An 80,777-nucleotide genomic window follows, 5' to 3' on the forward strand; every position below is an offset into this window, starting at 1 on the left:
CTATGCATTTTGCATAGCCTATTATTTTTATATTTATTTTCTTAAGTCTGCTAAAATTTGAGTTTTATTTTTTGTTTTATCATCTACGTATTTAACAATTTTTGCAGGGGTTCCTGCCACTACAACTCCTGCTGGTACATCTTCTACAACTACAGAACCAGCAGCTACAACAGATCCCTTACCTATTTTAACCCCTTCTAATATAACAGCGTTAGCACCAATCATTGCATCATCTTCTATATAACAAGGATCTTTACTAGGTGGTTCTAATACTCCAGCAACAACAGCTCCAGCACCAAGATGAACTCTATTACCAAGTTTTCCACGTGCCCCTACTACTGCATTCATATCAACCATTGTACCTTCACCAATTTCAGCACCGATATTAATAACTGCCCCCATCATAATTACTGCATTTTTCTTAATGGTGACTTTATCTCTAATAATTGCACCAGGTTCAATTCTAGCATCAATTGATAAAAAGTCTAGCATAGGTATAGCAGAATTTCTTCTATCTGTTTCTACTCTAAAAGATTTAATCTTGTGCTTATTGTTTATAATAAGCTCAGTAATTATATCTGATTCACCAAATAGTATGTAGAAGTTATTTGAACCATACAATTCTATATTTTCATCAGAAATATCGCTTAAGTCTCCATTTACATATACCTTTACAGGTGTTGATTTCTTAGATTCTTTAATAAATCTAGCAATTTCATATGGGTCTGTTAAATTATAATTCATAAAATCATCCTTTCTGCATTATGCCCCAGTTTTTTTTACAGACAATTTTATTATAATAGAAAAAAATAAGATATAAAAGAGAAAACAGGAAAAAGATAGAAAAAACTTTACCTTTTTATTTCAATAATATAAAATTAATACAATGAATAAATAAAAAATATGTTTAAAAAGTATTAATATATAGTTAAATATTATTATATATCAAGAATTTTAATATATAAGGGGGCGAAACAAATGAATAGAAATTTAAGTAATGTTCAAATTTCAGGAATAAGAAAATTTTATAATGAAGTTCAAAAAGTAGATGGGGCTATTTCATTAACATTAGGACAACCAGATTTTAAATTACCAATGGCAATAGAAAATGGGTTAAAAAAGGCAATAGAAAATAATAAGACTACATACACTAGTAATGCTGGGATACTAGAATTAAGACAAGAGATTTGTAAATATTTAAATAAGTTAAATATTGTGTACAAGGAAGATAATATTTGTATTACAGTAGGTGGAAGTGAAGCATTATTTAGTATATTTACAGCATTAATTAATAATAAGGATAAGGTTTTAATTCCTACTCCTGCATATCCAGCTTATGAGAGTATAGTTACAATTTTAGGCGGGGAGGTTGTAAATTATTCTTTAGATAATAATTTTAAAATTAATACAAATGAAATAGAGAAAAAAATTAAGGAAGAGAGAATAAAGTATTTAGTATTATCTTTACCATCTAATCCTACTGGTGCAATTTTATCTAGAAGTGAAAGAGACCAATTAATTAAAATTATAAGAGAAAATGATATTATTGTTATAACAGATGAAATTTATGAAGCATTATGTTATGAGGAATATTACAGTATAGCACAAGAAAATGAAATTTTAGATAAAATTATATATGTTAGTGGGTTTTCTAAAATGTTTTCTATGACTGGATTAAGATTAGGGTATTTTGCATGTTCATATAATCTTATGAATGAAATTATGAAAATACATCAATATAATGTTTCATGTGCACCATCAATTTGTCAATATGCAGTATATGAAGGGTTAAAGTATGGTTTAAAAGAAGTTTATTATATGAAGGATATATTTAGAAAAAGAAGAGATTTAGTTGTAAATAAGCTTAAAGAAATGCAATTTGAAGTAGTAGAACCTAAAGGAGCATTTTATGTATTTCCAAGTATTAAAAAGTTTAATATGACATCTGAAGAATTTGCAACAAGGCTATTGCATGAAGAAAAGGTTGCATGTGTGCCAGGTAGTGCTTTTGGAATTGGTGGAGAGGGATATATAAGAATATCTTATTGTTACTCTGATGAAGAGTTAAATATGGCATTAGATAAAATTAATACATTTATAAAAAAGATATAAAAGTGATAAAAATAGTATTATATTCAATGGATATAATACTATTTTTTATTGAGTGTTCGTACAGAATAGTATAAAAAGGTATTAATGTACGTGAAAGAGTAATATATTTATATAAAAATTATTAAAAAAATATTTTTATAAACATTGATATTTAAAGTTTAAAATAAGTAAATATCTAGGTTTAAGCGTTTTCTTAATAGTTACACATTTCCATATTATTAAAAAAAAGGAATAATATTAAGAGTTTATCAAAAGTATAAAGAAATAATTGATAAACTTTATTGACAATATTTGGAAAATATATATAATAATATATAAATACAATTGAATAAATATGGGAAATAAATATAAAAGGGGGGGCGTTTAAATGATAAAGTATATTGGGAAAAGAATATTATCTAGTTTAGTAACTATTTGGGTAGTAGTTACTTTAACATTCTTTTTAATTAGATTAATGCCTGGAGGTCCTTTTGATGGTGATAAAATTACACCTCAAATAAAAGCAAATCTTGAAGCTAAATATGGATTGGACAAACCTTTGGGCGAGCAATATTTAATGTATATTACTAATTTATTAAAAGGTGATTTAGGAGAATCTATGCAATTTAGAGGAAGGCAAGTTTCTAATACAATAAAAGTATCTTTTCCTAAATCTGCAAAAGTTGGAGGTATAGCAGTTATTTTTTCAGTAACTATAGGTGTATTACTAGGGATAATATCTGCATTAAATGCAAACAAATGGCCAGATAGACTTTGTATGTTTATTGCAACTTTAGGAATAACAATTCCGAGTTTTGTAATTAGTGCTTTGCTTATATATGTTTTTGCTAGTCATTTAAAATTATTACCGACCACAGGACTTGATGGATGGAAAAGTTATATAATGCCGGTAATTGCGCTTGCAGGAAGTTCTACTGCTTTCATAACAAGATTAACAAGAAGTAAGCTTATGGATGTTTTAAAATCTGATTATATAAGAACTGCAAAAGCAAAAGGATTAAGTAATAAAGTTGTTATATTTAAACATGCATTAAAAAATTCAATGATTCCAGTAGTAACGTATTTAGGACCTTTAGTTGCTGGTATATTAACAGGTTCATTTGTAGTAGAAAAGATTTTTAATATTCCTGGATTAGGTAAAGAATTTGTTTCAACTATACCAAATAGAGATTATTCAGCTTTACTTGGAGTAGTGGTATTTTATGCAATACTTATAGTTACATGCAATTTAATTGTTGATTTAATATATGTACTTATAGATCCAAGAATTAAGCTAGATGAGATTAAGTGATAAGGGGGAGAAAATATGGAGTCAAAAATTAAAGAAGATTTTGAATTTGCGGAAGAGTTATTTGCTCCTTTAAATGAAGAAGAAAGAAAGCTTGAAACAATAGTAAGACCAAGTGTGGGATATTGGAAAGATGCTTGGAGAAGGTTGAAGGCAAATAAAGTTGCACTTATATCTTTAATAATAATTTTATTAGTTATTTTATTAGCAATAATAGTACCTATAGTATCTCCATATGGTTATGCAGAAACAAATCATAAATTAAATAATCAAGGCCCAACGCTTCAGCATATTTTTGGTACAGATGCAATTGGAAGAGATATATTTGTTAGAGTAATGTATGGAGCTAGATACTCACTTATAATTGGGTTTTCAGCAGCAGCGATAAATTTAGTTGTTGGAGTTTTATATGGGGGTATTGCTGGATTTGTAGGTGGAAAAGTAGATAATATAATGATGAGAATAGTTGATGTTCTATATTCAATTCCTACAATGATTTATGTGGTATTAATAATGGTTGCTTTTAGAGCTGCTGGAATTGGTTCAAGTGGAGTTGGAACTATAGTTTTAGCACTTTCTATTTCTTATTGGGTAGGAATGGCAAGAATAGTTAGAGGAGATATACTTCAATTAAAACAACAAGAATTTGTCCTTGCAGCTAGAACTTTAGGGGCATCTAAAAAAAGAATACTAATAAGACATTTAATACCAAATTGTATGGGATCAATAATAGTAACATTGACATTATTTGTTCCATCAGCAATATTTACAGAAGCCTTTTTAAGCTATTTAGGTTTAGGGATTAATGCGCCATTAGCATCACTTGGAACACTTTGTAATGATGCAATGAATTCTATTTATAGATATCCGTATCAATTGTTTTTTCCAGCACTTATGATTTGTATAATAATTTTATCATTTAATTTATTAGGTGATGGATTAACAGAAGCATTAGATCCAAAACATCAAAGATAGGAGGAAAATATAATGAGCAAATTATTAGAAGTTAATAACTTAAAAACCTCCTTTCAAACTCATATTGGAGATGTTCAAGCTGTAAGGGGAATATCCTTTTATTTAGAAAAAGGTGAAGCCCTTGGAGTTGTTGGAGAATCAGGCTGTGGAAAGTCTGTAAGTATGATGTCTATAATGAGATTGTTGGGAAAAAACGCTAAAATAACTGCTGATTTAATTTCATTTGATAATAAAGATATTACTAATATGACTGAAAAGGAAATGCAAAATATTAGAGGTAATGATTTAGCTATGATATTTCAAGATCCGATGACATCATTAAATCCTTTGTATACAGTAGGTAATCAATTAACAGAACATCTAATTAAACATAAAAAAATATCAAAAAAAGAAGCAAATGCACTTGCAATAAAAATGCTTGATTTAGTTGGAATACCAAGTCCTGAAAAAAGAATGAAGCAATATCCTCATGAATTTTCAGGCGGAATGAGGCAAAGGGCTATGATTGCAATGAGTCTTATATGTGAACCAAAACTTATAATTGCAGATGAGCCAACAACAGCCTTAGATGTAACAATACAAGCACAAATATTAGATTTAATGAAAGATTTAAAAAGTAAATTAAATACATCTATTATACTTATAACTCATGATTTAGGGGTAGTTGCAGATCTTTGTACAAGAATTAATGTAATGTATGGTGGAATAATTGTTGAAGAAGGAAGCGATGAGGATATATTTTATAGAAGTAAACATCCATATACATGGGGGCTTTTAAATAGTGTGCCTAACCCTAAGCAAGAAATTAAAGAAAAGTTAGTTCCTATAGAAGGGCAACCACCTGATTTATTAAAACCACCTGAAGGATGCCCATTTGTGGCTAGGTGTAATTATGCAATGAAAGTTTGTCTTAAAAATCAACCGCCATTATTTGATTTAGGTGAAGGTCATAAATCAGCATGTTGGCTTTGTCATAAAAATGCACCAAAAGTTGAAAAAATACTAGGAGGAACGTTTAATGGCTGAAAAAGAAGTGTTATTAGAAGTGAAAAATCTATGTAAATATTTTGAAGTTAAAAAAGGATTATTTTCACGTGAAAGCTATGTCAAGGCAGTTGATGATGTTTCTTTTACAATTAATGAAGGAGAAACATTAGGATTAGTAGGTGAATCTGGCTGTGGTAAAACTACAACTGGAAGAACTGTATTAAATCTTTATAAAGCAACTAAGGGTAATATTATATTTGATGGAATAGATATCACAAATTTTAATGATAAGCAGATGTTACCTTTTAGAAGACAAATGCAAATGATATTTCAAGATCCATATGCATCTTTAAATCCACGAATGACCGTCGGAGATATAATTGGAGAGTCTATAGATATACATGACTTATATAAAGGTAAAGAAAGAGATGATAGAATTAGGTTTCTTTTAGATAAAGTTGGACTTAATGGATCTCATATAAATAGATATGCACATGAATTTTCAGGTGGGCAAAGGCAACGTATTGGTATAGCAAGAGCATTGGCTGTAGAACCTAAATTTATAGTTTGTGATGAGCCCATATCAGCTTTAGATGTATCTATACAGGCTCAAGTTATTAATATGCTTGAAGAATTACAAGAAGAGTTTAAATTGACATATTTGTTTATAGCGCACGATTTATCTATGGTTAAACATATATCTACTCATATAGGTGTTATGTATTTAGGAAAATTAGTTGAAAAAGGAACAAGTACAGAAGTTTATTCAAATCCAATGCACCCATATACTCAAGCACTTTTATCTTCAGTACCAATTCCAGATCCAAGAATTGCAAAAGTAAATAAAAGAATTATATTAGAAGGTGATATACCATCACCTATAGATCCGCCACCAGGGTGTAGATTTAAAGGAAGGTGCAGATATGCTAAAGCTATTTGTGGCCAAGAAGAACCCAAAATGAAGGAATTAGAAAAGGGTCATTTTGTTGCATGTCATTTATTTTAAAATAAGATAATAATTTGCTAAAGCAAGTTATATATATTTATATAATAAAAGGGGGATAAACAATGAAAACAGGCAAAATAAAAAAGCTATGTGCATTAGCACTAGCATTGGCATTAGGAGTTACTTCTCTTGTTGGCTGTGGTTCTAATGAGACTGGGGATAGTAGTACTGAAACAGAAAATAACCAAACATCATCTACAACTGAAACTACGGAAAGTGAACAGGAATTAGTTTATAATTTAGGGGCAGAAACTAAAACAATTGATCCAGCTCTAAATAATGCAGTAGATGGTTCAATAATAATTGCAAATGCATTTGAAGGGTTAATGAAACTAGATGAAAATCAAAAAGCAATTCCTGGAATTGCAGAAAGTTATGATGTAAGTGAAGACAATTTAGTATATACTTTCCATTTAAGATCAGATGCTAAATGGTCAGATGGTGAGCAAGTTAAAGCTGGAGACTTTGAGTATGCATGGAAGAGAGTGTTGAACCCAGATACAGCAGCAGATTATGCTTTCCAATTATATTATTTAGTTGGAGCAGAAGAGTATAATACTGGTTCAGGATCTGTTGATGAGGTTGGTGTTAAGGCTTTAGATGATGAAACATTAGAAGTTACACTAAAGAATCCAACTACTTATTTTTTAGAATTAACAGCATTTCCAACATTAATGCCTGTTAGGGAAGATATAGTTTCAGCTAATCCAGATGCTTGGACACAAGAGCCAGAATTATATGTTTCAAATGGTCCTTTTACTTTAAAAGAATATAATATGAAGGATTCATATGTATTTGTTAAAAATGAAAATTATTATGGAAAAGATAATGTTAAATTAGATACTTTAAAGTTTAGAATGATTGAAGATGAAGTTTCAGCTTATGCATCAGTTAAAAATGGTGAAGTTGATATGTCAGAAAATCTACCAACAGCTGAGATACAACCAGGGCAAGAAGAAGGATATGTAGAAATTTATCCTTACCTTGGGACTTATTTCTATGCTATTAATGTAAATAATAATACTGATAAATTACCTGAAGATGTACAAAAGGCATTAAGTGATAAGAGAGTTAGACAGGCACTATCATTAGCAATAGATAGAACAACAATAGTTGAAAATGTTACTATGGGTGGACAAATTCCAGCATATAGCTATGTTCCAGAAGGAATCCCAGGCGGTGAAGAAGGAACAGAGTTTGCAGATAAGAAATACTGGGATGTTGATGATATGGATGGAAATATTGAAAAAGCTAAAGCCTTATTAGAAGAGGCTGGATATCCAAATGGTGAAGGATTACCAACATTTGAATTACTATATAATACAAATGAAGGTAATAAGCTTATTGCTGAAAGTATACAACAAATGTGGGCTGCTATTGGTGTAAATGTAGAACTTGCTAATCAAGAGTGGGCAGTATTCCAAGATTCAAGAAAGAATGGTAATTTCCAAATTGCTAGACATGGATGGATTGGAGATTATGTTGATCCAATGACATTCTTAGACATGTGGATGACTGGATTAGGTAATAATGATCCGAAGTTCTCAAATGAAGAGTATGATTCATTAATTACACAAGCTATGGCTGAAACAGATTCAGTAAAAAGATCTGAAATTTTAAGACAAGCAGAAGATATATTAATGGATGAAATGCCAATAATACCTATTTATTATTATACTCAAGTAAAGGCTGTAAATCCAAAGGTTAAAGGTGTTGTTGTATCACCATTAGGTCAAGTTTACTTTGAAAATGCTTATATAGAAGAATAAATTAAATAGAAGGACTATATCAAAAGATATAGTCCTTCTATTTAATTTCCTGCTGGATTATAATGTTCACTTGAAACACCTTGTGGTTTAACTGATTTATGTTTAGCATTAGGATTATGATTATGTCCCTCTTCAGTTATTGGTGTTTGATAATTACACTTTTCCATTCTAGCTTGTTTATTATCTGGTTGACTGTCTTTTGGCATAGATTTACCTCCTAATATATGACTATTCAAAATATAGTATGTACAATCTTGTATGGATTTATCCAAAATTAAATATGTTTATATTGTATAGCCAATAATATGAACAATAAAGTATATAATTATTTAGGAGAGAAGCTAAAAAAAATTAAAAATATAAATAAAAAGTATGGAATAAGCTTATAAAGAAATGTTAAGAACATATGTTCAGAGTGCGTATTTTTAGCATTTTATTATTAAATTATTAATAATGCTATTATAAAGATATAAATAAATTAAATAAAAGTTAAATTTAATAATAAATTTATTTTTTTAGATATATTCTTTTAAATTATAACTGCTTATTAAAATAAAAGTGAGATTATATATTTATACAATCTCACTTTTAAATTTAGATATTCTAATTTTAAGGGATCAATGCTTAAAGCCCTAATACATCTTCCATATTATATAGGCCAGCAGTAGTAATATTAGACATATATTCACAAGCTTTTAATGATCCAATTGCAAAAACATCTCTTGATATAGCTTTATGAGATAATTCTATTACTTCACCAGTACCAGCAAATATGACATCATGATCACCTACAATTGATCCACCTCTTATAGCATGAATTCCAATTTCATTTTTTTCTCTTTTCTTTTGTCCATGACGTCCATTTATATAATTAGTTTCTTCTTTAATAGAATCACGGATACTATCTGCTAATAATAAGGCGGTACCACTAGGAGCATCTACTTTTTGATTATGATGTTTTTCTATTATTTCTATATCATAATTACCATACAATAAAGGAGTAATTTTTTTTAGCAAAGAATTAATAAGATTAACACCTAGAGACATATTAGCAGATTTAAATATAGGAAGAGTAGTACTAGCATCTTTTATATAATTCAAATCTTTATCAGTATATCCAGTAGAACATAACACAATAGGTTTTTGGGTTAACTTTGTTAATTCTATTAAATCGTATAATGCATCAGAACGAGAAAAATCTAGTAAAACATCATATTCAATATCTACATCTAATGGGTTTTTAAAAACAGGAATTCCTATTTCTTTAGGAAATTTATCTATACCTGCTTCTATTTTTAAATTTGGAAATTCATTTATAACATTTCTTATCACAGTACCCATTTTTCCACAACAACCGCTTAAAAGTATTTTAACCATAACTAACTCCCTTATATCAAATTATATTTTTTTAATGTGTTTATTAATATTTCTTTATTAGAATCATTCATTTTATATAATGGTAATCTCAAATTTCCTACATCTTTCCCTATTATATTAAGAGCTGTTTTAATAGGAATAGGATTTGTTTCTATAAATAAATCATTTATTAGTTGAAGATAATTTAATTGTAAAGTAGTTGCTTTTTCAGTATCTCCATTTAAATATGAAGACACCATATCATGAATTACTTTAGGAATTATATTAGCAGCTACAGAAATTACACCAATACCTCCAAGTGATAATAAAGGAACAATTTGATCATCATTACCTGAATATATATCTATATCCGGACAAATAGATTTCATTTTAGCAATTTGACTAAAGTTTCCACTAGCTTCTTTAATTGCAATGACATTTTTTAATTTACTTAATTTTAATAGCATGTTTGGCGTAATATTCATATTAGTTCTACTTGGAACGTTATATAGAATAATAGGAGTATTAACAACATCATTTACTTCCTTAAAATGCATAAATAATCCTTCGTCATTGGTTTTATTATAATAAGGAGTTATTAATAATAAACCATCAACACCAACAGATTCAGCATACTTACTCATTGTAATAGCTGATAGTGTATTATTGCCACCAGTACCAGCGATTACAGGAATTCTTTTATTAACTACATCTACAGTAAATTTAATAGTTTCTTTTTTTTCACTTTCTGTCATTGTAGTAGCTTCACCAGTAGTCCCACAAATTACTATTGCATCTGTACCTTCTTTAATATGCCATTCTAATAATTCTTTTAATTTATCAAAATCTACACCACTTTTAGTAAATGGTGTAATTATAGCTACACCAGAACCTGTAAAAATAGACATAATATATCCTCCTAAAAATTATTTGTTATTAATTAGATATTCAGCAATTTGAACTGCATTTAGTGCAGCACCTTTTCTTATGTTATCAGCGACAACCCAAAGGTTTAAACCATTATCAACACTAAAATCACGTCTTATTCTTCCTACATAGACATCATCTTTTCCATTTACATCAAGTGCCGTAGGATATTTTAATTCTTTAGTATTATCATATACAGTTAACCCCTTAGTTTCTTCAAAAAGTGTTATAATATCTTCAATATTAAAGGATTTTTCAAGTTCAACATTTATACTTTCACTATGACTATTTAAAACAGGTACTCTTACAGTAGTTGCTGTTATTTTTAAATTAGGTGAATGAAGTATTTTTCTTGTTTCTTCAATCATTTTCATTTCTTCTTTGGTATAACCATTATCTAAGAAGACATCAATATGAGGAAGACAGTTACCTGCTATTGGATAAGGAAATTTTTTTGGTGAAATACCTTTTAAACCATCTTCTAAATCTTTTATACCTTGCATACCAGCACCAGAAACTGCTTGATAAGTCGAATATACTATTCTTTTAATTCCATAATTGTCAATTAGAACTTTAAGTGGTACCATAGCTTGAATTGTTGAGCAATTTGGATTAGCTATTATTCCTTTATGCAATTTTAAATCTTCAGGATTTACTTCAGGAACAACCAGTGGCACTTCTTTATTCATTCTCCAGGCACTAGAGTTATCAATTACAATAGCACCATAAGATGCAAAGATAGGAGCATATTTTAAACTTGTATCTCCACCAGCGGAAAATAAAGCAAAATCGATTTTTTTATTTTTTATATTATCTTCACATGTTTCTTCAACTAAATAATCTTGTCCTTTAAAAGGTAAATATGAACCATGAGATCTTTTTGATGCAAAAAGATAAAGATTTTCAATAGGAAAGTTTCTTTCTTCTAATATTTCTAAAAATTTTCTACCTACATTTCCTGTAGCCCCAACTATTGCTATATTATACATTGTATAGCAACCCCCTTTGTTAAATTTAATACTTTTATATAAAAAAATACCTTGAGCATAGCACTCAAGGTATAATTTAACTTAATAAAAATTTCCTTAAATGATAGCTCATCACATAATAATGTGACAGAAATATGCATATTATACATACTTCCAGCTATATAACATTAAAGCTTTTGTTATATGCTTCGGCGATAAATCCTTTCATACTAATTTAACATGCTTAAATCCTTAGTAGTACTCTTAAGTACCGCACCTCTATCTAAATATTATTTAATTATCTAAATTATACCTTTTATGCATTAAATTATCAAGGTAAAAAATAGAAAAAACGTATCTGATTTATTATATGAAATATTTAGTGCTTTGAAACAAATAATATGATGAATAAATAGATATTTATAGGAGAAAATATTAAATATAAAATTTATAGGGGGAAATATAATGAGTAAAACACCACTAAAGAAAATAATAAAATCAAAAATTAAAACAAATAAACAATTAAATGAACAAGAATTGCTTAGAGAGAAAATTAAATATGAAATAGCTGAAGAATTAGGATTAAGAGATAAAGTTGATGAGTATGGATGGGGTGGGTTAACAGCAGAAGAAACAGGACGAATAGGAGGAATAATGACACGTAGAAAAAAAGAATTAAAGCTTCCTACAAATGATCAAATTCTAGGAAGAAAATAATGGATTGACTAAAGTCTCAATTACATAGTAATATAAATGTTAGAAATTTATATATCGATGTTATTTTGTGTCGAATAGTTAATTAAATTTGAATTAAAAATACTGTAAGGGGGGATATCATGGCTTATGGAGAATTTGCTAAAATTTATGATGAATTAATAAACGAAGATATTAATTATGATAGTATGGTAGAGCGAATATTAGAAATTTGTAATTTAAATAATGTAAATTTTGAAGATTATCTTGATATTGCTTGTGGTACAGGAAATGTTACTGTAAGAATAGCAAAGCATTTTAAAAATATATATGGTGTAGATTTGTCAGAAGATATGTTAAATGAAGCTTTTGATAAATTAAAAAGCAATAAAATAAGAGGCAAAATAATTTGTCAGGATATGACTAGTTTAAGTTTAAATAAAAAATTTGATTTAATTACCTCTGTTTTAGATTCTACAAATTATATAACAGATGTAGAGGGATTAAAAAATTATTTTTGTGGAGTACATGAGCATTTAAAAGATAATGGATTATTTATTTTTGATATAAATTCATATTATAAGTTATCAGAAATTTTAGGTAATAATATCTATACATATAGTGAAGAAGAAGTTTTCTATACATGGGAAAATTCCTTTGAAGAAGAGATATTATCTATGTTCTTAACTTTCTTTGTTAAATGTGGGGATCTTTATGAAAGATTTGAAGAGGAACACTTTGAAAGAGCATACAAAGAGCAAGAAATAGAACACTATTTAAATGAAGCAAATTTAGAAGTTATAAATAAATTTGAAGGTTATACAAAAAATGATGTACAAGCAAATAGTGAAAGAATTGTATATGTAGTAAAAAAGAAAATGTTAATGGAGGATTAATTAATGAGCGATAAAATTATTAGAGCAGTGGCTAAGGATGGAATGGTAAGAATAATAGCTGGGACAACAACAGAGTTAGTAGATACAGCTAGATCTATACATGAATGTACACCGGTTGCAGCAGCTGCACTAGGAAGAATGTTAACTGCAGGAGCGCTACTTGGAGCAACATTAAAGTCTGAAAATGAAGTTATGACTTTAAGAATAAATGGTGGCGGAGATGCTGAAGGTGTAGTAGTTACAGCTTATGAAGGTGCAAAGGTAAAAGGATATATAGGAAATCCATATGGTGATTTACCACTTAATGCAAATGGTAAACTTGATGTTGGTGGATATACAGGTAAAAATGGTAACTTAATGGTTATAAAAGATCTAGGACTGAAGGATCCATATGTAGGTCAAGTTCCAATACATTCAGGAGAAGTAGCAGAAGATTTAGCTTATTATTTTACAGTTTCAGAACAAACTCCATCAGCAGTATCACTTGGAGTTTTAGTAGATACTGATTATTCAATAAAAGTTGCAGGTGGATTTATAATTCAAATGTTACCAGGTGCAGATGAGTTTTTAGCAGATATCATAACATATAGATTGGAAGAAATACCATCTTTAACAACAATGTTGAATGAAGGGAAAACAATGGATGATATCTTAGATTATATCTTTGGAGATATGGATCTTAAAATATTAGAAGAAATGAAACCAGAATTTAGCTGTAATTGTTCAAGAGAAAAGGTAGAAAAGGCTTTAATATCTATTGGGGAAAAAGATTTAAAAGAAATATATGAAGAAGGAAAAAATGAAGAGTTAAAATGCCATTTCTGCAATAAGACTTATGTTTTTACATCTGAGGAAATTGGTGAAATGTTAAGCCAAATGAACAAATAAATTATAATAATAAAAAGGAAGTTTTAATAAAAAAACTTCCTTTTTATTATTATATAGGTGTATAAGTTAAAATTAAATAAAAGTTTGATGAATTAATAGAGAATATAAAATAAAAAAATGTAATAAAAAAGTTTATAATTTTTATCATAAAAAGCACATAAAGCTTAAATACTTAATCAACAATCAAAGTCGCAGAACGTATTATATAAGAGGTTATAAAACAAATAAACTTCCTCTATCTACTAGCTTTCCATCATTTAGATAAATAGGTTTTACATCATACTTGTAAAGAAATTTTTTAATTTCTTCACCAAAGGAGTAGTGCTCTAATGAACCAAAGAAGGCCATAGTATTATCGTTGATCATTCCACCTACACCACCTATAAATCCATAGTTTAAGCCTGGTAAAATTATATCGCCAAAAGGTAAATATAAAATTTCAAAATCCTCAGATAATAAAGTCTTATATATACCATTATCATTAGTTATAATTACATTTTCTCTAATAGGAAGTATAGAACATTTGCTATAACCTTGTTTTATATTTATTAATTTTTTATCCCTTGAATGATTTAATATAATCTCATCGGTAAATTTTAAATTGTGGACAAGATAATTTTCAGTAATGTAGGCGTTAAGGGAAATATTATTAGGATATTTATGTGATAGTCTAGACGAAGCTTCTATAAAATTTATATTTTTTTCAGTTAGAATATCTTTAAAATTTTGAGGAAGATTTTTATTTATTATAATTTCCTTTTTAGATTTATTTAATATATTTAATTGAATATCAACATGACCATCAATAGCTGAATAAAGATTGTGATCTTTTGGAATCTTTATTATATCAAAATTTAAATTTTTTAAAGACAGTAATTCTTCATCACTTATTCTGTAATCAACAAAACAAATCATTTTTATCTCCTTAAGTAAGTTTCTAAATCTTCGATTTAGTCAAACGAACTTACACCTATGAACGAATGTGAATAGGTGTTTCATATGTACGTTTCTAAATCTTTGATTTAGTTAGACAAGCTTATACTTGTGAGTAAATTTCAATAGGTATTTCATTATTAATACCTTAAATATAAGATAAATAAATTTTATTAAAAAATCAATATACAAATTTTTTAATACATATAAATTTTAAGTATATAGATAATTTTTTAATACATACTAATATTAAGAAAGGAGTGAAATCCATGCTAGTTATGAAATTAGTGCATAATAATGACTTAGACTTAGTCAAGGAACTACAAGAACTTAGGGAAATATTAAAGAAAAAAGATATTACTATTGGTCTTGTAGAAAGTGGTGAAGGTAGTACACATTTGATTAAAATTATGTGCAATGAAGAATGTTATAATGAAAAAGTAAAGAAAATGATATATTTATATATAAGTAATATACTTTATAATGTAGTTATAGAACAATATAGAAAAAAAGAACTATTTAATTTTTTAACTGATACATTTTTCTTTTTGAAGCAAGAGGAAATAATTGAAGTAGAAGAAAAAATAATGAATGTTTTAAAAGGAGACGAAAGTGTAAAAGAAGAAAATATTGTTTTCTGTATGAATAAAATTAATGAAATAATTGAAAAAATAAAAACATGTTTAGAAGAAAATGATGAAATTAATATAAAGGGTTTTATAACCTTTAGAATGAAAGAATTACGGGAAGATATAGAAGATATAATTGATAAAGTGGTAGAAGAGTATATGGTTGAAAAAGAGTATAAAGAATTTGTTAAACTACTAAAGTATTTTGTTGATATACAAGAAAGTAAAATTTATAAAATAAATATTTATATTACAGATAATGGTGGATATTTATTGAAAGATGAATATGGAAATGATATATTCAGTGAATTTATAAAAGAGCTTTCTGAATGTAAGATAGATTCAGAGGCTAAAATAGAAGATATAATAATTAGTGGTTTAATTACTAATGCACCCAAACAAGTTGTAATTCATAATAAGGATAAATGCTTAAACCCAGAATTTATAGAAACTATAGTAAATGTATTTGGAGATAGAGTATTTTATTGTGCAGGATGTGAAAAATGCATGCCTTCAAAAATAAAAATATAGTTTATATATTAATGCGACTTTTGTCGCATTTTTTTATATATTATATATATATTTAAGATATAATTTAAGTGAATAATAACAAATACTACAAATTATTATTAATATAAAAATAGTGAATATCTATGAAAAACTAGACAAAGATGGTAAAATACATGGTGAACTTTATAATATTTTTTTATAAATGGAGTAAAATAATAAATATGTGTAAAAATGTGGAGGTGAAAAATTGAATTGGAATTTTAGAAAAAATATTAAATTAAAAGGAGTACAAATATTAGCTTTAGGATTTATAGCAGTAATATTAATAGGGAGTATAATATTATCATTACCAATTAGTTCATCTAGTGGAGAAAGCACTAATTTTTTAGATGCATTATTTACTGCAACTTCAGCAGTATGTGTAACTGGGTTAGTAACAGTAGACACAGGTACGCATTGGAATGTTTTAGGCCAAACAGTAATAATGTTATTAATTGAAGTTGGTGGATTAGGATTTATGTCCTTTACTACATTAATTGCTATTTTATTAGGTAAAAAAATTACCTTAAGAGAAAGACTTATACTGCAAGATGCTATGAATACATTTAATATTCAAGGATTAGTTAGAATGGTTAAATACGTTCTAATGTTTACAGTATCTGTTCAATTCTTTGGAGCGTTATTATTTTCAACGCAATTTATACCACAGTATGGTTTAAGTAAAGGGATGTTTTATAGTGTATTCCACTCAATATCTGCATTTTGTAATGCTGGATTTGATATTTTTGGCAACTATAGCAGTTTAACGGGATATAATTCTAATATTGTTGTTATTATAGTAGCTTCTGCATTAATAATAATTGGAGGCCTAGGATTTACAGTTTGGAGTGAATTATATAATTCTAAGAGCTTAAGAAGAATATCACTTCATTCAAAAATGGTAATACTAGTGACTACAATATTAGTATTTGGAGGAGCTGCATTAATGTTTGTATTTGAACATAAAAATCCAAATACTATTGCAAATATGTCTTTTATTGATAAAGTTATGAATTCATTTTTTGCATCAGTTACTCCAAGAACAGCAGGATTTAATAGTATACCTATTGATGGAATGACCACTGCAGGTATATTTTTGACAATAATTTTAATGTTTATAGGTGGATCACCTGGTTCAACGGCAGGTGGAATTAAAACAACAACAATAGGTGTTTTGTTTATTACTGTAATTTGTGTTATCAAGGGTAGAGAGGATACCGAAGTATTTAATAGGAGATTTTCAAAAGATCTAGTATATAGAGCATTTACATTATTTTTCTTAGGTGCAGGACTTGTAATTACAGCAACTATGTTATTATCATATACAGAAAAAGGTGCTAGTTTTATATCACTTATTTTTGAAACAGCATCAGCTTTTGGTACAGCTGGATTAAGTATGGGATTAACTTCAGAGCTTAGCAATATAGGGAAGGTATTAATAATGATACTTATGTATTTAGGAAGAGTTGGTCCATTAACAGTAGTATTATCTTTAACAAAAAAGAGAGTTAACAGTGGAGTTAAATATCCAGAAGGAAAAATTTTAATAGGTTAGGGGAAGTAAAATGGCAAATAATAAACAATTTGTAGTTATAGGATTAGGAAGATTTGGTGAATCAGTAGCTAAGACATTATATTCATTGGGACATGATGTATTAGCTATAGATATGGATGAAGATTCAGTACAAGAGATTTCAGACTCTGTAACACATGCAGTTCAAATGGATGCAACTGATGAATCAGCACTAAGAACACTTGGACTTAGAAACTTCGATGTTGCAGTTGTTACTATTGGTTCTAACATACAAGCCAGTGTAATGATAACTTTATTAGTTAAAGAACTTGGGGTAAAATATATTATTGCAAAAGGTCAAAGTGACTTACATGCAAAAGTATTATATAAAATAGGTGCTGATAGAGTTGTTTTACCAGAGAAGGATATGGGAGTAAGAGTTGCACATAATTTAGTGTCAGCTAGTATACTTGATTTTATAGAGCTTTCACCGGACTATAGTATAATGGAACTTAGAGTTTTAGATGAATGGGATGGAAAAACTTTAAATCAATTGAAATTAAGAAGTAGATATGGTATAACCATTATGGCTATTAAAAAGGGAGAAAGTATAAATATTTCACCTAATGCAGATGATGTAATATCAAATAAAGATATAATTGTAGCAATTGGCTCTACAGAAGATTTGGCAAATTTAGAAGATATGTTGGTTAAACAAAAGTAAGAGGTGTAGATTTGATTTTAATCGAAAGTAAAGAAAATACATTATTTAAATATACAAAAAAATTAAAAGAAAGAAAGTATAGAACTAAAGAAAATAAATATATAATTGAAGGATTTAGATTAGTTCAAGAAGCATTTAAAGCAAAGTGTAATATTGAATATTTAATAGTAAATGAAAATGGAAAAGATAAATTAAATGATTATTTAAATGAATATATGGATAATATTAAAATATATGAAATGAAAAATGAGCTGTTTATACAATTAGTTGCTACTGAAAATACACAAGGGATTATTGCAGTGGTAAATATAAATAATTCTATAGATGATATAAAAGGTGATTTTTATTTATTATGTGATAAAGTTCAAGATCCAGGTAACTTAGGGACTATAATAAGAACTGCTCATGCAGCTGGTGTAAGTGGAATTATTTTAACTAAAGGGACAGTAGATATATATAATGATAAGACTATACGATCTACTATGGGATCAATATTTTATACTCCAATTATTTACGATAATGATTTAAGCTTTTTAAATAAATTAAAAAGTAACGATTTTAGTTTAGTAGCAACATCATTAGAGGAATCTAAAAACTTTTTTGATGAAGACTTAAGTGGGAAAATAATATTATCTGTTGGAAATGAAGGAAATGGAATAAGTGATGAAATTTTCTCATTAGCAGATAAGAAGGTGAAGATTCCTATGCCAGGTGGTGCAGAATCATTAAATGTTGGGGTAGCAACTTCGATTATTTTATTTGAAAAAGTTAGACAAAGTCTTTGTAAAAACAAAATTTAAACAAAGTATTGAAAAAAATGTTGGATATTTGTATAATTAGTTGTAAATGAATATTTAAAGACAATGAATGAGAAAGTAGATATAATGAAGTGTACAGGGAGAAAAGACCTTAGACTGTAAGTCTTTTTACAGGAATTTATATTGAAGTTCCCTCAGGAGTCCTAGCTGTGAAATAATAGTAGTGGTTAGCGGGTAAAGCCGTTATTTAAATTAAGATGGATATTAAAGTTAGTATAATTTTATATTAACTAATATCAATTAGGGTGGTAACGCGGATATTCCGTCCCTTTGTGGGACTGAGTATCCTTTTTTTATGGGAAATTTTATAAGAATATACAATTGTTTATGAATAATTAATATAACAAATATTTTTAATAAGATAAAACCCCATTAAAATTTTATTAAAGTAAGAAGGGAGAACCAAAAATGCAAGAAAAATTATTAGCAATAAAAGAAGCTGCTTTTAATGAAATATCTACTGCAGAAAACAGTACTACATTAGAAGAAATAAGAGTAAAATACCTTGGTAAAAAAGGTGAACTTACTACAATATTAAGAGGAATGGGTTCATTAACTCCAGAAGAAAGACCAGTAGTTGGTAAGTTAGTTAATGAAGCTAAAAATGAAGTCGAAGCAAAATTAGAGGAAGCTGTTACTAAAATAAAGGAAAAAGAAAAAAATGCTAAACTTGCTAGTGAAGTTATAGATATATCTCTTCCAGGTAAAAAGCAAGTTATAGGTAAGAGACACCCACTTGATTTAACATTAGAAAGAATGAAGGAAATATTTATATCAATGGGATTTAGTATAGAAGATGGTCCAGAAGTTGAACTTGATCATTATAACTTTGAAGCTTTAAATATTCCAAAGGATCATCCAGCAAGAAGTGAGCAAGATACTTTCTATATTAATGATAATATAGTTTTAAGAACTCAAACTTCTCCAATTCAAATTAGAACAATGGAGAGTCAAGAACCGCCAATAAAGATGATATCTCCAGGTAAGGTTTATAGATCAGATGCTGTAGATGCAACACATTCACCAATATTCTATCAAATGGAAGGTTTAGTAATTGATAAAGGAGTTACTTTTGCAGACTTAAAAGGAACTTTAGAATTATTTGCTAAAAAGATGTTTGGAGATAAGGTTGTAACTAAGTTTAGACCTCACCATTTCCCATTTACTGAACCATCAGCTGAAATGGATGCAACTTGTTTTGTATGTGAAGGAAAAGGATGTAGAGTTTGTAAAGGAAGCGGATGGATTGAAATCTTAGGTTGTGGAATGGTTCATCCGAATGTTTTAAGAAACTGTGGAATTGATCCAGAAGTTTACAGCGGATTTGCTTTTGGTTTTGGTGTAGATAGAATGGTTATGCTTAAGTACGGTATTGATGATATAAGAGCATTATATGAAAGTGATATGAGATTTTTAAATCAATTTTAATTAGGAGGTAAAGTAAGATGAAAGTACCATATAATTGGCTAAAGGACTACGCTGAAATTAACGTAGATCCACATACATTAGGAGATAAATTAACTCTTTCAGGATCAGCTTTAGAAGAGGTTATTATACAAGGTGATAATATAAAAAATGTTGTTACTGGTAAAATTACAAAAATAGAAAAGCACCCAGATGCAGATAGATTAAATGTTTGTCAAGTTAATATAGGTGCAGATGAAGAAATTCAAATAGTTACAGCTGCAACTAATATGAAAGAGCAAGATATAGTACCAGTTGCTCTTCATAAGTCAATTTTAGCTGATGGAACTGAAATTAAGAAAGGTAAAATGAGAGGTGTAGTATCTAACGGTATGTTCTGTTCTGAAGAAGAGCTTGGAATTGCTGGAGATGAGCCAGTACACGGATTAATGATTTTACCAGAAGATGCTCCACTAGGAATGGATATTAAAGAATACTTAGGATTAAATAAGGCTATATTAGATTTTGAAATAACTTCAAATAGACCGGATTGCTTAAGTATAGTTGGTATGGCTAGGGAAGCAGCTGCGACTTTAAGAACATCTTATAAAATGCCAAACTTTAATTATGAAGCTAAATGTTCTTCTAATATTAACGATGAATTAAAAGTTGAAGTTAATGATGAGTTATGTAGAAGATATATGGCTAAAGGTGTTAAGAATGTTAAAGTTGAACCGTCACCAAGTTGGATGCAAGAAAGACTTTTAGAAGCAGGGGTTAGACCTATAAATAATATAGTTGATATTACTAACTTTGTAATGTTAGAGCTAGGGCAACCAATGCATGCATTTGATGCAAGACAAATAGAAAGTAAGACTATTGTTGTTGAAAGAGCTTTAGATGGCGAAAAATTCACAACTTTAGATGAAATAGAAAGAGAATTAGATTCAAGCATATTAATGATTAAAGATGGTTCTAAATCAGTTGCAGTAGCAGGAATTATGGGTGGACTAAATTCAGAAATTCAAGATGATACTACAGAAGTAATATTTGAGTCTGCAAACTTTGAAGGAACTAACATAAGAGTTAGCTCTAAAAAGTTAAACTTAAGATCAGAAAGTTCTTCAAGATTTGATAAAGATATAGATCCAAACTTAGCAAAACTTGCAATAGACAGAGCTTGTGCTTTAATTTGTGAATTAGGGTGCGGTGAAGTTATGGAAGGAACTATCGATGTTTATAATGCTGTAAAAGAAGAAGGTTCTATAACTGTAGATTCTAATTGGATAAATAAATTCTTAGGAACTGAAATTTCTAAAGAGGAAATGAAGAGTGCTTTAGATTCATTAGATTTAAAAGCAGAATTACAAGGGGACGATTTAGTTATAACTATTCCAACATTTAGAATAGATATTGCTATAAAAGAAGATATTGCAGAAGAAGTTGCAAGAATTTATGGATATGATAAAATTCCTACAACTATATTTAAGGTTTCAACTGAAAGAGAACCAAAACACAAGAATGAATTATTAAATGATAAAGTAATAGAAGTAATGGTTGGTAGCGGTATTAATCAATCTATTAGTTATTCATTTGTATCGCCTAAGGTGTTTGATAAAGTTAATATACCTGCTGATAGCGAACTAAGAAATGTAGTTAAAATAAAAAATCCATTAGGTGAAGATTACAGCGTTATGAGAACAACTACTTTACCTTCAATTATGGAATCTTTAGGAAGAAACTATTCAAGAAATAATGACTATGTAAGATTATTTGAAATTGGAAGAGTTTACATTCCGAATGAAGATGAAACTAAATTACCTACAGAAAAGAATATTTTAACTATCGGTATTTATGGAGATTGTGATTATTTAGATCTTAAAGGTATAGTTGAAAATGTAATTGATGGATTAGGAATAGCTAAAGCTAAGTATGTTAGAGAAAGTGAAAACCCAAGTTATCATCCAGGAAAAACAGCTGCTCTTATGGTAAGAAATAAGAAGGTAGGTGTATTTGGGGAAATTCATCCTGATGTAACTGAAAATTATGGAATAGACGTTGATTGTTATGTTGCAGAACTTGATTTAGATGCTTTATTTGAAGCTTCAAGTACAACAAAGACATATAAGCCACTTCCAAAATTCCCAGCAGTTACTAGAGATATAGCTTTATTATGTGATGATTCTATATTAGTTGCTGAAATAGAAGAAACTATAAGAAAAGCCGGTGGAAATTTAGTAGAAAAAGTTCAATTATTTGATATATACAAAGGTGCACAAATACCAGAAGGAAAGAAATCTATAGCTTATGCAATAGCGTATAGAGATGAAAAGAAAACTTTAGAAGATAAAGATATTGCCAAAGTTCACGATAAGATATTAAAAGCTTTAGAGCATAAACTAGGTGCAGTTTTAAGATAATTAAAGCTAAATAAAATTAGAGCCTAATATGATATATTTATATCATATTAGGCTCTTGTTAATAATTATATTTAAACATTAAATAGTAAAAACGTATTTAAGGCTAAAGAGCTATGAGAGATTCCTTAATACTTCTACAGGGTGATATGATAATTTTGCTTTTTTTAGTCCCGTAGAACCACAATCCTCTTCTCGATTAACAAAAGTGGTAGAACTAAAATTTCGTATTAAAAATTCTCTATTAATAAATGAATAAACGCCTTTATACTCTTTATTACATCTTTCAACATGAATTATCGCAGTGTTTTTAAATGTTTCACCAATAGAAAATCCAACTAAGTTATTATTAACATATATACATATTGAGCTTAAATTTAATTCATTTAATTTAAGAAGAATATCTTCAATTGCAGAAATTTCTATACTCATTTCTTCGCAGCAGACATAGTTGTCATTATGCCATTTTTTTAATAGTCCTATACAATCTTCAATTTTCTTAAGAGAATCCACTGTTGAAATAGTATAATCATAATTTTTAACAAAATAGTTATATTGATTCTTTTTAGAGTGATATTTTTTTCCTTGTAAATCAATTAAGTCTTTAGTATTGTATATATACTCATAATCATTTCTATCTTCTATAATTCTATAGTTTAGATTAGTATATTTTTTCAAATCGTTTATAAATGTGTCTTCAATATCACCAAGTAAATAAATGTTATTAGTAGGACAAATAATCTTTAGTTTTTCTATTAGTTCTTGAAGATTTTCTTTTTTATAACCATAGGGCATCATAAAAAAATTTCCTTTAGATGGTTCATTTTTATTTATTACTAAACAGTTATCAATAATTGAAAATTTAGTGTTGCTTAAGTTACGCCATAAATATAATGAAACAAATGAATATTCATAAGATTTTGTATCAATAATATTTTCATAATTCTTAAATAAGTCTTTATCTTCAAGAGTCAAAAGTTTAAAGTTTTCCAATTTATCATCCCCTAAGTTAAGAAAATAAAAGTATATGATATATTATTAATAATTTAAAAAACATGTGTATAAAATTTCTTTTTAACCTTTTTTAAGATAGAATTTTAGAGTTTAAATGAAAAATAATAAAAGATATGTATATAGCTTGTACATATCCTTTATTATTTTTACTTATCGTATTTAAATTTTATTATAACTTCTTTGATTTCTCCCTTAGAATTTTTTCTAATTACAAAGGATTTAATATAATCAAAATTGTTATTTAATTGGTGATTTAATTCGTGAATTGTAGCTTTACATTTTTTGACTAAATCTCCATCTTCAATAACTGTAAATCTTGATTTTTTACAAGTTGTTTCATTTTGTAAATCATCAACTATTACATAATATTCAGTACCCTCTTCAATAACATAATATTCTTTATTTATAGTAAGACTATCACATAAAGTATTATTTATACATTTAACTTTTATATATACAACCTCTCTTCAGATAAATTCATATTGATTATAACTTATATTTTAGTAAAATAATATTGTAATATCCTATAAAAATTAATAAATACATTTTACAAAACATCATAGAATCTTGTATAATCTTAATACTAGCAAATATATTTTCTAAGATAAAAAAGAAAAGTATATTATTTAATTTTACGGAGGATGGAAATGGACTTAAATACTAGAGTATTAGATGAAAAAATAAATTTATTAAAAAAATCACTTGAAATTGTTGGAGGTACTTCATATTTAAATGGGGAAAATACAAATAATGATACATTACTTCAATTGATACTAGAGAAAGCTTTTAATGGAGAAGTTGTTAAATTTGATGTAAATAATAATAGTTACAGTATTCAAGAACTATTAAAAAAGAAACAAGCCTATGAAATATATTTTTTAAAGAATAAATCAAAAGCATTACAATCAATTGTATTTAAAATAAAAAAATATGATACATCACTTGATTCATTAATTAGAAAATATAAAAAATGTAGAGGACTAGAAGAGTATAACGAAATATATAATACTATATCTAAAAGATATAGATTAGATATTAATAAAATTGTTTTATCAGAAATTGATGAAGAAGTGGTTTCTGCGTTAACTATTGAGGATGAAGCAAAATACTATGGTGAGTACCTAGATCAAAAGAAAAAGCAAATTATAGATGGAGTAATTAGCAAAATGGGGATAGTTTAATTAGCTATCCTTTATCTATTTATAATAAAGAAATATATAAATAAAAAGAAGCTAAGACTGTAGAAAGATATAATCTACTACAGTCTCAGCTATTAACAGCCTTCGTTGTTGAATTTTGGGATAAACTCTATTGAGTTAGAACCTTCACCTTGAATGAATCCATTTTTTATGCCTATAGATAAAGCATAGTCTATTAGTGAATCGTATAATTTAGGATTTAAAGTTTTATTTATCTCAGGATATTTATAAGCTTCAAATAAAGGAACGTATTGATTCATTAATGATATATATATATCATCTTTGAATGTACTATAAATCAAATCTACTACTTTTTTTGAATCAAATAATAATCCAGGTAATAATAAGTGGCGAATTATTACACCTTTAGTTATTAGTCCGTCATTATTAAATATGGGTTTACCTGTTTGTTTAACCATTTCTTTAATAACATTTAATGCATTTTTAGAGTAGTTAGATACCTTTGAATATTTTTTTGCATATTTATCATCAAAATATTTAAAATCAGGTAAATATACATCGATTAAACCATTTAAAGATTTTATTGTATCTAATGAATCAATTGAATTTGTATTATATATAATAGGAATTTTTAAACCATTAGATTTTGCAATTTTTAAAGATTCTATGATTTGTGGAACATAGGATGTTGGTGTAACTAAGTTTATATTATTGGCTCCTTTGTGTTGAAGTTCTAAAAAAATCTCTGATAAACGTTCTATAGATATCTCGATACCATTTCCATCTTGTGAAATATCACTATTTTGACAAAATACACATTTTAAATTGCAATTAGAAAAGAATACAGTACCTGATCCGTTTTTGCCTGATATACAAGGTTCTTCATAGAAGTGAAGAGCAGCTCTAGCAATTTTGATATTTTTACCACTATTACATGCACCTGTTTTTTCATATCTATTAATATTACAATTTCTTATACAAAGATTACATTTAGTTAACATATTTAAATCTGTCATATAAACACCTCAAAAAAAGTATAACAGTATAAAATTTAATAATCAAAGGTTTTATTGTAATTGAAATATTTTACTGAAAATTAAATTTAATATATAATTATGTGACAAATAATTGTAAAATACAAGTATTTAGTATATCTTATTATGATGTTTTCTATAGTTATTTTATGTTAATTATGATATAATTGTTTCATAAATTAGCATAGTGAGAGGTGTAGAATGAATACGGTAACGGTTAATATAAATGGTGTCGAATATAACTTAAGAGGAAAAGAAGATGAAAAGTATTTACTTGATGTTGCAGCTTACGTTGATAGTAAGATAAGAGAAATTTCTGTAAATAATAAAAAGCTTAGTATAGGTTCTGCAGCAGTATTAACAGCTGTAAATATAGCAGATGAGCTTTTTAAATGTGACTTAGAAATAAATGATATAACAAAGAAAAAAAACTCGCTTGAAGAACGCCATCTTACTTTAAAGGAAAGGTTAAGGGAACTTAAAGTAGAGATAGAAGAAGGTTCAAAGGCAAGAGCAAATGAGGTTGATTCATTAAAAAATATAATTTTTTCTATGGAGGAAAAATTAAGAGAGTTTGAAAGTATAAAAGCTCAAAAGGAAAGTTTACAAAATAAAGTAGAAGAATTGTCGGTTAATCTAGAAGAAAAAAATAGAAGCATAGAAATTCTAAATGAAGAAGTTAACAAATTAAAAACTGAAAATGATAAGCTTACAAATAGTCTAGATAATTGTACAGAAGAAATTAAAAACATGGTTGCTATTGAGGATTATGAGGATGTAACAAGTAAATTACAAAAAGTTCAAAGAATAAATACTATTTTAATTTCTGAAAACAATGAATTAAAAGAAGAAAAAGCTAATAATAAAAGTGAAATAAATAAGTTGAAATTAGAAAATGATAATTTGAAAGATAATCATGAACAATTAATTGAAAAGTTTGATGAAAAAGAAATCCAGTTTAAAGAAATAACAACTGATATTAAAATAAAGAGTGAAGAAAAGATTACTTCATTAACAAATAAAGTAAGTCAAATGGAAAGTGAATTACAAGACAGTAAAAAGAAAAGACAAATGTTAAAGGAGCGTAACAAAGAGTTAGGTTTTCAGGTGCAAAATTTTAAATACAAGGTTTTGGATTTAGAAAAGAAATTAATGGATGCTCAGTTTGATTTAGCCATTGAAAAAAAAGAAAAAAATCCTTTATTAAGATAAGTCTGTTCAAATATTGGACAGACTTATCTTAATAATAAACAAGTAATTAAGAAATATAGAAAACTAAGGTTATTTATGTTATAAATTAAGTAAACAAAAGATTAATAATATATATTTAAAATAAAAATACTATGATTAAATTTAGATTTTAAATATAAAAGAAATTAAAATTAGGAGAGATTTTTATGAATAAAATAGAAGTGCTAGCACCAGCAGGAAGCATGGAAAGTCTATATGCAGCAATAAATAAAGGTGCAGATGCAGTGTATTTAGGAGGAAATAAATTTTCTGCAAGAGCATATGCATCTAACTTTGATAATGATAATATGCTTAAAGCAGTAGATTATGCTCATAGTTATGGTGTAAGTATTTATGTAACTATAAATACAATATTAAAAGAAAATGAAATACAGGAAGCATTAAAATATGTTGGATATCTCTATGAAATAGGTGTAGATGCATTAATAATACAAGATTTAGGTTTGTTTAAAAGAATTAAAGAAGAGTATCCAGATTTTGAACTTCATGCATCAACTCAAATGACAGTACATAATGGGGAAGCAGCAGTCTATTTTAAGAATAAAGGCTTCCATAGAATAGTTTTATCTAGAGAAATGACATTAGAAGAAATAAAACATATATCGAAGGATTTGTTAATAGAAACAGAAATGTTTGTACATGGGGCGCTTTGTATTAGTTATTCTGGTCAATGCTTAATGAGTTCCATTATAGGTGGGAGAAGTGGAAATAGAGGTAGATGTGCACAACCTTGCAGAATGGAATATACGCTAAAAGGTGAAAAAACTGGAGAGCAAAGAGGATATTTATTAAGTCCAAAAGATATGTGTACTATTGAAAATGTTAATGAGATTATTGAAAGTGGTACATATTCACTAAAAATTGAAGGTAGAATGAAAAGACCAGAATATGTAGCTGGAGTGGTAGATAATTATAGAAAAGCAGTAGATAAATATCTATTTAAACAAAAATATAATGAAAAAGAAGGAAAAGGACAATTATTACAATTATTTAATAGAAGTGGTTTTACTAATGCTTATTTAAAAAGTAATACAGGAAGAGATATGATGAGCTATAATTCACCTAAAAATGCAGGTGTTCCTCTAGGAAAAGTTGATTCATTAGGTGAAATTATATTACAAGAAAATATATCTCTAGGTGATGGTGTAAGATATAAGGATAAAGGATTTACTGTTAGTAAAATACTGTTAAATGGTAAGGAGATTAACGAAGGTAAAAAGGGAGATAAGGTAAAGCTATTTCCTATTGATTATAAAAAAGGTGATAATCTTTTTAAAAGCTTAAATAAAAAGTTATTTGATGATTTAGAAGAGTATATAAAGCCATATACCAAAAAAATATCATTAGATGCAAGAGTTAATTTTATTGTAGATAAACCTTTAGAGTTAATAATTAAATATAAAAATAAGGAGTATGCTTTTTTAGGTGAAGTTGTACAAAAGGCAGAAAAGAGACCTTTAGATAAAGAAAGAGTAGCAGAAGCAATAAAGAAATGTGGAGATACACAATTTAAAATTGATAATATAGAGTTTGAGAGTTTTGAAGATGGTTTTTTAAGAATAGCAGATTTAAATTCTTTAAGAAGAGATGCAATATTATCACTTACTAAATCTATTTGTAAAGAATATAGACGTGTAAGACCTATAAAAAATACAGAGTCTAGAAATTCTACATATATAGAAAATAAAAAATTAAAGGAAATTTATAGCTGTATAACAAAAGAACAATTAAAAGCTTTAATAGAATGTGGAGCTACAGATGTTGCTATTGATTTATTTAGTAGAGAACTTAATGCATTAAGATATAATGATATAGTTGATTTATACAATAAAGAAGGTAAAAATGTAAATATATATATTAAGACATCATCAATAATTAAGGGTGAATTTAAACAAATTTGTAATACTATAGAAAAAGTTATGCCGTATATAAAAGGGCTAATAACTGCAAATATAGGATTAATAAGTGTATTTAAAGATAAATTAGAAATAATAGGTGATTATAAATTAAATATAATGAATTCTCAAAGTCTTAGTTTTTACCAAGAAGAAATTTATGCACCTACTTTAAGTATGGAATTAAATAAGACTGAAATGAAGTCCATAACAAAGAATAATAAAGGAAATATTTCTTTAGTTGTTTATGGAAAGCCTGAACTTATGATAAGTGAATATTGTCCTATTGGTAGTACTTTTGGTGGAAGAAAAACTAATGTTAATTGTAATGGAATTTGCTCAAAAGATAAATTCACTTTAATTGATAGAGTAAATGAGAAAAATAGAGTTATGACAGATTTATTCTGTAGAAGTTATATTTTAAATCCAGTACCACTTAATTTATTTGATGAAATAGATGATATAAAGGCTATGGGAATAAATATATTAAGATTTGATTTTAGAGATGAAAATTACGATGAAGTTAAAAGAATACTATCAATTTATAAAAATAATATGACTTACGAGAAAAAAGAATTTACAAAGGGTCAATTTAGAAGAGGAATAGAGTAAGAGGTGAGTATATGAAGTTTATTGCAAGTATTTCTTTAATTGCAGTATTTATTTTTGGAATAATAAAGATGAGAGAAGCATCATCTGAAATAAAAAGTATATGGTTTAGGGAGTTATCTAATAGCAACAAATTAAAAGTAACAAGTAAAGTAAAAGAAAGTTGGAAGAAAACAATAATATTGTTGGCTATAACAATAGCGGCTATGCTAATAATTATATCGTTATTTATAGGGAAAACTCATAATAATGACAATTTAGTTAGTATTGTTATGTTAATAGTTTCAATTATAGTTTTATTTTTTATTATTTATTACAATAAAAAATTTAAAAAAGAGTTAAATAATTTTAAAAATCAAATTTAGGAGAAGTTTATGAAAGAAAGAACTTTAAAAATATTAGAATTTAATAAAGTTAAAGAAAAGCTAAGAAAATATGCAATAACTAGTGGTGGAAAAGAGCTTATAGATAACTTAGAGCCATATAAATCTATATATGAAGTTGAAAAGAAATTAGAGGAAACAAATGAAGCTTTAGATATATTAATCAGAAAAGGTACACCTCCGTTTGAAGGATTACATGATACTCGTGCTGAAATAGCTAGAGCTGCTAAAGGTGGAGTTTTAACACCAGGGCAACTTATAAAGATTGGTTCAATGCTTAGATGTTCACGTCGCTTTAAAGAGTATGTAGTAAGAAAAGAAGAGGAAATTGGATATAAGCATTTAGAAGATTTGGCTTATATTTTAGTACCATTAAAAGGGCTTGAATCTGAAATTGATAATGCAATTATTTCTGAGGAAGAAATTAGCGATAAGGCAAGTGGAACTTTATATAATATAAGAAGAAGTTTAAAAGAAAAAAATTCCTCTGTTAGAGAAAAAATAAATTCAATAGTAAGAGCTAATTCAAAATATCTTCAAGATTCCTTATATACAATGAGAGGAGACAGGTATGTAATTCCTGTTAAAGCAGAGTATAAAGGAGCTGTGCCAGGGCTTGTTCATGATCAAAGTTCAACAGGAGCTACTCTTTTTATTGAACCTATGAGTTTAGTAAATTTAAATAATGAAATTAAAGAGCTTATGTTAAAAGAAAAGGCAGAAATAGAAAGAATATTAAGTGAGCTTTCTTCAAAGGTTTATAATAATATCGATGTAGTTACAAGTAATAGCAATATATTAAAGGAATTAGATTTTATATTTGCTAAGGGAAAATATGCTTCTTCATTAAATGCAATTTTACCTAAAATAAGAAATGATAAAAGTTTCGATATTATTGGAGGAAAGCATCCTTTAATAGATCAAAAAATAGTAGTTCCTTCAGATGTGTATTTAGGAGATGAATTTACTACACTAATGATTACAGGTCCTAATACTGGGGGTAAAACAGTTACACTAAAGACAGTAGGACTACTTCATTTAATGGCATTAAGTGGATTACTAATACCTGCTAAAGATGGTTCTAGTGTAGGATTCTATAAAGAAATATTTGCAGATATAGGTGATGAACAAAGTATAGAACAAAGTTTATCTACTTTTTCAGGTCACATGACTAATATAGTAACAATATTGGATGATGCAGATGGAGATTCTTTAGTATTATTTGATGAGTTAGGTTCAGGAACGGATCCAGCAGAAGGATCAGCCCTTGCTATAGCAATAATTGAAACTTTAAGAGACAGAGGTGCTAGAATTATAGCTACTACGCACTATAGTGAGTTAAAAGGTTATGCATTAAGAACAATAGGTGTTGAAAATGCATCTGTAGAGTTTGATGTAGAAACATTAAGACCTACATATAGGTTATTAATAGGAATTCCTGGTAAATCTAATGCTTTTGAAATATCACGAAGATTAGGATTAAGTAATGATGTAATAGAAAAAGCTAAAAATTCAATGTCTAAGGAAAATTTACAATTTGAAGATTTAATTAGAGATCTTCAAGAGAAAAGTATACTTGCTAATAGAGATGCAAGAGAAGCTAAAAAACTTAGAGATGAAGCTGAAAATCTAAAAAATAAATATAATGAAAAAATTAACAAATTAGATAAGATAAGAGATAAAGCATATGAAGAAGCAAGGTTAGAAGCTAAAAATATTATAAGCAAAGCAAAAGATGAAGCTGATGAAATAGTTAAAGCTATGAGAGAGCTTGAAAAAATGGGCATAGCAGAAGGTGGAAGAAATAGACTAGAGCAAGAAAGACAAAAATTAAAGGCTAGCTTAGAAGAAAAAGAAGCTGCAATGATTAAAACAAGAGAAAATCAAGGGGAAATTATAAAAAAAGTACAATTAGGTATGGAAGCATTTTTACCTTCATTAAATCAAAGAGTAATTATTGTTTCAAATCCAGATAATAAAGGCGAAGTTCAAGTAGAAGCTGGTATTATGAAAATAAATGTTAAACTTAAGGATTTAAGGAAAGTAAATGAAGAACCTAAAAAGAAAGAAAAGAAAAAACGTGAAGTTAAATTAAATTTAAAATCTGTTGATAGTAGAATAGATTTAAGAGGCATGGATTCAGAAGAAGCTTGTTACAGAACAGATAAGTATTTAGATGAAGCATATATGAGTAATTTAGGTGAAGTAACAATAGTTCATGGAAAAGGTACAGGAATTTTAAGAAAAGCTATAAACGATATGCTAAAAAGGCATCCTCATGTAAAATCCTATAGGTTAGGAGTATATGGAGAAGGAGGAGATGGAGTTACAATTGTAGAATTAAAATAAAGTTTAAAAGTCATTTTAAACCCTCTATTAATATGCTATAATTAGCATATTAAGGAGGGTTTTTATGTATATTATTAGCGCATGCTTATGTGGAGTTAATTGTAAATATAACGGTTTAAATAACTATAATGAAAAATGTAATGAGTTATTTATTTCTGGAAAAGCTATATTAGTTTGTCCTGAACAACTAGGGGGGTTATCTACTCCAAGAGTGCCTAGTGAACTTCAGGATAATACTTTAAATATAATAAAGAAAAATGGGAAAATACTAAATAAAGATGGAGAAGATGTAACAGAAAATTTTTTAAAAGGTGCTAGAGAGGTAGCCACTATTGCAAAAAAATTAAATATAAAGAAAGCAATATTAAAAGAAGGAAGTCCATCTTGTGGAGTAAACTATATATATGATGGTACTTTTACAGGAAATAAGATAAAAGGGAATGGAATAACAACTGAATTATTAAAAGCATTAGATATTGAAGTTATAAGTGAAGAAGCTTTAGACAGGAGGTAATATAATATGGGTGTTTTTGATTTTTTTAGAAAGAAGAAAGAAAATAGAGTTGAAGAAGAAATTAACGATATTTTAGAAGTTAAAGAAATTGATGAATTTGATGTTGTAGAAAATGAAAATAATAATGAAGAATTTAATTATAATTTTATAGTAAGTAATGAAGAAGAGTATCATAATAAAGAAAATTTAACTAAAGAAGAAATAAATCGATTGATAGTAAGTGAAATATTAAAGGTTGTTGATAAATCTACTGCATTTAATAGCATGGAGATAGCAGCATTAGAAGCAGCTAAAACTATAGGAATTGAAAATATAGATGATTTAACAGTATATTTGCATGAACGAATTGCTAAGCCACATTTTATGAATGGAAGATATGATGGGCTTGGAGAGTGGAGAATGGCTATTGAAAATGCTGTTTTAACTATTCTTTATGCATTTAAACAATATGGAGTTGATGAACTACTTAAAATTGCTAATGAATGTAATAATAATAGTATTAAATGTGTTAATTTATTATGTAAATTAGCAGAAAATAATATTGAAACAGAAAAAATAGTTGATTCAATAATTTATATTATGAAGAATTATAAAGAAGAGTTTGTTGTTAAGACGTTAAACTTTTTATCACAAGTAAAGGGTAATGATAAGATTATAAAGGTATTACAAGTATATAATAAAAAATATATTTATGATAAGAATATTGAAGGTGCTTATGATACTACCTTAAACTTAATAAATGTAACAGGTACTTTTACTAAGGAACAATTAGTGTTTTTAAAGGCTATAGCATTAAGTGATAATAAAATAAAATCTACATTAATATTAAGAAATGAAGATGGAAATGTAGATTTATCTGGTGTTACAGAAGAATTAAGACTTAAAGCTGCCCTTACATTCTATTCTTTACATAATAAGGATGAACAAATTAATGCTAAATTAATGTATTTAAGAGATAATTCTTTAGATTTAGATCTTAGAAAATATTTAAATGATATATTGAAATAATTTTTTCATAACCTATACTTTAATTGAGTATTTACTAATTTAAAGTATAGGTTATATATTTTTATTCATATTTTAGCTTTATTTATATAATACTAATATTATAAAGTTAAAAGGAGAGATTTATATGCCAGAAAAGACTATGAAATTTACAGATGATGAAGGAAATAAAGTTGAGTATGCTATTTTAGAACAAAAACTTATCAATAATACTGAATATGTTGCTATGGCACCAGTAAATAATAAAAATGATGTTGAAATATTTAAAATAAAGTTTGATAAGGATTGGAATGAAACACTTATTCAAGTAGAATCAGAAGTTGAACTTAATATGGTTAGGCAAGTTTCAAATGTAAAATTTTAATCAATGAAAGAGGCTATATTGAATTATATATGCCTCTTTTATATTTTATAATAAAGTTAAGTATAGAATATGTAAAATATATATGATAATCTATATAAAGAATATAAAAAAATAGGAGGATATATGAATAATATTAGTAATAGAAGTAAAGGAATAATATTTATAATAATTTCTGCATTTGGTTTTGCTATGATGTCAGCTTTTGTTAAGCTATCAGGTGACTTACCATCATTTCAGAAAACATTTTTTAGAAACTTAGTATCATGTATAATTGCATTTATTTTAATAGTAATAAAAAGAGAGAGTTTATTTGGTAAGTTAGAAAATCAAAAGATTTTAATAATGCGTTCGCTTTTTGGTACTATTGGAATAGTGTTTAATTTTTATGCAATAGACAAATTGATATTATCTGATGCAAATATGTTAAATAAGTTAAGTCCTTTTTTTGTAATTATTTTTTCAGCATTATTTTTAAAAGAAAAGATTAATTTAAGACAAGCTATTTCTATTTTAATAGCTTTTATAGGAGCATTATTTATAATAAAGCCTAGTTTTAATTTTGATATGATTCCTTCAATAATTGGGATTTTAGGTGCTATTTCTGCTGCTGCTGCATATACTTGTCTAAGAAAGTTAGGAGGACGTGAAAAATATTATACAATAGTTTTTTATTTTTCATTTTTCTCAACAATAGTTATTTTTCCTTTAATGATACTTGTATATAAGCAAATGACATTACTTCAATTAGTTTATTTAATATTAGCAGGTGTATTTGCAAGTATAGGACAATTTGGTATTACTATAGCGTATAAATATGCACCAGCTAAAGAAATATCTATTTTTGATTACACAAATATTATTTTCTCTGCTATTATTAGTTTAACTATATTTAATGTATTACCAGATAAATATAGTGTTATTGGATATATCATAATATTTGCTGTTTCAGCAAGTATGTATATGTATAATAAAAAGTTAGATAGATTAGAAAATAAATAGTGAAAGAGGAAGAGGTTAAGTTTAAATACCTCTTCTTTTTTGTAGTATGTATAAATTATCAAATATGAATAATTATGATATAATTTTTACATTAAGTGATTCTTAGATTTACAGAAAGCTTATTTAATATATGTTTTTTTATGTTTTTTAGATAAAATTAGAATTAGATGATATTAATCTAAGAAGAGACATGTAATTGATAAATTTGGAGAGTGTATAGCATGAAGTATAGTAGTATAGATAATCCTTTAGATATTCTCCTTCAGGATATAAATAAAAAAGAAGAAATAAAAATAGAGGTTTATTTTAATAAATTAGATTATAGAGATTCTATATCTGTAGAATTTAAAATAGGTTTAAAAAATAAGCCTTCTAATAAGTTGAATGTTATTAAAGATATTAAGCAATTTTTAATATATTATGAAAATAAAGTACCTTTAAAATTTAGTAATGATTTTACATTTGATATAAGTAAACAAAAAATTTCTAATGAAGATTTAAGTTTAATTAGATATATATATGATTTGCTTGACATAGAAAAAAGAAATATAAAAATGATAAAATCATATGATAAATTAATTAATGGGAAATATATATATCCACCTAAATATTTAATGAGAGAGTTTTTTAGTATAGTAAAGGGAAGTAGAATTTATTTTAATGATGGATTTTTTAGTAGGCCTGTTGATGCAGAGATACTAGAAACAAATCCTAAACTAAATATTAGCGTTTTATTGTTAGAAAATACCTACAAAATTTCACTTGATGAAGAATTACCAATATTGATAAATAATAGGTTAGATATTATGATTTCAGGAACCACTATATACTTACCAGATAAAAATTTTATTAATAGAATAAAATCATATTATATAGTCTTTAGAGGAAATAGAGAGATTTTAATAGATAAGAATGAGGAAGGTAGAATTCTTAAAGAATTAATACCAACAATACTTAATTTAGATTTAACATTAAACTTATCTAATAATATTAAAGAAAAAGTAATATTAGCAAGCCCTGAGTTTAAGTTTTATTTTGATAAAAAAGATGATTTTTATGTATTAGATTTAAAGGTTAAATATGATAAGTATGAGTTTAATATCTTTGATAATTTTACAGAAAAAGTGATTTATAGAGATACTGATAAAGAAAAAAGTGTATTATCACTAATGAAAAGTTTAGGTTTTGATAATATTAACAATAGATTTTATATGACTTTTGGCGATGATTATATATATAATTTCTTTAAATATAAAATACATAACTTACAAGAGGTTGGAGAAGTGTTTTATTCTGAGAATTTTAAAGGAATAAAGCAACTTAATTCAAAAAGTATAATAGCAAATATATATCCAGGAAAATTTAATTATTTTGAACTTAAATTTGATATAAAAGATATTGATGAAGAAGAAATAAATAAAGTATTAAGTGCTTTTAGAAATAAATTAAAATACTATAAATTAAAAAATGGTGAATTTTTAGATATTGAAGACCTACAATTAAAAAATTTCTTAAGATTAATAGATTCATTAGATAATAATAAAATTATAAATAATAAAATTGAATTTAATAAAAATAAAGCACTATATGTTAATGAATATTTAAATAAATATCAAATGAAATTTTTAAAGGGAAAAGGATATTTAAGAAATATTAAATCTAAATTCAATAATATAGATAAATTACAATATGAACTACCTAAAAATTTTAATGGATATCTTAGGAAGTATCAGTATAAAGGATATTGTTTTCTCAGAACTATGGAGGAACTTGGATTTGGTGCTATATTAGCAGATGAAATGGGGCTTGGAAAAACTATTCAAACAATAGCATTTTTATCAGCTAAAAAAAATAGTAATAGTTTAATAGTTGCCCCCTCTTCTTTAATATATAATTGGAAAAGTGAAATTGAAAAATTTGCACCAAGTTTAAAAGTAGCTATTATAAATGGAAGTAAAGAGCAAAGAAATTTTATATTAAAGGATTATAAAAATTATGATATATTACTTACAACATATACATTAATAAAAAATGATATAGAAGATTATCTTAAAATTAGTTTTAATTATGTTATATTAGATGAAGCACAATATATTAAGAATTCAAATTCCCAAAATTCACGTTATATAAAAATGATAAATAGTGATATGAGAATTGCACTAACAGGAACACCAATTGAAAATTCAACTTTAGAACTTTGGTCAATTTTTGATTTTATCATGCCAGGATATTTATATGATGAGGACACATTTACAGTAAAATATCATAGAAAATTAAATGAAAGTAAAGAAGTATTAGATGAATTACAAAGATTGATTAATCCATTTATATTAAGAAGATATAAAAAAGACGTGGCTATAGAATTACCACCTAAAATCGAAAAGATAATAAAAGTAGAATTACCAAATGAACAAAAAAGGGTGTATAACATATACTCTAAGAAGGTATTAGAGATAGTTGAGAAAAAAATTAAAGATGATGAGTTTAACAATGGTAAAATTGAAATATTATCATATATAACAAAACTAAGACAATTAGTATTAGATCCAACTGTAATTCTTAATGATTATATAGGAGAAAATGGGAAGCTGGAAGTTTTAGTTGAATTATTGCATAAAAGTATAAATGAAGGACATAAAATTTTGGTGTTTTCACAATTTACCACTGTACTTAAAAACATAAAAGAAAGACTAAAATATGAGAGCATATCTTATAGTTATTTAGATGGAACTATTTCTTCAAAAAAGAGTGAGGAAATTATAAATGAATTTAATAATGAAGAAAAATCTGTATTTCTTATAAGTCTAAAGGCTGGAGGTATAGGATTAAATTTACAAAATGCAGATATAGTTATACATTTTGATCCGTGGTGGAATCCTGCTATTGAAGATCAAGCAACTGATAGAAGTCATAGAATTGGGCAAAAAAACGTTGTAGAAGTTATTAAATTAATAGCAAATGATACTATAGAAGAAAAAATTAATTTAATTCAAAACAAGAAGAAAAGTTTAATAAATAGCATTTTAAATAATGATAACTTAAAAGAAAATACTATTTTAAATTTAAATGAAGAAGATATTTTAGATTTGTTTAAATAAATAGATTAACTAGGAGGAAAAAATGGAACTAAACAGAGAATTTTTAAATAAATATGATAATTTAATGGCAGAAGATACAGAGAAAGCATTAGAGTTTGTATTAAATGCACTAAATAATACAAATAATTCGGACTTTTATGCATATGCTGCAGATTGCTATATGACTTTAGGTGAATTTGATAAAGCTATAGATATGATTGATAATGGACTAAAGAATGAGTGTAGAAATAAGAGCTTTGCTTTAAGTTTAAAAGGAGAAACTTTATTTTATATGAATGAGTATATAAAGAGTAAAGAAGTATTCGAAATGTTATATAAGGATAATCCTACAAGCTTTTTTGTAATAGCATATTTAATGGATATATATATTAACTTAAAAGAATATGACAAAGCTATAAGAATAGGTGAAAAAGCTCTATCTACTAAGGACTTAAATAATAATGATTCTGCATATATATCTATTACTATTGGATGGATAAAATTAAAATACTTGAATGATGCTGATAATGCTGTTATTTACTTTAATGATGCATTAAAGTTAGATGATAAATCAGGAAGAGGTTATATAGGCTTAGGCGAATATTATTTTAAAAAATGTGATTATAAAAATGCATTAATAAATTTTGATAAGGCAATAGATTTAGATGAAGGAACCATTAGTGTATATTTTAATATTGCAATGTGTTATAAGCATTTAAAGATGTATGAAGAAGCTTATGAATACTTAAAGATTGTATGTGATGCAGAAAGTGATAATAGTAAATATATATATGAAAAAAATGAAATTAAAAAATTAATAAATAATATATAATTACATAAATCTGAATTAATAAATAAAAAAGTGATTATACTAAAGTTGAGGTGATACTTATGAATGAAAGTATAGGGGTAAACTTAAGTAAAGTCATAGATAACTTAAATAAAAGAGTAAAGGTTCCTGCAATTACCCAACGAAAATATGATAAAGAGTGCTGTGAAGAAGATGACTATATTGCTTTTTACAAAGATGACGGCTTTGATAATAGTGTAGATAATGATAAATATAGTTATTTAGATGGAGAGGAATATGCTGATACTGAAGAGTTAGATGAAAATAATTATGATGAAGAATGCTCATGTAGTTGTTGTGATAATTTAGATAAGAAAACTATGGCCTTAATTGGTATGGGAGCCGTAATTGGAATAATGGGATTGTATATTTTATTTAAGAAAAAATAGGAATAATTATTAATTTAAATATAGACATCGTAAATTTACGATGTCTATATTTAAATATTGTATATTTATAATAATCTATTAAGGGAGAATATTGTTAGTGAAAGAATTTATTATATGTGTAGATGAAAATGATAAAAAGATAGGTGTAGAAGAAAAAATAAAAGTTCATAAAGAAGGCATATTACATCGAGCGTTTTCAATTTTTATATTTAATGATAAGAAAGAACTATTATTGCAAAGAAGAGCTTTAGAAAAGTATCATTCGCCTGGATTGTGGACAAACACCTGCTGTAGTCATCAACGTGAAAATGAAACTTTAAAAGAGGCAGCATTAAGAAGAATTGAAGAAGAAATGGGATTTAAATGTGAATTGAATGAAAGTTTTGTATTTTCATATAAGGTAAGATTTGATGATGGACTTATAGAAAATGAGATAGATCATGTTTTTATAGGGACATATACTGGTAAAATATTTATAAATAAGGATGAAGTTAAAGAATATAAATGGATTACTATAGAAGAGGTAATTAAAGATATTGAATTAAATCCTCAAAAGTATACGTATTGGTTTAAAGATATAATAAATAAGTATGCTGAAAACATTTTTGCAGTATAGAATAATAGCTTAAATATATATAATATGATATAATTATTATCAAAATAAAACAATTTGATAAATAATTTGAGGTGCGATATTATGACAAAAAAACCACAAAAGTATATAGAAGATATTGCTAGATCTTCTGCATATTTTTCATTTAACAATGGACCAGTAAAGGAATTATTAAATGAAGGAAAGATAACAAAAGAAGAGCTTAAAAATATACAAATATATATGCAAAATCATTTAGCATATTTATATACTGTGCTTTTAGAAGAAAATAATTTAAAAAAATTTGATTTAGTAATGAGTACTATGGACAAGTTTTATGTAGATAATAAGGAAGAAGTTATTATTCAAGATGATGGCTTTGATAACTTATTTAAGAGTTTATTTACAACACCACAAAACATAAAGATAAAATAATTAATAGGAGTAATAAATTATGTATATAGCATTTGGAAATAGAGTTATTGATAGTAATGATATAAAAAAAATAATAGAGGAAAATACTGAATTTAAAGTTATAAAGGATATGAGTAAAGGATCCAAAAGAGAAGATATTGTTGCTTTCAATTTAAGTTTAAGTATTGATGTGTTAAATGAAGAAATAAAAGATGATATGGATATTTCAGAAGCAGATGAAGATACATTATTTGAAGAATATATGGCTTTTACAGAAGAATTAGGATTTGAATTAGAAGAATATTTACCAGAAGATTCAATCGTTGATTTTAAAGCGTATAAGTGGGAGCCTTCGGATAATGATATCAAGGCAGTTATTGTTATTGCTAATGAAGAATTAGGCTTAGGTAAGTTAAAGGATGTTATGAGAAGATTATTAACACAAGTAGAATAGAAATATAAAAAGAGTAAACCGAATAAGGTTTACTCTTTTTATTTTATAAAATTAAAATTTTACTATAAAAAAAGATTAACTTTAAAGAAATAATAGGAAAATTTAACCAAAAATGATATAATAATGCTAGTGCTTAACTACCACATAATATGAAGTGTCAATCTAGTATAGAATAGAATTTATAGGCTAGAATTAAATTGAGGTGAATTTATGAGGACAATGGAATTTAATGAAAAAAAATATATTACAAATAATGAAGATGGTATTTATGGAGTTGATTTATGTCCTATATCTAATACTATAAGATTTACAGCAAAATGTGATGGAATAATATATGCATATGTTGTAGGTGATTTTAATAATTGGAAAAAATCAGATAAATATAAATTAGGATGGCAAGTTGATGTAAATGATGGAATATTAAAAATGATGAAGGAAATTAAATTTGATAATGGACTTAAAAATGGAGAATATCGATATAAATATATATTAATAGATTGTAATGGAAATGAACATTGGATAGATTCAGAAAATGGAGAGAAAAATAGTTTTAGTTTTGTATGGAAAAATGTAAATGATGTATTAAAGATATATACATCGAATAATGTAGTTACAAAATTTTCACCTATAGAACTAGTTGCAATAGCTATAGGATTATATGGAAAGGTTTCTTTTCCGGAGATAGTTTGGTCATTGCAGAATGAAGTTAAAGGAATCTATATAAAAAATGGTTATTTGTTTGTAGATAATACTGTAAATGAAGGGGAAGAAATAATTGTAAATGCACATACAAAAGATAAAAGATTATTTACAAGCAAGAAAATAATTGCTTCTAAGAAAGATTATCAAGGAACCTTAGTACATTTTTATATAGAGGATAATAATTATCAAGGAAATGATTTTATATGGAATGTATGGAGTTATGGCAAAAATAATAATGGAAAAGAATTTAACTTTGACATAAATACAGATTTTGGAGTTGCTGTATATGCTCCTAATGAAAATATAATTATTAGAAAAAAACGATGGGGAAGTGACTGGGTAAATTATTGGGAAGAGCAAACTAATTCATTTGATTTAAGTAGCAACAATAAAAATATATATATAATTGCTGGAGATGGGAGATATTATGACTCATTAAAAGATGCAATAATCATAAGTTTAACAAATATAAAGTATGCTGTAATGGATGATAAAGAAAAAATAAAAGTACATTTAACTTCCGAGCCTTTCATAGGAATTGGATTTGATTTATATATTAACAATAAAAAAGTTGAAGATATAACATTTATAACTCATGGGAAAGAAGTTGTAATTACAAATTTACCAGATGATATAAAAGCTAATGATTTAGTAGTTGTAACAACATCAAATATGTATAATCCTTGTATTGTTAGAATGGGAAAATATTTGGATAAATTTTATTATTATAAAGATGACTTAGGCGTTACTTTTAATGGAGATAAAGTATCATTCAAGTTATGGGCTCCTATCTCAAAAAAGGTAGAGTTACTTTTATATAAGGAGTGGAATGATAAAATAGGAGAAGAGTATGAAACTTTTACTATGGGCTATTTAAGTAAAAGTGGTGTATATGAAATTGTATTAAATAGATCAGATGTAGAGAATATGTATTATTTATATAAACTTTCATTTAATGAAGTTAATAGTAACGGAGAAATAGATGATAGAATAACTTATGTCGTTGATCCATATGCGTATTCTGTAGGGGTCAATGGTGACAAGGGGTTTGTGTTAGATATAAATGATACTATAGCAAAACCTTATGGGTGGAAAAATGATGTTAGTCCTAAAATTAAAAGCAAAGATGATGCTATATTATATGAAATGCATATAAGGGATTTTACAATTGATAATACTTCAGGTGTATCTAATGCATTGAAGGGTACATTTTTAGGCGCAGTACAGGAGAATACTTATTATGAGGATAAAAAAAATAATAAAATTGTAAAAACGGGTATTGATCATCTTGTAGAGCTTGGAATAACACATGTTCATTTGTTACCAGTATTTGATTTTGGATCTGTAGATGAACGTTTTCCTAACTCTAATAATAGAAATTGGGGATATGATCCTAAAAATTTTAATGTTCCAGAAGGAAGTTACAGTACAAATCCATATAATCCTGTAAATAGAATTATAGAATTCAGAGAAATGATATTTAAATTTCATAATAAAGGAATTAGGGTAGTTATGGATATGGTTTACAATCATATGATGAGTACTTTAAATATGGATAATATAGTGCCCGGATATTATTTTAGAACTGATTATTTAGGAAGATATACTAACGGTTCTGGATGTGGAAATGAAATGTGTACAGAAAGACCAATGGTTAGAAAGTTTATAGTAGATTCATGTATGCATTGGATTAAAGATTATCATATAGATGGAATTAGGTTTGATTTAATGGAATTGATAGATATTGATACTGTTAAAGAAATAGTTAGCAAATCTAATAAATATGATAAAAACTTTTTAGTATATGGAGAACCATGGAAGGGTGGAAATTCACCTATAAAAAATGGAACGTATAAAGGATCACAAAAAAATCAAAATTTTTCTATATTTAATGATACTTTTAGAGATGCAATAAGAGGAAATAATGATCCTTCTAAAGGATATATTAATGGAAATCAATATAATTCAACAATAAATTGGAGTATTATAGAAGGATTAAAGGGATCTGTATACACAATAACAAGTAAACCGAATGAAAGCATTAATTATATTGATGCTCATGATAATTATACTATTTGGGATCAAATCGAGAAGAGTCAAAACTACAATGTGGTAAATGGTAATTATAGAAAAAATATACCAGCAGATTCTTTTGATAGCATGTTTGTAAGACAAAATTTATTAGGTATAGGTATTTTAATGACAGCACAAGGTATACCTTTTATTCAGGAAGGATCTGAAATTTTAAGAACAAAACAAGGAGATCATAACAGCTATAAAAGTGATGATTTTATTAATGCTATAAAATGGAGTGATAAAATAAAATATATTCAGGTGTTTAATTATTATAAGGGGCTTATAGAAATAAGAAAGGAATTACCATTCTTTAAAATAGGTGATTCTGAAATAATTAAAAAAAATATCAATTTTAAATTTGCAAATAATGATGAAACTAGTGGAGTGATAATTTCACATATAGATTTAGGTAAATTAGGACAATGTTTAGTAATATATAATGGAACAAGTATAGATAGTTATGATGTAAATAATGATGCTCCTAAATCAACGCTAGGATATTGGACTGTTTTAGCAGATGATAAAAATGCATATAAAAATGGTTTATATACCGTTGCCAATAATTGTATTCCTAAATTAAGGTCATTTTCATTTATGATTTTATGTAGCGGGATTAATAGAATATGAGAATTTGTATAAAAATTCTAGTATATTTAGTTCTATAAAAAATTAGTAGAGCTAAGTTTACTGGAATTTTTTACTTTGATAGTAGTTTTTTAAGCTGAATAAATAGTATTAAATAAACAGAAAATATAAATACATAGATTAGAAAGGGTGTATGCTATGGATAATAATACGAAACCGATTTTGGTTGTTAGCAAATGTTTAGGCTTTGATAAGTGTAGATATGATGGAAGTATGATAGAAAATGAATTTATAGAAAAACTAAAAAAGTATGTTGAAATAATTCCGTTTTGTCCAGAGGTTCAGTGTGGTTTAAGCATTCCAAGAGATACGCTCAGAATAGTTGAATTAGATGAAAAAAAAGAATTAATACAACTTAAAACTGAAAGAAATTTAACTAATGAAATAATAAATAGCTCTGAAAAGTTTTTAAGTGATTTAAAAGAAATAGATGGATTTATATTAAAATGTAAATCACCTTCATGCGGAGTAAAAGATGCTAAAATTTATTCTAGCATTGAAAAAGGTAGTGCAGTAAAAAAAGGAAAAGGATTTTTTTCTGAAAAGGTAATTGAACATTTCCCATATTTACCCTTAGAAGATGAGGGAAGATTAAATAATTTTAAAATAAGAGAACATTTTTTATCAAGAATTTTTATATTAGCGGATTTTAGAAAAGCAAAGCTCACACTAAATTTTGATGAACTAAGGAAATTCCATATAAAAAATACAATGTTATTTATAGCGTATAATCATAAATATTCTAAGATATTAGATTCTTTAATTTTTAATGAACCCGATAATTTAGAAACTGTTTTTAAAGAATATGAATTTAATTTACATAGATTGCTACAAAGGGCACCGAGATATACATCTAATATAAATGTTATATTAAAGGCAGTAGAACAATTTAAAGATAAAATTACAGATGAAGAAATGCAATTTATTTGGAATACAATAGATAAATATAGAAATGGATATATTCCTTTTTCTGTTCTATTGTATTTAGTTAAGGGATATATAATAAGATTTGAATTAGATAATTTATTAAATCAAACATTTTTTATGCCTTATCCAGAAGAATTAATATTATTAAATGATTCAGAAAATATAATTAATTAAAAGTAGAGAAAATATATTCTAATGAAAATAAGTAATCCATATTTAAAGGTATCAGCTGTATGATACCTTTTTTTAAATAAATAAATAATTTCAAATGATATATCATATAGTATTCTGTGAAGTAATTTTAAGGAGAAATCATTTGAGAGCAAAAAAAGCATTAAAAACTTTTATTTTTTGGGTAAGCATGGCTATTATAGTAAACCTAGGTATTATTATGGTATTTGGAAAACAACATGCATTAGAATTTTTAAGTGGATATATAGTTGAATTAAGTTTGAGTGTAGATAATTTATTTCTTTTTTTAATGATATTTACTACATTTAATATTAAATTAAAATATCAAAAGCGTGTATTAACTTATGGAATAATAGGTGCAATAATATTAAGATTTATATTTATTTGGGTAGGGGTTGTAATTGTAAATAAATTTCATTGGATATTATATATATTTAGTTTCTTTTTATTTGCAAGTGGTTTAAAAATATTTTTTTCTTCAGAAGAGGTAACAGATTTTAAGGAAAGTCGCTTATTAAAAATATTAAGCAAAATAATACCTGTTAGCGAAGAATTACACAACGAAAAGTTTTTTGTAAAAGAAGGAAATATTATTTTAGCTACACCTTTATTTTTAATTTTAGTTTTAATTGAGAGTTCAGATATATTATTTGCATTAGATTCAATACCTGCAATATTTTCAATTACAACTAATCCATATATAGTTTATTCATCTAATATATTTGCAATTTTAGGGCTAAGAAGCTTATATTTTGTTTTAGCAAAGTTAAATACTATGTTTTACTATATAAAATATGGAGTAGGATTTATTTTAATTTTTACTGGAATTAAGTTATTTCTAGGATTCTTTAGTATTACTATATCAACATCTGTTTCTTTGCTAGTTATACTTATAATTTTATTAATTTGTGTGCTCATTTCTCTTATGAAAGAATAGTTTGATATAGTGGAAAATTTAATAAAGCATATAAAAAGCTAATATTATTTTGAACCTTAATAGAATAATATAATAGTGAAATATTACTTTATTAATATTAACAGTCTAAGAAAGGGGTAATGTCTTTGTTAGATTCTTTAGATTTATTAATTTATCTTGATGAAGTATTAACTAAAAATTTAAATTCTTTAATAATAAACGGCTACATAGAAAAACGTACATCTAAATGGATTGAGGATAGGACATTAACAGCTAGAAATCATATGGAAGAGAGAGAGCAAAATTACGGAGAAGATAGATCTATTTATGATGAACGTGATGGATACAAAGGTAAAAACAATACAGAGGTTGATACTATTACAAAGTCATTTGAAAATGATAATTCTCTTGAAGGAAGAAGATTTGTAAGAAGAGAGGAAGAATTAACGAGAATATATACAACATTTGAAATACATCAACAGCTAATAAGTGGATTAAATAATGCAAATTTAATAAAGGAAATAAGTGGTGATTTTTCTGATAATACAGATATTAAGGTTGGAGATTATGTGCAAATAAGCGGAGAAATTTCATCAGATTCAATGGTTTCATATATAGATACTTTTTCAAATATATTAAGTAGTATAGGAAGTGATAATTTAAATTCATATATAAATAGCACTCAAAGTTTAAATTCAAATTTAGGTTTGAATTATAATTCATTATTAGGACAAGTAAATTATTTAAAAGATTTATTAACTAGCAATAATAGCCAAGATATGATTGTAAATTGCGGAAATAGCAGTGTAGTTTTACCAGTAAATAATGATAATTTTTTAAGTTCCTATGGTAGCATATATGATAAGATGGAGTGTACTTGTAAAGTTATTGGGAAAGTGATAAGAGTATGTGATGAAAATCAATGCATTCATTTGTTAAGAAAAACTGGTCAAGCTCAATTTTATGAATCATTATTGAATTCATATACTCCATTAAAACAAATTTTAAATGACAAAGGAATATTTTTACCAAATGAACCCAAGTGTAAAGTTGAAGGGAAATCATTATTAGTTATACCTATAAGTTTGTTTATATAAATTTTATATTAATAAAATATTGATATAAGAAATAGGAATGATTATTAATTTATTATTGAGTTAAGAGTTAATGGAGAAACTATTTATGAAAATTTTTTATAAATTCAGCATAAGTTGAATTTATTTTTTAACTCTTAACTTAATAACAGTTAAATAGTAATTTTAATAATATATTATTTAGTTTGATCTATAATGTAATCTAATATTGTCATGTATAGATTTAAAGCTTCCTCTTCTGATAAATTTTCTAAATAATGCGTACAATCATTAAGTGTGTAAAATTTAAAATCATTTTTATATTCAAGTGCTTTGTTATAAAAATCTATGGAAGTATAGTATGGAACTATACTATCATTTAAACTATGGATAATTAATGTGTTGGGAAGGTTATAATCTACATAATTAACAGGACTATATAAATTTGATAAATTTTCAAGCTTCTCAACAGTTAAATTTTTAGTAATTTCAACAGGGCCTTCTGATAAATTAATTTTAGATAAATATGTAGGACCAAATAAATCTATTATATATTTAACTTTAGAGGGGTAAGATGATAAGCTTAAATCATCAATAAATTCACTATTATCTGAAAATGCTGCAACCATTGAAAGTTGAGCTCCAGCCGATGGAGATATAATACCTATATTATTAGTATCGAGGTTATAGACATCACTATTCTTATATACCCAACGAATAGTATCTTTTATATCTGAAATTTGTTTATCTAAAATAATATCATCCTCAATAAGCTCGTAGGAAGTACTTATTATTGTATAGCCTTCTTCTTGTAACAAATTAATAATTGGATGTATTCCAGAGGGAATAACTTTATCACCATCAGTCCAACCGTTTCCAAAAACATAAATAATAACAGGAGATGGACTATCGTTATTAACAGAACTATATATATCTAACTTTAAGTTTAAATCATCTCTAGTTTTATAGACTATATCCTTATAGGTTATATCTACGATTGGATCACTATAGAAATCACTAGATACTGTAGGGAGACTTTTATTTATTTTAATTATTTCAAATAAAAATTTAAAATAAATAGAATTATGTACTAAGATAAATAATGTTAAAAGTATTGTGCAAAATGATATTGAAAATAAAAGTTTTTTGTTCATTATAACCTCCTATAATATTTGATATTATAGAATTATAACCATATTAGTGATTATTATAATAAATTATAAAATTTATTTGTATAAAATATAGTATTAGATTTTTTTTACGAATGATGTTACAATATTTAAGAAAAATATACATATATGGAGGAATGTTTATATGAAAAAATATAAAGAAGAATTTATAGAATTTATGGTTAAGAGCAATGTGTTAAGATTTGGTGAATTTACTACTAAAAGTGGTAGACAAACACCATTCTTTATAAATACAGGTAACTATACAACAGGAGAACAACTTGAAAAACTAGGTGAGTTTTATGCTAAAACTATAAATGAACATATTGGGAATGAAGTAGATGTATTGTTCGGACCTGCATATAAAGGTATTCCTTTAACTGTGACTACAGCAATTTCAATGAATAAACTTTATAATGTTAATGTTGAATATTGTTCAAATAGAAAAGAAGTAAAGGATCATGGAGAAGGTGGAATTTTACTTGGAGCTAAGTTGAATGATGGAAGCAATGTTGTAATTGTTGAAGATGTTATGACTGCAGGAACTTCTATATATGAAACTGCACCTATATTAAAAGCACAAGGTGACGTAAATATAAAAGGATTAGTTATTTCTGTTGATAGAATGGAAAAGGGAAAAGGTGAAAAATCAGCTCAAGAAGAAATAAGAGATACATTTGGTATTACAACATACCCAATAGTTACTATGGCTGAAGTAGTTGAATATTTATATAATAGAGAAATTGATGGGAAAATTGTTATTGATGATAAGATTAAAGAAGCAATTGGAGAATACTATAAAAAATATGGTGTTTAAAATTAAATGAAATTCTAAATTTCAATTTGGTTAGTTAAATTTACACTATAGTATAATCATACGATATTAAATATATAGGAGCTTTTAAAAATAAATTTTTTAAAAGCTCCTATTATTTAATATAAGACTTTAATAGAATATGATTCATTTTCAAAGGCATTTATAATTTGTTCAATATGTTCATGTCCATTAGTTTCTACTGTAACTTCTAATTGAACATTATGAATCCTATTAATTGCTTTTAGTTGATTATGATCTAATTTGACTATATTGGCATTTTCTTTTGCTAATATTTCAGATATCTTTAAAAGTTCACCAGGTACATTTCTAAGTTCTAAACAGAAACAGAATAATCTACCTTTTGAAACTAAACCATTATTTATTAATGATGATATTGTTAGCATATCAATATTTCCACCACTTATAACACAACATATATTTTTGTTTTTGACATTTAATTTTCTAAGGGCAGCTAAAGAAACAACGCCAGAAGCTTCTGCCAATAATTTATGTTTCTCTGTTAGCAAAAGAAATGTTTCTACGATATCATTTTCAGATACAGTAATAATTTCATCAACAAGGTCTTTTATTATCTCAAAGGTTAAGTTTCCAGGTGTTTTAACAGCTATACCATCAGCAATGGTATTAACACTATCTAGTGTTGTAATAGCTTTATTAGTAATACTTTTTTTCATTGATGCAGCTCCAGCTGCTTGTACACCAATAATTTTTATATTAGGATTTATTTCTTTTGCAGCAAGACTTATACCACTTATAAGTCCACCTCCACCGATTGGACAAATTATATAGTCGAAGTTTTTAAAGTCATTAAAGATTTCTAAAGCAATAGTACCTTGTCCACATATGACGTCAATATCATCAAATGGATGTATAAAGACTTTACCAAGCTCATTTTCTATTCTTTTTGCTTCAAGAAAAGCATCATCATAACATTTACCATGTAAAACTACATTGCCACCATAATTTTTTGTAGATTCAACTTTTAAGTAAGGAGTGGTTTTAGGCATTACAATAGTAGAGTTAACTCCTATTAAAGAAGAGGCATACGCAACTCCTTGAGCATGATTACCTGCTGAAGAGCACACTACACCTCTAGATTTTTCTTCATCTGACAACAAAGAAATTTTATTTAAAGCTCCTCTAATTTTATAAGCTCCTGTTAACTGAAGATTTTCACATTTCATATAAATATTATTATTTGAATTTTCACTAAAAACATTGCTATATAATAATGGAGTTTTCACTATTATATCTTCAATATTTTTTTGGGCTATTTTAATTTTTTCTAAATACATAGAAATATCCCCCTTTTTATCTATAAATAGCAATAAATATATAATATCACAAATAAATACAATTATCGATAATTTTTAAAAGAATAAAAAGGAAGTTTTTAAATAGTTCAAGTTTTTATTGTATAAATTATTTTTAAAATATATAATTACTTTGAATATTAAGTAACGGAGTGAAATGTATGGAAGAAAGATTACAGAAATACATGGCTAGATGTGGAGATGCATCAAGGCGTAAATGTGAAGAGATTATTTTAAATGGAGAAATAAAAGTAAATGGGATTTTAGTTACAGAAGTAGGAACTAAAATTAATCCTAGTACTGATAAAGTTTTTTATAAAGATAAAGAAATTAAAGTTGAAGAGAAAAAAGTATATATTATGCTTAATAAACCAGAAGGATATATAACTTCTGTAAAAGATGAACGTGGTAGAAAAACAGTTTTAGACATAGTTAAGGTTGAGGAGAGAATATTCCCAATAGGGAGATTAGACTACGATAGTTCAGGTTTGCTTCTTTTAACTAATGATGGAAGTGTTTATAATAATATAATTCATCCTAGAGTAATATTAAAGAAAAAATATATAGCAACATGTAGGGGGAAATTTACAGAGTCTGATATTAAGAAATTCAAAAGTGGTATAAATATAGGTGATTATATTACAGCTGAAGCTGATATAGACATAATAAGCGAAGAAAAAAGATATAGTAAAATTAAGAAAAAAGAAGAAATTATAAGTACAGTAGAAATATCAATACATGAAGGTAAAAATAGACAGATAAGAAGAATGTGTGCTTCTTTAAATCATGAAGTATTAACACTAAAGAGAGTTTCAATTGGTGAATTAAAAATTGGATATTTAAAAAAAGGTGAGTTTAGAAATTTAACTGATGACGAAATAAAATATATAAAGGGGTTATAAAATGTTTAGATATGTGTCTGATATCAGCGAGTTATCTCATGATATAATAAGTAGGTATTTAGATAAGAAAAATGTTGCAATTGATGCCACATTAGGAAATGGATATGATTGTGATTTTTTATCAAGTAATTTTAAAAAAGTATATGCATTTGATATACAAAAGGAAGCTTGTGAAAATTATAGTATAAAAAATGATAATGTTATTGTGATAAATGATTCTCATCATAAGTTTGAAGACTATATTAAAGAACAAGTAGATTGTATAATATATAATTTAGGATACTTACCAGGTGGAGAAAAAACTATTACTACAAAATCTAATACATCTTTAATTAGCATTCAAAAGGGATTAGAGTTATTAGCAAGTGGTGGTATGATGACTATTGCTATATATAGAGGTCATGATGAAGGTAAGATAGAAGAAAATTGCATTATTGGATATTTAAAAACTCTTAATAAAAAACATTATGGGGTTATGATACACGAGTATTTAAACAGAGCTAGTACAGCACCTTTATTAGTTGTTATAGAAAAGAAATAAAGAAAAATATTAAATTAAAACTTGCAAATTCAAAGAGTACATTATAATTATTTCGTTGATTAAATTATTAAATAATGCTAAAATAATTTAAGTTATTAAAAAATAGGAGAAGAAATAGACAATGGAAAGAACTATGAATGATGAATCAAGAGATTTAATGAAATTAATTCAACTTAGGTTTCCTAGGCTTAGTAAAGGTCAAAAATTAATTGCAGAATATATACTTAAAAATTATGATAAGGCTGCATTTATGACAGCAGCAAAATTAGGATTAGCTGTAGGTGTATCAGAATCTACAGTCGTTAGGTTTGCAATAGAATTAGGTTTTTCTGGATATCCTAAATTACAACGTTCATTACAGGAATTAATCAAGAATAAGCTTACAACTGTTCAAAGGTTAGAATTATCTAGTGATTATATTAGTGAAGGGTATGCGTTAAAAGGTGTTCTTAAAGCTGATATGGAAAATATAAGAGCAACTATGGAGAAAATTGATTATAATACCTTTGAAGATGTAGTTAATAATATATTTACGGCTAAAAGGATATATATAATAGGTTTAAGAAGTTCTATGGCATTAGCTGAGTTTTTAGGATTCTATTTAAATATAATATTACAAAATGTAAAAACAGTAGGTTATGGAATTTCAGATATATTTGAACAAATGATAAATGTTGGAGAAGATGATTTAGTTATAGGAATAGGATTCCCTAGGTATGCAAGCAGAACTATTGATGCTTTAGCTTTTGCACAAAATAGAGGTGCTACAGTAGTTGCAGTTACTGATAGCTTTTTATCTCCTTTAGCTACTAGAGCTGACTATTCATTAATTGCTCAAAGTAATATGGCATCATTTGTTGATTCGTTAGTTGCACCTTTGTCTGTTATTAATGCATTAATTATTGCAGTTGGAATGAGAGAAAAAGAAAATATATCTAATGTTTTTAATAACTTAGAAGAAATATGGCAAGAATATAATGTTTATTCTTATAATAATAGAAATGTAATTGATGATTAAACTAATCATATAAAGGAATTAGCATATGTTAATTCCTTTACTTATTGTTAATTATAAAATAAAAGATACTTGGAGGACTTTAAATGGCAAAAGTCATAGTTATAGGTGCTGGACCAGCCGGCATGATGGCTGCTATAACAGCTGCTAAAAAACACGATGTAATTTTATTAGACGGAAATGATAGGGTAGGAAAAAAGTTATTTATTACAGGAAAAGGTCGTTGTAATGTAACAAATTCAAAAGATATTAGTGAGTTTTTTGATTTCATCCCTGGAAATCCTCACTTTTTATATAGTGCATTGTATTCTTATACAAATGAAGATACTATAAATTTTTTTGAAAACCAAGGAATAAAATTGAAAAGTGAGCGTGGAGGAAGAGTTTTTCCTTATTCAGATAAATCTTCAGATATAATAAGGGGACTATCAACAGCACTAAAAGAATCAGGTGTGGAACTTAAGCTTAATTCAAAAGTTACTAATATAATTATGAAAGAAGATAAGATTGAATATGTTGAAATTAACAACGATAAAAAATGTGTTGGGGACTATTATATTTTAGCTACTGGGGGAGCATCTTATCCGTTGACAGGTTCAAGAGGTGAAGGTCAAAAATTTGCTAAAAAGTTAGGGCATACAGTTACTGAATTAAAGCCATCATTAATACCTATAGAAATTAATGAACCGTGGATTAAGGAAGTTATGGGCTTATCACTTAAAAACATTTCTCTTAGTATAACTAAAAATAATAAAAGTTTATATAAAAATCAAGGTGAAATGCTGTTTACTAGTTATGGAATTTCAGGTCCTCTAGTTTTAAGTGCCTCTAGATGTATAATTGATAAATCAGAATATGTAGCAGTACTAGATTTAAAACCAGCATTAAGTGAACAAGAATTAGATAAAAGGATTCAAAAAGATTTTAAAAAATATCAAAATAAAGATTTTAAAAATTCGTTAGATGAATTATTACCTCAAAAAATGATTCCAATTATTATAGAATTATCTAAAATTCCTGAAAATAAAAAAGTTAATGTCATAACTAAAGAAGAAAGAAAAAATTTAGTTTTACTTTTAAAAGGAATTAAAATGAAAGTAAAAGGATTAAGACCACTAGAAGAAGCTATTGTTACAGCTGGTGGAGTAAGCACTTTAGAGATTGATCCTTCTACGATGAAATCAAAAAAAATTAATAATTTATCATTTGCTGGGGAGATAATTGATGTTGATGCTTTTACTGGCGGATATAATGTACAAATTGCTTTATCAACTGGTTATTTAGCTGGAGATAATATATAGAAAATTAAATTTAATTTATATATAATAAAAATACATATGCTTGAAAGGTGGATAATTTAAATGAGAATAGCTGTAGCTATAGATGGGCCAGCAGGTGCTGGGAAAAGTACAATTGCAAAATTAGTGGGAAAAAAGTTTAATTTAATGTATATAAACACAGGAGCAATGTATAGAGCAGTTGCTTTAGTTGCTAAAAGAAATAATATATCTTCAAGTGATATTAATAGCTTAATGGATATTATAGATGAAATGGAAATGCATTTTGAAAATGATGATTTAATTTTAAATGGTGTTAATATCCAAGACGAAATAACAATGCCAGAAATAAGTGAGATAGTATCTGAGTATGCATCTATACCAGAAGTAAGAAAAAAATTAGTTGCACTTCAAAGGAAGATGTCAGAGAAGTATGATGTAATAATGGATGGAAGAGATATTGGAACAGTTGTTTTAAAAGATTCTAAATTCAAATTCTTTTTAACGGCAACTCCAGAAGAAAGAGCTAGAAGAAGATATTCTGAATTGAAAAATAGAGGAATAGATGTGGATTATAATAAGCTTTTAGATGATATAATAAAGAGGGATTATATAGATAGCAATAGAGAAACAGATCCATTAAGAAAGGCAGAAGATGCTAAAGAAATAGACAGTTCAAATTATAATATTACGGAAGTAACTGAAATAATTTGTAATTTAATACAAAATGATTTAAAATAGATAATATACTGAATATCATAGGAGAAAAGTAATGAGAAAAGTTACATTAGCTAAAAATGCTGGTTTTTGTTTTGGTGTTAAAAGAGCAGTAGATGAAGCTATAAAAACTCAAAGAGAGTATAATAAAAAAATATATACATTAGGACCATTAATTCATAATAACGATGTGGTAAATTACCTTGAAGATAATGATATTTATGCTATAGATATTAATGATATAGAAAATTTAAATTCTGGAGATGTAATACTAATTAGATCTCATGGAGTTTCTAAAGAGGTATTTGATCTATTAACTGATAAAGGCTTAATTGTTATTAATGCAACTTGTCCATTTGTAACAAATATACAAAAGAAAGTTAATAAATTTTCAAATGAAGGCTATAAGATAGTTATCTTAGGTGATAAAAATCATCCAGAAGTTATTGGGATAAACGGATGGTGTAATAATGAAGCAATAGTAACAAAAGATGGTAAAATTATTGAAGATTTACCTAATAAGGTGTGTGTTGTTTCTCAAACTACAGAAAAAGAAGAAAATTGGAACATTACAATTAATAATTTAAATAATAAGGTTAGCGAATTGAAGCAATTTAATACTATTTGTGCAGCTACTGAAGAAAGACAAAGCAGTGTTTTAGAATTATCAAAAACTGTAGATTTTATGATTATTGTAGGTGGAAAAAATAGTTCAAACACAACTAAACTATATGAAATAGCAAAAGAAAATTGTAAAAACACTATACATATAGAAAATGCAAAGGAGCTACCACAAAGTTTAATAGATGATTCATCAATAAATACAATAGGTGTAACAGCTGGAGCATCAACTCCAGATTGGATAATAAAGGAAGTAATTGAAGTGATGGAGGGAAAATAAAATGGAAGAACAATTAACTTTAATGAATGAAATGGATAGAAAGTTTCGTATAGGAGATGAAATAGAAGGAGAAATATTCTCTATTAAGAGTGATGAAATTGTTATTTCTTTAGTAGGATATAAAATAGATGGTATTATTCCAATAAAGGAATTAGCAGCTCAAGATAGAGTTAATGAAGTATTAAGCAACTTAAATATAGGTGATAAAATTACAGCTAAGGTAATTAAATTAAAGAATGAAGATAATTATGTTGTATTATCACGTCTAGAATATGAAAAAGAAGAAACTTTATTTAAATTAGAAGAATTATTTAAAAGTGGAGAAAACTTTGATGTTATAGTTAAAGAAGCTAAAGAAAAGGGATTAGTTGCATATTTTAATGGTGTTAGAATATTTATACCATCTTCACAAATTGATGTAAGATATGTTGAAGATAAAAATGCTTTAGTTAATACTACTTTAACTGTAAGATTAATAGATTTTTCAAGAGAAAATTTATCTAAAATTGTAGCATCTAGAAGAGTTATTTTAGAAGAAGCTAAGCTACAAAAAGAACAAGCTACATGGGATTCGTTAAATGAAGGGGATGTAGTTAAAGCAGAAGTAAAAAGATTTACTAAATTCGGAGCTTTTGCTGAAATAAATGGTGTAGATGGATTAATTCATTTATCTCAAATATCTTGGAAGCATATAAATTCATGTGATGAAATATTAAAAATTGGTGAAATTATTGATGTAAAAATAATTGGATTAGATAAAGAACAAAAGAAATTATCATTAAGTATTAAAGCTCTTACTCCAGAACCATGGAGCGTAATAGATGAAAAGTATACTGAAGGTTCTGCAGTTTTAGGTAAGGTAGTAAGAATAAATGATTTTGGTGCATTTGTTGAATTAGAACCAGGAATAGATGGGTTAGTTCATATTTCAAAGATTAGCCATGATCATATAAAGCACCCATCAGAAGTATTAACTATAGGTGAAGAGGTTAAATGTATTATATTAAGTATTGATAAAGAAAATAGAAAAATTGCACTTAGTATAAAAGATGCTCAATAAAATTTAGCGTATATTAAAAAGATTACACATATAAATATTAGTGTAATCTTTTTATATTATATAGTATTAATTATTAATGAGGTATATATGGTTTTATTAGAAAAATTATCTAATAGTAATTTTGAGAAGTTTAGAGAGTTGAGTTTAGAGAGAATTAGTGTTGAAAATTATGATAAAGACTTTTTTGAATATTATGAAAAGGAAAAATTCTTTTTTAAAATTTTTTTCAAAAAGTTTGTTAAATTATTTGTGTATAATGGTGAAATTATAGGATATATATGGTATGAAGTTCCTGTTGAAATTCCTATAAGAATATGGTCTTTATATGTTAAAGAGGAATACTTAGAATGTTTAGATGAATCTATTCTTAAATCTTTTAATAATACAATTCTTACTTATGAAACACAAGATGATAAAACTAATAACATTATGCTTAAAAATTTGGGTTTTAAGAAAGTAAATCCATCTGTATTAATGAATATTAAAGTTAACTCTTTTTCAAAACAGTATTATATAGATAAATTATTTTCTAGTATTGAAAATGATATTTCAATACTAGAAAAGTTTATATATTTCACAAATGAAAAATATGATAATTTAGTAATTACTACAGAAATAATGAAGAAAAATGAAGAAGAGCAATTACGGTGTGATATACAAAATAGTGTTTTTTTTAATGAAGATAGATCACCTCTTCAATTAGAAGATATAGAAAATGATATAAAACAAGATTATTATATCGATGATTTATCAATGTTTGTTAAGATTAATAATATTGCAATAGGATATGGGCAAGTAATTTATAATAGAGGAATGTATACTGTTGTTAACTTTGGAATCATTAATGAATTTAGAGGGTATGGTTTTGGTAAAATATTATTATGTTCATTAATAAAGGCTTGCAAAGAAATGGATATTTTAGATTTATATATTAGAGTAGAGGAAAATAATATATCTGCATTAAAATTATATAGTTGGATAGGTTTTTCACCTAAACTTATTATAAATAAATGGGAAAGAAAGTAATGTTTTTTAGAGATAAAATGGGCTAACACTTTATTTTTTGCAAAATGTTATGTTATAATACATTAAGAATTCTATTTTATGTTTACAATGGAGGAGAGAGTTATGACAAAAGTATTTGATTATAAGTCATTAGACGAATTAAAGAACCAAGGTGAAGGGAAATACTTTTATATTCATACTTATGGGTGTCAGATGAACGAAGAAGATTCTGAAAAACTTTCAGGTATGTTAAAGAGATTAGGATATACAAGAACAGAAGAAAAAACAGAGGCTGAAATAATATTATTTAATACTTGTTGTGTAAGAGAAAATGCAGAAAATAAGGTTTTTGGTAATTTAGGACAATTAAAAGCATTAAAAGCTAAAAATCCTGATTTAATAGTTGGAATATGTGGATGTATGATGCAACAAGAAGGAATGGCAGATAAGATATTAAAACAATTCCCGTATGTTAATATTATATTTGGAACACATAATGCATATAAATTCCCAGAGTATTTAAATAGAGTTAAAACAGAAGGTGTTCAAATAAAAGAGATATTTAATAAGGAAGAAGAAATTGTTGAAGGTCTTCCAGTTGATAGAAAAAGTGATGTTAAGGCTTTTGTTACTATAATGTATGGATGTAATAACTTCTGTACATACTGCATAGTTCCATATGTTAGAGGAAGAGAAAGATCAAGAAAGCCAGAAGATATTTTAAAGGAAATAAAAGAGTTAGTTGCAAATGGATATAAAGAAATAACACTTTTAGGTCAAAATGTTAATTCTTATGGAAAAGGATTAGAAAATGAAGTTTCTTTTGCTGAACTTTTAAGAATGATAAATGAAATAGATGGATTAGAAAGAGTTAGATTTATGACTTCTCATCCAAAGGATTTAAATGATGATGTAATTAAAGCTATAAAAGAATGTGGAAAACTATGTGAGCAAATACATTTACCTGTTCAAAGTGGTTCAAATAGAATACTAAAGAAAATGAATAGACATTATACAAGAGAGTATTATTTACTAGTTCTAAATAAAATAAAAAGAGAAATTCCAGATGTAGCATTAACTACAGATATCATAGTTGGGTTCCCTGGTGAAACAGAAGAAGATTTTATAGATACATTAGAATTAGTTAAAGAAGTTAAATATGATGCGGCATTTACTTTCATTTATTCAAGAAGAAATAATACGCCAGCAGATATGATGTTAGATCAAGTTAATGATGAAGATAAGCATAATAGATTTAACAGATTAGTTGAAGCTGTAAATTCTAATGTAATAGCTCAAAATAAAGCTTATGAAGGGAAAATAGTTGAAGTTCTAGTTGAAGGTACTAGTAAGAATGATGAATCTAAGTTAAGTGGTAGAACTAGAAATGGTAGATTAGTTAATTTTGCAGCTGAAGGTGTAAAAGTAGGAGATATAGTAAATGTTACAATTACCAAAGCTCAAAACTTTTCACTAATAGGTGAAGTTTGTAAGTAATATATGTGTATAGGTAAGCAACTCAGAAAAAATCTGGGTTGCTTTTAATTTATATTATTTAAATAGTAGCTATAATATAACAAAAAAAAATAAAATATGATAATATATAAATAAACAAAAATATAAAATGTATGGAGGAATTTAAATTATGGCATTGACACCGATGATGAGATACTGCTTTAATAACCCCTTATAAACACTTGTTTTATTGCAATATAATAACTCAAAAACTATAAACGGCAAAAAAACGGCAAAAATGAAATTATATATCTAAATTTTCAAAATTATTATTAATTATATTCTTTGCATTCATTAACATGCTATCTGTAACATGAGTATAAGTATTCATAGTTTCTTTAACATCATGACCAAGTATATAGGCTGCTGTTTTAAAATCTACACCCGATGCAATTAATTTAGTTGCATATGTATGCCTAAGTTCATGTAAACACACATTGAATCCTAAACTTTTCATTCTTTTATTCAGTACAGTCTGAAAACTTCTTTTTTCTCCAAAATTAAATATTCTACCATCTTCAGCTGGTTTATTATTAAACATATAATTTCTAATTTCCTTAATTGTAATTTCAGGTACTGGGATTATTCTATTAGAGTTCCTGCTTTTAAGAGGACCAAGCCCACAAACACCATTTCCTATATCTTTAAATTGCTTATTAATATCTATACCATTATTTAATATATCATCTTTTGTTAATCCTAAAATTTCTCCTATTCTAAGCCCTGCTGTAACAGCTATTAATGAAACTATGTAATATTTTTCTTTGTCATGTTTTAATTTTGAGAGAAGAGCTTTAACTTCCTCATCATCTAAAGCTCTTCTTTTTATTATTGTTTTATTCTTCTTTAGTTTAATATCATCACAAGGAGATACATTAAGTATTTTATATTTCTTAACTGCCGAATTGAATAAAATCTTAATATATCCTACTTTAGATTCAATAGTTTTTTGTGTTCTGCCTTTTCGGTATAAGTCATCTATAATATTTTGCACATCTTTAGTTTTAATAGATTTAAGAGGAAAATCCAATAATGCTTTAAAGCTATTGACAGAATACTTCATATTTGAAATTGTAGCAGCAGTTTGATACAAGTCATTATCTTGTTTATATATTTCATAAAACTCGCTGAATGTTACTTCAGAGTAATCCAGATTTAAATTCTTTGTAGATTTAATAGCTTCTTTTATAGCTTCGAGAGCTTTATCAGCTGCTCTTTTTGCTTCTTGCTTACTCTTAAATCCTTGCTTAGCTTTTTGTTTCCATTTACCAATATCGTAATCTTTATAAGATATTATGAATTGCCATCCTTTATCTTTCTGGCGATATGTAATGTTGTATTGCATAACTTTTCCTCCTTTGTATAAATTAATTTTCCATTTTTAGTTATACAACTAATTTTAGTTAACATGTCTACCCCTCCGATTTATCCCTTATTCCTTAAAAATTCATCTCATATTCTTAATTTATATAATTTATCTTTTGTAGTGTTCAGTATACCGAACATAAACGTATGTTCACATCAGGTGTAAAAAATATGGAAAATATCAACATTGTTAATATTTCCCTTGTCTGATTTTTTTTTATGTTACTTTTCAAAAAACTTAAATTACAATAGCTTTTTAACATCGAATCCAACACTCTTAAGTTTTTCAAAAAGTTCTTCAATATCTTTTTCTGTTAAATGTAATTTTTCATCATCAAAAGTAATCTCAAATAAATCTCCATCTATTTCTTTTTTTATATAAGTTCTATAATCATCAGATCTTAATAATAAAAAATTGGCATCTACATTTAAAAAATCAGCTATTTGAGATAATATTTTAAAGTTTGGTTCTCTTCTATCAACTAAATATCCACTTACAGTAGATTGTGAGACATTAAGAGCGTCCGCTAAGTCTTTCTTTTTAATTTCTTTTTGTTCTAATAAAAAGCTCAGTCTTTTACCAAAAGTGTCCAACATTTTCATATCCATAATAATCACACCTCAATATAAGTATAAGCTATATGCAAACTTTTAATTAAAAAATTGACAAAAAGCTAATTATTTTTAAAAAACATATTGACAACTTGACATAACGCGAATATAATTAACACATAAGCTAAAGAAATTTACTTATAGAAAATATCCAAAGGGGGTGATAATATGAGTAATGTATTATTCTTAAGAAGAGGATTTGGTTTAACCCAAGATTATGTAGCTAAAGAATTAGGTATATCAAGACCTACATTATCAAAAAAAGAAAACAATCAATTGGATTGGACTAAAAGTGAAATGGAAATATTATCCAATATTTTTAAGAAATTTAATAAAAAATACACAATAGAAGAAATTTTTTTTAGTAATAACTTCGCTATTAGCGAATCGAATGATTAAAAATTAACTTTTAGCAAAGAAGGGTTTAATATGAATCTAAAAAACATAAGAAAAGAAAAGGGATTAACTTTATCAAAACTAAGTAGTATTTCAAGTATAAGCGCTAGTTATTTAAGTGAACTTGAAAAAGGTAAATATGAAGCTACTGAAAGTAAAATAATTCGCTTAAGTTTAGCACTTGGAATTACACCAAACGAATTACTTGGATGGGAAGAAATAATAGATAACTTAAAAAGTAATCTAAATAATTTTATTTAAAAAATAGGATGGTGGGAGAATGGAGAACACAAAACATCAAAGAAGAAAAGATGTTCAATTATTTATTAATAAGGATTTAGGTTTAGAAGTAAGAGCGATTACAAATTCTGATGGAAGTATTTCGGTAAATGCAGAAGATGCTGCTACAGGATTTGGATGGATTGAAATTAAAGATGGTAAAAGATACGTTATGTGGAGAAGAGTAAATAAGTTTATAAAGGAATTTGATATTTCGGCACAAGTGTCGAAAGGAGATTTTATTCCAGAGAGTTTATTCTATTTATTAGGAATGAAAGCAGAAAATAAAGCAGCACAGGAATTTCAAAGATGGTTAGCAGTAGATGTAATACCACAGATAAGAAAAACAGGAACATATTCACCTAATAATCAACTTGCTTTGTCAGAGTTTAAGGGCCAAGTAATGTCATTAGTAAATGATATAGTATCTGAAAAAATTAATGAAGTTGAAGAAAAATGTTCAGAATTCTATAAAATCAACTCAGCAAAGAAGTATGATGTTAGTCAATATATTAAAAGAAGGTTAGGAATCAATAAAGCTAATAATGAATATCAGCAAGTTAAAGATAGAGTATTTCTATTACTTAATGTTACCAAATGGGAAGATATAGACATTGATACATTCAAAGAGTCTATAGATATTATAGATGAAAGTATACGTGTGATAAAAATGGAAAGGCCTTACGAACAAACTAGATTTAATTTATAGAACTACAGGAGGTTATTAAATGAAAGCAGTATTAACTAGAGCAGAATTAGCAGAAAGATGGAATGTAGATGTAAGAACTATAGCTAACTGGGAAAATGAAAGAATAATTCAAAGAGTAGATGGATTACCATTACCTAGATATTCTATAGAGCATATTCAATCTTTAGAGGGTATAAAGGATTTACATCAGTTTTCGCCTATAGAAAGAAGAAGATTAGAGGGAGAACTAGAAAAGCTTAAAGCAGAGAATGAAAAATTAAAGGCAGTATTATCTAAGATACTTTCAGAAAGTGCAAAAATCGTAGGAATGTAACTTAACATAATTAACTACTGTAAAGGAGGTGATTAATTATGGAAGAAGAGATATTAGAAAAATCTAATGAACTTTATGATTTATTATCAAAGTTTAAAGAGAATGCAGAGAGTTCGAGTCAATACTGGAGTGTAGTAGAAACTCAAAACTCACTTGGATCATTAATGCAAAGTATAGGGGGATAATTATGAGTTTAATGTATAAGTTGTATGTTATATGGATTGGAACATTAAAGTTCGCATATATCAATGGAGCGTGTTTAGTTACAGTTATTGCAATTATGGCTATTATTACTGCATTAACAGATGATAAGGCTATATTTACAAAAATATTTAAAAAATTTATGGAGTAAAGGAGAATCTGAATGTCTAAAATTTCATTTTTAAAAGTAAATTCATTTTTAGGTGTAGATGAATTAGAGTTATCACCAGGAAAAGTTAATATTTTCAAAGGACCCATGGGAAGTGGGAAAACCTCAGTAATTGAAGCTATAGAAAAAACTTTTACAAATAAAAGCAGAAGAACTGAAGTTATTAAGCACGGAGAAGAGGAAGCAACATTATTTGTTGAACTTAATGATGGATTAGAAATTGATAGAAGATTAAGAACTGAAAAGGGTGATTATCTTAAGGTTAGAAAATCAGATGAAGGTGTACCAAGTACAGAAAAGTTTTTAAGAACATTAGTTAATGGAAATATATTCAGACCTTTAGACTGGGTAAATCTTTCAGTTAAAGAACAGACTAAATCATTGCTTAGCATGTTAGAGATAAATTGGAGCGAGCAGGATATCGTAAATTGGTTTGGCGACCTAGTGGACGATATCGACTACTCACAACATATACTACTTATTATTAAGAGTATAGAACAAAAATACTATAAAATACGTGAAGAAGTCAATAGAGAAGTTAAGGAGCTAAATGCACGTATCAATGCGCTATATGAAGAATTACCAGCAGAATATGATGGAGAAGCTTGGAGAGAAGTAAAAGTTCAAGAATATTATGCAAAAGTAAGTGAAGCTCAAGAAATAAATAGATTAATTGATATGGCTAAGGGACTTCAAGAAAGTTTTAATGATAAGGTTGAAGCTATTAAGGCTAGAGGAGAAAAACAAAAAGCTAATATTACTTTAACTTATAAAGAGCATAGAGAAGATATAAATGACATTATAGCTTTATCTAATAGCAAAATTGAGAGAGCAAATAACTTTATAGATAATTCTAATAATACTTTAGAAAATGAATTAAATAAGCTAGATAATCAACTTGAATCAGAATATCAAGCATTATTACAAAAGTATTCTGTTTTAAAAGATGAAAAGAAAAGAGAATTATTAGCAGCAGTAGAAGAACAAAAAGATATTATAGCTATAAACAATAATAAAATAGCAACCAAAGAACAAGAACTTAGAAGTTTAGATGAAAAGGAAGAAGCTGAAAAATTTGCAGTAGATGAAAAGATTAAATCAGATATAGAAAAAGAAGAAATACGAATAGGTAAAGCTGCAAGCTATTTAAGAGAGAATACACCAATAGATATAGCACCATTGCAATTAGAGGCTGATAATGTAGCTGAAATGGTAGGTTATTTAAGAGATTGGGATAGGATCATAGAGATAAGAGATGGTATTTTAGCATCAAAACAAGAATATTCAGTTGAATTAACAGCTAAAATTGATAAAGCTAGAAAACTGCCAGGAGAATTACTTAAAACTGCTAAGATGCCTGTAGATGGAATTTCAGTTGATGTAGATGGTAATGTGCGAATAAATGGAACATTAATAAATGGTTTATCAGATGGCGAAAAACTTACATTAGCGATGCGAGTTGCAAAGGCTCAATGCGGAGAATTAAAGCTTATTTGTATGGATAAGTGGGAGAGCTTAGATAAAGTGGCTCAAGCTAAACTGTTAGAAGAAATGACTACTGATGAATATCAATACTTTGTTACAGAGGTAATGAATACTGAAAGTAACTTAGTAGAAGTTGAAAAGATAGGGTAGATGTTATGAGTAAGAGATTATCATTGGTTGGAAATCGATTTGGTAAATTAGTTGTTATTTACCTAGGGTGGAGCATTGAAAAGGCATTAACAGCAAAAGTAAGAAAGGGGAAAGTAAATGAAATTTGATATTAAAGACATAGAGGATAAAGAATTATTTAGTTCTACAGCAACAGTAGTATTTGATACAAGAACTGATAGTGATGATAGAACAGAATGGCATAACCAAAGGTCAAAAACTATTGGTGGTAGTGAAATAGCTAAGATAGCAGGATTAAGTAAATATGGATCACCTTTAACTGTGTTCAATGAAAAGTTAGGTTTAGTTGAAAGATTTAAAGGCAATATTCACACTAAGTTTGGTACTAGGATGGAAGATGTAATTAAGGAATTTTTCATAGATGATTTTAAAGAAACTACAGGTATAGAAGTAGAAGTTTGTAATTATCCATTTATGATGATAGATAAAGAATTACCTTTCTTATCAGCTAATATTGATGGATTAGCAAAATTTAATGAGGATTATATCTATTGGGAAAATAGAAATACAGCTGAAATTAAGTTTATTCCAAAGGATGAATTGATAGGAATTGAAATTAAAACTGCAGGCGAGTTTTCCAAAAACAATTGGAATGATGATGAAATACCAGATGAATACCTTTGTCAAATATATCATTATATGGCTATAACAAATCTTAATTATTTTCTAATTATATACCTTATAGGAAAAGAAGTTAAGTGGAAAGTGATACCTAGAAATGAAGATGATATTAAAGCTTTAAGAGAGATAGGAAAAGATTTTTGGGAGAATCATATAATACCTAAAGTTCCACCTTGTCCAGTAGGAGTGAAAAAAGAAACTGATCAAATACTTGAAAATCAAATACTTGAAGATGGAGCAGAAGTTGACATAACTGATAACAAGTTAACCCAATACAATGAAGTATCTGAAAAGATTAAGGAATTAGAGAAGGAAAAGGAAAGACTTAAACAAGAAATTTTCTTAGAATTAGGAAATAGTAAAAAAGGAACTGATGGTAATTACAAACTAAGTAGATATGTAGTTACCAGAGATAAGTTAGATAATAAGATACTTAAGGAGAAGTATCCACAAACGTATGAAGCAGTACTTAAAGGAACTACTGAATATGTAAATATGAGAATAAGTAAGTGTAAATAGGGAGATTGAAAATGGATAAGAAGATAGAAGTTCAACATAATATGTTTTTAGTTGTTTATCCTGAAGAATATTATGAATACTTTGGGATAGAGCCAATATTAATAAGAAAAGTTGATATTGAAAAAGTATATAAAATTAATCAAAGAGAAGATAGTAATGAAAGAAACCCTCTATATGGAATTGCAATTAAGATGAAAAATGATGCAGAACATGTAGAATGGTATGAAGATTATAGACCTGAATTAATTGAAGCTGGATATATAGCAGAGAAAATAAGAGATGAAAGATTTAAAAATATATTAACACAATTATCAGAAGATACTGATTCGAGTATATATAAAGATAATAAGGAGGAAATATAAATGGCAAATGTAAATGGAGGATTAGTTGCAAATAAGAAAGCAGAAACTAAGGAATTAACACCTCAAAAGCAGATGGCTGGAATGTTAAAACAAATGCTACCTGAAATTAAAAAGGCAGTTGGAAATACAATGACACCCGAAAGATTTTCAAGAATAGCATTGAGTTTATTTAATGGAAATCCACAATTTTGGGAAGCATCACCTACAAGTTTCTTAAGTGCATTAATGCAAAGTGCTCAATGTGGATTAGAACCAAATACAGTACTTGGTGAAGCATATGTTATACCATATAAAAATAATAAGCAAGGAATTACAGAAGTTAATTTTCAAGTTGGATATAAAGGTATCTTAAAAATGGCCTTTAATACTGGAGAATATGAAGCTATATATGCTCATGAAGTAAGAAAAGGTGATGAGTTTAGTTATGAATATGGACTTCATAAGAATTTAATTCATAAGCCTGCTGATGTACCTAGTGAAGAAATAACTCATTATTATGCAGTATATAAACTTAAAAGTGGTGGATTTGATTTTGTTGTATGGTCCAAAGAAAGAGTTGAACAACATGCTAAAGAGTTTAGTAAAAACTATATGTATCAAGGAAAAGTAAATAAGAATTCGGTTTGGGCAAAGAATTTTGATAGCATGGCTAAGAAAACAGTATTAATTGATGTTCTTAAGTTTGCACCAAAGAGTGTAGAGATGGCTAAAGCATTAGATCTTGATTATAAAGCAGAGGCAAAAGAAGAAAAGGTAAGCAACTTTAATTATGTAGATGTTGATGCAGCACCTATTCATAATGATGAACCAGTAGTAGATGCAAATTATATAGTAGATGAATCTAAAGTTAATCAAGAAGATATGTTTGCAGATACACCATTTAATTAAAGCTTGGAGCTTAGGCTCCTTGCTAGATAGGAGGAAGATAAATGCCATTCAGATTAGTATACACAGAGTTTTGGCAAGATCCTAAGGTAATGGAGGAAATGACACCAGAAGATAAATATTTTTATTTATACTTATTAACTAATCCATGTACCAATATGATAGGAGTTTATAGGATAGTAAAAAAACAAATGGCTTTTGATTTAGGATATAGCATTGAATCTATAAATAGTTTAATGGATAGATTTATAAATTATCATAAATTAATTAAATATAATGAGAACACAAAGGAATTATGTATTGTCCATTATGGCAAGTACAATTTAAATCGAGGAGGCAAGCCAATGCTTGACTGTATAAAGAAAGACTTGTCCAAAATTAATGATATTAGTTTAATTGAAGAAATAGTTGTCCATATTAAACATCCAGCTATTAAGAGCTTTATAGAAGATTACTTGTCCAAATTAAATAACGATACGTCGGACGATACGTCAACGACTAGTGAACGAGAGGCGGACAAAACCATAAACCATAATCCAAAAACCATAAACCATAATCCTAAATCCAAAACAACAACTACTATAGATAATAGTAGTAGTCTTAAAGGAAATTTAGATGTATTCAAACATTTTGAAAAATGTGGATTTATGGTAACTGCAATGTTAATGGAGCAAATTGCAAGCGATATAGAAGTTTATAACAAACAATGGCTAATGGATGCAGCAACTGAAGCAATGAACAGAGGAAAAATTAATAATTACAAATATGTCCTAGGAATATTACAAAACTGGACTTCAAATGGAAGGAAGGATATGAATGAGAATACCAGTAACAATAACCAAGACCTTGGAGCAGAACTTAGAGAGCAAGGAATTGGACTGTAGACAACCTATAGAAACTTGTTCTAATTGTGGAGAGCCAATACAAAAGGATATTGAAATACTTAATAAGATAAGACGAGTTCCTATAGTATGCAGTTGTAAAAAGGCTGAATTAGAGAAAAAGGCTATTGAAGATGAAAATAAGGAAAAGCAATTAAGACTCGATACTATATTTAAAAACTCATTAATGGATGAAAAGTTTAAAAGATGTACATTTGAAACTTGGGATCATAGCAGAGGTTCAGAAAAAGTTTTTAATATTTGCATTGGATATGCTAAGAATTTTAAGAGTGCTAAAGAAGATAATTTAGGATTAATGCTTTATGGAGAGCCAGGTAATGGGAAAACTCATGCGGTATCATGTATAGCTAATTATTTAATGCTAAGAGGAATACCAACGATTTGTGTAAGTATTAATAAAATGCTTGAAAGAATAAAGGAGACATATTCTTCTTATGGTAAAGAAGGAGAAGAAACTGTACTAAAGAGCTTATCTAATGCCGATTTATTAATAATTGATGATTTAGGAACAGAACAAAAAAATGAGTGGAGTGCAGCTAAGATATACAACATTATGGATAGCAGATATAGGAATGGACTACCAACAATTATTACAACGAATATTAACCTTAAGGATTTAAAGGATATGTATCAAAAGAGGACTTATGACAGATTAATGGAGATGTGCACTCCTGTAATGAATGATGGTAAGAGCATTAGAGTTCAAAAGAGTAAAGAAAAAACTGAATTACTTAAGAAGTTGATAGGATAGTTTTGAAATTATTGCAAAATAGTTAGGAGAGAGTAGTTATGATTAAAGAGAGCTTAGATAAAAGAATTTGCGATTGTGAAAATGCTTCAAATACACAAACATATAGGGAGTTTATAAGGCAAAGTGAGGAAGAATTTGAAATAGAATATTCAAATTTGGATTTAATGTCAGAAGAAGAATTGGAAAATTATCTTCATTTTATGGACGAATTATGGAATAAGTAGCGAATAATTCATTTAAGGTAATTTGATTATATTACGAAGTAAGAAAGGAGAATTTTATGGATATAATGTTAGCAACAACAGTTTATGATGAAGAACTTAAAAGTTGGATTGTATATGTAGATTCAGAAGGAGAATTATTGCCAGTAGGTACAACTATTAATGAGGATTTAGGGCTTTTTGAATATTGTAAATTTAACACAAAGGAAGAAGCGATAGATTGGATAAATTCAAAACCTAATCAAATGAAATATGATAAAGAGTTGATAGTTGAGTAATTCACAATTCAAAAAAAAGGGGGATGTAAAAGTGAATAGAGATAAGATGTATTATTGCATTGATAATTTAGGATTAAATGCAAAAGAAACAATTGAAGCAAGTGAAGAACTAGATAAAGAGGTTTTAAAAGAAATACTTAAGGATCCAGTAGTTGAAAATATATATCTTAAGCAAGTAGTTAAAGCTAAAGAGTATAGAATAGCAAAGTTGGAAGAGATAATAAGGAACTTAAGAAGAAATAGAAGAGTTAATGATTTAGCAGAATTAGCAGCAATGTTAAATGAAACAGGAATGCCTGCGAAAGAAAGTGTTAAATTGTCAGTTTATATAGGGCAAGTCAAGGGAATTTAGTTATGAAGTTAAGGTTAATGATACTTGATAGGAATATAAAGACATCTGAGAGTAACGATAACGACTCATGGGAGAAGATTTCTAACAAACTTGAAGAAGAATACCTGGAGGTACAGGAAGCGATTAGAGAGGCAGATAGAGCGCATATAGCGGAAGAGATTTTTGATTTGCTTCAAGTATCTATTAGAGCATTGGTTTTATTAACTAAAGAGAAGTTTAATATAGAGCAACTTAATGTGAGACATAATAAAAAACTAGTAAACAGAGGATGGAAAGAAAAAAAGATTATTAATATTTTCATTAAGGAGTGATTAGTATGTCAAGATTAGAAGAGGTTAGAAATTTAGCAGAAGGATTAGTTGAAATTCAGGTAGATTTTATTGATAAGGACAATGGTAAAAAGCAAGGATTAATATTTTACACTTTTGAGAACTTCGGTAAATGGTATGCAGATAGCTATGATACAGTTAAAGTTTTAGATGTTATTCAAAGTGAAGAATAAATCTTTGGAGGAATTTGAAATGAGAGTAGTAGAAGTAATACCTTTTAAAAACTTCAAAGAGAAAATTAAGTTAGTAAAAGAACTTAAATTAAGAAAAGGAAGAATTTCAGTATTTGAAAATTATATAGTAAGTGAATATATGGAGGGATAATAAATGAAATCAACAGGAGTTGTAAGACCAATAGATCAGTTAGGAAGAATAGTTATTCCAATAGAATTAAGAAGGAATTTAAATCTTAAAGAATTAGATCCTAAAACCGGTAAAGGGGACAAGTTAGAAATATTTATTGAAGGTGAAAATATAAGACTTAGCAAGTATAAACAAGGATGTATCTTTTGTAGAGAAATTAACGACTTAAAAGAATATATGGGAGATAAAATTTGCAGCAAATGTGCAAGTAATATAAGTAAATAGAATAGGGGGAGAATGGACAGTTAATGCAGCATGGTTTTAAGTGTTCATTCTCATATGAAACTCAATTTCATAAAAGGAGAGGTAGAAATGGAAAGTAAAATTGAAAAGCATAGAAGAAAAGAAGGAGTTCAATTATTTGTTAATAAAGAATTAGAGCTTGAAGTAAGAGCAGTAGAGATTAATGGAGAAGGTTGGTTAGTTGGTAAGGATGTAGCAGAAGTTTTAAGATATTCAAATCCAAGTGATGCATTAAAAACTCATGTAGATGAAGAGGATAAAAAGCAAATAGCGTATCACGATTTGCAAACATTAGGCTTAAATGATTTTGGAACTAAAGGTGGATGGTTAATAAACGAAAGTGGATTTTATTCATTAATACTTAGAAGTGATATGCCAAATGCTAAAAAGTTTAAAAGATGGGTAACATCAGAGGTATTACCATCTATAAGAAAAACAGGAGCATATCAAAATAAACCAATGTCACCGATGGAATTGCTACAACTTCAATATGATGTATTAAAAGAACATGATAAAAGATTCGAAGAGGTAGATGAAAAGATTGAGGTTCTAAGTAATAGTATGACAATTGATTACGGTCAACAGGAAGTAATTAATAGAATTGCTAAGGAAAGAATGGTACAAGTTTTAGGCGGAAAAGATACTCCAGCATATAGAGAACTTAGTAAGAAAGTGTTCTCTAACCTTTGGAAGAGGTAGAAGCAAGTATTCCATGTATCAAGTTATAAAGATACAGCTAAGAAAGATTATGAAGATGCAATTAAGTACATTGAGAAGTGGGAGCCTAGTAAAGAACTAGGATACATGATTACTGGTGCTAATAGTCAGATTCAATTTAATAATTAGGAGGAAATAATGGAGAGATTTAGAGTAGCATTTATAGTTCCAGGTGAACCAAAAGGTAAAGGTAGACCGAGATTTAATACAAAAACAGGTAGAACTTATACACCAGGAGATACTATTAATTATGAAAATTTAGTTAAGATGCAATATCAAGCATTAGTTGGTGACAAGTATACAGAAAAAGAAGTTGAAGCAAGAATTACATGCTACTACGGAATACCTAAAAGCATGAGTAAATCTAATAGAGAAAAGGTTTATCATGGAAAGTTAAGACCAACTAAAAAACCTGACCTAGATAACATTGCTAAGATTGTTTTAGATAGTTTAAATGGATTAGCTTATAAAGATGATAGTCAGATAGTTAAGTTACAAATAGAAAAATATTATGCAGAGAGACCTTTGGTGAAGGTTGAGTTATATGAGGTAGAACATGGAGAAGATTAAGTTAAAAGATATAGTAGGCGTAAGAGTTAGAATAGGAAAACTTAATTCATTAGGACAAGTAGTGAGTTATAGAAGAGGAATAATAGAATATGCAACAGATCATTTAATTGGTGTTAAGTATGATGAGACATGTTATAAAGAAAGTTTTAATAGAGGAGCTATTTTAGAAGAATCTAATAAAAGAGTTGAAATAAGATATGGAAGTGATTGGATTAAATTAAAAGGGGTGATATAAGTTGGGAAAAGCTTGGGAAGATATGAGCAATAAGGAAAGGGCCGAACAAACTATAAGAGATATCAAAAGGAGACAAGCTATTAGAAAGAAAGCTGCATATGATGTTAAAGCATTAAAGATTGAGAGCGTAATAAAGAGTTCAGCTAAAAGAAGAAGTGTTAAAAATAGAGGATGCAGGAGTTTGAATTAATGAATAGGAAACAAAGAAGGCAACTAGAAAGAGAACAGAGTAAAGAAGCAGCTCAATTCAATTCTCAATCTAAATGGCTAGATAATTTGCTTCCTTGGCAAAAAGCAGTTATAGATACAATGATAAGAGAAGTAAAAGTAGATGCAGAAATAGAGTGTATTGAAGCAGTGGACAAGATATTAACAGGTGTTCTAATTGAAAGAACTGATATGAGTTGGAAGGAAACATTTGATTTCAATACAGCTTTTGGAAAGTATTATGCAGAATATAGATTTGTTACAAGTAAAATTGGGAAGGAGAAAAGATTAAAAATGTTACAAGAATTAGAAAAAGAAGTTATATCAAAGGTGGAAAGTTTAATTATTGAAGGAAAGAGTAGAGGACAGATAGTTAAAAATTTGATGTCTGATTACAAAGAAAAAGTAGGGTTAACAACACCAGAAGCTAACAATGTTTATAAGAGAACTTATGAAAAATACAAGTTATATATTAAGGAGATTGAAACAGAGGTTATAAAAAGCATTATAGGGCATTTAGAAAACAATCAAAAATCAGAAGGAATTATAAATTTAATCAAAATTGAATATCCCAAAATATCTGAAAATGATATAAGGGGTATGTATATAATTGCTAAAGAAGAATTTATGAAACCTAAGTATGAGGATTATTCAAACGTTCCTTATGTTGGCAATGATAATGTTAAAAAACAGGGGCGTAAAGCAAAGAAAGATACAAGTGAAATAGTTAGTAATAAGAGTGAGGAAAAAGCCGATAATGAGGCTATAAACGTTGAATACAACGATATAAAAGAAGAGGTTAAAGAGGAAAAGAAAGATATGGGTAATTTAAAGGTTGTTAAAGAAATTGTAAAAGTAGTTAGTAGAGAATTAGAAGGAGAATTTGGAAAATATATTGCAGATGAAAATGGAGTTACAAGAGAAGGTTTGAATTTTAAGGATTTAGCAGCAGTAGAGGAATATAAAAAACGAGAAATTGAAAGATTTGAAAGAGAAATAGCTGAATTAGAAGCAGTCTTTACTTTCAGGGAAAATTAATATGGATATAGCAGAGAAGTTAGAATTGTTGGAGAAGTCTAAGAAAACTTTAGACTCTCTAACTATAGAGTTAAGGAAGCGTGGATATGCATTAGCAGTAGCTGAAAGAGATTATAGAAAAGCATTAGCAATAAAAGAAGTTGAGTTAAGAGGTAAAGGGAATAGTTATCCAGCTAACCTAGTGTACGACATAGCACGTGGACAGTTATCAGATTTACGTTATAAGAGAGACATAGCAGAAATAGAAGTAGATATTTGCAGAGACAGATTAAGAAATGAAAGAGCAGGAATTGAAGCACTTAGGTCAATGCTAGCTTTCGACCGAGCAAATTATTTAAATAGTTAGGAGGAAAAAGAAAATAATGAGCATTAAGGAAATAGCTATAGAAGTAGCAGAATTAGTAGAAAAGAAGAATAGAGATTATGGAAACAGTTTTGATAAAACATTAGAGGAATATGGAGATACGGCTTATTTCTTAAGAATAGAGGACAAGTTAAGTAGATTAAAGAGTTTAAGCAAGAAAGATGCTCCAGAAATTGATGAAAGCGTTGAGGACACGCTTAAGGACATTATAGGGTATACATTATTAATGATTAATAATAAAAGAAGTAAAGGCAAAGTTGTAATTTTTTAAATAACAATTTGAAATTATTGTTCATTAAATAAGGAGGAGAAAAATGAGAGAAATTAAATTTAGAGCATATGCAGTAGAAAGTTTAATTGATAGCCAATGGATTGAAAATGGATATGGAGTAACTAAAATTAAATATACTGATGGAACAAGCTCAGTTCATATATTAACATCATACGGAGATTATCAAGTTGTAGAAGAGTCTGTAGGTCAGTATACTGGTTTAAAAGATAGGAACAAAAGAGAGATTTATGAAGGTGATATAGTCCAATTTACAGATAATTATAATACTGATATTCCACCACATATTGGTGTAGTTAAATTTAATAACGCAAGCTTTTATATTACTGATGGTGCATATAGTTGTTATAGATGGATAGATATAAATGTTGAGATTATAGGTAATATATATGAAAATCCAGAGTTAATATAATGAACAATTCAAAAATATTGTTCGTTAAAATTGAAGGAGGGATATTATGTTTTGGGATGAAGAATACATTTATGAAAAAATAGAAGACTTAAAAGGTATGATTGAAAATAATACCTTTGATAAAACTAAGTGTAATAATTTCATATCATATGATGAGTTAGAGGATGAATATTCTCATAATGAAATAGGCTATGCACAAGAAATGTTTATTCAAAAAGCAAGAGAATACTTATCAAGATACCCTAAACAATATGCAATTTGGTGCGATTGGTGTGTTCATGTAGCAACAGTTGATTTATATAGGGATATAATGTGGGGAAAAGGTAATTATCAAGAGAATTATATAAAGATAAGAGAAAATAGAGATATTGTTTAGTTCGTAATTCAAATATATTAAGAAATAGAAGGAGAGGTAAATATGAAAGAAGAAAATATAAAAGTTAATTATGAAACTATAGGAGTTATGGAGCAAAGAAACTTAATTGAAGCTACAAGAAATTTAGGTAAAGCAATGACTAAGGAAGAGTATTTTTCTATAATGCTTGTTTACCAAAGAGTTATAGATAGACTTGTAGGCGAAGCAGAAAAGCAAGGAATAGAGATATAATCTATTACACAATTCAAAAAAATTGTGATGTAAAACAATAGATAAAAACTAAAAGAACAAAAGATAAACTTTACATAATGTTGAGTTATGTGAATAAAATTTTCAAAATAGGGCATTTTTGGAGGAGATGAATTTTATGGTTAATAATACTCTAGAAAATAAAGGTGTCACTAAAGAATGTGCTAAATATTGCATGCAAAGTATAGTAAGGCTTTTAAATGGAGATATTAAGAAGTTTGAAGAATATGCAACTAAAGCATTGGAGATAAACAGAGAAATAGAAGAGAAAGTTAGTTGGACAAGCTGTTCTTTTAAAGTAAATGGGAAGAAAGTAGAAGCAAAGATTAACATGAAAACACAAGAGATAAGAGATTTAGAAGGTAATCTTTTAAGAGAAGGTGTTATTGTTGGGGATAGTAATTAATTTAATAGTTATAGCATCTGCAACTATTGTAATTTTAATTATATCGGCTATTGTAGTTGGTTCTAAATATGAAAAAGAGTTTATGACTAGCTGGGAAAAATGTAACGGAAATTGCAGGAGCTGTAAAGATGCAGGTCAATGTATGAATAGACCTTATAAGTAAAAGGAGGGTAGAATTTATGAAATGTTCTCATGAAAGATTGAGTAAAACAATTAATAGTGAAGTTTTATTTTGTAATGATTGTGGAGAAATTATTGACTTTCAAAGTGAAATATTAAAGGGTAAAAATGAAAAGTTAGTTAGTGAAAATAATGAATTAAAAGCATGGATAAGGGAAGTTGAATTAAAAAATGATGCACTAGAAAAAGAAAATGATATCCTTAGAAAATGCTTAAAAGAGGTTTTATAGATGAAGATATTTCAAATTGAAGCTAATTTAAATGTTAGACATTTATATGTTGTTGAAGCCGAAACAAAAGAAGAAGCTAAATCTTTCATTGAAGAAAAAGAAAGATGTAAAGGCGAATGGAAAGATAGAGCTCATGTTAAAGATAAGGTTTGGTTAGGAAATATATCAAACCAAGCGATAGAAATAAAAGAGATTTGGGAGGAATAGACATGGAAACAAATTATGAATGGATACCAGTTACTAGAGAGGAAGTTATGAATAATAATCCTTATACACCAATAGTTGAAAAAGGAATAGAAGAGATTGATGATTAAGAAAAGTATTATAGGACAGTTGAAAGATGGAACTAGATATAACATAAGAGGAAATGAACTAATTATAAACAATAGAGTATGGTTCAAGGGAACTAAAGAAGAGATAGAAAAATATATGGAGGAGAGATTGAACAATGAATAAAGTAGTGATTATAGGGAGACTTACAAAAGATCCAGAGCTTAAATATACTCCAGGAAATGGAACAGCAGTAACAACATTAACTTTAGCAGTTGATAATTACAATAGTAAGAGTGGAGAAAAGGGCGCAGATTTTATTCCGGTAGTGATATGGGGGAAGCAAGCTGAAAATACTGCTCAATATATGGTTAAAGGAAATCAGATTGCTATAAGTGGTAGAATTTCAACTAGGTCATATGATGCAAAAGATGGTAGTAAAAGATATGTAACAGAAGTAGTAGCAGATATGTTTAATGGAGTGCAGTTTTTATCTAAGAGCAATGGAACTAATAGTACAAGCAATAATACTGAAAATGATGTGTTTAATGGAATGAATTTTGCAGATGATATGACACCAGTAGATGATGGAGATATGCCATTCTAATGGATACATCAAGGAAAATACTAACTAATAAAGATACATGTTATTTTTGTATTTACTTTCAACAATTAAGTAGCAATGGAAGAAAAACTTGTAGTGGAAGATGCAAAGTAACAGGAAGAATATATTCAAGGGCTAATAAAGCATGCAAAAAGAATTTTAGAAGTAAGGACCAAATTGGACTGTTCGGTATATCCGAATAGTTCAGGTCCTGATAAAAAGAGAGGTATTAGATAATATGGAATATATAAACGATATAAACATTCAAGAAGCAGTAATTAATGTATTAGATAATAATGGAGCTGAACCAATTTTAAATGAATTTACTTTAGAATTAACGGAAGATACTTATAAATTTTTATATAAGCATATAGAAAAATGTTTAAAAGATGAAGAATTAAAAACAGCAGTATTTAATCCAGAAAGAAATATAGTTAGAGAAATAACTAAGGATTATTTAAATGGAATGGATAAAGATTTTATAGAGTTATCTAAAGAATTATCTAAGCAGTTATTTTCAATAATGAAATGTAATTGCAATATACCATCATGTGATTTCATAACAGTATCTTTGATTACAGATATAGGACCACTTATAGGGATACTTAAGATGGATTATGTTAACACTTTTACTCATCAAATAGATATTTTTGACAATAAAATAGCAGTTGGATTATTAAAACATGGTTTAACTTTACCTGGAAGCAGTCAAAAGATACAGAAAGCAGCATTTGTTAAACCTACAAGAGAAAAAGCAAAATGCGATTTATATATCTTAGATAAAATGAAGAATGTAAAAAGTGATGATGAATATGGAATTAATTACTGGACAAACTCATTCTTAAATTCTTGTATAGTCACAAATGAAAGGGATAATACTAAAGTCTTTATGAGAGCATCTGAAACTTGGATAAGAAATAACTTAATAGAAGATGCTGAAAAGGCTGAAAAGATAAGAAGAGAAATTAAAGAGAAGTTAGTAGCTGAAGATAATATAAATGTTGAAGAAGTAGCCGAAAATCTATTAGGGCCTGGACAAAAAGAAGACTATAGAATGTTTATGGCCAGAAATTGTGATGAAGAGTTTACAATAGATAAGAAGTATGTGGAAAAGAAACTTAAAAGGGTTAGATTAAAGATTGATAAGGATATAGATTTATATATTAACCAAGAAGCATATAAAGACGCATCAAAGTTTGAAATACAAAGAAATGGTGATGGAAGTATCAATATGATAATTAAGAATGTTGTAAACTACATTGAGAAATAAGGAGGAAAACTTATGGAAAATGGGAAAAGAGAGTTTAAGATTATAGAAGATAAACTTTATAATTTCTTTAATAAAGAAAAGAAGATAGCAACTTTAAACTATCGTATAGAGATATTAAAGAAGCAAATAGAAAAAATTGATCAAGAGCTTAAAGATTGTGATGTGAGCATAGAAATAGAAAGTAGTAGTCCAAGTTTTGAGGAGAGAGTTCAAAGTTCATCAGATGGTACAAGCTATGCAGAGAGAGAAGTTATAAGAATAACTGATTTAAAACTAAAGAGAAAAGCTGAGAAGGAAGTTGAAATAGAAGAGTTTTTAGCATTAATAGATAAAATAGAATTAGATAATGCTATATTAGAATATAATTTACAATTTATTAATGAAGAATGGCATAAATTATTAGAACTTAAATATAAAGATAAAAAAAGTGAGCAACAAATAGCAATTGAAATGAATATGAGTCAATCACAAGTTAATAAGATAAAACAAAAAGTTATATTTGATATTAAGAGATGGGAAGAGTGGAGAGAAAAGAGTTAATTGAAATAATTATTAAGGAGATAAATAGTAATGAGAAATTTAAAAGAATATATTAAAGACTTAGAAGTTAATGTATTAAAAGATTTGTTAGAGCAGTATAAATGGGAAACGGAGTGTAAACTTGATAGCCATTTAGAAAAGATAAATTTAATTGAAAAAGAATTGAAATTAAGACTTAACTAATTCGCAGTTCAAAAATAGGAGGTTGTTATGTGGGGAGAATTTTGTGATATATATTCACCATCAGCTGAAGAAAAAATGAAATTAATTTATTTATTAAAAGGTTAAATTCAGATATCCAAAGATTAGATTTAGATAAAGATGAATTAATTATGATAGTTGAAAATTTATATAGAGAATAATTTGAAATTATTGCGAACTAAATAATAAAATTTGATCCTTGAAAATTGAATAGTACGGTATTGTAAAAATATGTTATAATTAATTTATAATGGTATTATATTGTACAACAACTATAATATGCAAAGTATTAAATGTTGTATAATTAATATAATTTTAAGTATAAATTAGGAGGGATTAATTTGAGACCAGCATTAGTAATAATTGATATGCAAAATTGGTTTTTTAGAAGCGCAGAAAGAAGAGTAAGGTTGCCAAAACTTATTTCATCAATCAATGAACTTATAGATATTGCGAGTGAAAAAGAAATTCCAATATATCAGGTTTTAACTATACATAAAAGCGATAGGTCTACTTGGAACATTGTTATGAAGAAACATAATATTGCTGCATTACTTGAAGGTAGTAAAGAAGCAGAATTGTTACCTCAAATAAAATTTGATAATTCACAAGAAGTTCTTATAAAGACAAGACAAAGCACCTTTATAAGAACTAACTTTGAAGAAAAGTTAAGAGAACAAAATGTGGACACTCTGATTTTATGCGGAGTTTTTACTCATGGTTGCGTTGGGAGAACAGCAGTTGATGCCTATGAGAGAGATTTTAATGTAATATTGGCAAAGGATGCATCTTTTAGTCATGTGAAAAATCAAGAAGAAGCAATGTTTGAAGTCATTAAACAAGAGCAAGAACAATCCATACTAACTAATGATGAAATAAAGAAATTACTTGTAAATATAAGGTCATAATATTAATCTATTACAAACTCAAAATTAAATATAAAATAATAAAAATACCGTACTATTCAAATGAATATGCGGTATTTTTTAGTTCGCAATTCAAAAATATTAAGAAATAGAAGGAGAGGTAAAGATGAAAGAAGAAAATATAAGAATTAATTATGAAACTATAGGAGTTATGGAGCAA

The 80,777-nt window shown here is 27.0% G+C and carries 96 protein-coding genes, 2 pseudogenes, 1 riboswitch and 1 other annotated feature; of the genes and pseudogenes, 85 read left to right on the forward strand and 13 right to left on the reverse strand.

All coding sequences use genetic code 11. The features are described from left to right. Positions 1-33: 33 nt before the first annotated feature. Positions 34-744 carry a 2,3,4,5-tetrahydropyridine-2,6-dicarboxylate N-acetyltransferase gene (dapD, locus tag HMPREF0216_RS12570; RefSeq protein ID WP_005214844.1) on the reverse strand — a complete coding sequence of 237 codons (711 nt, stop codon included), beginning with the start codon at positions 742-744 and terminating at the stop codon, positions 34-36. Positions 745-978: 234 nt separating this feature from the next. Here dapD and HMPREF0216_RS12575 point away from each other — a divergent pair, with 234 nt between their 5' ends. The 6 genes from HMPREF0216_RS12575 (at position 979) to HMPREF0216_RS12600 (ending at position 8,137) form a co-directional block, all read left to right on the forward strand. Further along, positions 979-2,112: a pyridoxal phosphate-dependent aminotransferase gene (locus tag HMPREF0216_RS12575; protein ID WP_005214846.1), complete on the forward strand. Its 1,134-nt coding sequence runs from the start codon at positions 979-981 to the stop codon at positions 2,110-2,112. Positions 2,113-2,479: 367 nt separating this feature from the next. Next, on the forward strand, positions 2,480-3,403 hold the full coding sequence (locus HMPREF0216_RS12580; protein WP_005214848.1) for an ABC transporter permease: 924 nt from the start codon (positions 2,480-2,482) through the stop codon (positions 3,401-3,403). Between the two features lie 15 nt (positions 3,404-3,418). Next, positions 3,419-4,375 carry an ABC transporter permease gene (locus HMPREF0216_RS12585; protein ID WP_005214849.1) on the forward strand — a complete coding sequence of 319 codons (957 nt, stop codon included), beginning with the start codon at positions 3,419-3,421 and terminating at the stop codon, positions 4,373-4,375. A gap of 12 nt (positions 4,376-4,387) precedes the next feature. Beyond that, positions 4,388-5,401 (forward strand): ABC transporter ATP-binding protein, encoded by a 1,014-nt coding sequence (locus HMPREF0216_RS12590; protein ID WP_005214851.1) that lies wholly within the window; start codon positions 4,388-4,390, stop codon positions 5,399-5,401. Continuing rightward, positions 5,394-6,368 (forward strand): ABC transporter ATP-binding protein, encoded by a 975-nt coding sequence (locus HMPREF0216_RS12595; RefSeq protein ID WP_005214853.1) that lies wholly within the window; start codon positions 5,394-5,396, stop codon positions 6,366-6,368. Before HMPREF0216_RS12590 ends, HMPREF0216_RS12595 begins: the two co-directional genes overlap by 8 nt. A gap of 62 nt (positions 6,369-6,430) precedes the next feature. After that, positions 6,431-8,137, forward strand: a complete 1,707-nt coding sequence (locus HMPREF0216_RS12600; RefSeq protein WP_005214856.1) for a peptide ABC transporter substrate-binding protein — start codon at positions 6,431-6,433, stop codon at positions 8,135-8,137. Positions 8,138-8,178: 41 nt separating this feature from the next. Here the strand turns inward: HMPREF0216_RS12600 and HMPREF0216_RS17395 are convergent, their stop codons facing one another. The 4 genes from HMPREF0216_RS17395 to HMPREF0216_RS12615 all read right to left on the reverse strand — a co-directional run bounded on the left by HMPREF0216_RS17395 (position 8,179) and on the right by HMPREF0216_RS12615 (position 11,409). Beyond that, positions 8,179-8,343 carry a hypothetical protein gene (locus HMPREF0216_RS17395; RefSeq protein ID WP_005214858.1) on the reverse strand — a complete coding sequence of 55 codons (165 nt, stop codon included), beginning with the start codon at positions 8,341-8,343 and terminating at the stop codon, positions 8,179-8,181. Between the two features lie 418 nt (positions 8,344-8,761). Beyond that, on the reverse strand, positions 8,762-9,514 hold the full coding sequence (gene dapB / locus HMPREF0216_RS12605) for a 4-hydroxy-tetrahydrodipicolinate reductase (protein ID WP_005214860.1): 753 nt from the start codon (positions 9,512-9,514) through the stop codon (positions 8,762-8,764). An 11-nt stretch (positions 9,515-9,525) separates the two neighbouring features. Further along, the gene (gene dapA / locus HMPREF0216_RS12610; protein ID WP_005214862.1) at positions 9,526-10,401 is read right to left on the reverse strand and encodes a 4-hydroxy-tetrahydrodipicolinate synthase; all 876 of its coding nucleotides are present in this window, start codon (positions 10,399-10,401) and stop codon (positions 9,526-9,528) included. Positions 10,402-10,419: 18 nt separating this feature from the next. Continuing rightward, positions 10,420-11,409: an aspartate-semialdehyde dehydrogenase gene (locus tag HMPREF0216_RS12615; protein WP_005214863.1), complete on the reverse strand. Its 990-nt coding sequence runs from the start codon at positions 11,407-11,409 to the stop codon at positions 10,420-10,422. Between the two features lie 96 nt (positions 11,410-11,505). Then, a riboswitch (Lysine riboswitch) is annotated at positions 11,506-11,678 on the reverse strand. A gap of 175 nt (positions 11,679-11,853) precedes the next feature. Here HMPREF0216_RS12615 and HMPREF0216_RS12620 point away from each other — a divergent pair. The 3 genes from HMPREF0216_RS12620 to hslO all read left to right on the forward strand — a co-directional run bounded on the left by HMPREF0216_RS12620 (position 11,854) and on the right by hslO (position 13,865). Continuing rightward, positions 11,854-12,105 carry an alpha/beta-type small acid-soluble spore protein gene (locus HMPREF0216_RS12620; protein ID WP_005214867.1) on the forward strand — a complete coding sequence of 84 codons (252 nt, stop codon included), beginning with the start codon at positions 11,854-11,856 and terminating at the stop codon, positions 12,103-12,105. 119 nt (positions 12,106-12,224) lie between these two features. Next, positions 12,225-12,977, forward strand: coding sequence for a class I SAM-dependent DNA methyltransferase (locus HMPREF0216_RS12625; protein ID WP_005214870.1), 753 nt, complete (start codon positions 12,225-12,227; stop codon positions 12,975-12,977). A gap of 3 nt (positions 12,978-12,980) precedes the next feature. Next, complete coding sequence (hslO, locus tag HMPREF0216_RS12630; RefSeq protein ID WP_005214871.1) at positions 12,981-13,865, forward strand: Hsp33 family molecular chaperone HslO; 885 nt, start codon at positions 12,981-12,983, stop codon at positions 13,863-13,865. A gap of 213 nt (positions 13,866-14,078) precedes the next feature. On the opposite strand, the gene HMPREF0216_RS12635 is transcribed toward hslO, so the two are convergent. Beyond that, positions 14,079-14,780: a DUF6873 family GME fold protein gene (locus tag HMPREF0216_RS12635; RefSeq protein WP_005214872.1), complete on the reverse strand. Its 702-nt coding sequence runs from the start codon at positions 14,778-14,780 to the stop codon at positions 14,079-14,081. Positions 14,781-15,067: 287 nt separating this feature from the next. Here HMPREF0216_RS12635 and ytxC point away from each other — a divergent pair, with 287 nt between their 5' ends. The 6 genes from ytxC to pheT all read left to right on the forward strand — a co-directional run bounded on the left by ytxC (position 15,068) and on the right by pheT (position 22,855). Further along, a complete protein-coding gene (gene ytxC, locus HMPREF0216_RS12640) occupies positions 15,068-15,958 on the forward strand; it encodes a putative sporulation protein YtxC (RefSeq protein WP_005214874.1) in 891 nt (296 codons plus the stop codon). A 226-nt stretch (positions 15,959-16,184) separates the two neighbouring features. Continuing rightward, positions 16,185-17,531 carry a TrkH family potassium uptake protein gene (locus HMPREF0216_RS12645; RefSeq protein ID WP_005214879.1) on the forward strand — a complete coding sequence of 449 codons (1,347 nt, stop codon included), beginning with the start codon at positions 16,185-16,187 and terminating at the stop codon, positions 17,529-17,531. A 10-nt stretch (positions 17,532-17,541) separates the two neighbouring features. Continuing rightward, a complete protein-coding gene (locus tag HMPREF0216_RS12650; protein WP_005214881.1) occupies positions 17,542-18,213 on the forward strand; it encodes a potassium channel family protein in 672 nt (223 codons plus the stop codon). 11 nt (positions 18,214-18,224) lie between these two features. Beyond that, complete coding sequence (locus HMPREF0216_RS12655; RefSeq protein WP_005214890.1) at positions 18,225-19,013, forward strand: TrmH family RNA methyltransferase; 789 nt, start codon at positions 18,225-18,227, stop codon at positions 19,011-19,013. Between the two features lie 54 nt (positions 19,014-19,067). Beyond that, positions 19,068-19,304: a binding site (T-box leader), on the forward strand. 135 nt (positions 19,305-19,439) lie between these two features. Continuing rightward, positions 19,440-20,459 carry a phenylalanine--tRNA ligase subunit alpha gene (gene pheS, locus HMPREF0216_RS12660; protein ID WP_005214892.1) on the forward strand — a complete coding sequence of 340 codons (1,020 nt, stop codon included), beginning with the start codon at positions 19,440-19,442 and terminating at the stop codon, positions 20,457-20,459. Positions 20,460-20,476: 17 nt separating this feature from the next. Beyond that, complete coding sequence (gene pheT, locus HMPREF0216_RS12665) at positions 20,477-22,855, forward strand: phenylalanine--tRNA ligase subunit beta (protein WP_005214893.1); 2,379 nt, start codon at positions 20,477-20,479, stop codon at positions 22,853-22,855. Between the two features lie 111 nt (positions 22,856-22,966). Here the strand turns inward: pheT and HMPREF0216_RS12670 are convergent, their stop codons facing one another. Together HMPREF0216_RS12670 and HMPREF0216_RS17780 are read right to left on the reverse strand one after the other, a co-directional pair. Beyond that, the gene (locus tag HMPREF0216_RS12670; protein ID WP_005214895.1) at positions 22,967-23,845 is read right to left on the reverse strand and encodes a DUF2156 domain-containing protein; all 879 of its coding nucleotides are present in this window, start codon (positions 23,843-23,845) and stop codon (positions 22,967-22,969) included. 167 nt (positions 23,846-24,012) lie between these two features. Next, a complete protein-coding gene (locus tag HMPREF0216_RS17780; RefSeq protein WP_083875430.1) occupies positions 24,013-24,318 on the reverse strand; it encodes a hypothetical protein in 306 nt (101 codons plus the stop codon). 195 nt (positions 24,319-24,513) lie between these two features. On the opposite strand from HMPREF0216_RS17780, the gene HMPREF0216_RS12675 reads away from it, so the two are divergent. Next, complete coding sequence (locus HMPREF0216_RS12675) at positions 24,514-25,047, forward strand: hypothetical protein (protein ID WP_040419906.1); 534 nt, start codon at positions 24,514-24,516, stop codon at positions 25,045-25,047. A gap of 92 nt (positions 25,048-25,139) precedes the next feature. Here HMPREF0216_RS12675 and HMPREF0216_RS12680 read toward each other — a convergent pair whose 3' ends face one another. Further along, complete coding sequence (locus HMPREF0216_RS12680) at positions 25,140-26,042, reverse strand: radical SAM protein (protein WP_005214898.1); 903 nt, start codon at positions 26,040-26,042, stop codon at positions 25,140-25,142. Positions 26,043-26,261: 219 nt separating this feature from the next. Here HMPREF0216_RS12680 and HMPREF0216_RS12685 point away from each other — a divergent pair, with 219 nt between their 5' ends. From HMPREF0216_RS12685 to HMPREF0216_RS12770, 18 genes and pseudogenes are all read left to right on the forward strand, one after another. After that, the gene (locus HMPREF0216_RS12685) at positions 26,262-27,272 is read left to right on the forward strand and encodes a cell division protein ZapA (protein ID WP_005214899.1); all 1,011 of its coding nucleotides are present in this window, start codon (positions 26,262-26,264) and stop codon (positions 27,270-27,272) included. A gap of 185 nt (positions 27,273-27,457) precedes the next feature. Then, a complete protein-coding gene (locus tag HMPREF0216_RS12690; RefSeq protein ID WP_005214901.1) occupies positions 27,458-29,818 on the forward strand; it encodes a U32 family peptidase in 2,361 nt (786 codons plus the stop codon). Between the two features lie 11 nt (positions 29,819-29,829). Beyond that, on the forward strand, positions 29,830-30,180 hold the full coding sequence (locus tag HMPREF0216_RS12695; protein WP_005214903.1) for a DUF2207 domain-containing protein: 351 nt from the start codon (positions 29,830-29,832) through the stop codon (positions 30,178-30,180). Positions 30,181-30,189: 9 nt separating this feature from the next. After that, positions 30,190-32,547 carry an endonuclease MutS2 gene (locus HMPREF0216_RS12700; RefSeq protein ID WP_005214905.1) on the forward strand — a complete coding sequence of 786 codons (2,358 nt, stop codon included), beginning with the start codon at positions 30,190-30,192 and terminating at the stop codon, positions 32,545-32,547. A gap of 64 nt (positions 32,548-32,611) precedes the next feature. Then, positions 32,612-33,052, forward strand: a pseudogene (locus HMPREF0216_RS12705) (2-thiouracil desulfurase family protein); the annotation flags it as partial. A gap of 15 nt (positions 33,053-33,067) precedes the next feature. Further along, the gene (locus tag HMPREF0216_RS12710; protein ID WP_005214908.1) at positions 33,068-34,069 is read left to right on the forward strand and encodes a hypothetical protein; all 1,002 of its coding nucleotides are present in this window, start codon (positions 33,068-33,070) and stop codon (positions 34,067-34,069) included. Between the two features lie 124 nt (positions 34,070-34,193). Continuing rightward, entirely contained in the window at positions 34,194-34,430 is a 237-nt protein-coding gene (locus HMPREF0216_RS12715) for a DUF1292 domain-containing protein (protein ID WP_005214910.1), read from the forward strand. 123 nt (positions 34,431-34,553) lie between these two features. Continuing rightward, positions 34,554-35,429: a DMT family transporter gene (locus HMPREF0216_RS12720; RefSeq protein ID WP_005214912.1), complete on the forward strand. Its 876-nt coding sequence runs from the start codon at positions 34,554-34,556 to the stop codon at positions 35,427-35,429. A 221-nt stretch (positions 35,430-35,650) separates the two neighbouring features. Further along, positions 35,651-38,527, forward strand: a complete 2,877-nt coding sequence (locus HMPREF0216_RS12725; RefSeq protein WP_005214914.1) for a DEAD/DEAH box helicase — start codon at positions 35,651-35,653, stop codon at positions 38,525-38,527. 22 nt (positions 38,528-38,549) lie between these two features. Beyond that, the gene (locus HMPREF0216_RS12730; RefSeq protein WP_005214917.1) at positions 38,550-39,338 is read left to right on the forward strand and encodes a tetratricopeptide repeat protein; all 789 of its coding nucleotides are present in this window, start codon (positions 38,550-38,552) and stop codon (positions 39,336-39,338) included. 59 nt (positions 39,339-39,397) lie between these two features. Continuing rightward, positions 39,398-39,745, forward strand: coding sequence for a hypothetical protein (locus HMPREF0216_RS12735; RefSeq protein ID WP_005214920.1), 348 nt, complete (start codon positions 39,398-39,400; stop codon positions 39,743-39,745). Positions 39,746-39,842: 97 nt separating this feature from the next. Then, the gene (gene idi, locus HMPREF0216_RS12740; protein ID WP_005214922.1) at positions 39,843-40,361 is read left to right on the forward strand and encodes an isopentenyl-diphosphate Delta-isomerase; all 519 of its coding nucleotides are present in this window, start codon (positions 39,843-39,845) and stop codon (positions 40,359-40,361) included. A gap of 81 nt (positions 40,362-40,442) precedes the next feature. Continuing rightward, the gene (locus HMPREF0216_RS12745) at positions 40,443-40,772 is read left to right on the forward strand and encodes a hypothetical protein (protein WP_005214923.1); all 330 of its coding nucleotides are present in this window, start codon (positions 40,443-40,445) and stop codon (positions 40,770-40,772) included. A 19-nt stretch (positions 40,773-40,791) separates the two neighbouring features. Beyond that, the gene (locus HMPREF0216_RS12750; protein WP_005214924.1) at positions 40,792-41,205 is read left to right on the forward strand and encodes a hypothetical protein; all 414 of its coding nucleotides are present in this window, start codon (positions 40,792-40,794) and stop codon (positions 41,203-41,205) included. Between the two features lie 210 nt (positions 41,206-41,415). Further along, positions 41,416-44,610: a type I pullulanase gene (gene pulA / locus HMPREF0216_RS12755; protein ID WP_005214925.1), complete on the forward strand. Its 3,195-nt coding sequence runs from the start codon at positions 41,416-41,418 to the stop codon at positions 44,608-44,610. Between the two features lie 156 nt (positions 44,611-44,766). Further along, positions 44,767-45,729 (forward strand): YbgA family protein, encoded by a 963-nt coding sequence (locus HMPREF0216_RS12760; RefSeq protein WP_040419909.1) that lies wholly within the window; start codon positions 44,767-44,769, stop codon positions 45,727-45,729. Between the two features lie 142 nt (positions 45,730-45,871). Then, on the forward strand, positions 45,872-46,684 hold the full coding sequence (locus tag HMPREF0216_RS12765) for a TerC/Alx family metal homeostasis membrane protein (protein WP_051040719.1): 813 nt from the start codon (positions 45,872-45,874) through the stop codon (positions 46,682-46,684). A gap of 125 nt (positions 46,685-46,809) precedes the next feature. Then, the gene (locus HMPREF0216_RS12770; protein WP_040419910.1) at positions 46,810-47,760 is read left to right on the forward strand and encodes a DUF6414 family protein; all 951 of its coding nucleotides are present in this window, start codon (positions 46,810-46,812) and stop codon (positions 47,758-47,760) included. A 173-nt stretch (positions 47,761-47,933) separates the two neighbouring features. On the opposite strand, the gene HMPREF0216_RS12775 is transcribed toward HMPREF0216_RS12770, so the two are convergent. Continuing rightward, complete coding sequence (locus HMPREF0216_RS12775) at positions 47,934-48,890, reverse strand: alpha/beta hydrolase (protein WP_005214937.1); 957 nt, start codon at positions 48,888-48,890, stop codon at positions 47,934-47,936. 160 nt (positions 48,891-49,050) lie between these two features. On the opposite strand from HMPREF0216_RS12775, the gene pyrE reads away from it, so the two are divergent. Further along, entirely contained in the window at positions 49,051-49,722 is a 672-nt protein-coding gene (gene pyrE, locus HMPREF0216_RS12780; protein WP_005214938.1) for an orotate phosphoribosyltransferase, read from the forward strand. Between the two features lie 116 nt (positions 49,723-49,838). On the opposite strand, the gene ilvA is transcribed toward pyrE, so the two are convergent. Then, complete coding sequence (gene ilvA / locus HMPREF0216_RS12785; protein ID WP_051040720.1) at positions 49,839-51,038, reverse strand: threonine ammonia-lyase; 1,200 nt, start codon at positions 51,036-51,038, stop codon at positions 49,839-49,841. Between the two features lie 179 nt (positions 51,039-51,217). Here ilvA and HMPREF0216_RS12790 point away from each other — a divergent pair, with 179 nt between their 5' ends. The 9 genes from HMPREF0216_RS12790 (at position 51,218) to miaB (ending at position 59,971) form a co-directional block, all read left to right on the forward strand. Further along, entirely contained in the window at positions 51,218-51,958 is a 741-nt protein-coding gene (locus tag HMPREF0216_RS12790; RefSeq protein WP_005214942.1) for a pseudouridine synthase, read from the forward strand. Between the two features lies 1 nt (position 51,959). Further along, the gene (mnmM, locus tag HMPREF0216_RS12795; protein WP_005214944.1) at positions 51,960-52,499 is read left to right on the forward strand and encodes a tRNA 5-(aminomethyl)-2-thiouridylate-methyltransferase MnmM; all 540 of its coding nucleotides are present in this window, start codon (positions 51,960-51,962) and stop codon (positions 52,497-52,499) included. 121 nt (positions 52,500-52,620) lie between these two features. Then, complete coding sequence (locus HMPREF0216_RS12800) at positions 52,621-53,517, forward strand: MurR/RpiR family transcriptional regulator (protein ID WP_005214946.1); 897 nt, start codon at positions 52,621-52,623, stop codon at positions 53,515-53,517. 83 nt (positions 53,518-53,600) lie between these two features. After that, positions 53,601-54,815 carry a BaiN/RdsA family NAD(P)/FAD-dependent oxidoreductase gene (locus tag HMPREF0216_RS12805; RefSeq protein ID WP_005214948.1) on the forward strand — a complete coding sequence of 405 codons (1,215 nt, stop codon included), beginning with the start codon at positions 53,601-53,603 and terminating at the stop codon, positions 54,813-54,815. A gap of 60 nt (positions 54,816-54,875) precedes the next feature. After that, entirely contained in the window at positions 54,876-55,532 is a 657-nt protein-coding gene (gene cmk, locus HMPREF0216_RS12810) for a (d)CMP kinase (protein ID WP_005214951.1), read from the forward strand. 31 nt (positions 55,533-55,563) lie between these two features. Next, positions 55,564-56,409, forward strand: a complete 846-nt coding sequence (locus tag HMPREF0216_RS12815) for a 4-hydroxy-3-methylbut-2-enyl diphosphate reductase (RefSeq protein WP_005214953.1) — start codon at positions 55,564-55,566, stop codon at positions 56,407-56,409. Between the two features lies 1 nt (position 56,410). Continuing rightward, positions 56,411-57,469, forward strand: a complete 1,059-nt coding sequence (gene rpsA, locus HMPREF0216_RS12820) for a 30S ribosomal protein S1 (RefSeq protein ID WP_005214955.1) — start codon at positions 56,411-56,413, stop codon at positions 57,467-57,469. 87 nt (positions 57,470-57,556) lie between these two features. Continuing rightward, complete coding sequence (locus HMPREF0216_RS16465; RefSeq protein WP_005214957.1) at positions 57,557-58,495, forward strand: GNAT family N-acetyltransferase; 939 nt, start codon at positions 57,557-57,559, stop codon at positions 58,493-58,495. Between the two features lie 102 nt (positions 58,496-58,597). Next, the gene (miaB, locus tag HMPREF0216_RS12830; RefSeq protein WP_040419914.1) at positions 58,598-59,971 is read left to right on the forward strand and encodes a tRNA (N6-isopentenyl adenosine(37)-C2)-methylthiotransferase MiaB; all 1,374 of its coding nucleotides are present in this window, start codon (positions 58,598-58,600) and stop codon (positions 59,969-59,971) included. A gap of 262 nt (positions 59,972-60,233) precedes the next feature. Here the strand turns inward: miaB and HMPREF0216_RS12835 are convergent, their stop codons facing one another. After that, on the reverse strand, positions 60,234-61,334 hold the full coding sequence (locus tag HMPREF0216_RS12835) for a site-specific integrase (protein ID WP_005214960.1): 1,101 nt from the start codon (positions 61,332-61,334) through the stop codon (positions 60,234-60,236). Positions 61,335-61,597: 263 nt separating this feature from the next. Next, on the reverse strand, positions 61,598-61,963 hold the full coding sequence (locus tag HMPREF0216_RS16470; RefSeq protein WP_005214963.1) for a helix-turn-helix domain-containing protein: 366 nt from the start codon (positions 61,961-61,963) through the stop codon (positions 61,598-61,600). 171 nt (positions 61,964-62,134) lie between these two features. Here HMPREF0216_RS16470 and HMPREF0216_RS12845 point away from each other — a divergent pair, with 171 nt between their 5' ends. The 41 genes and pseudogenes from HMPREF0216_RS12845 (at position 62,135) to HMPREF0216_RS13020 (ending at position 80,599) form a co-directional block, all read left to right on the forward strand. Next, the gene (locus HMPREF0216_RS12845; RefSeq protein WP_005214964.1) at positions 62,135-62,365 is read left to right on the forward strand and encodes a helix-turn-helix transcriptional regulator; all 231 of its coding nucleotides are present in this window, start codon (positions 62,135-62,137) and stop codon (positions 62,363-62,365) included. A gap of 30 nt (positions 62,366-62,395) precedes the next feature. Further along, positions 62,396-62,623, forward strand: coding sequence for a helix-turn-helix domain-containing protein (locus tag HMPREF0216_RS12850; protein ID WP_005214967.1), 228 nt, complete (start codon positions 62,396-62,398; stop codon positions 62,621-62,623). Between the two features lie 19 nt (positions 62,624-62,642). Beyond that, the gene (locus HMPREF0216_RS16475) at positions 62,643-63,350 is read left to right on the forward strand and encodes a BRO family protein (RefSeq protein WP_005214969.1); all 708 of its coding nucleotides are present in this window, start codon (positions 62,643-62,645) and stop codon (positions 63,348-63,350) included. A 19-nt stretch (positions 63,351-63,369) separates the two neighbouring features. Then, positions 63,370-63,663: a hypothetical protein gene (locus HMPREF0216_RS12865; RefSeq protein WP_005214971.1), complete on the forward strand. Its 294-nt coding sequence runs from the start codon at positions 63,370-63,372 to the stop codon at positions 63,661-63,663. 38 nt (positions 63,664-63,701) lie between these two features. Then, positions 63,702-63,848, forward strand: a complete 147-nt coding sequence (locus HMPREF0216_RS17175; RefSeq protein ID WP_005214973.1) for a hypothetical protein — start codon at positions 63,702-63,704, stop codon at positions 63,846-63,848. 2 nt (positions 63,849-63,850) lie between these two features. Further along, a complete protein-coding gene (locus tag HMPREF0216_RS17180) occupies positions 63,851-64,015 on the forward strand; it encodes a hypothetical protein (RefSeq protein WP_005214975.1) in 165 nt (54 codons plus the stop codon). A gap of 12 nt (positions 64,016-64,027) precedes the next feature. Next, on the forward strand, positions 64,028-65,668 hold the full coding sequence (locus HMPREF0216_RS12870) for an AAA family ATPase (protein WP_005214977.1): 1,641 nt from the start codon (positions 64,028-64,030) through the stop codon (positions 65,666-65,668). Positions 65,669-65,673: 5 nt separating this feature from the next. Continuing rightward, positions 65,674-65,796 (forward strand): hypothetical protein, encoded by a 123-nt coding sequence (locus HMPREF0216_RS17945; RefSeq protein ID WP_005214978.1) that lies wholly within the window; start codon positions 65,674-65,676, stop codon positions 65,794-65,796. Continuing rightward, entirely contained in the window at positions 65,786-66,847 is a 1,062-nt protein-coding gene (locus HMPREF0216_RS12875) for a YqaJ viral recombinase family nuclease (protein WP_005214980.1), read from the forward strand. Before HMPREF0216_RS17945 ends, HMPREF0216_RS12875 begins: the two co-directional genes overlap by 11 nt. An 11-nt stretch (positions 66,848-66,858) precedes the next feature. Beyond that, positions 66,859-67,209, forward strand: coding sequence for a hypothetical protein (locus HMPREF0216_RS12880; RefSeq protein ID WP_005214982.1), 351 nt, complete (start codon positions 66,859-66,861; stop codon positions 67,207-67,209). Next, a complete protein-coding gene (locus HMPREF0216_RS12885; RefSeq protein WP_005214984.1) occupies positions 67,210-68,097 on the forward strand; it encodes a recombinase RecT in 888 nt (295 codons plus the stop codon). It begins immediately after the preceding gene. A 41-nt stretch (positions 68,098-68,138) separates the two neighbouring features. Next, on the forward strand, positions 68,139-68,978 hold the full coding sequence (locus tag HMPREF0216_RS16480) for a DnaD domain-containing protein (RefSeq protein WP_005214985.1): 840 nt from the start codon (positions 68,139-68,141) through the stop codon (positions 68,976-68,978). Then, positions 68,911-69,747, forward strand: a complete 837-nt coding sequence (locus HMPREF0216_RS12895) for an ATP-binding protein (RefSeq protein ID WP_040419916.1) — start codon at positions 68,911-68,913, stop codon at positions 69,745-69,747. Before HMPREF0216_RS16480 ends, HMPREF0216_RS12895 begins: the two co-directional genes overlap by 68 nt. Positions 69,748-69,785: 38 nt before the next feature. Further along, positions 69,786-69,971 carry a hypothetical protein gene (locus HMPREF0216_RS12900; RefSeq protein ID WP_005214988.1) on the forward strand — a complete coding sequence of 62 codons (186 nt, stop codon included), beginning with the start codon at positions 69,786-69,788 and terminating at the stop codon, positions 69,969-69,971. A gap of 56 nt (positions 69,972-70,027) precedes the next feature. Then, positions 70,028-70,246: a hypothetical protein gene (locus HMPREF0216_RS12905; protein ID WP_005214993.1), complete on the forward strand. Its 219-nt coding sequence runs from the start codon at positions 70,028-70,030 to the stop codon at positions 70,244-70,246. Between the two features lie 31 nt (positions 70,247-70,277). Next, positions 70,278-70,598, forward strand: a complete 321-nt coding sequence (locus HMPREF0216_RS12910) for a Spo0E family sporulation regulatory protein-aspartic acid phosphatase (protein WP_040419918.1) — start codon at positions 70,278-70,280, stop codon at positions 70,596-70,598. Positions 70,599-70,615: 17 nt separating this feature from the next. Beyond that, positions 70,616-70,909 carry a MazG nucleotide pyrophosphohydrolase domain-containing protein gene (locus HMPREF0216_RS12915; protein WP_005214995.1) on the forward strand — a complete coding sequence of 98 codons (294 nt, stop codon included), beginning with the start codon at positions 70,616-70,618 and terminating at the stop codon, positions 70,907-70,909. A gap of 5 nt (positions 70,910-70,914) precedes the next feature. After that, entirely contained in the window at positions 70,915-71,100 is a 186-nt protein-coding gene (locus HMPREF0216_RS12920; RefSeq protein WP_005214996.1) for a hypothetical protein, read from the forward strand. 19 nt (positions 71,101-71,119) lie between these two features. Continuing rightward, positions 71,120-71,251 (forward strand): hypothetical protein, encoded by a 132-nt coding sequence (locus HMPREF0216_RS17950; RefSeq protein ID WP_267955967.1) that lies wholly within the window; start codon positions 71,120-71,122, stop codon positions 71,249-71,251. A gap of 3 nt (positions 71,252-71,254) precedes the next feature. Further along, positions 71,255-71,515 carry an AbrB/MazE/SpoVT family DNA-binding domain-containing protein gene (locus tag HMPREF0216_RS12925; protein WP_005214998.1) on the forward strand — a complete coding sequence of 87 codons (261 nt, stop codon included), beginning with the start codon at positions 71,255-71,257 and terminating at the stop codon, positions 71,513-71,515. An 87-nt stretch (positions 71,516-71,602) separates the two neighbouring features. Beyond that, a pseudogene (locus tag HMPREF0216_RS12930) lies at positions 71,603-72,379 on the forward strand (ORF6C domain-containing protein). Positions 72,380-72,388: 9 nt separating this feature from the next. Continuing rightward, complete coding sequence (locus tag HMPREF0216_RS12935) at positions 72,389-72,820, forward strand: RusA family crossover junction endodeoxyribonuclease (protein WP_005215000.1); 432 nt, start codon at positions 72,389-72,391, stop codon at positions 72,818-72,820. Beyond that, positions 72,807-73,055: a hypothetical protein gene (locus tag HMPREF0216_RS12940; protein WP_005215002.1), complete on the forward strand. Its 249-nt coding sequence runs from the start codon at positions 72,807-72,809 to the stop codon at positions 73,053-73,055. The genes HMPREF0216_RS12935 and HMPREF0216_RS12940 overlap by 14 nt, the downstream gene beginning before the upstream one ends. Before the next feature lies 1 nt (position 73,056). Next, on the forward strand, positions 73,057-73,245 hold the full coding sequence (locus HMPREF0216_RS12945) for a hypothetical protein (RefSeq protein ID WP_005215005.1): 189 nt from the start codon (positions 73,057-73,059) through the stop codon (positions 73,243-73,245). Next, on the forward strand, positions 73,245-74,300 hold the full coding sequence (locus tag HMPREF0216_RS12950; RefSeq protein WP_040419922.1) for a hypothetical protein: 1,056 nt from the start codon (positions 73,245-73,247) through the stop codon (positions 74,298-74,300). The genes HMPREF0216_RS12945 and HMPREF0216_RS12950 overlap by 1 nt, the downstream gene beginning before the upstream one ends. A gap of 1 nt (position 74,301) precedes the next feature. Next, positions 74,302-74,646 (forward strand): hypothetical protein, encoded by a 345-nt coding sequence (locus HMPREF0216_RS12955; protein ID WP_005215016.1) that lies wholly within the window; start codon positions 74,302-74,304, stop codon positions 74,644-74,646. A 16-nt stretch (positions 74,647-74,662) separates the two neighbouring features. Further along, positions 74,663-74,935 (forward strand): nucleotide modification associated domain-containing protein, encoded by a 273-nt coding sequence (locus HMPREF0216_RS12960; RefSeq protein WP_005215029.1) that lies wholly within the window; start codon positions 74,663-74,665, stop codon positions 74,933-74,935. Positions 74,936-74,978: 43 nt separating this feature from the next. Then, on the forward strand, positions 74,979-75,365 hold the full coding sequence (locus tag HMPREF0216_RS16485; protein ID WP_005215030.1) for a YopX family protein: 387 nt from the start codon (positions 74,979-74,981) through the stop codon (positions 75,363-75,365). 46 nt (positions 75,366-75,411) lie between these two features. Continuing rightward, the gene (locus HMPREF0216_RS12970; RefSeq protein WP_005215032.1) at positions 75,412-75,741 is read left to right on the forward strand and encodes a hypothetical protein; all 330 of its coding nucleotides are present in this window, start codon (positions 75,412-75,414) and stop codon (positions 75,739-75,741) included. Positions 75,742-75,783: 42 nt separating this feature from the next. Then, the gene (locus HMPREF0216_RS12975) at positions 75,784-75,972 is read left to right on the forward strand and encodes a hypothetical protein (protein WP_005215034.1); all 189 of its coding nucleotides are present in this window, start codon (positions 75,784-75,786) and stop codon (positions 75,970-75,972) included. A 136-nt stretch (positions 75,973-76,108) separates the two neighbouring features. Next, the gene (locus HMPREF0216_RS12980) at positions 76,109-76,396 is read left to right on the forward strand and encodes a hypothetical protein (RefSeq protein WP_005215035.1); all 288 of its coding nucleotides are present in this window, start codon (positions 76,109-76,111) and stop codon (positions 76,394-76,396) included. Then, positions 76,380-76,559 carry a hypothetical protein gene (locus HMPREF0216_RS12985; RefSeq protein ID WP_005215037.1) on the forward strand — a complete coding sequence of 60 codons (180 nt, stop codon included), beginning with the start codon at positions 76,380-76,382 and terminating at the stop codon, positions 76,557-76,559. Before HMPREF0216_RS12980 ends, HMPREF0216_RS12985 begins: the two co-directional genes overlap by 17 nt. Before the next feature lie 16 nt (positions 76,560-76,575). Further along, on the forward strand, positions 76,576-76,806 hold the full coding sequence (locus tag HMPREF0216_RS12990; RefSeq protein WP_005215039.1) for a hypothetical protein: 231 nt from the start codon (positions 76,576-76,578) through the stop codon (positions 76,804-76,806). Continuing rightward, positions 76,807-77,013, forward strand: coding sequence for a hypothetical protein (locus HMPREF0216_RS12995; protein WP_005215041.1), 207 nt, complete (start codon positions 76,807-76,809; stop codon positions 77,011-77,013). It begins immediately after the preceding gene. Positions 77,014-77,112: 99 nt separating this feature from the next. Continuing rightward, a complete protein-coding gene (locus HMPREF0216_RS17185) occupies positions 77,113-77,262 on the forward strand; it encodes a hypothetical protein (protein WP_005215044.1) in 150 nt (49 codons plus the stop codon). Beyond that, positions 77,255-77,683: a single-stranded DNA-binding protein gene (locus HMPREF0216_RS13000; protein WP_005215046.1), complete on the forward strand. Its 429-nt coding sequence runs from the start codon at positions 77,255-77,257 to the stop codon at positions 77,681-77,683. The genes HMPREF0216_RS17185 and HMPREF0216_RS13000 overlap by 8 nt, the downstream gene beginning before the upstream one ends. Beyond that, positions 77,683-77,883, forward strand: a complete 201-nt coding sequence (locus HMPREF0216_RS13005; protein WP_005215048.1) for a hypothetical protein — start codon at positions 77,683-77,685, stop codon at positions 77,881-77,883. Before HMPREF0216_RS13000 ends, HMPREF0216_RS13005 begins: the two co-directional genes overlap by 1 nt. 35 nt (positions 77,884-77,918) lie before the next feature. Beyond that, positions 77,919-78,950 carry a nucleoid-associated protein gene (locus HMPREF0216_RS13010; RefSeq protein ID WP_005215050.1) on the forward strand — a complete coding sequence of 344 codons (1,032 nt, stop codon included), beginning with the start codon at positions 77,919-77,921 and terminating at the stop codon, positions 78,948-78,950. Positions 78,951-78,962: 12 nt separating this feature from the next. Beyond that, complete coding sequence (locus tag HMPREF0216_RS13015) at positions 78,963-79,490, forward strand: hypothetical protein (RefSeq protein WP_005215052.1); 528 nt, start codon at positions 78,963-78,965, stop codon at positions 79,488-79,490. Between the two features lie 30 nt (positions 79,491-79,520). Beyond that, positions 79,521-79,673, forward strand: a complete 153-nt coding sequence (locus tag HMPREF0216_RS17190; protein ID WP_005215054.1) for a hypothetical protein — start codon at positions 79,521-79,523, stop codon at positions 79,671-79,673. Positions 79,674-80,032: 359 nt separating this feature from the next. Continuing rightward, the gene (locus HMPREF0216_RS13020) at positions 80,033-80,599 is read left to right on the forward strand and encodes a cysteine hydrolase family protein (RefSeq protein ID WP_005215056.1); all 567 of its coding nucleotides are present in this window, start codon (positions 80,033-80,035) and stop codon (positions 80,597-80,599) included. Positions 80,600-80,777: the final 178 nt, after the last annotated feature.

Origin of the sequence: Clostridium celatum DSM 1785 (assembly GCF_000320405.1) — a bacterium.
Lineage (GTDB): Bacteria > Bacillota > Clostridia > Clostridiales > Clostridiaceae > Clostridium > Clostridium celatum.

Bases quoted from the DNA above. Each gene is read 5' to 3' on its own strand.
- dapD (WP_005214844.1), bottom strand. From the start codon at position 744: ATGAATTATAATTTAACAGACCCATATGAAATTGCTAGATTTATTAAA.
- HMPREF0216_RS12975 (WP_005215034.1), top strand. From the start codon at position 75,784: ATGAAAGAAGAAAATATAAAAGTTAATTATGAAACTATAGGAGTTATG.
- HMPREF0216_RS12940 (WP_005215002.1), top strand. From the start codon at position 72,807: ATGGAGAAGATTAAGTTAAAAGATATAGTAGGCGTAAGAGTTAGAATA.
- HMPREF0216_RS12760 (WP_040419909.1), top strand. From the start codon at position 44,767: ATGGATAATAATACGAAACCGATTTTGGTTGTTAGCAAATGTTTAGGC.
- HMPREF0216_RS12775 (WP_005214937.1), bottom strand. From the start codon at position 48,890: ATGAACAAAAAACTTTTATTTTCAATATCATTTTGCACAATACTTTTA.
- HMPREF0216_RS17175 (WP_005214973.1), top strand. From the start codon at position 63,702: ATGGAAGAAGAGATATTAGAAAAATCTAATGAACTTTATGATTTATTA.
- HMPREF0216_RS12850 (WP_005214967.1), top strand. From the start codon at position 62,396: ATGAATCTAAAAAACATAAGAAAAGAAAAGGGATTAACTTTATCAAAA.
- HMPREF0216_RS12885 (WP_005214984.1), top strand. From the start codon at position 67,210: ATGGCAAATGTAAATGGAGGATTAGTTGCAAATAAGAAAGCAGAAACT.
- HMPREF0216_RS17945 (WP_005214978.1), top strand. From the start codon at position 65,674: ATGAGTAAGAGATTATCATTGGTTGGAAATCGATTTGGTAAATTAGTT.
- HMPREF0216_RS12625 (WP_005214870.1), top strand. From the start codon at position 12,225: ATGGCTTATGGAGAATTTGCTAAAATTTATGATGAATTAATAAACGAA.
- HMPREF0216_RS12635 (WP_005214872.1), bottom strand. From the start codon at position 14,780: ATGATTTGTTTTGTTGATTACAGAATAAGTGATGAAGAATTACTGTCT.
- pheS (WP_005214892.1), top strand. From the start codon at position 19,440: ATGCAAGAAAAATTATTAGCAATAAAAGAAGCTGCTTTTAATGAAATA.
- HMPREF0216_RS12935 (WP_005215000.1), top strand. From the start codon at position 72,389: ATGGAGAGATTTAGAGTAGCATTTATAGTTCCAGGTGAACCAAAAGGT.
- HMPREF0216_RS12615 (WP_005214863.1), bottom strand. From the start codon at position 11,409: ATGTATAATATAGCAATAGTTGGGGCTACAGGAAATGTAGGTAGAAAA.
- HMPREF0216_RS16465 (WP_005214957.1), top strand. From the start codon at position 57,557: ATGGTTTTATTAGAAAAATTATCTAATAGTAATTTTGAGAAGTTTAGA.
- HMPREF0216_RS12650 (WP_005214881.1), top strand. From the start codon at position 17,542: ATGGCAAATAATAAACAATTTGTAGTTATAGGATTAGGAAGATTTGGT.
- HMPREF0216_RS12865 (WP_005214971.1), top strand. From the start codon at position 63,370: ATGAAAGCAGTATTAACTAGAGCAGAATTAGCAGAAAGATGGAATGTA.
- ytxC (WP_005214874.1), top strand. From the start codon at position 15,068: ATGCTAGTTATGAAATTAGTGCATAATAATGACTTAGACTTAGTCAAG.
- HMPREF0216_RS12580 (WP_005214848.1), top strand. From the start codon at position 2,480: ATGATAAAGTATATTGGGAAAAGAATATTATCTAGTTTAGTAACTATT.
- HMPREF0216_RS12990 (WP_005215039.1), top strand. From the start codon at position 76,576: ATGAAATGTTCTCATGAAAGATTGAGTAAAACAATTAATAGTGAAGTT.
- HMPREF0216_RS12880 (WP_005214982.1), top strand. From the start codon at position 66,859: ATGGATAAGAAGATAGAAGTTCAACATAATATGTTTTTAGTTGTTTAT.
- HMPREF0216_RS16480 (WP_005214985.1), top strand. From the start codon at position 68,139: ATGCCATTCAGATTAGTATACACAGAGTTTTGGCAAGATCCTAAGGTA.
- HMPREF0216_RS12585 (WP_005214849.1), top strand. From the start codon at position 3,419: ATGGAGTCAAAAATTAAAGAAGATTTTGAATTTGCGGAAGAGTTATTT.
- HMPREF0216_RS12695 (WP_005214903.1), top strand. From the start codon at position 29,830: ATGAAGTTTATTGCAAGTATTTCTTTAATTGCAGTATTTATTTTTGGA.
- pheT (WP_005214893.1), top strand. From the start codon at position 20,477: ATGAAAGTACCATATAATTGGCTAAAGGACTACGCTGAAATTAACGTA.
- HMPREF0216_RS12895 (WP_040419916.1), top strand. From the start codon at position 68,911: ATGAGAATACCAGTAACAATAACCAAGACCTTGGAGCAGAACTTAGAG.
- HMPREF0216_RS12925 (WP_005214998.1), top strand. From the start codon at position 71,255: ATGAAATCAACAGGAGTTGTAAGACCAATAGATCAGTTAGGAAGAATA.
- cmk (WP_005214951.1), top strand. From the start codon at position 54,876: ATGAGAATAGCTGTAGCTATAGATGGGCCAGCAGGTGCTGGGAAAAGT.
- HMPREF0216_RS12955 (WP_005215016.1), top strand. From the start codon at position 74,302: ATGGATATAGCAGAGAAGTTAGAATTGTTGGAGAAGTCTAAGAAAACT.
- pyrE (WP_005214938.1), top strand. From the start codon at position 49,051: ATGAAAAAATATAAAGAAGAATTTATAGAATTTATGGTTAAGAGCAAT.
- HMPREF0216_RS13010 (WP_005215050.1), top strand. From the start codon at position 77,919: ATGGAATATATAAACGATATAAACATTCAAGAAGCAGTAATTAATGTA.
- HMPREF0216_RS17950 (WP_267955967.1), top strand. From the start codon at position 71,120: ATGAGAGTAGTAGAAGTAATACCTTTTAAAAACTTCAAAGAGAAAATT.
- HMPREF0216_RS12835 (WP_005214960.1), bottom strand. From the start codon at position 61,334: ATGCAATACAACATTACATATCGCCAGAAAGATAAAGGATGGCAATTC.
- HMPREF0216_RS12725 (WP_005214914.1), top strand. From the start codon at position 35,651: ATGAAGTATAGTAGTATAGATAATCCTTTAGATATTCTCCTTCAGGAT.
- rpsA (WP_005214955.1), top strand. From the start codon at position 56,411: ATGGAAGAACAATTAACTTTAATGAATGAAATGGATAGAAAGTTTCGT.
- dapB (WP_005214860.1), bottom strand. From the start codon at position 9,514: ATGGTTAAAATACTTTTAAGCGGTTGTTGTGGAAAAATGGGTACTGTG.
- HMPREF0216_RS12595 (WP_005214853.1), top strand. From the start codon at position 5,394: ATGGCTGAAAAAGAAGTGTTATTAGAAGTGAAAAATCTATGTAAATAT.
- HMPREF0216_RS12790 (WP_005214942.1), top strand. From the start codon at position 51,218: ATGGAAGAAAGATTACAGAAATACATGGCTAGATGTGGAGATGCATCA.
- miaB (WP_040419914.1), top strand. From the start codon at position 58,598: ATGACAAAAGTATTTGATTATAAGTCATTAGACGAATTAAAGAACCAA.
- HMPREF0216_RS17180 (WP_005214975.1), top strand. From the start codon at position 63,851: ATGAGTTTAATGTATAAGTTGTATGTTATATGGATTGGAACATTAAAG.
- HMPREF0216_RS12575 (WP_005214846.1), top strand. From the start codon at position 979: ATGAATAGAAATTTAAGTAATGTTCAAATTTCAGGAATAAGAAAATTT.
- mnmM (WP_005214944.1), top strand. From the start codon at position 51,960: ATGTTTAGATATGTGTCTGATATCAGCGAGTTATCTCATGATATAATA.
- HMPREF0216_RS12815 (WP_005214953.1), top strand. From the start codon at position 55,564: ATGAGAAAAGTTACATTAGCTAAAAATGCTGGTTTTTGTTTTGGTGTT.
- HMPREF0216_RS12700 (WP_005214905.1), top strand. From the start codon at position 30,190: ATGAAAGAAAGAACTTTAAAAATATTAGAATTTAATAAAGTTAAAGAA.
- HMPREF0216_RS12805 (WP_005214948.1), top strand. From the start codon at position 53,601: ATGGCAAAAGTCATAGTTATAGGTGCTGGACCAGCCGGCATGATGGCT.
- HMPREF0216_RS16475 (WP_005214969.1), top strand. From the start codon at position 62,643: ATGGAGAACACAAAACATCAAAGAAGAAAAGATGTTCAATTATTTATT.
- HMPREF0216_RS12960 (WP_005215029.1), top strand. From the start codon at position 74,663: ATGAGCATTAAGGAAATAGCTATAGAAGTAGCAGAATTAGTAGAAAAG.
- HMPREF0216_RS12690 (WP_005214901.1), top strand. From the start codon at position 27,458: ATGAATAAAATAGAAGTGCTAGCACCAGCAGGAAGCATGGAAAGTCTA.
- HMPREF0216_RS12590 (WP_005214851.1), top strand. From the start codon at position 4,388: ATGAGCAAATTATTAGAAGTTAATAACTTAAAAACCTCCTTTCAAACT.
- HMPREF0216_RS12900 (WP_005214988.1), top strand. From the start codon at position 69,786: ATGATTAAAGAGAGCTTAGATAAAAGAATTTGCGATTGTGAAAATGCT.
- dapA (WP_005214862.1), bottom strand. From the start codon at position 10,401: ATGTCTATTTTTACAGGTTCTGGTGTAGCTATAATTACACCATTTACT.
- HMPREF0216_RS17185 (WP_005215044.1), top strand. From the start codon at position 77,113: ATGATTAAGAAAAGTATTATAGGACAGTTGAAAGATGGAACTAGATAT.
- HMPREF0216_RS16470 (WP_005214963.1), bottom strand. From the start codon at position 61,963: ATGGATATGAAAATGTTGGACACTTTTGGTAAAAGACTGAGCTTTTTA.
- HMPREF0216_RS12845 (WP_005214964.1), top strand. From the start codon at position 62,135: ATGAGTAATGTATTATTCTTAAGAAGAGGATTTGGTTTAACCCAAGAT.
- HMPREF0216_RS12620 (WP_005214867.1), top strand. From the start codon at position 11,854: ATGAGTAAAACACCACTAAAGAAAATAATAAAATCAAAAATTAAAACA.
- HMPREF0216_RS12685 (WP_005214899.1), top strand. From the start codon at position 26,262: ATGAATACGGTAACGGTTAATATAAATGGTGTCGAATATAACTTAAGA.
- HMPREF0216_RS12745 (WP_005214923.1), top strand. From the start codon at position 40,443: ATGACAAAAAAACCACAAAAGTATATAGAAGATATTGCTAGATCTTCT.
- pulA (WP_005214925.1), top strand. From the start codon at position 41,416: ATGAGGACAATGGAATTTAATGAAAAAAAATATATTACAAATAATGAA.
- HMPREF0216_RS12920 (WP_005214996.1), top strand. From the start codon at position 70,915: ATGTCAAGATTAGAAGAGGTTAGAAATTTAGCAGAAGGATTAGTTGAA.
- HMPREF0216_RS12680 (WP_005214898.1), bottom strand. From the start codon at position 26,042: ATGACAGATTTAAATATGTTAACTAAATGTAATCTTTGTATAAGAAAT.
- HMPREF0216_RS12915 (WP_005214995.1), top strand. From the start codon at position 70,616: ATGATACTTGATAGGAATATAAAGACATCTGAGAGTAACGATAACGAC.
- HMPREF0216_RS13000 (WP_005215046.1), top strand. From the start codon at position 77,255: ATGAATAAAGTAGTGATTATAGGGAGACTTACAAAAGATCCAGAGCTT.
- HMPREF0216_RS12870 (WP_005214977.1), top strand. From the start codon at position 64,028: ATGTCTAAAATTTCATTTTTAAAAGTAAATTCATTTTTAGGTGTAGAT.
- HMPREF0216_RS12750 (WP_005214924.1), top strand. From the start codon at position 40,792: ATGTATATAGCATTTGGAAATAGAGTTATTGATAGTAATGATATAAAA.
- HMPREF0216_RS12675 (WP_040419906.1), top strand. From the start codon at position 24,514: ATGGACTTAAATACTAGAGTATTAGATGAAAAAATAAATTTATTAAAA.
- HMPREF0216_RS16485 (WP_005215030.1), top strand. From the start codon at position 74,979: ATGAGAGAAATTAAATTTAGAGCATATGCAGTAGAAAGTTTAATTGAT.
- HMPREF0216_RS13015 (WP_005215052.1), top strand. From the start codon at position 78,963: ATGGAAAATGGGAAAAGAGAGTTTAAGATTATAGAAGATAAACTTTAT.
- ilvA (WP_051040720.1), bottom strand. From the start codon at position 51,038: ATGTATTTAGAAAAAATTAAAATAGCCCAAAAAAATATTGAAGATATA.
- HMPREF0216_RS12950 (WP_040419922.1), top strand. From the start codon at position 73,245: ATGAATAGGAAACAAAGAAGGCAACTAGAAAGAGAACAGAGTAAAGAA.
- HMPREF0216_RS12600 (WP_005214856.1), top strand. From the start codon at position 6,431: ATGAAAACAGGCAAAATAAAAAAGCTATGTGCATTAGCACTAGCATTG.
- HMPREF0216_RS12995 (WP_005215041.1), top strand. From the start codon at position 76,807: ATGAAGATATTTCAAATTGAAGCTAATTTAAATGTTAGACATTTATAT.
- HMPREF0216_RS12905 (WP_005214993.1), top strand. From the start codon at position 70,028: ATGGATATAATGTTAGCAACAACAGTTTATGATGAAGAACTTAAAAGT.
- HMPREF0216_RS12980 (WP_005215035.1), top strand. From the start codon at position 76,109: ATGGTTAATAATACTCTAGAAAATAAAGGTGTCACTAAAGAATGTGCT.
- HMPREF0216_RS12730 (WP_005214917.1), top strand. From the start codon at position 38,550: ATGGAACTAAACAGAGAATTTTTAAATAAATATGATAATTTAATGGCA.
- HMPREF0216_RS12735 (WP_005214920.1), top strand. From the start codon at position 39,398: ATGAATGAAAGTATAGGGGTAAACTTAAGTAAAGTCATAGATAACTTA.
- HMPREF0216_RS17395 (WP_005214858.1), bottom strand. From the start codon at position 8,343: ATGCCAAAAGACAGTCAACCAGATAATAAACAAGCTAGAATGGAAAAG.
- HMPREF0216_RS13005 (WP_005215048.1), top strand. From the start codon at position 77,683: ATGGATACATCAAGGAAAATACTAACTAATAAAGATACATGTTATTTT.
- HMPREF0216_RS17190 (WP_005215054.1), top strand. From the start codon at position 79,521: ATGAGAAATTTAAAAGAATATATTAAAGACTTAGAAGTTAATGTATTA.
- HMPREF0216_RS12715 (WP_005214910.1), top strand. From the start codon at position 34,194: ATGCCAGAAAAGACTATGAAATTTACAGATGATGAAGGAAATAAAGTT.
- HMPREF0216_RS12875 (WP_005214980.1), top strand. From the start codon at position 65,786: ATGAAATTTGATATTAAAGACATAGAGGATAAAGAATTATTTAGTTCT.
- hslO (WP_005214871.1), top strand. From the start codon at position 12,981: ATGAGCGATAAAATTATTAGAGCAGTGGCTAAGGATGGAATGGTAAGA.
- HMPREF0216_RS12710 (WP_005214908.1), top strand. From the start codon at position 33,068: ATGGGTGTTTTTGATTTTTTTAGAAAGAAGAAAGAAAATAGAGTTGAA.
- HMPREF0216_RS12720 (WP_005214912.1), top strand. From the start codon at position 34,554: ATGAATAATATTAGTAATAGAAGTAAAGGAATAATATTTATAATAATT.
- HMPREF0216_RS12800 (WP_005214946.1), top strand. From the start codon at position 52,621: ATGGAAAGAACTATGAATGATGAATCAAGAGATTTAATGAAATTAATT.
- HMPREF0216_RS12970 (WP_005215032.1), top strand. From the start codon at position 75,412: ATGTTTTGGGATGAAGAATACATTTATGAAAAAATAGAAGACTTAAAA.